This window comes from Lysobacter koreensis (assembly GCF_042677045.1).
Classification (GTDB): Bacteria; Pseudomonadota; Gammaproteobacteria; order Xanthomonadales; family Xanthomonadaceae; genus Lysobacter_K; species Lysobacter_K koreensis.
Map to the genome: position 1 here is coordinate 168,578 of NZ_JBHTIH010000003.1, position 110,776 is coordinate 279,353.

Sequence of the window (110,776 nt, forward strand, 5' to 3'; positions counted from 1 at the left end):
TGCCGTCGCGGGTCGACTCGAACGCGGTCACCTGCGCCTTGGAGATGTCGTACTCCGGGTACAGGTCGAAGAAGCCCGGGCCGACCGCGAAGTTCGGGAAGAACTCCTTGGGATCGCGGTAGTAGCCGCCGAACCACGCCGCGTACACCGACTGCTTCACCCCCGGGACCTTCGCGACCTGCGGGGTCAGGCTGTACGGCAGCATCTGCGTGATCGACAGCCGCGACGACACGATCAGGCGGTCGTAGCCGGCGACGTTGGTGCCGGCGTTGAACGCCATGCGCACCGAGTCGAGCAGGCCGAACAACAGGAACGCGGTGACCACCGACAGCAGCGTCAGCGACGTGCGGGTCTTGCTGCGGAACAGCGCGGCCCAGATCAGGTGCAGGTATTTCATGTCGAATGCCTCTTGCCGTTTTGCTCCCTCCCTTGCGAAGCAGGGGAGGGTTGGGGAGGGGTGCTCTTGCTGTTGCTGTTGCTGTTGCCGCAGTCGAAGGTCAAAGGCAACCCCCTCCCAATCTCCCCCTGCTTCGCAAGGGGAGGGGCCGAATCAGGCCGCGTTGCGCACCTGCTCGACCAGCGTGCCCTTGTCCAGGTGCAGGGTATGGGTCGCGTACTCGGCCGCCTTGGGGTCGTGGGTCACCATCACGATGGTCTTGTCGTGGTCGCGGTTGAGCATCTGCAGCAGGCTCAGGATCTCCTCGGCCGACTGCCGGTCGAGGTCGCCGGTGGGCTCGTCGCAGATCAGCAGGGTCGGGTCGGAGACGATCGCGCGCGCGATCGCCACGCGCTGCTGCTGGCCGCCGGACAGCTCGGACGGACGGTGCTTGCCGCGGTCCTTGAGGCCGACCAGTTCCAGCGCGATCTCGGCATTGCGGCGGCGCTGCGCCGACGACAGGTTGGTCAGCAGCAGCGGCAGCTCGACGTTCTTCTGCGCGGTCAGGGTCGGCATCAGGTTGTAGAACTGGAACACGAAGCCGACGTTGTGGCTGCGCCAGTGCGAGAGCTGGCCGGAGCGCAGCTGGTCGATGCGCTGGCCGGAGACCTCGATCTGGCCGCCGGTGGGCGAGTCGAGCCCGCCGATCAGGTTGAGCAGGGTGGTCTTGCCCGAGCCGGACGGCCCCATCAGCGCGACGAAGTCGCCCTTGGCGATGTCGAGGTCGAGGCCGTGCAGCACGTCGACCGTTTCCGGGCCGCGCTGGTAGGTCTTGTGCAGGTTCTTGATGCTGACGAGGGTGGACATGCCTTGCTCCTGTCGTTGCGTTTGTTCTCTTGCTCGTCATTCCTGCCTTCGCAGGAATGACGGCCGGGTTATTCGCTGGCGTCAGCGCTTGCTGAATCACCTTCATCCGTCGCAACGCGCACCGCGGTGCCATCAACCAGGCCTTGCGGCGGATCCAGCACCACCGTGTCGCCGCCGGCGAGGCCGTCGAGCACTTCGCGATCCTCGCCGAGCGTGCGGCCGAGCTTGAGCGTACGCCGTTCCGCTTTTCCGTCGGCGACCACGAAAGCGACCTGGCCCTCGCCACGCGACACGATCGCCGCCGCCGGCACCAGCACCCCGGGCTTCGCGGCCACCGCGTTGGCCGGCTGCGCCTTCTCCAGGAAGCTCACCCGCACGCCCATGTCCGGGACGATCCGCGCGTCGCGCTGCTTGAGCGCGATGCGCACCTTGACCGTGGCCTTGCCGCGGTCGGCTGTGGGGATGATCGCGATCACCTCGGCCGGGATCTTCCAGTCGGGGTAGGCGTTGAGCGTGGCCTCGACCGGCATCTTCGGCTGCACCCGGCCGATGAACGCCTCACCGACGTCGACCTCGACCTCGAGCGAGTCCATGTCGACGATCGTGCCGATGCCGGTGCGGGTGAAGCCGCCGCCGGCCGACAGCGGCGAGACGATCTCGCCCGGCTGCGCGGCCTTGGCGATCACCACGCCGGCGAACGGCGCGCGCACCACGGTGTTGTCGACGCCCTGCGCGGCGATGCGCAGGCCGCCGCTGGCCACCTGCGCATTGCGCTGTGCGGTGTTGAGCTGCGCGCGCAGCGCGTCGCGCTGGGCGATGGCCTGGTCGTACTGCGCCTTCGACACCAGCTGCTGCCTGACCAGCCCGCCCAGGCGCGCGGCATTGGCCTCGGCCTCGCGCAGCTGCGCCTGCACGCCGGCGATCTGGCTGCGCGCGGCGCCGACCTGCGCCGCGGCGAGGTCGCGCTGGGCGTCGGCGTCGATCGGGTCGAGCGTGGCCATGACCTGGCCGGCGGTGACCGACTGGCCTTCCTCGATCAGCACCTCGCGCACCTTGCCGGTGATCTTCGACGACACCGTGGCCATGCGCCGCGCGACCACGTAGCCGGTCGCGTCGAGCACCGAGGCGCTGCCGCCGCCGTTGCCGATCGCGACCACCTGCGCGGTTTTCACCTCGACCGCGTTGTCGCGGCCGAACAGCGCCCAGCCGGCCAGCGCCAGCACCAGCACTGCGGCGGCGGCCGCGAGTGCGATCCACAGGCCGCGCCGCGACGCGGGCGGCGGCGCGCTGCGGTCGATGCGGAGTTCCTTGAGCAGGTCGGCGGAGTTGTTCATCGGGGGACTGTAAGGCGGGAAGGGGGCAGTGTGGGCATGGTGGCGTGGCGATATAGGGGCCAGAAGTCACTTTGCGCCGGCGCTGAAGCCAACCGTGAGTCACCGGCGAGGCCCTGTGCCCGAGACGCAGCGCAGCCTAGTCGATCGCATCGCCCGCAGTCACCTGACGCTTGTCATGTGCGATGCCTGACGGCTGCGACTGCCGCGGCGACGGTGCGCGGCCGACCATGGCCCCACTTTCCACTGTTCCCGAAGGAGCCATCCGATGACCGGCAACGATGCGGTGCTCGCGCAACTGTCCGATGTCCGCAAGCGCTACGGCCAGGTGCCGGCGCTCGACGGCGTCGACCTCGAGCTGCGTCCGGGCGAAGTGCTCGCGCTGCTGGGTGCCAACGGCGCCGGCAAGTCCACCGCGATCGGCCTGCTGCTCGGGTTGCTGGCGGCCGACAGCGGCAGCGCGACCCTGTTCGGGCAGCCGCCGCAGTCGCTCGCGGCGCGGCGCCGGATCGGGGTGATGCTGCAGACCTCGGGCCTGCCCGACACCAACACCGTCGGCGAACTGCTCGAACTCACCCGCAGCTACTACCCCGATCCGCGCAGCGTCGCCGACTGCGTGGCGCTGGCCGGCCTCGACGGCCTGCTCGATCGCCGCTACGGGCGGCTGTCCGGTGGCCAGCAGCGGCGCGTGCAGTTCGCGCTCGCGGTGTGCGGGCGGCCGCAGCTGCTGTTCCTCGACGAGCCCACCACCGGCCTGGACATCGAGGCGCGGCAAGGCCTGTGGCGCGCGATCCGCGAGCTGGTCGCGCAGGGGTCGTCGGTGCTGTTGACCACGCATTACCTGGAAGAGGCCGAGGCGCTCGCCGAGCGCGTGGTCGTGCTCAACCGCGGCCGCGTGGTCGCCGCTGGGCCGATGGCGCAGATGCGCGCGCACGTCGCGCAGCGGCGCATCCGCTGTGTGTCGACGCTCGACGAACAGGTCGTGGCGGGCTGGCCGCAGGTGCGCAGCGCGTGCCGCGACGGCGAGCGGCTGGAGCTGGTGGTCGATGCCGCCGAGCCGGTGGTGCGGCGCCTGCTCGAACTCGATGCCGGCTTGCATGAGCTCGAAGTCCAGCGCGCGGGCCTGGCCGAGGCTTTCATCGAACTGACCCAGGACGCGGCCAACGCCGAGTCCGCAACCCAGCAACAGGAGGCCGCGTAATGAACACGATCGCCCATTCCACACCAGTCGCGATCGCCAGCGCCCGCACGCCGTCGTTCTCGCCGTGGCGCTGCTACTGGCTCGAGGCCAAGCACGAGCTGCTGCGCCTGCTGCGCACGCCGTCGTTCGTGCTGCCGACACTGCTGTTCCCGCCGCTGTTCTACGTGCTGTTCGGCGTGGTGCTGGCCGGCGGACGCAGCGGTGGCGACATGGGCCGCTACCTGCTGGCCACCTACGGCGTGTTCGGGATCATGGGCGCGGCGCTGTTCGGCTTCGGGGTAAGCGTCGCGGTCGAGCGCGAGCGCGGCTTCCTGACCCTCAAGCGCGCGCTGCCGATGCCGCCGGGCGCCTACCTGCTGGCGAAGATGGCGATGGCGATGGTGTTCGCGGCGATCATCTCGCTGATCCTGGCCGTGATCGCCGTGAGCTTGGCCAAGGTCTCGCTGCAACCGGCGCAGTGGGCGCTGCTGTTCGCGATCAACGTGCTCGGCGTGCTGCCGTTCTGCGCGCTGGGCCTGTGCATCGGCGCCTGGGTCAGCGGTTCGGCCGCGCCGGCGGTGGTCAACATCCTGTACCTGCCGATGGCGTTCCTGTCGGGCCTGTGGCTGCCGCTGCAGATCCTGCCCGCCATCTTCGCCAAGATTGCGCCGGTGTGGCCGGCCTACCACCTGGGCCAGGTCGCGCTGAAGGTGGTCGATCGCGACGGCGGCGGCAGCCTGGCGCTGCACCTGGCGGTGCTGGGCGTGGTCACGGTCGCGTTTTTCGTGCTGGCCCGGGCGCGCTTGTCGCGCTCGCAATAGGCAAACGCGCGTTTGTTGCGGCCCGGTTGGGTTGTGACATGTAACACCGGATGCGCGAAAGCGTCATAGGTAGCCGAGTGTTCTTCTCCTCCCCGTTGCGCACAGCGCAGGGGAGTTGGGAGGGACTTGCTTCTGGCTTTCGCACGACGGTTCAGAAGCACCCCTCCCCAGCCCTCCCCTGCTTCGCAAGGGAGGGAGCCGGAATCAGTCTTCGCTTGCTACGCAAAGGGATAAACCATGAAACGCTGGCCAGAAATCACTGCCATCGCCGCCCTCGTCGCCACGCTCGCCACTGCGGTAGTGGCGCAGGACCCGACAGCGCCCGCGTCGCCCGTGTCGCCGCCGTCGGCGAAGCCCGCCGCGGGCAACAGCTTCGCGATCCGCAACGTGCGCGTGTTCGACGGCGAGCGCGTCATCGACCGGGCCAATGTCGTCGTGCGCGACGGCCGCATCGTCGCCGCCGGCGCCGGGGCGATCCCCGCCGGCCTCGCCACCATCGACGGCAGCGGCAAGACCCTGCTACCCGGCTTCATTGACGCCCACACCCACAGCTGGGGCAGCGCGCAGGGCGATGCGTTGCGCTTCGGCGTGACCAGCGAACTGGACATGCTCGGCGACTGGAACCGCCTGCCCGCGCTCAAGCAGCAGCGCGAATCGCTGGCGCGCACCGCGCAGGCCGACCTGTGGTCGGCCGGCGCCGCGGTCACCGCGCCGGGCGGCCACGGCACCCAGTACGGCATGAAGGTGCCGACGCTGGCCGCCGACGGCGACGCGCAGGCGTTCGTCGCCGCGCGGGCCGCGGAAGGTTCGGACTACATCAAGATCATCGTCGAGGACTTCAGCACCCACGCCGCCGACCGGCGCCTGCCCACGCTGACGCCGCCGCAGGTCGCCGCCGCGATCGACGCCGCCCACCGCAACGACCGGCTCGCGGTGGTGCACGTGTCGCGCCAGCAAGACGCCCAGCACGCGATCGACGCCGGTGCCAACGGCCTGGTGCACCTGTTCGTCGATGCGCCGGCCACGCCCGGGTTCGTGCGCGCCGCCGATGCGCGCGACGCGTTCGTGGTGCCGACCCTGTCGGTGCTGGCCAGCGTGGCCGGGGTCGGCGAGGGCGCGAAACTGGCCGCCGACCCGCGCCTGCAGCCGCAGTTGTCGGGCGAGCAGGCCGGCCAGCTCAAGGCGCGCTTCCCCGGCGCGAGCCGCAACCAGCTGTTTGGCAACGCGCTGCGCAGCGTGGCGGCGCTGCACGACGCCGGCGTCACGATCCTGGCCGGCACCGATGCCGGCAACCCCGGCACCGCGCACGGCGCGAGCCTGCATGGCGAACTCGAATTGCTGGTGCGCGCGGGCCTGAGCCCGGCCGAGGCCCTCACCGCCGCGACCGCGGCACCGGCGCGGCGCTTCGGCATCAGCGATCGTGGCCGGATTGCGATCGGCCAGCGCGCCGACCTGCTGCTGGTCGCCGGCGACCCGACCCGCGACATCACCGCCACCCGTGCGATCGACACGGTCTGGAAGAACGGCTACGCGATCGAACGCAACGTCGCGGCCAACGCCAAGCCAGCCACCGCCGCGAGCGTCGCGCCGGCCGGCACCCTGGTCAGCGACTTCGACGGCGACACGATCGACGCGCGCATCGGCACCGGCTGGCAGCCCACCACCGACCAGATGATGGGCGGGGCGTCGACGGTCCGCCACGCGCTGGTCGCCGGTGGCGCCGCAGGCTCGCGCGGCGCGCTCGAGGTCAGGGGCGAGATCAAGCCGGGCTCGCCGTTCCCGTGGTCCGGGATGATGTTCTTCCCGGCCGCGCAGCCGATGCAGCCGGTCGACTTCTCCAAGCGCCGCGAACTGGTGTTCTGGGTGCGCGGCGACGGCCGCCAATACCAGGCAATGCTGTTCTCCGGCCCGTCCGCCCAGGGCATGCCGAGCATGCAGGCGTTCACCGCCGGCGCGCAGTGGCAGGAAGTGCGGCTGCCGCTGGCGGGTTTTGCCGGCGCCGATCCGGCGCTGCTGCGCGGCGTCGCGTTCACTGCCGGGCAACCGCGGGGCGCGTTCGTCTTCCGCATCGACCGCGTCGAGCTACGCTGAGCACCCCGATGGCCACCAACCGCGCGAGGTCCTGCTGATGCGATCGCTCCAGTCCCGCTTGTTGCGCGCGCGCAATGCGCTGGTGCCCGAAGACCTGCAGCTGGGCTGGATGCCGATCTTCAATCTCGGCTACCTGGTGTTCCTGGTGCTGCCGCTGATCTTCGCCGGCCGCGGCGACAGCGTCGCGCACGCCTGGTACCCGGCGCGGTTCGGCATGCCGGCACCGACCTTGCTGTCGGTGCTGGTGTTCCTGCCGCTGTACTTCGCCGGTTACCGCAGCAGCGGCGCGCGCATGCTCGCGTGCATGCTCGGCATCGCCGCGCTCGGCTACGCGCTGCTGCCCTTCAACCCGTTCGCCAACACCTACATCGTCTATGCCGCCGGTTTCGCCGCGTTCCTCGGCCGCGCGCTGTGGCAGCGCAGCGCGTGGCTGGCGGGGGTGCTGGTGCTGTTCCTGGTCGAGATCCTGCTGCTGCGCTACCCGCTGTTCGTGTTCGCGCTGACGGCGGTCATCTCGGTGGCGGTGTTCTTCGGCAACCACTTCTTCATCGAGAACAACCGCAAGCGCGCCGAGCTCAAGCTGTCTCACGACGAGGTACGGCGGCTGGCCGCGCTGGCCGAACGCGAACGCATCGGCCGCGACCTGCACGACCTGCTCGGGCACACCCTGTCGATGGTCGCGCTGAAGTCGGAGCTGGCCGGCAAGCTGCTCGAGCGCGACCCGCTGGCCGCGCGCCGCGAGATCGACGAGGTTGGCCGGGTCGCCCGCGACGCGCTGTCGCAGGTGCGGCGCGCGGTCAGTGGCATCCGTGCCGCCGGCCTGGCCGCGGAGCTGGCCTCGGCCAAGCTGCTGCTCGAATCCGACGGGGTCGCGTTGCGCTACCAGCGCGCCGACGTGCCGCTGACCCCGGAACTGGAGACCGTGTTCGCGCTGACCCTGCGCGAGGCGGTGACGAATATCCAGCGCCACGCCCGCGCCCAGCACGCGCAGGTCACGCTGGAAACCGACGGCGAAGAGGCGGTGCTGCGGATCGTCGACGACGGCCGTGGCGGCGCGCTGGTGCCGGGCAACGGCCTGGCCGGGATGCGCGAACGCATCGAAGCGCTGGGCGGCCGACTGCGCGTGGACGCGGGCAGCGGCCGCGGCACCTGCATCGAGGCGCGGCTGCCGCTGCCGCCGACGGCCCATGTCGCCACGGCGGTGGCGCCCTCGCACTGATGCCCAGGCGAGCCGCTCCTACAATGCGGGTTCGTTTTCCCATGGGCCGCCGTCGATGATCCGAGTGCTGCTGGCCGAAGACCAGGCGATGGTGCGCGGCGCGTTGTCGGCGTTGCTCGGCATGGAAGCCGACATCGAGGTGCTGGCCGCGGTCGCCGACGGCGAGAGCGCGTGGCGCGAGCTGCAGCGCCTGCAGCCCGACGTGCTGGTCACCGACATCGAGATGCCCGGGCTAACCGGGCTGGAATTGGCGCAGCGGATCGCGCGCCAGGGGTTGCCGGTCAAGGTGGTGATCGTGACCACGTTCGCGCGCGCCGGCTTCCTGCGCCGCGCGCTCGATGCCGGCGTGTCGGGCTACCTGCTCAAGGACGCGCCGGCCGAGCACCTGGCGCAGGCCTTGCGCCAGGTGCAGCGCGGCGGCCGCGCGATCGACCCGCAACTGGCACTGGAAGCCTGGTCGGAGGCCGACCCGCTCAACGACCGCGAGCGCCAGGTGCTGCGGCTGGCGGGCGAGGGACTGTCGGCGGGCGAGATCGCCGCGCAGCTGCACCTGTCGCAAGGCACGGTGCGCAACTATTTGTCCGAGGCGATCGGCAAGCTCGGGGTCGGCAACCGGATCGAGGCCTATCGTCTGGCGCGGCAAAAGGGTTGGTTGTAGGGCGGGCCCAGGCCCGCCGTCCGAATCACGACGATGTTTGCTGGCGGGCCCAGGCCCGCCATCCGAACCACGACGATGTTTGGTGGCGGGCCTGGGCCCGCCCTACAGCCCGCCCAACATCACCCGCAGCGCGCCTTCAACATCGCGTACGCCGCGCGCAGGCCCTGCGCCTCGCCGCCGGCGGGGCGGCCGGGACGGTCGGCGTCGTTCCAGCTGTAGACGTCGATGTGTGCCCACTTCTGCGCTGCCGGCACGAAGCGCTCGAGGTACAACGCGGCGGTCACGCTGCCGGCCATCTTCGACGGCCCGGAGTTGGCGATGTCGGCGATCGTGCTGGTCAGGTAGCGCCAGTACGGCCGCCACAGCGGCATCCGCCACAGCGGGTCGCGTTGCTGGGTGCCGGCGGCGAGCCAGTCGTGGGCAAGCGCATCGTCGTTGCTGTACAGCGCCGGCAGGTCCGGGCCGAGCGCGATCCGCGCCGCGCCGGTGAGGGTGGCGAAATCCAGGATCAGCTCCGGGCGCTGCTCGCCGGCGTAGGTCAGCGCGTCGCACAGCACCACGCGGCCTTCGGCGTCGGTGTTGTCGATCTCGACGCTAAGCCCGGCGCGGGTGGCGATCACCTCGCCGGGGCGGAACGCGTTCGGGCCGACCGCATTCTCGACCGCCGGCACCAGCAGGGTGATGCGCAGCGGCAGCGCGCGCGCCATCACCAGTTCGGCCAGCGCGATCGCGTGCGCGGCGCCGCCCATGTCCTTCTTCATGTTGCGCATGCCGTCGGCCGGCTTGAGGTCGAGGCCGCCGGTGTCGAAGCACACGCCCTTGCCGACGATCGCGACGTGCGGGTGGGCCGGGTTGCCCCACTGCAGCTCGATCAGCCGCGGCGCGCGGTGCGAGGCGCGGCCGACGGCGTGGATCGCCGGGAAGTTGCGGGTGATCAGGTCCTCGCCGCTGACCACGGCGATGGTCGCGCCGAAACGTTCGGCCAGTTCGCAGGCGACCTGCTCGAGCTGGTCCGGGCCCATGTGCTCGGTCGGGGTGTTGACCAGGTCGCGCACGCGCACGCAGGCGGCGAGCTGGTCGAAGACTTCCGCGTGGTCGCCGGCGATCGCCAGTTGCGCCGGCACGCGCGGCCACGGCTTGTAGCGGCTGAAGCGGTAGCAGCCCAGGCCCCAGCCCAGCTGCAGCGCGGCCAGCGCCGCCGGTTCGGGCGCGACGGCGAGCTTCCAGGTGGAGCCGGGCGGCAGCGCGAACGGTGCATGCGCGTAGCAGTAGGGATCAAGCGGATCGCCGATAGCGACCACCGCGCCGGCGAGGCCGCCATCGGCGGCCGGCAGCGTCAGCACCGTGCCCGCGGTGGCGTCGAACCCCTGCGCGTCCAGCCACGCGACGATCGTGGGCGTCTGCGTCGCGCGCCAGGCGGCGAGCGACGCGCGGCTGACGACGTGCAGCGGCAGCGCGTCGGTGGCGGAGTCGGTGAAGCCCTGCGGCAGGTTCATGCGGCGGCGGTGTCCGTGGCGTGGGCCGCGTCGAGCCAGTCGGCGAGCGCGGCGAGGGTGGTGAATTCGAGGTCGGGGCGCAGGTCGTCGCGCGGCCACGGGCGGGTGTCGCCGGCTTCGTCCGGGCGATTGATCCAGCAGCTGCGCAGGCCGGCGCGGTGCGCGCCGACCACGTCCATCTCGACGTCGTCGCCGACGTGCAGCACCTGCACCGGCTCGCAGCCCAGCTGCCGGCACGCGGCCAGGAAGATGCTCGGCGCCGGCTTGGCCGCGCCGTGCTCGCGCGCGCCAAGTTGGAACGCGAACAGGTGCATCAGGCCGATGCGCGCCAGGTCGGCGTTGCCGTTGCTGAGCGCGGCCAGCGGCACGCGCGCGGCGAGCCGGTCGAGCGCATCGAGGCTGTCGTCGTAGTGCTGCACGTCGCAGCGCGCGGCGAAGAACGCATCGAACGCGGGCGCGACCAGGGCGAGGTCGTCGCCGGCCTCGCCGATCATGCGCTCCAGCGTGATCATCCGTTGCCGGGTGAAGTCGTGCGCGAGCTGCGGGTGCTCGGCGGCGACCCGGTCGCGCAGCGCGCGCATCGCCGCGACCGGCCAACGCGCCGCGGTGCGCGGCGCGTGCTCGCGCAGCCAGTCGCCCAGCGCGGTCTCGGCACGCACGATCACCGGCGCGATCGGCCAGATCGTGTCGTCGAGGTCGAGGGTGATGGCGCGGACGGGAAAGGCGTGCACCGCCGCAGTTTAGCCGCTCGGCCCGCCGCGGCGCTCGGCCGGGCCGGTGCCAGCGATCGTGGCCCGGGCTTGAGTGCGGTCCGCCGGCAGGGCGCTGTACACCGCGTATCCAGGGGCTTGCCGCCGACGTACGTCAAACCTCCGATGGACATTCGCCCCCGTCGGCGTAGTTGAGGCCACGGCAGCCGCTGAAAAGCGCGCGGATCGCGTCAGCACCGATGGGCGCCGGCTGCCTTTGTCCTCCCCGTGGAAACGCAGACAGGAGCAGCGAAGATGAAATGGCCTAACAGACAGAAATCGCATAACAGAAAGTTCACGGCTCTTTCGATCGCCCTGGCGGCGGTTGTCGCCGCATCGGCCGCGCCAGTGGCCTGGGCCGGGCCCGAAATCCCCTTCAGCGAAGCGCAGATCTTCTTCGAACTTAACGACACCGATGGCGACTTGGGCATCCATTCCTCGATCGACGGCGAGCCGTGGCAGATGCTCGAGATCGAGGACCCCTCCGAGCGCGTGATCCTCGACGTGATGCCGAGCGGACGCCTGGCCAAGCAAGGCATGACCCAGCTGTTCTTCGAAAGCGCCGAGCCGAGCTTCGACGAGTTGCCGCCGGCGGAATTCTTCAAGCGCTTTCCCGCCGGCAGGTACGAGATCTCCGGCATCACCCTGGAAGGCGACGAGATGGAAAGCACCGCCGTGCTCAGCCACGTCCTGCCCGCACCGCCGGGCAATGTCCGGGTGTCCGGCATCGCCGCGGCGATCAACTGCGATGCGGCGTTGCCGGCCGTGCGCAAGCCCGTGGTCATCAGCTGGAGCGCGGTGACCGCCTCGCATCCGACCATCGGCAAGGCAGGGCCCTTGCAAGTGTCGAGGTATCAGGTCTTTGCCGAGCTGCGCACGGCGCCGTTCCACAAGTTCAGCCTTGACCTGCCCCCGAACGTGACCCGGTTCACCGTGCCGGCGGAGCTCGCCGATCGCGCCCGGGACTTGAAGTTCGAGATCCAGGTGCGCGGCGTGAACGGCAACCAGACCGCGATCGAGAGTTGCTTCACGATCCGCTGAGGCGTGGTCGGCGCAGCGCCAGGGACCGCACGGCCAGACCGGCGCGGGCATTGCCAGGCCGCAACCCGGTGCGTAGCGTGATGCCTGCCGAGGATCCAACCCGTGCGCGCGCGGCGCGTGCGGGCTGGCGCCGCCGCCCACCCGGCGACCCGGGGCCGGGTGGCCAGCGGTCCCATTACCAGCCAGGAGCCGGGGCCATGAACGAACTGATCGACACCCGCACCCGGGCCTGGGCCGTGGTCGCGGTGATCCTTGGCGTCGTCCTGTTCGTCGGGCTCGAATGGTTCGACGAGCCGGAGATGAGGCCGGTGCAGATGCTGCTGGAGCTGGTGTCGATCGCGCCGGTGGTGATGACCAGTGTCGGGGTCGCGCTGCTGTTCCGGGTGGCGCAACGCCAGCGCGACGAACAGCTGCACGTGCTGCGCGATCTCGAGCTCGCGCGCGTGCAGGGGCAGCGCTGGCGCTCGGAAGCGCGCACCTACCTCGACGGTCTCGGCGCCGCGATCGAAACCCAGTTTTCGCGCTGGAACCTGACCGAGGCCGAACGCGAGGTGGCGTTGCTGCTGCTCAAGGGCCTGAGCAGCAAGGAGATCGCCCAGGTCCGCAGCGTCAGCGAGCGCACCGTGCGCGAACAGGCGCGCGCGGTGTACGCCAAGGCCGGGCTGACCGGCCGCACCGCGCTTTCGGCGTTCTTCCTGGAAGACCTGCTGGCGCCGATCGAGGGCGTGCAGTAGCGCGGATTGCCGAGAAAGCGGCGATCGCGGGGCAATCAAGGGACGGGCATGGCGCGACGCGGCAAGCGATGGCGCGACAAGCGAACCGCTGCCTCGCGATGGGCCGCCAGCGGCCTGCTCGTGCTGGCGTTCGCGCTGGCGCCCGCCGGCGCGCAACCGCCGCCGCAGGCGGCGACCGCGCTCGACGAGGGCGAGGACGAGGCGTTGCAACAGCGGCTCACCGAGCGCGAGGACAAGCGCCGTCCGCGCGATCCGATCAGTGTCGACGTGGCCGGGCGGCCCCTGGTCCTCGGCGGCGAGGTCGAACTCGAGGCGGGCCTGCTGCGGCCGTACCGCGCCGTCGACGCACCCGGCCGGGACGATCGCGCGCTGCTGGAACTCGGGCTCGAGGCCGAGGCGTTCTACAGCGTCGGCAAGCCGCTGTCGGTGTTCGCGCAGCTACGGTTGGCGGCGGAGGAGGACCTGCGCGTCGGCGACTACATGCAGATTTCCGAGCGCTACCTCGAACGCGGCGAGATGTGGCTGTACAGCGAGGACATCGGCGGCTCCGGCATCGATCTCGACCTGGGCCGGCTCGACTTCGAGGACGATCGGCGCTGGTGGTGGGACGAGGAACTCGACGCTGTCCGCATCGCGTTCGAAGGCGAGCGCGTCGAGTTCGCGCTGGCGTTCGCGCGCGAACTCGGGCCGAACCGGTCCGATCGCGACTTCGTCGATCCCGAGCACGACCGCGTGCAACGCCTGATCGCGGAAGCGTCGTGGGACTGGGCGCCCAACCACGCGCTGCAGCTGTTCGCGCTGCGGCAGCGCGACCGATCGCGGAGCGAGTCGCCCGGGCGGACGGTGGCGGCCGAACGCGAGGACGAGTCCGATGCCCGCCTGACCTGGCTGGGCGCGCGGGCGATCGGCGCGGTCGAGTTCCGGCGCGCCGGCATCGTCGGTTACTGGCTCGATGCGGCACGGGTGCGCGGCACGGAACGCCTGGCCGAGTACCAGGCGCTGACGCCGCGGCAAAGCGAGGTCGTCGTGGTGACGCAACATCGGGTGCGTGGCCACGCACTGGATGCCGGGCTCACCTGGCTGTTGCCGCTCGCCGGCGAGCCGCGCTTGTTCGCCGGTGTCGCGTTCGGCTCCGGTGATGCCGCTGTCGACGATGCCGGCGACGACCGCGATCGCGGCTTCCGGCAGACCACCCTGCACGCCAACGAAGCCGGCTTCGGCGGCGTGCAGCGCTACCCGCACTACGGTGTGCTGCTGGCACCGCAACTGGCGAACCTGCGGGTGGACACCGTCGGTGCGGGGCTGTCGTTGCTGCGCGCCAGCTCGCTGGACGTGGTCTATCACCGCTACCGGCTCCACCACCCGGCCGAGTCGCTGCGCGACGCCCGGCTGGAGCTCGAACTGGACGCGGTTCACCGCGACCTGGGCAGTGCGCTCGACCTGGTGCTGGCGGTAGAGGAATGGGAGCGCGTCGAGTTCTTCGGCGTCCTCTCCGGGTTTCGCGCCGGCCGCGCTGTCGCCGCCGGCGACGGCGCATGGAGCTACGGCGCGGTCTTCGCCATGCGCATCGCGTTCTGAGCCACGCCCATCACTCCAGCAACTTCGCCCACCCATCCATCCCCTCGATGCGCGCCAGCACCAGCTTCACGCACACCAGCAGCGGCACCGCCAGCAGCAGGCCGATGATGCCCCACAGCCAGCCGAACACCATCAGCGCCAGGATCAGCACCAGCGGCGACAGGCGCATCTGCCGGCCGAGCACGATCGGGGTGAGGATCTGGCCTTCCAGCGTGTGCAGCGCCAGGTAGATGCCGGCCGGTACCAGCGCGTGCCAGTCGTCGAACGCGACGAAGCCCATCAGCAGCATCACGATGATGCCGATCAGAGGCCCGACGTAGGGCGCGAAGTTGAGGATCGCCGCCATCGTGCCCCACAGCAGCGCCTCGGGCAGCGGCACCTTCAACGCGTACAGCGCGCCGGCGAACACCAGCCCGACCACCGCGTTGATCACGCTGATGGTCAGCACGTAGCGCGAGATCTCGCGCTCGATCGACTGCAGGATGTCGACCGTGAGTTTCTTCTGCTGGCGGTTGGGCAGCAGCGCCAGCGCGTTGCGCTGCAGGTTGGCGCCGTAGACCATGAAGAAGAATGTCAGCAGCACCACCGCCAGCACCGAGGCGATCAGGCGCGGGGTGGTGGTCAGGGTCTTGTAGGGGTCGTTGACCTCGGTGCGGACCACCTCGACCTGCTGCGAGCCCTCGCCGCCGGCGGCGCGTGCGATGTTCTGCGCGGCCTTGTTGGCGTCCTGCATCGGCTTGGCCATCGCGCGCAGCTTTGGCGCCAGCGAGCGCATCTCGCGCGGCACCTGCCGCACCCACTCGCCGGCCGGCTCGACCAGCTGGTTGCCGAGCGCGCCGGCCAGCGCCAGGCCGCCGAGCAGCACGATCAGCGCGCCGACGAAGCGCGGCACGTACAGCCGCTGCAGGCCGCGGATGATCGGGTTGCCGACCAGCGCGAAGAACATCGCCAGCAGCACCGGCAGGATCAGGCCCTGGGTCGCCCACAGGACCGCGCCGACCGCCAGCGTGGCCAGCACCAGCGCCGCGGTGGACGAGCGCGGCCGCGGTGCGACGGGCGCGGCGGTGACCGCCTCGGGGGCTTCGGCGCGCGCGGCGTCGGCCAGGGTGGCCGGCGTTTGGGTGGAGGACATGGCAGGCGCCTGGCGGGTCAAGAGTCGGTGGAAGCGAACGCGGAGCGCGCAGCGTGCACGTCGGCGGCTTCGCGAGCGAGGGCGTCGGCTTCGCGGGCCTGGGCGTCGAGCGGGCCGCCCGGTAGCGAACCCGGCGCGACGGCGTCGGCGACCTGCTCGGCGTTGCGCGCGGCGTGCTGGGCTTCGCCCGCCGCGACCTGGGCGCTGCCGCCGGCGAACAGGCCCGAGAGCATCGTCACCACCTGCACCAGGCCGCCGCCGCGGGCGGCGCTGCGCAGCGGTTCGGCGCGGCCGACCAGGAAGCCGGTGACCAGCCCCGCGATCACGATCCGACCCGGGGTCCAGCCCGCGCGCCACGCGACCTTGAACCGGTCCATGCTGTCGCTGACGCGGCGCTCGCGCGCCTCGAGCGCGTTCTCGGCCTGGGTCACCTTGTTGATCAGTTTGTCGAAGCTCATGGACGGCCTGCGCGCGTGGTCCAGCTCGGGGTCGGGCGTTGCAACGTCATGGCGGGGTCACGTCGATGCCCTGTTCGCCCTTGACCGGTTCGCCGTCGCGCGTGACCGGCGGCGCGTTCTCGGTGACCTCGCGGGTCGAGGCGGGCGAACCGGGTTCCGGGGTGAAGTCGGCCAGCTCGCCGATGCCCAGCCGTGCCAGCTGCCGGCGCGTGGCCTGCAGGCGGGTGTGCTCGAAGTAGCGCATCGACTGCCAGCCCGCGAACACGGTGATCGCCAGGCTCAGCAACGCGGTCACCAGCAGCGACACCGTCCACGGCCACGCCAGCGTGCGGCTGAGGAACACGATCAACGCCGCCATCAGCAACAACCAGGCCGAGGCGCCGAACGCGATCGCGACGCCGGTGAGCGCCAGGGTGCGCCCGAACGCGCTGCGCGCGAGCGAGATGTCGGCCGAGAGCAGCGTGCGGAACGCCTTGGCGGCATCGCCGGCGGCGCCCAGCCCGGCGCGCCCGGCTGCGGCGACGTCGCGCAGCGATTCGCCGAGGTCCGGCGGTGGCGCCGGCGCCGGATCCGGCACCGGTCCCGGGATGGGGCCGGGGCCGGTGGGTGGTTCGCGCTCGCCCCCCGCGTCGCTCATCGCCGTGGCTTACTTGTTGCCGCTGCGCGCGAGCTTGGCGATCAGGTAGCCGGCCGCGAACGCGACCCCGAACGACGCCAGCGGGCGCTCGCGCACCAGCTCGGCGGCGCTGTCGATCAGGTCGCGGCTCTTATCCATCAGCGCGTCCATCTGCTCGCGCGCGGCGCCGCCGGCCTGCTCGGCCGCGGCGATCCCGGCCAGCGCGCTGTCGGCCAGGTCGGACTTGACGTGGGCCTTGCCCAGTTTCAGTTCCTCGCCGGCGGCAACGGCCGCGCCCTTGAGCGCCCCGCCGGTGTCCAGGGCCGCCTGCTTGAGGTGGGAGCCGGCTTCGCCGAGGTTGCTCTTCATGGCGTCGGTCGTAGTGGGGGTCATTGCAGCATTCCTCTGGTGGGGGCGATCGTCGGGTTCGACGCTCGCTCCGGGGTCATTGCATCGGCAGGTCGCCCTGCCGGTTGCCGCGCACGATGCGCAGGATCAACTGTGCCGGAGCGCGTGTGAAGCTCGCGCGGAAGCCGGACAGGTCGCTGAAGCGGCCGGCGTTGGCCGCGACCACCACGTCGCCAGCCTGCAGGCCGTTGCCCGCCGCGCGGCTGCCGCGCGCGACCGCCTCGACCAGCACGCCGGCCGCGCCGGACTGGCGCAAGCGCTCGGGCAGTTCGGCGAACGTCGCGCCGCCCAGGCGCGGGTCGAGTTCGGCGCCGGCGAACGACTTGGGTTGCTCGCGCAGGCCGGCGACCAGCTGCAGCGGCTTGCCGTCGCGCCGCACGTCCAGCGTCACGCGGCTGCCGACCGCCTGCAGGCCTTCGAAATTGCGCAGCGCGTTATGGTCGTCGATGCGCTGGCCGTTGGCGGCGATGATCACGTCGCCGGGTTTCACCCCGGCCGCGGCCGCGGCGCTGCCGGCGAACACCCGCGTCACCACCGCGCCGCGCGCATCGCCCAGTTTCAGGCCCTGCGCCAGGCGCGCGTCGAGGTCCTGCGCCTCCAGCCCGAGCGTGCCGCGCCGCACCTCGCCGGTCGCGACCAGCTGTTCCATCACCGTGCGCGCCAGGCTGGTCGGGATCGCGAAACTCAGGCCGATGTTGCCGGCCATGCTGCCGCGCGGGTTGAAGCTGGCAGTGTTGATGCCGATCAGCTCGCCGTGGAGGTTGACCAGCGCGCCGCCGGAATTGCCCGGGTTGATCGAGGCGTCGGTCTGGATGAAGTTCTGGTAGCCCAGCCCGCGCAGCCCCATGCGGCCGACCGCGGAAACGATCCCCGAGGTCACCGTCTGCCCGATCCCGAACGGGTTGCCGACCGCAACCACGAAATCGCCGACCTGCAGCTTGCTCGAGTCGGCCAACGGCAGCGCGCTCAGGCCCTGCGCGGCGATCTTCATCACCGCGATGTCGGTGTCCGGGTCGGAGCCAACGAAGTCGGCTTTCAAGGTACGGCCGTCGGCCAACGTCACCGAGACCTCGTCCGCGCCCTCGATCACGTGGTGGTTGGTCAGGACCAGGCCCTTGCCCGCATCGACGATCACGCCCGAGCCCAGCGACTCGTTGATGCGCTCCTGCGACAACTCGGGATACATGCGCCGGAACATCGGGTCGTTGCCGAACGGGCTGACCCGCACGCGCTGCTTGGTGTGCACGCTGACCACCGCCGGGGTCACGCGCGCCAGCATCGGCGCCAGCGAGGGCAGCGGCGTGCTCCCGACCGCGGCCGGCAGCGCGGCCACGGTCGGCGGCAGCGCGGCCGCGGCGGGCGCGGCCTGCGCGGGGCTGTCCAGGCCGTCGCGGATCGCGGTCGCGGCAAAGCCGCCGAACGCGGCGGCCAGAGACAGGGCCAGCAGGGTCTTGGTGGGGGTGGTCATCGGCATGGGGGCGTGTGTCTCGGGTTGATCGGGCGTGCTGGTCGACAACGCACTCTTGCGACGCCGCGTCCGGCAATCAAGTGCGCGACTGGCAAGTGCGCGACTGGGTGTCCGGCCCAGTGTCGAAGGCGGCCGCTAAATACACGATGAAGTCGGGCCCCAGGCAGGCGGCGCCGGGCGCCACACCGTACAACCCAATGCCGCCGGGGGCGTTGGCTGGATGCCGCCGCAGTCAAGCGTGACGACCATCAGAAAGCCGTTGACTTCACCAAATGCCGGGGGTAGCTTGAGTCCCTCGCTCCGCCACTACATCTTGTGGTTGGCGCCGCGACGGGAGCCCAAGCGTAGGGGTTGCTTGGGTGGGTTGGGCGCCTCTGGGGAGTGGCGTGTGACGCAACGAGCAGCAGCTGAGCGCGACCTGGAACCGGCCACCTGACACCAGCGGACCACGCGGCGCGGATGACGCGATCGCGGGCCGTGCCGTCGACGCTCCCGTTGGGGCGCCGCGGACACTACACAACTTATTAGAACCATCGGCGGCGGGCGCGACCCGTCGCCACGACGAGGAGACAGGACAGGCATGAGCACGGTGCGCCTCGAGGCGGTCAAGATGAACAACACGGACGATTCAAACCGGGCCGGCCCGACCCGCGAAATTCCGATGCAGCCCGCGTCCCAGGATATCTGGGACAAAAAGTACCGGCTCAAGAGCAAGTCGGGCGAGGCGATCGACGCCGACATCGACGGCACATACCTGCGCGTCGCCCGCGCGCTGTCCGAGGCCGAGCCTACGCCCGAGCTGCAGCAGTACTGGATGGAGCGCTTCGCCTGGGCGCTGCGCCGCGGCGCGATCCCGGCCGGCCGCATCACCTCCAATGCCGGCGCGCTCGAGCACAAGCCCGCGACCAGCACGATCAACTGCACCGTGTCCGGCACCATCGAAGACTCGATGGACGGCATCCTCGAGAAGGTCCACGAGGCAGGCCTCACGCTTAAGGCCGGTTGCGGCATCGGCTACGAGTTCTCGACGCTGCGCCCGCGCGGCGCGTTCGTCGCCGGCGCCGGCGCGTACACGTCCGGGCCGATGTCGTTCATGGATATCTACGACAAGATGTGCTTCACCGTGTCCTCGGCCGGTGGCCGCCGCGGCGCGCAGATGGGCACGTTCGACGTGTCGCACCCGGACGTCAAGGACTTCATCCGCGCCAAGCGCGAAGACGGCCGCCTGCGCCAGTTCAACCTGTCGCTGCTGATCACCGACGGCTTCATGGACGCGGTCAAGACCGACGCCGACTGGCCGATGGTGTTCCCGGTCAACATCAAGGAACGCGGCGAGCTCGACCTCGACGACGCGTCCAAGGTGGTCTGGCGCGAGTGGCCGACCCACAAGAACTACATCGCCCGCGAAGACGGGCTGGTCGCCTGCAAGATCTACGGTCACATCCGCGCCCGGCACCTGTGGGACATGATCATGGTCTCGACGTACGACTACGCCGAGCCGGGCTTCATCCTGATCGACCGCGTCAACGAGATGAACAATAACTGGTGGTGCGAGAACATCCGCGCCACCAACCCCTGCGGCGAGCAGCCGTTGCCGGCGTACGGCGCCTGCCTGCTGGGCTCGGTCAACCTGACCAAGTTCGTGCGCAACCCGTTCACCGAGCAGGCGACGTTCGACTGGGAGGAATACAAGGAAGTCGTGCGCGTGTTCACCCGCATGCTCGACAACGTGGTCGAGGTCAATGGCCTGCCGCTGGAGCAGCAGCGCAACGAGATCATGCGCAAGCGCCGCCACGGCATGGGCTTCCTGGGTCTGGGCAGCACCGTGACCATGCTGCAGATGAAGTACGGCTCCCAGGCCTCGTGCGAGTTCACCGAAGCCGTCGCCCGCGAGATGGCGGTCGCCGGCTGGGAGATGGGTCTGGCGCTGGCGAAGGAAAAGGGCGCCGCGCCGATCATGGAGGAGCGCTTCGAGGTCACCGCCGCGATGCTGCGCCAGCGCCCGGAGATGGTCGCCGACGGCTGGAAGCTCGGCCAGCAGATCGAAGGCAAGGTGCTGCACGCCAAGTACAGCCGCTACATGCAGCGCGTGGCCGAAGTCGCGCCGGAGCTGGTCGAGGAGCTGGCCGAGGTCGGCGCCCGCTTCACCCACCACAGCTCGATCGCGCCGACCGGCACGATCTCGCTGAGCCTGGCCAACAACGCCTCCAACGGCATCGAGCCGAGCTTCGCCCACCACTACAGCCGCAACGTGATCCGCGAAGGCAAGAAGTCGAAGGAAAAAGTCGACGTCTGGTCGTTCGAGCTGCTCGCCTACCGCGAGCTGGTCAACGCCAAGGCAATGCCGTTCGCGCAGGACGCCGAAGGCCAGCTGCCCGACTACTTCATCTCCGCCGACGACATCAGCCCGAAGGAGCACGTCGACGTGCAGGCCGCGGCGCAGAAGTGGGTCGACAGCTCGATCTCCAAGACCGCGAACGTCCCGACCGACTACCCGTACGAGGACTTCAAGGACATCTACCGCTACGCCCACGAGCAGGGCCTGAAGGGCTGCACCACGTTCCGCTTCAACCCGGCCGCCTTCCAGGGCGTGCTGGTCAAGGAAGCCGACCTGGAAAACACCCTGTACCGCTTCGAGCTCGAGGACGGCAGCGTGGTCGAGGTCAAGGGCAACGAGCAGATCGAGTACGACGGCGAGATGCACTCGGCCGCGAACCTGTTCGATGCGCTGAAAGAGGGTTACTACGGCAAGTTCTAGGCGTAGATGCCGTCATCCAGAGCCAAGCGAGGAACCTGCTGTTCGCCCCACTGCAAGACAAGCAGGTTCCTCACCTTCGGTTCGGAATGACAGCGAGAAAACGGCAGGGCGGCACCGACATCGCCGCCACGCGCAGACCGGGCCGGTTGCGCGCACCAGTTCCAGGCCCCGTGCATGCACGCGTTCACTGTGATTTGCGCGCAAAGCAGGTATAGCATCGCCCCGTGGAACAGCAATGTTCCCGCCCCGGTTACGCAACGCCATAAAGACGCCCGTCAGGAGGGCACAAAATGAGCAACGGTAATGGAGTGACGGCGACGCTGTCGCAGGCCGCCGAAAACGTGAAAGAAACGGCTTCGAACATCGGCAGCGCGATCGCCAGCACCGCCGAAGGTGCGGTGAAGTCGGTCAAGAAGACCGCCACCAAGGCCCGCAAGGCCGCGACCAAGGCGGTCGGCAACGCGAAGAAGAAGCTCGCCAACGCCAGCGCATCGGCCAAGAAGGAAGCCACCGCGCTGAAGCGCAAGGCCTCCGGCGCCAAGAAGACCGCGAAGACGGCCACCAAGAAAGCCGCCAAGAAGACCGCCACCGCCAAGAAGGCAGTGAAGAAGACCGCCAAGAAGGCCGCCAAGGCGGTCAAGAAGACCACCGCCAAGGCCGCCAAGAAGTCGGCCGCGGTGAAGAAGTCGGCGGCCAAGAAGACCGCGCGCAAGGCCCCGGCGAAGAAGGCCGCGAGCAAGAAGACCGCGACCCGCAAGGTTGCCAAGAAGGCCACCGCCAAGAAGGCGGTAGCCAAGAAGGCGCCTGCGAAGAAGGCACCGGCCAAGAAGGCCATGAAGAAGACGGCGATGAAGAAGACGGCCAAGAAGGTCGCCAAGAAAGCCGCCAAGAAGAAGTAAAGAACAGCAAGCCCCGATTGGTCGCCGCGCCCCAGCGGCGCGGCGGCCGCATTACGCAACGCGAACTCGCAACAACCGCATCAGGATCCTTCCATGGCCGTCAAGATCGACCAGAAAATCAAGGGCTACGCCGTCGTCACCCCGGAAGACAAGGCCAAGGACGCCGCCGTCAAGGCCGAAGCCGTCGCCCGCACCGTGGTCGAGGCGCAGCTGCCGACCGCCGACGTGATCCAGATGCACGAGCGCATCGAGCGCCCCGAGATCCTGATCGGCAGCACCTACAAGATCAAATCGCCGCTGTTCGAGCACGCGCTGTACGTGACGATCAACGACATCGTGCTCAACGCCGGCAGCGAGCACGAACAGCGCCGTCCCTTCGAGATCTTCATCAACTCGAAGAACATGGACCACTTCCAGTGGATCGTCGCGCTGACCCGGATCATGTCCGCGGTGTTCCGCAAGGGCGGCGACGTCACCTTCCTGGTCGACGAGATGAAGGCCGTGTTCGACCCCAAGGGCGGCTACTTCAAGGCCGGCGGCGTGTACATGCCGTCGCTGGTCGCCGAGCTGGGCAGCATCGTCGAGGACCACCTCAAGTCGATCGGCCTGATGCACGACCCTGAAAAGAGCGACGCGCAGCGCGCGATGATCGCCGAGAAGCGCGCGGCCTACGCGGCGCTGACCTCAAAAAAAAACTCTGACGTAAGCGCGTCGGCCGACCTGTTCCCGTCGCCGAAGGTGCGCGACGACGAGCGCGTCGAGGATCTCGAGGTCACCGGCGACGGCGGCGTGTCGTTCCCGCCGTCGGCCACCATGTGCCACAAGTGCAGCGCCAAGGCGCTGGTGATCATGGATGGGTGTGCGACTTGCTTGAATTGCGGTTATAGCAAGTGCGGCTGAGCGCATTCGCCAATGCTGCTTGAATGGGTTGCCAAGCACAGACTCAATGAATACTCCGACGTTCTAGGTCTGTTGATCACTATCGTGGGTTTTGCAGCCACTTTGTGGGCTGTTTGGCGATCTCGTAGAGTTGCGGCGCAAGCGCTCGCAGTTGCTAATAAGGTTAGAGATGACCTGAGGAAAGTCGAAACGGTCGCCGAGTTCTCATCGGCAATGACAGCAATGGAGGAGGTTAAGCGCCTTCATCGCAAGGGTGATCTAGACCCGCTTCCGGAGCGGTATTCTGCGCTTCGCCGTTCCTTGATAAGTCTTAGGGCGTCCAGTCAATTGCTCACAGATGGTGAGCAATCGGTGCTGCAGTCGGCCATCACTCAGTTTGCTGGGTTTGAGCGCCGGATAGAAAAGGCACTCACGAGTGAGAGCGCAAAAGTAGACTTTGCGAAAATGAATCGCATTGTTTCAAGCAGCATGGATCAGATTCATGCCGTCTTGATCAGAATCAAGACAGCAATTGGAGATGGTAAGTGAGCCACGAGAAGATCGCTAAAATGTTGGTTGTTCTCAGGAAAAAGACTGAGGACGGTGCGCTGACTTGGGCGGAGACGGAAGACAAAGGAATCTTTCAGGCCTCATTTCCAAAGTACGCGGTTCGATTGTTCGAGGCAGCGAATCCGTTTGAGAACGAAACAGATTTCGTGCTTCAGATTTGCAATGACAATGGCGACGTTGTGGAAGAAGTAAGGGATACGGATCTAACTTCTTTCTTTGAGAAGCCGTATGTATTCATGCGGGATCTTTACGAACTCGCGCGACGGAACGCTATGGGAGTCGACGCAGCGATCGACGAGATAATGATCTCCCTGCTTAAGTAGTGGTCGGCCAGTCGGCGTAGGGCGCAATCAAAGGGCATTGCTCTCATGTGAGTCGCGGCGAGGGCGACGCAAGCCAACATCAAGAGCTTTCGCACGCTGCGCGCGCGAGTCACTTTTGTCCTTGTCAAAAGTAACCAAAACCGCCTGCGCCGGACGCTCGCCGGAGACGATGAAGCCGTCTCCGGTTCCCTGTGCTCCTCGAGCAAAGGGTACGGCGCCCAAACTCGCTTCGCTCAGACAAGGGCGCCTTTCCCCTCCTTTGCCCTCCGGTGCTCGGCGAGCTCTACGGCGCGGGAAAAGCGAAGAGCTCGAAATCAACGGCAGCGGCAGCGGCAGCGGGAACGGCAACGGCAGCCAAAGTAGCCCGGGTAAGCGCAGCGCACCCGGGGCGCTTTCCCCGGTATCGATGGCCCCGGGTGCGCTGCGCTTACCCGGGCTACGTTGATACGCTGACGGCATGGTCAGATATCGCCGCAATCGGATTGCAGGCGCAGCGTATTTCTTCACCGTGACGTTGCGTGACCGCAGGAGCGACCTGCTGGTTCGGGAAGTAGACGCCTTGCGTGACGCATGGCGTGGAGCGGCCAATCTCGTGCCCCACGCCGTGGTGGCCGCCGTCGTCCTGCCCGAACATTTGCATGCAGTCATCCGCATGCACGATGGAAACGCGGACTACCCGCGGCTTGGCAGGAGATCAAGATGGGGTTTACCCGGCGCACTTCCGAGCCGGGCTCCAGGTCGGCGTGGCAGTCGCGCTATTGGGAGCACACCGTGCGCGATGAAGCGGGCTTGCAGGCTTGTGTGGACTACGTCCATATCAACCCGGTCAAGCATGGCTTGGTCACGTCGGTAGCTGCGTGGCCGCATTCCAGCTTCCACCGCTATGTCCGGAATGGCTGGTTGCCGCCGGACTGGGCGGGGATGCCGGGCGACGGTGATGGATTCGGGGCACGGTGATGCGATCCCGGGTGCGCTTCGCTTACCCGGGCTACATGGCGTCTACTCGCTCTCGTCTATTGGCGGCGCGCTGCGCAGGCCGGCTGCGCCGCCCATCGCGCGGAACTCCTGGGTGACGCGCGGGCCGGGGGCGACGCCCCAGCGGATGCCGATGCGGCTCAGGCGGCGTTCCATGTCGGCGCGCATCGGCGGCGGTGTCAGCGCCAGGATCGCGTCGTGGCGGACCGCCCAAGCGTTGGCGATCGCGTACGGGCCGGGGTTGCGCTGTTGCAGTTGCGGCATCTGCCGTTCCAGTTCGGCGATCAGTTCCTCGGCCCTTGCCAGATCACCCGCTCCGGTCGGAGCGCTTGCGTCGTTCATTGGTGTTTCCCCCTGATGCTGCCGCGAGCGTGTGAGACCGGCGGTAGAGGCGGCGTGAGAGCGGCGGCGATCGCAGAATGCTTGGAATTGGGTTGTCGAAAGCGCATGCAAGCAACGGCAGTTGCAACCGCGGGTGAACGGTTCATCTGGCGTGCGATGCGCGGGCGCTGACTTCACGCGACCGCGAGTCCGGCTTGGACACGATGCGGGCCTACTCCCCTGCACGGCGCACTCCATGAACGTTCCGAAGCTGAGCATTCTTTCCAAGGCGCTGGCCTGCGCCGTCCTGCCGGTGGCGATCGCCGCGTGCACGCCGTCGGCGCCGTCGGCCGCGTCGGCTGCCGACACTGCGCCTGGCGTCGCTGCGGCCACGCCTGCCGCGCCGGGTCCGCTGGACACGACTTCGGCCACCGGCGTGCCGACCTCGCAGGTGCCCAACGAATCGACCGCGACCCTGCCGGTGGCACCGGCCGACGGCTCGGTCGATGGCGCGATGGTGCCGGGCACGCCCGAGCGCACCGTGCCCGAGCCGGCGCCGGTCCCCGTCACCGCGGCGCCGGCCGACGCCGAGCTGGCCAAGGACAGCCCGCTGCGCGCGCAGGTGCTGCTCGAGCGCGCGTTCTTCTCGCCGGGCGAGATCGACGGCGCCGGCGGCAGCAATACCCGGCGCGCGGCGGCGGCGTTCCAGCAGGCCAACGGCTTGCCCGAGAGCGGCACGCTCGACGCGGCGACCTGGGAAGCGCTCAACCGCGACGCCGCGCCGATCCTGATCGATTACACGCTGACCGCGCAGGACGTCGCCGGGCCGTTCGCGCCGACGCCGAGCGCGCCGATGGAGATGGCAAAGCTGAAGGCGCTGCCGTTCGTGACGGTCGAGGAGAAACTCGGCGAGCAGTTCCACGCCAGCCCGGCGCTGATCAAGAAGCTCAACCCGGACGCCGACTTCAGCGTCGCCGGCACCAAGCTGACCGTGCCCAACGTCGCCGCGGCAATGGCGTTGCCGAAGCCGGCGAAAGTCGTGGTCGACAAGTCGGACGCGTCGCTGATGCTTGAGGACGCGGCCGGCAAGCTGCTCGCGCGCTTCCCGGTCACCACCGGAAGCGCGCAGTTCCCGCTGCCGATCGGCGAGTGGAAGGTCACCGACATCGCGCGCAACCCGGTCTGGCACTACGACCCGGCGCTGATCGCCAACAGCAAGAAGAGCGACGAGAAGGCCGAGATCCCGGCGGGCCCGAATAACCCGGTCGGCAGCACGTGGATCGGCGTGAGCAAGGAGCACTACGGCATCCACGGCACCGCCGCGCCGGCCAAGATCGGCAAGAGCGAATCCAACGGATGCATCCGCATGACCAACTGGAGCGCCGCGGCGCTGGCCAAGGTGGTATCGCGCGATTTGGTGGTGACGATGCGCGAGTAAGTTGCGCGCCGCGCACGGCGGGGTGAACCCCGTCCTGCGCGGGCCGGTTCGGCGGCGGTGGGCCGTTCAATCGGGCAGGCGGGGCGACCGCCGTCACGGGGCAGACCGATGTGGGCGATGGCAGGTTGGCGGTGCGGTGCGGTGGCGCTGCTGCTCGGGTGGGGCTTCGCGGCGTCGGCGCAGGACGTGCGGCCCCAGTCGCTGCAGATGTACGGCGGCACCTATTCCACCGATTGCCGCAACGCCGCCGCGCCCAGGCTGCGGATCAGCGCCGAGGCGCTGGTCATCGAGCAGGGCGCGCGCCGCCAGCTTGGACGCGGGGTGATGGACTCGTACACGAGCTTCGGCGGTGCGCCGACGTCGCCGGTGCCGCCGGGCTACGTGATGGAGTTCATCAGCGACGCGTTTTCGTTCTACGTGTTCCAGGACCAGGCCGGACTCTACATCGAGCCAGCCGCGGGCGCGCCGTCGGCCGCGGCGGTGATCGGCAAGGCGAACATGCAGGCCCGCTTCCGCCGCTGCGCCGCGGACGCGCGCTGATCGCATCGGACCCGCGTGCAACGTCTGCGAGGGTGAACCCGCGCAGGTCGCGCACACGCCACCGTCACCAGCGCGTTACGGGTCAGCTGGAACGCTCGCGGTCGAGGCCATGCGCGCGCCGTATCGCTTGATCGCCGCCGCCTCCTACGCGGGCATGCCGCCCGCTGCGAACGGAGACCCCTGATGAACCGCAAATCCCACACGCTGCTCGCCCTGCTGCTGCCGGGCCTGGCACTGCTCGCCGCCTGCGACCGGGCCCCCTCCGCCGACGACGCCGCGACGCCGCCACCGGTGGCGACATCGGCACCGGCGCCCGCGCCCGCCGACCCCATGCCGCCGGCGCCGATGCCGATGCCGGCCGCCAGCCCACCCGCGGCCGAACTGATGTTCGCCGAGATGGACAAGAACAAGGATGGCGGGATCGCCAAGGACGAGTTGGCCGCGACCGACATGCTGTTCGAGCACTTCTCGGTCGCCGACGGCGATGGCGACGGCAAGCTGACCGAGGCCGAAGTCAGCAAGCACCGCGCCGACATGGCCGCCGCCCCCGCGCAGTGACGGCGTAGTCGGGCGAGGCTGCGCCAGCGCAACCCGCGTCGGCGTCGCGCGATGGATGACGCGCCGGCCGCGGCTTGCGCGCCGTGGCCTACCGGCCGGTGGGCGCGGCGAAGCGGCGGGCGAGGTACGCGTCCAGCCCTGCTTGCAACCGCGCGGGGTCGTCGAGGAAGTCGCACACCAGCGCGAACAGCGCGAAGCGCTCCCAGGCGAACAGCGCGTGCGCGCGGACCATGGCCACGGTGTGCACGCCCTCGCTGCGGATGTTCGCGCCCGACGCGGCCAGCTGCGTGGCATCGCCGGTGGCCAGGTCGGCGCCCAGGCGGCGGTGGTGCGAGGACGCGCTGGTGGCGGTGGTCACCAGGTCGCCGAGGCCGGCCAGGGTGTAGGCGGTGTCCGCGCGTCCGCCCATCGCCTCGACGATGCCCGCCAGCTCGCGGGTGGCCTCGGCCACCAGGAAGCCGCGCAGGTTGTCGCCCAGCGCCAGCCCGTCGGCGGCACCGATCAGCGGCACGTAGACGTTCTTGAGGATCGCCGCCCAGGCCGCGCCGTGGACGTCGTCGAGGCAGTCCAGGTGCAGCGCGGTGCCGGCGAACAAGGCCTGCAGCCGCGCGCCGGCGGACGGGCGCAGGCTCGCGGCCATCGCGAAGCCGGGCCGTCCGGCCTGCAGCTCGCGCGCGAGCATCGGCCCGTACAGGAACGCCCAGTCGCGGCGCGGGCCGAAGTGCTGCGCGAACACCTGCGCCGGGGTCCGGCCGCGCGCGTCCAGGCCCTTCGCGATCGACACGCACAGCGCATTGGTGGCCAGGCACGGCGCCAGGCGCGCGGCCAGTTCGTCGTGGGGGTTGCTGGGCAGAGCGAACATCACCACCTCGCGGCCGCGCGCGGCGGCCTCCAGCGGTTGCGTCTCGACCCCGGTCACCAGGTCGCGGTCCCAGACTGCGACGTCGTGCCGCGCCGACAGCAGCGTCTCGAACGCCCGTCCCATCGCGCCATGGCCGAGGATCAGCACCCGTGTGGCGTTGTCCGGCATCGCCCAAGCCCCCTTGGTTTCCTGCGTCCGAGCATAGCCCCGATCCGGTGGCTGGCAGGCGAGCGGGCCGCGGCGACCGGGCGGCGCACAGCGGCGGTAGCGGAGCGGTCCAGAAAACGGTTGCCGAAGTCGAGGAAGTGGTCGGCGAGGTCGAGGAAATGGTTGGCGAGGTCGAGGAAACGGTCGGCGAGGTCGAGGAAACGGTTGGCGAGGTCGAGGAAACGGTCGGCGACGTCGCGAAATCGGTTGTCGAGGTCGAGGAAATGGTTGGCGAGTTCGAAGAAACGGTTGGCGAGGTCGAGAAAATGGTTGCCGAGTTCGAAGAATCGGTTGGCGAGGTCGCGAAATCGGTTGCCGGCGTCGCCAGGGCGCGGGACGGCGGGTTGAAACCCGCCCTACGGTTCTCCGAGCACGCGCGCCTGCTGCCGTTTGCTCAGCGAGCCCAGCGCGCGCCGGTACGACCACCGCACCAGTTCGCGCAGGTAGGCGGCCGGCACCCTGCGCACGTCGACCACCGTCACCCAGTGGTAGCGGCCGAGCCAGCGCGCGGGCTGGATGCCGGGAACGTCGGTCAGTTCGAGGAAGCGCTCGGGCGTGACCCGGAAACTGAAACGCCAGCGTTCCGGCGCGCTGGTCTTGAAGTAGGCGAAGCGCTTGCCGCCGACCGCGTACACCAGCACGTTGCGCGCGTCGTCGTACAGGCGCGTCGCGACGCCGGGCAGGCCGGCGCAGAACGCTTGCAGTTGGTCGACGTCCATCGCCGCGATGGTCCCGCGCGCGGGTCGGCGCCGTCGACACCTGCCGGAGCATGCTGCTGACAGCGCGTGTCAGCAGCGTGCGTCATCGCCGGGTGCGGCCCGGCGCCACGCTCACGGCGGGCAGGTGCGCAGCATCGCCAGCGCTGCCTCGGTGTTGCTCTTGGCGACCGCGTCGCGCTTGGCCACGTCCTGCGGGTAGAAGACGTAGGGCGTGGAGCCGACCGGGCAACCGCCGCGTTCGGCCACCGAGTACGATTCGATCAGCACCGAGTACGTGTCGCCGTCCTTGTAGAACCAGTCGTTGGAATCGCCGTACACCGCGTAGCCGGGGTAGCTGCAGCTGTCGACCGTGGTCAGCGCGGGGTAGCCGTCCTTGACGTTGAGGTAGCCGGCGGCGCTGGCCATCGCGCCGGTCAAGGCGTTGTACGGGGCCACGTCCGGGGGGTCGAGGTTGGTGTTCGGCGGCACCGCCACGTGCCCCATCGGGTGCCCGACCACGCCGCCGTAGCTGTGCCACGACAGCATGCACACCAGGCCGTCGACCTCGCGGCGCTGGCGGGTCAGGAACTGGCTGTGGGCGAGCCCGCGCACCGCCTGGGTCTCGACCTCGGAGAACGCCGCCGGCCCGGGGTACATGTCCGACTCGCGCACCAGGTTGCCGGTGGCCGGGTCGACGCCGGAGCGATCGGCGTCGGGCAGGGCCGCGCGCTGCGCCGGCGGGAAGCTGGTCACGTGCTCGAAGCCGTAGTTGCGGTTAAGGTCGATGCCGCAGCGCTTCGGATCCTGCTTGTCCTCCAGGCGGGTGTTCTTGCGCCAGTCGAGCTGGTTGGCGACCGCGCGGTCGTAGCCGTTCGGGTTGACCACCGGGATCACCCACACCTCGCGGGTGTCGACCAGCTTGCGGATCGCGGCGTCGCCGGCGTAGCGGTCGGTCAAGGTGCGCAGCAGGTGCATCGTGTGGATGCCGGTCATCAGCTCGCGCGCGTGGTGCACGCCCAGGAACGCGACCTCCGGCTCGGGATCGTTGCTGTCGGGGTTGGCCGACACCTTGACCGCGTAGATCCGGCGACCGCCGCGCGGGTCGCGGCCGGCGCACGAGTCCTGGGTCTGCCCGGTCCAGTGGAACAGGCGCACCAGCGCGGGGCCGGGGCTGCCGTCGTAGGTCGCGGCCAGCTTGAACAGCTGGTCCTCGATCTCGGCATAGCTGGGATACAGCCCCGGCGAGTTGTGCGGGTTGTACAGCGAACGCTGCATCAGCGCCGCCGTCGGCCGCAGGCCGCGGGCCACCTGCGCCGCGGTCACGTCGGGGTAGGGCAGTTCCCGGGCGAGCTCGGCGGGGAACGCGGCGGGCCCACGTTTCGCGGCGCGGGCGGACGCGCTGGGCAGCTGCGCCTGCTGCAACGCCTTCGCCATCGCCGGGCTGTAGGTGATGCCGATCAACTCGCCGAGGCCGCCGGCGAGCTTCGGCCCCACCGGCGACTGGTCGGCCGAATACGCGAGGAAGTCGCCGATGCCGTCGCCGTTGCTGTCGACCCGGGCCGGGGACGATCCCAGGCGCTGCTCCAGCCCGTCGCCGAGGCCGTCGAAGTCGGCGTCGGCGGTTTTCACCCGCGGATCGAAACCGAAGTAGCCGTTGAGCTCCTCGTCGAAATCGCCCCAGCCGTCGCCGTCGCTGTCGGGCGCGGCCGGGTCGGTGCCCAGCGCGGTCTCGCGCGCATCCGGCAGGCCGTCGCGATCGCGATCGCTGTCGGCCTGCAGCAGGCGGTAGCCGAAGTCGCCGAGGCGATCCTCGAAGCCATCGCCGAAGCCGTCCTGGTCGCTGTCCGCGGCTTCGGAGTTACTGCCCATCGCCCGCTCGCGGTCGTCGGTGACGCCGTCGCGATCGCGGTCCGCGCCCGGGGTGTCGGGCGCGCCGGCAGCGGACCCGGTGGTCGGAATCACGCCCCAGGCCGAGCCGGGCGGCTTGCTCGCTAGCTTGCCCGGCAGCTGGGCGCAGCCGGCGCCCAGCAGGCTGACGCCCAGCGCGAGTGCGACGAAACCGGAGCGGTGGCTGGCGGGGGTGGGGCGCGCCAGGGCAGTGGGGCGCACGCGGCGTGCGCGGAAAACATGCGGGTCCATGATCGCGTCCTTGAGTCGGGCGAAGCCCGGTTGATCGTGCCGACGCCGCGTCGCGCGGCGGTCCGAACGGACCCGCCACGCCGCCGCGTCGGGCGCCTGTGCAGCTCCCTGTTCCGCACTGGGTGCAACGCCGGCGAACCGGACCAGCGGCCAATCGCCGGCAAGCCGCGGGCCGACGTGCGACCGGGACCACCGCCGGCGCGCACCGCGGCGACCCGGTCGGGCGTCGCTTGGGCTTACGATCCACCGACCATGGCGATCATCCCGTTCCAGCCGACCGACCCCGCGCAACGGCTGGAGCTGCTGGACGCGCTGCGCGGCTTCGCGCTGGCCGGGGTGCTGCTGTCGAACCTGCTGGTGTTCACCCAGTTTGCGTACCTGGACGACGCGGGCCGCGCCGCGTTGCCGAGCGCCGGCCTCGACCGCGTGCTCGAGCCGGCGCTGAACCTGCTGGTCACCGGCAAGTTCCTGACCCTGTTCTCGCTGCTGTTCGGGGTCGGCTTCGCGCTGCAGATGCAGCGCGCCGACGACGACGCGGATCCGACAAGCCGGCGCCGGCGCCGCTACCTGCGGCGGCTGGCGGTGCTGCTGGTGATCGGCCTGGCGCATGCGTGGCTGTGGTGGGGCGACATCCTGCGCTACTACGCGTTGCTGGGGCTGTTGTTGCTGCCGCTGCAGCGGCTGTCGACGCGCGCGCTGGCGGTGCTCGGCGCGGTGCTGGCGGTGGTGCCGCATCCGTTGTTCGCGCAGCTGTTCGCCGCTGCGGGGCCGGCGCTGGCGTCGCAGGAGCAGGCGCACGCGGCGGCGCTGGCCGCGTTCGGTGACACGCGCTGGCCGCCGATGCTGCACGGCAACCGGGTGTTCGGGCAGTGGTGGATGGCGAAGCACTGGGGGCTGGCGTGCACGGTCGCCGGCTGCCTGCTGGTCGGCGCCGCGCTGGGCCGCAGCGGCGTGCTGCGCGACCCGGCCGCGCACCCGCGGTTCTGGCGGCGGCTGCGGTTGGCGTTGCCGCTCGGGCTGCTGCTGGCGGTCGGGCTGACCTTGTCCGCGTACGGCCGGCTGCCATCGCCGGCCGCAGGCGCCGACGGCGGCATTGCGCGGATGGGGCTACGCATGCTGCACGACGCGGCGACGATGCTGCTCGGGCTGGGCTACCTCGCCGGGTTCGCGTGGCTGTTCGGCCGCGCGCGCTGGCGCCGCGGCCTGCAGTGGCTGGCACCGGTGGGGCGGATGGCGTTGAGCAACTACCTGCTGCAGACGCTGGCGGGGATCGCGCTGTTCTACGGCGTTGGGCTGGGCTGGGGGCCGCGCTGGGGGTTGCCGGGGCTGCTGGCGGCGTGGGCGGCGGTGTTCGCCGCGCAGGTCGCGCTGAGCCACGCCTGGCTGGCGCGCTTCCGCTTCGGCCCGGCCGAGTGGGCGTGGCGCAGCGTGACCTACGGCCGCCGGCAGCCGCTGCGGCGCTGAGCGACGGCGGCCGCTCGTGCGCCGCTGCGCGACCGACCGCGGCCACCCGGCCGCGCCGGCGACTCAGTGGTCGAGCGCCTCGGCGCCGAGCAGCGGCGCCGGGCGGCGCTGCTCGGCGAGCAGGCCACCCAGCGCGGCCGCCGACATCGGCCGGTGGTAGAAGTAGCCTTGGATGCAGTAGCACCCCATCTGCCGCAGCAGGTCGGCCTGCGCCTGGTGCTCGACGCCTTCGGCGACCACGGTCTTTCCGGTCGCCTGCGCCATCGCGATGATCGCGCGCACCAGCGCCAGCGCGCCGCTGGAGGTGGCGATGTCGACGATGAACGCGCGATCGATCTTGAGCGCGTCGACCGGCAGGGTTTTCAGGTACGCCAGCGACGAATAGCCGGTGCCGAAATCGTCGATGGCGATGCTCACGCCGAGCCGGCGCAGCTCTTCCAGCCGGGCCGTGGCGAGCGCCATGTCGTCGACCAGCACGCTTTCGGTGATCTCCACTTCCAACTGGCTGGCGCGCAGGCCGTGCTTGGCCAGCGTGGTGCGCACCGTGGCGACGAAGCGGTCCGACCGCAGTTGCCGGCTGGACACGTTCACCGCGACGCGGGCCAGCGGGTAGCCCGCACGCTGCCACGCCGCGAAGTTCCGGCAGGCCGCATCCAGCACCCAGCTGCCCAGTTCCTCGATCAGCCCGCTGCGCTCGGCGATCGGGATGAACGTGGCGGGCGACACCGCGCCGCGGGTCGGGTGGTGCCAGCGCACCAGCGCCTCGGCGGCCAGCAGCGCGCCGCTGCGGCAGTCGACCAGCGGCTGGAAATGCACCTCCAGTTCGCCGTCCTGGACCGCGTGGCGCAGGTCGCTTTCCAGTTGCGCGCGCTCGGACGCGAGCCTGTTCATGTCGTCTTCGAAGAACACCGCGAGCCCGCCGCCGGCTTTCTTGGCGTGGTACATGGCGATGTCGGCGTTGCGGATCAGCGTGGCGACGTCCTGGCCGTCGTCCGGATACACCGCGATCCCGACGCTGGCGACGATCTGCAGGTCCATCGCGTCCAGCGACATCGGCGCGGCGATCGCGGCCATCGCCGCGGCGGCGACGCGCAGGACCTCGTCCTGCCGGGTCGCGTCCTCGACGATCACCAGGAATTCGTCCCCGCCCAGGCGCGCGACGAAGCCGCTGCCGGCCAGGTCGCGCGCCAGCGCGTTGGCGGCCTCGACCAGCACGCGGTCGCCGGTGACATGGCCCCAGCCGTCGTTGATCGCCTTGAAGCCGTCCAGGTCGAAGAACAGCACCGCGCACGCCTGCCGCCGCGGCGCCGCGCGCCCGATCGTGGCGGCCAGCGCTTCGTGCGCGGCGAAACGGTTGGGCAGGCCGGTCAGGCCGTCGTGCCGCGCCTGGTAGACCAGCAGGTCGTCGCGTTCCTTGGCGGCGATGGCCACCGCCACGCGGCTGCCCAGTTCGTGCACGGACTGCAGGCAATCCTCGCTGGGGGTGGTGTCGGCGAGCAGGCCCAGGCTGACCGAGCCGCACACGCGCTCGCCGATGTGCAGCGGACGGGTCAGGCCGCGGCGGGCGCCCAGTCGCTGCAACGTCGCCCAGGGCTCTGCCGGGTTGTCGTCGTGGCTCATCGCGGTCCACGTCGCTGCCGCGACCGGTGCCACCGCGACGACGTCCGCGGGCAGCGCGATCCGGGCGTAACCGGTGGCCTCGGCGGCGACCGCGCGCACGTAACAGTCCGCCCCTTCGCCGGTCGCCGCATAGGTGTCGGTCACGCACACGACCGCGTCGGGCACCAGTTGCTGGATGGCCTGCAGCACCAGGTCGACCACGTCGCCCAGGGCATCGCGCTTGAGGATCCGGCGATCCAGTTCGGAGAGCGCGTTGAGCGTGCCCATCTGGCGCGCCACGAGCACCCCCATCTCGTTGAATGCGGTCGACAGTTGCCCGAACTCGTCGTGGCCAAGTGCGCCGGGCGCGAACACGCCCTGGGGGATGCGCCGGGTCTGGGCGATCAGCTGTTCCAGCGGCACCATCGTCCAGCGGATCACGACCAGGCTCAGCAGCGCGACCAGCAGCAGCGTCCCGGCCCAGACCCAGGCGAGGGTTTGCAGCAGGTCGGGCAATTGCGCGTGCACGCTGCCCGCCGGCACGGCAGTGGTGAACGTCCACGGGGTGGTGCCGAAACGCCCCTTGAGGAACAGCGCCCAGCTGCCCGCGACCGTTGGCGGCTGCGCGGGCCCGGCGCCGACCGGACGCTCGCTGCAGAACAGCGGCTGCCGGTGCTCGGCGTACACGCAGATGCGATGCCCTTCCTGGAATTCGTCGGGTGCGCCCCACAGGTATTCGGGGCGCAGCTGCGCGGCGATCCAGGTCGCGCCCTGGCCGGCCTGGCCGCGGGTTTGCTGCAGCAGGAATACCTCCGGCGCCACGGCATCGCCGCGTGCGACGACGACCAGCCGGCCGTCGGCGACGCGGCGCGCGCCCCCGTCCGCGGCGATTGCCGCGCGCAGGCTCGCGGCCAGCGCCGGGCCGGCCTGCGCGAGCGGAAGCACGCTCGCGAAGAACACCGGGTGGGCGGTCGCGTCGGTAGGCCCGTTCGCGTGCACCGCGGCATCGCCGACGCCTTGCAGGACCCGTGCGGCAGTGTCTAGCCGCTGGAAGACGCCCAGCGCGAACGCCTTGCTGGTCTCGACCACGGCCCGCTGGGCCGCGACCTGGAAACTGTCCTGCACCGCCTGGTACGCCAATGCCGACAACAAGATGGTGGGTGCCAGCGCTGCCACGCAGAAGTAGCCGAAGGTCCGCCGCGCGATCCGGCTCTTCAGAAACGTGCCTTCGACGCGCATGGGGGGTCAGTACTTCGAGGCCAGGTCGATGAAGGCGCCGTCGTTGGCACGGATCACATCGTCCAGGCTTTCCTTGTTGGAGATCTGGGTCTTGAACTGGCCGTCCTTGCCGGTGCTGAACAGATCGAAGTCCGAGTTCAGCGGATTGAGCTTGCGGTCCTTGCGGGCCTGGCCGTTACCCGGGCCGATCAGGTTGGTGTAGCGATAGGGATTGCCCCACGGGTCGAGGGAATCCAGATTGACGTCATTCAACGAGTCGGGGTAGCTGTAGTTGTAGGCGTGATAGTTCTTGATCTGCATCGCGATCCCGCTGATCTCCGTCCTTGCCTGGCTGACACGGACTCGCTCGCGGTAGTCCGGGTACGCCGAGAACGCCAGCGAGGCCAGCACTCCCAGCACAGCCACGGCCAGCAGCAGTTCGATCAGGGTGAGGCCCCGGCTGCGCTGGCGGTAGGCGCGCGGGGCGCGGCGTGGATGACCTGGCATGCGAGGGATCCTGGGTAGGGCGATAAACCGGTGTGGCGATGTGCGGACAGAACTTCGCCCACGAACGGTAGCGGCACCGCGCACGAAGGAAGTGTGACGGAGATCGCTGTTGACCGGGCCGGGTGGGGACACCTCCGGCCCAGCCGCGGGACACTGCTGATAACGGCGAGGAGCGGCCGATCTTGACCCGCCGCGCGCCGCGCGCGGTCCGGGCGGGAGGCTGCGATACTCACGCGCCCTACTGATCGGAGCGACGGATGCGCTGGATTCTGCTGCTGTTGGGCCTCCTCGCCGGTTCCGTCAGCCAGGCCGCGCCCCTGCCGCGGCATTGGGTGCACGGCGCGCCGAACGAGCCGGCGCTGCAGGTGCACGAGGCCGCGCCCGGGCTGTGGATCCTGCGCCAGTCGAAGGCGAGCAACTTCGAGGCGCCGTTCCTGTACCTGCTCGCGGGCAGCGAGCGCGCGCTGCTGCTCGACTCCGGCGCGCAGCCCGCGAAGGGCAGCACGCTGCCGTTGCGCGAGACCGTCGACGGCCTGCTGGCGACCTGGGCGCACACGCACGGCAAAAAGCACATGCCGCTGGTGGTCGCGCACACCCACGCGCACCGCGACCACCGCCACGGCGATGCGCAGTTCCAGGGCCGCGCCGACACCCGCATCGTCGGCATCACGCCGGCCGAAGTCGCCGCCTTCTTCGGCCTGTCGCGCTGGCCCGAGGGCGAGGCGACGTTCGAGCTGGGCGGACGCGCGCTGACGGTGCTGCCGCTGCCGGGCCACGAGCCGGCGCACATCGCGGTGTACGACGCGCGCAGCGGCAGCCTGTTCTCCGGCGACACGCTGTACCCGGGGCTGCTGACAATCCGCGACTGGCCCGCGTACCGCGCCAGCGCGCAACGGCTGGCGGCGTTCGCGGCCACCCACCGCATCGCGCAGGTGCTCGGCGCGCATATCGAGATGACCACCACCCCCGGCCGGATGTACCCGCTGGAGACCGCGTACCAGCCGCACGAGCACGCGCTCGCGCTGCGGCCCCGGCACATCGACGAGCTGGCGAGCGCGACCGCGGCGCTCGGCGATTTCCTGCACACGCACGCGCACGCCGACTTCCTGCTACAGCGCATCGTCGCCACGCCCTCTGGCGACCCGCCCAACAGCCACGGCATGCTCGTGGTCGGCACCGAGGTGGTCTACCTGTCGCACCTGCCGATGTTCCATGTCCCGCACAACTACCAGCTGATCTTCGAGGCCGGCCTGGCCGACGACGCGCTGGCCGCGTACCGCGCCGACGCGCAGCGCCATCCCGGCCAGCTCTACACGCTGGTGCCGAGCCAGCGCTGGGTGTTGCCGGAGACGATCCGCGAGCACGCGAGCTTCAGCGCCGACCTGTATCGCGGGCATTTCGAACGCGGCGGCACGCCGATCCGGCAGGACATCGATGTTGCAGTGAAACGCATCGTCCAGTTCCGTCGCTTCGAGCCCGGGCGCGCGCCGCAACCGGAGGAGTGGATCGGCTTCGGCCGCGGCCGCGAGCACTTCCTCGCCCACCGCCTGGAAGGCCCGCCGGACATGGACCAGGTGGTGCAGGTCTCCGCGGCGCAGGGCGAGGAGGGCGCCGCGCTGCACCTGCCCGGCGCGAAGGAGCTGCAGGTCGGCCAGGCCGTGGGCCGCGGCCGCGTGCAGCGCGTCCTCTACACCGAGTACGGCGACGTGGAAAAGTAAGCGTGCAGCATCGACCAGCAACCCGAGGTGCGATCGCCACGCGCATGCGCGGCGCGATCGCCGTGCTGCTCGCCGCGTGCCTGGGCGCGTGCGCGAGCACGCCGCCGCGCAACCCGCTCGCGCAATGGCACGGCTCACCGAACCACAATGCGCGCAGCGCGCAGTTGATCGTGCTGCACCAGACCGAGATGGACAGCGCGCAGGCGGCGCTGCTGACGCTGCGCACGCGCAACGCGCAAGGGCGGGTGAGTGCGCACTATTTGATCGGCAACGATGGCCGCCTGTACCAGCTGGTGTCCGAAGACGCGCGCGCGTGGCATGCGGGCGCGGCGCGCTGGGCGGGGCTGCACGACCTCAACTCGGCGTCGATCGGGATCGAGCTCGACAACGACGGCCACTCCGCCTTCAGCGAGCCGCAGCTGCAGGCATTGCTGCGCGTGCTCGCCGACCTCACCGCGCGCCTGGACATCCCGCGCCACCTGATCGTCGCCCACGGCGACATCGCGCCGACCCGCAAGCACGACCCGGGCGTGCTGTTTCCGTGGCCGCGGCTGGCGCAGGCAGGCTTCGGCCTGTGGCCACGCGCGGTGCCGGCCGCGCCGCCACCGAGGTTCGACCCGTGGCTGGCGTTGCGCGTGATCGGCTACGACCTGCGCGATCCCGCCGCCGCGGTGCGTGCGTTCCATCGCCATTACCGCGCCAGCGAAGGCGACGCGTGGGAGCCAGAGGACGCGGCGATTCTTTACGACCTCCAGCAGCAGCTGCTGCAACTGCCGCCGACCGCGGAACCGATGGCAACCCCGTCGCTTTGACGCCGTGCTCAGGCGGCGGCGGTTACGGTCGCCGCCTTGCTGTCACACCCCAAGGAGACGCGATGAAGAAGTCCCTGCTGCTCGGCGCCAGCGTGTTGCTGCTCGCCGCCTGCAATGCCCCGGCCCCGACCGCGCCGTCCGCTGCAGCGCCACCGGCGGCGGCCACGCCCGCCGACCCCGCGCCTGCGGCGACCGCGCCGCCTGCTGCCACGCCATCGCCGGCCGAGCCTGCGCCGCCGGCCAACCCCGCGCTCGCGTTCGCCGACAAGGTGTGGAAGGTCAGTGCCTCGTCGGGGGCCGAAGTCGGATCGACCTACGCGTTCCTGTCCGGCGGCACGCTGGTGGTCGACTCGCCCAACGGCACCCCGCTGTACGGCAGCTGGACCTATACCGACGGCAAGCTGGTGATGACCGAGGAAGGCCAGGCGTACCCGACGGACATCGTCGAGCAGACCGCGACCAGCCTGAAACTGCGCAGCCACAACCCCGGTGGTGTGCTCGACATCGCCCTGGTGCCGGCCCCGGAAGTGCCGCTGCCGGCGGCGAAACCGTAAGCCGCGGCAGAAAAAAAACGACGAAGGCGCCGCGAGGGCGCCTTCGTCTTTTTGGTCGGCGTGACAAATGTTGTCGCGCGTCAGTGCTTGCCGCGGCCGAAGTTGGGATCCTGGCTGCGCACGCGGGCTTGGCCGGTTTCATCCTTGCCGCGGTCGGCATGATCGCGATGGGCGGCCGCTTGCGGCTGGCGCAGGTTCTCCAGGTCCTTCTGTGAGCGCTTCAGGCTCTCCTTCTGGGTGGCGTTTTGCTTGGCCGGATCAGTGCGCATGGTTCGGGTCCTCAGTGCTTGCCGCTTTCGCTGCCGCTGCGGCGGTCGTCGCTGCCGGCATCGCGGGTCGACGGTTCCTTGCCGGCCACCGACTTGCGCTGGCTGGGTCCGTCCTTGCCTGCACGCAGCGCGTGGTCGCCGTCGCTCATGTCGTTGCGGCCGCTCGGCGGGGTGGTGTGGTCGCTCTTGACGCGTTCGGACGCATGTTTGTTGCTGCCCATTGCGGACTCCTCTTTTGTGGCAAGCGGTGCGGAATGCACACGCTACCGACGCCCGTGTTAGTCCGCGCGCAGCGATGCGTGAGCGGTCTGATAACACGATTCATGCCGCTGAGCCGATCGGAAACCCGCGGCCGCCGCCATCGGTGGGGTAAACCATCCGCACACGCGGTGGTTCAGGTCGCAGGCCTACAATCCGCGCATGTTGCGTCGCCTCGTCCCCGCGCTTGTGCTGTTGCTGCTGTCCGCCGCGTACACCGACGCGCAGGCGCGCACCGTGTACCGCTGCGTGCGCGACGGCAGCGTCAGCCTGTCGACCGCGCCGGAGCCCGGTTCGCGCTGCGTTGCCAAGCAGATCGATGACCACGTCGCCAAGGTGCCCAACCTGTGGGGCGCGCTGGGCGTGATCAACGGCACCCTGTACGAGCGCCAGCAGGACGGCAAGACCGTGTACGGCACGCGCAAGATGCCCGGCTCGGTCAAGGTGCTCGCGTTCACCGTGAACACGCCGCCCGGCGAACCGGCGCACGAAGGCCTGGGCCGGGTCGGCAAGCCGCGCATCGACCAGTACGCGAAGCAGTTCCAGGCCGCCGCCAAGTCCACCGGCGTCGATGACGCGTGGCTGCGCGCGATCGCGCATGCCGAAAGCGGCTTCGACGCGAACGCGGTCTCGCCCAAGGGCGCGCAGGGCGTGATGCAGCTGATGCCGGCCACCGCGCGCGACTACGGCGTGCGCGATCCGTTCGCGTCGGCGCAGTCGATCGATGCCGGGGCGCGGCATATCCAGCAGCTGATGAAGCGCTACCGCGGCGACCTGGTGCTGGTCGCGGCCGCGTACAACGCCGGCATCGGCACCGTCACCCGCTTCGGCGGCGTGCCGCCGTACCGCGAGACGCGCAGCTACATCGCCAAGGTTCAGGCGCTGCACGCGCGCTACCGCGCCGCGCTGGGACTGAAGCCGCTGGCCGCGGCCGCGCCGGGGCTGACCGCGGCCCAATAGCTGCGGCAGCGCGCGCGCCGCCTACCCGCGCGCGCCGAACCCACGAAGGGTTAACGCAGCGCACGCGACAGTGGCCGCCACGCGCCCGATGCGCGCGGGTGCCGCGATGAGCCATGAACTGCTGAACGCCGACGTGCTGTTCCTGCAGCGCCTGCTGCGGGCGGAAGGCCTGTACGCCGGCGCGCTCGACGGCCTGTGGGGGCCGCGCACCGAACGCGCCGCGCGCCAGTTCGAGGCGCGCGCATTGCAGCTGCGCGCAACGCTGGGCGAGTTCGACACGCGCAGCGAGCACGCGATCCTCGGCCTGGCGTTGCGCGCGCAGGAACACGCGCGGCGGTTCCTGCGCCGCGTGCTCGACGGCGGCATCCAGGCGCGGATCATCTCCGGCACGCGCAGCTATGCGCAGCAGAACGCGTTGTTCCGCCAGGGCCGTTACGGCAACCCCGGCCCGGTGGTCACGCGCGCCCGCGGCGGCCACAGCGCGCACAACTTCGGCATCGCCTGGGACATCGGCATCTTCACGTTGCGCGGCGGCTACTCGCGGCGCGCGCGCGACTACGTCGCCGCCGCGCGTCTGGGCAGGGCGCCGGGGATCGAGTGGGGCGGCGATTGGACGACGTTTCCCGACCCGCCGCACTACCAGCTCACCACCGGTCTCGACCTGGCGGCCGTGCGCGCGCGCTTCGAGCTCGGCCAGCGCTATGCGTGAGCCGCGAGCCGCACGCTGCCCAAATTTGGCGCGACCTGCGCGGGCGCGTTGACGCGCAGCAACAAAGCACGTGCCGGCCAGGGCGGATGAACAGGGCGATTCGCTAGCGCTCGCACACGGCCGCGTGAAACCGCGGTTAGGTGCGCGCTTCGTCACGGCCCGTGCATGCGACCGCGTCGAGCGTGGCGGTGCTTGGCTAGCCTCGTGGAAGGAGCGGGCATGAACATCGCGGATCTCAAGCACGGTGCCGCCCTCGGTCTGGGCGCGTTGTCGATCGCGCTCGCGAGCGCGCTGCCTGCCGCGGCGGCCGCCGCGCCACCCGGCGTCGCACAGCACGGCAACGGGTCGCTGCGGCCGATGCAGCGTTTCACCGACCTGCTCGCCAGCGCGGCCACGCAATCGAGCGAACGCAGCGGGCAGACGCGGCGCGATGACGACGACGCGCGCGATCCGCCGCCGACCCTCAACGAGAACGCACCGCCGCCGGCCGAGCAGGTCGAGGAGCGCGCGATGCAACCGGTCAAGCCACCGCCGGTGACGATCAAGGCGCGGACGGCGAGCCCGGCGCGCGGCACCTTTGCGCAACTGGACGACGACGACGACGGCCGCGTCAGCGCCGCCGAGGCGCAGGCAGCGGCGGCGCTCCAGGCCGAGTTCAAGGCGCTCGATGCCGACGGCGACGGCTACCTCAGCGAGGGCGAATTCCGCGACGGCGGCAGCGACGAACGCGAAGAACGCGAAGGGCGCGACGACGCGCGCCGCTGACCGCGCAACCCGCGGCGGGCACCGTCGCGAGCGGTGGACTCAGCGCGCCGCCGGCGTCAGCCGCAACAAGCGCCCGCCCTTGCCATCCTCGAGCAGCCAGACGTCGCCGGCCGGGCCCTGCTCGACCTCGCGGATGCGCTCGTCCATGTCGTAGCGCGCCGCTTCGCGCGCGCCGTTGCCGTCGAACTCGACCCGTACCAGCGCCTGCCCGGACAGTGCGCCGATCAGGCCGTCGCCCTGCCAGTCGGGGAATGCACTGCCGGAATAGATCACGAACCCGGCCGGCGAGATCACCGGGGTCCACGACACTGCCGGCGCGCGGAATTCCGGGCGCGTGGCGTGGTCGGGAATGGTGCGGCCGTCGTAGTGGTCGCCGTTGGACACGATCGGGTAGCCGTAGTTGGCGCCGCGCTCGACGCGGTTGAGTTCGTCGCCGCCCTTGGGTCCCATCTCGGTGTTCCACAACTGGCCGCGCGCATCGAACGCGATCCCCAGCGGGTTGCGGTGGCCGAGCGACCAGACCTGCGCGGCGACGCCGCCGTCGCCCGCGAACGGGTTGTCGGCCGGCAGCGAGCCGTCGTCGTTGAGGCGCAGGATCTTGCCGGCGTTGGCCCGCATGTCCTGGGCTGGGGTGAACTCCTGGCGCTCGCCGGAACTGATCCACAACTTGCCGTCCGGACCGAACGCGAGGCGGTGGCCGTAGTGGCCTTCGCCGTCGAACTTCGGCACCTGCCGCCAGATCACCTGCAGCTCCGACAGCGCGCCGCCGCCTTTCGCGTCCAAGGTCAGCTTGGCGCGTGCCACTGCCGCGCCGCGGGTGTCGTCGTCGCCGGCTTCGGCATAGCTCAAATACACCAGGCCGTTGCGCGCGAACTGCGGGTGCAGCAGCACGTCGCCGAGGCCGCCCTGACCGCCGTAGCTGACCTTGGGCACGCCGCTGATATCGCCGATCACACCGCCCTTTCCGCCACCGGGCTGGAACAACTTCAGCGCGCCACGCTTCTCGGTCACCAGCGCGCGGCCGTCGGGCAGGAAGGTCATCGCCCAGGGCTCGTTGAATTTGGCCATCTCGGTCGCGGTGAACGGCTTGGCCGCGGCGTCGGGCGATTCCACGAACGTGGTGCTGGCAGCGCCGGCGGCGGCCGCCGCGTTCGCGGCAGGCGGTGCGTCGGTGCGGGGCTGGGTTTCCGCGGGCGCATCGTGCGCGGTACCGCAGGCGGCGAGCAGCAGGCCGCTGCAGGCGGCGTAGGCGAGGAACTTCATCGGCGCATCTCTCCTGGCGATCGGCGGCCAGCTTGCCGCCCGTGGGTGCGCGCGGCAACGCGCGCAACGGTGTGGGGAACTGTCGGATCCGGCCGCGGGCATCCGCCGCGGCCGCAGGATTTCAGCCGATCGCATTCAACGGATCAGCGCGGTGGTCGCCTCGTACGGCAGTGGCGTGGCGCCCGTGCGGGCGATCGCGGCCTCGGCGTCGTCGAGGACCTCCTTGGTCGCGTCGATCACCAGCAGGATGCGGCCGGCCTCGATCTCGTCGTGGAACTTGCGCCGCACCGGGTCGGGCAGCGACGAGCCGACCAGCGCCGATGCCCAGCAGCCGACCAGCGCGCCGGCCGCCGCGACCGCGCCGACCCCGGCCACGGTCAGCCCGATCGGGGTCAGCACCACCGCCACCAGCCCCACCAGCAGGCCGGTCGCGCCGCCATAGCCCGCGCCGCGCAGCGCGGCCGGAATGAAATCGCTGTCGGCTTCCTTGCGGCCGTCGGGGATCGAGTCCAGCTCGATGTCCGAGCGCGCGACCAGCAGCAGGCATTCGTCGTCGATGCCGGCCTGGCGCGCGGCCGCCATCGCCGCCTGCGCGGTCTCGAGGTCGGGGGTGCTGAACACGTGTCGGGTCTTCATGAATCCGCTCCGGACGGTGGGTCGGCGCCGCGCCGCTCGCGCGCCGGCAAAGGACGGCCATGCACCCGGGGATCGCGCCGATGCCGGCAGGCCCTCCCGCTGCAAGCGCCCCAGCTTTGTCCGCATTCGGTTATTCGCGCGTGATGAGCGCGATCGACACGCGCGTCGCGCCAGGACCCGCGCATTCACCTGTCGCGGACGGCCGCTGGGCGATGGTGCCCGCCTGCCACCAGGCTTCCCGGAGCACGCCATGGCCCGCCCCATCTGGACCGGTTCGCTGTCGTTCGGGCTGTTGAACATCCCGATCCAGCTGATGCCCGGCGAACGCCGCACCGACATCTCGTTCCGCATGCTCGACTCGCGCACCAAGGACCCGGTGCGCTACGAGCGGGTCAACGCCGAGACCGGCGAGGAGGTGCCGTGGAAGGAGATCGTGAAGGCCTACCAGTACGACAAGGACAGCTACGTGGTGCTGGAGGCGGCGGACATCGCCGCGGCCGCGTCGGAAAACACGGAGACGATCGCGCTGGACGCGTTCGTCGAGCAGGCCGCGATCTCGCCGGCCTACCTCGAGAAGCCCTATCTGTTGGTCCCGGGCAAGCGCGCCGAGAAGGGCTACGTGCTGCTGCGCGAGGTGCTGAAGAAATCCAAGCGCGTCGGCATCGGCCGGGTGGTGATCCGGACCCGCGAGTACCTGTCGATGGTGATCCCGCAGGGCGACGCGCTGATGCTGATCCTGATGCGCTTCCCGCAGGAGCTGGTCGACCCGGCCGAGTACAAGATCCCCGAGGGCGGCGCGGCCAAGTGGAAGATCACGCCCAAGGAAATGCAGATGGCACAGACCCTGCTCGAGTCGATGGCCGAGGACTGGAAGCCGGGCGACTACAAGGACGAGTTCCGCGAGCGGCTGACGGCGGTGATCAACAAGCGGATCAAGGCCAAGGGGGCGACCACCCGGATCGAGGAGCCCGCCGACGACGAACCGGCCGAGGCGAGCACCAACGTCGTCGATTTCATGGCCCTGCTGCAGCGCAGCCTCAAGCAGAAGGGCGAGACCGGACAGGCCGCCACCAAGCCGGCAGCGAGCAAGCCGGCAACGAAGGCGGCCAAAGCGGCGAAGAAGGCACCGGCGAAGAAGGCCAGCAAGCGCAAGGCCGGCTGATGCGTGCAGGCGCCGCCGACGCCGGTGTCGGTGCGGACACCGCGGGCGGCGCCGCGTTCGCGATCGATATCGTGGGATCGGAATGACATGGGCTGGATCATCTGCAAGTACCTGTTGACCGCCGCGGTGGTGGTGATCGTGTCGGAGGCCGCCAAGCGCAGCGACCGGCTTGGCGGCTTCATCGCCGCGCTGCCGCTGGTCACGGTGCTCACCCTGGTGTGGCTGTACCTCGAGCACCAGCCGCCGGCGAAGATCGCCAACCACGCGTGGTACACGTTCTGGTACGTGCTGCCGACGCTGCCGATGTTCCTCGCGTTCCCGCTGTTGCTGCCACGCTTGGGCTTCTGGCTGACGCTGCTGGCGTGCGTGGCCATCACCGCCGCGTGTTTCGGCTTGTTCGCGCTGGCCGTGCGCCAGTTCGGCATCGTGCTGCTGCCGTGACCGCGGCGGGCGAGCGCCGGGGCTGACCGATGGCGTTGCAGGACTACCACCGCAAGCGTCGCTTCAGCGCCACCCCCGAGCCGCGCGGCGCGGCGGGCAAGGCGCGTGGCAAGAGCGACGCGCCGGGCTTCGTCGTGCAGTTGCACCATGCGCGTGCGCGCCACTACGACTTCCGGCTCGAGGTCGACGGCGTGCTGCGCAGCTGGGCGGTGCCGAAGGGGCCGTCGTTGCGCGCCGGCGAGAAGCGCCTGGCGGTGCAGGTCGAGGATCATCCGCTGGACTACGCGGGCTTCGCCGGCACCATCCCGGAAGGCAACTACGGCGCCGGCCACGTCGCGATCTTCGACCAGGGCACGTGGCAGCCCGACGGCGACGCGGCGGCCGCGATCGCGCGCGGCAAGCTCGAGTTCGCCCTGCACGGCCAGCGCCTCAAGGGCCGCTGGACCTTGGTGCGCACCGGCAAGCCGGCGAGCAAGCCGCAATGGCTGCTGCTCAAGCGCAGCGACGAATACGCCGCCGACCTGGAGGCCGACGACCTGCTCGAGGCGATCCCGCCGCCGCCGGCCGATGCGCCGGGCGCGTCGACCGCGCGCGGGCGGCGCATCCTCGCCGACAGGGACGCGGTCGCGCCGGCTGCGAAGAAGGCCGCCACGCTTGCGCACGCGCAGCCAAAACCCAAGCCGCGACCCAAACCCGAGGCCGGCGTCGCGCGCGCCGCACTGCGCGCCGTCGCGCGCCGCTTGGCCGGCAGCCGGCGTCTGCCGCCCGACCAATTCGTCGCGCCGATGCTGACCACCGCGGCCGAGGCCCCACCGGCCGGCGAGCAGTGGCTGCACGAATGGAAGTGGGACGGCTACCGGATCATCGCCCAGGCCAGTGGCGCGCCGCGGCTGTGGTCGCGCAACGGCCTGGACTGGAGCGCGCGCCTGCCCGAGTTGCTGCAGGCGTTGGCGGACCTGGGCATCGACGCGTTGCTCGACGGCGAACTGATCGCGGTCGACGCGCGCGGCTACAGCGACTTCAACGCGCTGCAGCACGCGCTCAAGCATGGCGACACCGCGCAGCTGCGCTACGCGGTGTTCGACCTGCTGGCGCTGGCTGGCCACGACCTGCGCGCCGCGCCGCTGCTGGCGCGCAAGGAGCTGCTCGAGCAGCTGCTGCACGGCGCGGACCCCCGGCTGTTCTACAGCGGTCATGTCGAAGGCCACGGCGCGGACGTGTTCGAGGCCGCGCGCAGCCAGGGCATGGAGGGGATCATCAGCAAGCGCGCCGACTCGGCTTACGCCAGCGGCCGGTCCGCGCATTGGCGCAAGATCAAGGCGGTGGAGACGCGCGAATTCGTGGTTGTCGGCTACACCCAGCCCAAGGGCAGCCGCCAGGGTATCGGCGCGCTGCTGCTGGCGCAGATGCGCGATGGCGCGCTGGTCTACGCCGGACGCGTGGGCTCGGGTCTCAGCGACATGCAGCTGCGCGAGATGGCACGCGACCTGAAGGCACGCGAGGTCGAATCGCCGACGCTGGCCTTGCCGCCGCACACGCCGCTGCCCGCGGGCAACGTGCGTTGGGTGCGGCCGGAACTGGTGGTCGAGGTGGTGTTCCGCGGCTGGGGCAAGGAAGGGCTGCTGCGGCAGGCGTCGTTCCACCGTGTGCGTCCCGACACGCCGGTGTCGGCCGAACTCGAGCAAGCCGAACCGAAGTCCGCGGTGAAACCCGAAGCTCCGAAATCCAAGCGCGCGACCAGGACCAAGGCTGCGGCGAAGCGGCCCGCACCATCTCGCGCTGCCGCGAAGCCGCGATCGCCACCGCGAACCTCCGTTGCGCTGCCCACGCTCAGTTCACCCGAGCGCGTGGTCTACCCCGATGCCGGGATCACCAAGCGCGACGTGTTCGACTACTACCTCGCCGCGGCCGACCAGATACTCGACGAGATCGGTGGCCGCCTGCTGTCGATCGTGCGCTGCCCGGACGGCATCGCTGGCCAGCACTTCTTCCAGAAGCACGCCGGCCCCGGCTTCGGCGAGTCGGTGCGGCGCCACGTGATCACCGAGAACGACGGCGACCAGGCCACCTACTTCTCCGTCGACGACGTCGCCGGGCTGATGAACCTGGTGCAGATGAACGCGATCGAGCTGCATCCATGGGGTTCAAAGGTGGACACGCTGGAGCAGCCCGACCGGCTGGTGTTCGACCTCGATCCGGACGTCGCGATCGGCTGGAGCGAGGTCAAGGCCGCGGCCCGCGACGTGCGCGACCGCTTGGCTGAAACCGGCCTGGCCTCCTACCCGCGCCTGTCGGGCGGCAAGGGCGTGCACGTGGTCGCGCCGATCGCACCGCACGCCGACTGGGCGCAGGTGCGGCGCTTCTGCGAAGCGTTCGCCGACGCGATGGCGCAGGGCCAGCCGCAGCGCTACGTCGCCACGATGAGCAAGGCCAAGCGCGAAGGCCGGATCTTCATCGACTGGCTGCGCAACGGCCGCGGCGCGACCGCGATCGCAAGCTGGTCGCTGCGCGCGCGCCCCGGCGCCCCGGTGGCGATGCCGTTGACCTGGGAGGAGCTGGCGCGGGTGCGCCAGCCCGGCCGTTACACGATCAAGAATGCGGCCGCGCGCGAATTGCCGGCGTTCGTCGCGGCGATGACCGCGCGCGCGCCGGCGCTGCCGCTGTAGTCCGCGCCGCGTCGCTCACGCGGCAGGCGGGGAGGGCTCGCCGTCGGTGTCCCGCGGCGGCATCGCCGGCGGCTTGGCCCGGACGCGGTTGCGCTCCAGGCAATCGGTCTGCGCCTGGCCGCTGAGGTCGTCGCACGACTCGGTCACGATCGGCGCCGGCACGGCCGCGGGTGCGTCGGTCGGGGTGGCGGTGGCCGGCGCGGGGGTCGCCGTCGCGGTGTCGGTGGTCGTGGATTGCTCGGGCGGCTGGGTGGCGCGGCGATCGCAGGCGCACAGGGCCAGCACGGCGAACAGGGTCGGCAGCAAGATCTTCATCGGGTACTCCCAAGTGGGGTTGCGGTGCGTGGCGGCGTTGCGGCGCACGCGTCGGCGCGAGTAGGCACCCGCAGGCGTGCAGGCCTCGTCATCGCCACGCCGGCCCGTGCCGGCGGCATGTACGCCGGCGTCACCGCGCGCGCCGCATCGTCGCTGCCCACCTGCCTTCGAGTGCGCCGCCATGCTGCCGTCCGTCGAGATCCAGTGCCCCTACTGCGGTGAATCGATCGTGCTGCTGATCGACGACTCCGTCGGCGACCAGCGCTACATCGAGGACTGCCAGGTCTGCTGCCGGCCGATCACGGTCGCGGTGCAACTGGACGACGAGCGGCAGCCGTCGGTGAGCGTGTCGGGTGAGGACGACGCCTGACCGCAGCGACCACGAACCCCCGCCAAGCGCGACGCGTTTGTAAACGTTGTGTTCGATTCAGCTTGTGCGCCGCAGTGCCAGCGCGCGCAGAGCGCGCCGTGCGTCACGTTTCCACGTCGTCGCGGCCGCCGCCTAGCGGCAATCGTCCACGAGGTGGTTAACACGATGTTGGCTGCGCGGCTGCGCCGCCGCGAGCGTTCATCCGCCGATGGGCAAGGTGGCTTCCGTGCGGTCAACCGATGCATCCAACAAAGACCGTGCCGCTCATTACTTTTCTTCACCGGAGACAACAGATGACCCACTTTTCCCGCAAGTCGCTGATCGGCACCTTCGCCCTGGTCGCTTCCCTGTCCGCGCCGCTCGCGTTCGCGCAGTCGACCGATGCCGCGGCCCAGGCTGCCGCGCCGACCGAAGCCGCCGCGCAGGCCGACACCGCGACCCAGGGCGATGCTGCCGCCCCCGCGTCGACCGCGGCGTCGGCCACCGCCACCGCGTCGCCTGAGAAGAAGAGCTGGGCCGACGTGGACGCCGACAAGGACGGCAAGCTGACCAAGACCGAAGCGGCCGTGGTGCCGGCGCTGGGCCAGGTGTTCGACAAGGCCGACGGCAACACCGACGGCGCCCTGACCGCCGACGAGTACAAGGCCTACGTCGCCAAGGTGCAGGGCAAGGCCCCGGCCGGCGGCGGCAGCAAGTAACCCGCAAGCCGCACGCTCCCCCGCGCGTGTGCAAAGGGCGGCCTTCGGGCCGCCTTTTTTTTGGTATTCGCGGAGTAACCGGGATCGCATCTCTTTGGAAGAGAGGGTTGGGGCGATTCGCTGTTGCCGTTGCTGTCCCGCTGCACCCTCAGGAGCCAACGCCAATCCCCCAGCCGCCTTCTCCAAAGGGGGGGATCGAACGACACCGATGCCGGCATCGACTATCGCGGAGGTCCTTCCTCGGTATCCGTGACGAACCTTTGCTGGAGGATGTACGCGCCGATCGCCGCGGAAGCACGGGCCCGTCGCGCGCTTCGGGGCGGGCATCGGTACACGCCATAATCGACGCCATGGATCTTCCCCCGCACGGCATCCGCCTGGTCGGCTTCGACGCCGACGACACCCTGTGGCGCAGCCAGGACTACTTCGACGCCGCCCAGCGCGAGTTCGAGCGCATCGTCGGCCACTACGTCGACCTGCACGACGCGCGCGCGCAGGAGCACTTGTACGCGGTCGAGAAGCGCAACATCGCGGTGTTCGGCTACGGCGTCAAAGGCATGGTGCTGTCGATGATCGAGGCCGCGGTCGAGATCACCGCGCAGCGCATCAGCGCCGCCGACCTGCATCGCATCGTCGGCCTGGGCAAGGAACTGCTGCGGCACCCGGTCGAGCTGCTGCCGGGCATCGCCGAGGCGGTCGCCGCGATCGCCGGCGAGCACGAGGTCGTGCTGATTACCAAGGGCGACCTGTTCCACCAGGAGGCCAAGGTCGCGCAGTGCGGGTTCGCGCCGCTGTTCCGGCGCATCGAGATCGTCAGCGAGAAAGACGTGGCGACCTACGCGCGGTTGCTGCAGGAGTTCGGCTTGCCGGCCGGGCAGTTCGTGATGATCGGCAACTCGCTGCGGTCCGATATCGCCCCGGTGCTGGCGCTCGGCGGCTGGGGCATCCACGTGCCGTATCACTCGACCTGGGCGCACGAGAACGAGGCCGAGGTCGCCGCCGACGCGCCGCGCCTGCGCCAGGTCGCGCAGGCGGCCGACCTGCCCGAGGCGGTCCGCGAGCTGGTGGCGCTGTCGCGCCGTTGATCGCCGCGGCAGGCTGCTGGTCGCAGCAGGTGCCGTATTTAATTCTTTACACATAACGTACTTGAGTTATGGTCGGGGCGGCGCACGCTGCCCGTGCCGCGAGTCCGCGGTGCATCCGGAGCCGACCCATGAAATCCCTGCTGATCCCCATCGCCGTCGCGTTCGCCTTGGCTGGCGCGCCTGCCGAAGCCAGCCCGCCGCCCGCGCACGGCCATGCCGTCGCCGCGGCGCCCGCCGCCACGCCGAAGGCGCCGAAACTGCAGGCCGACCTGCGCGCGCTCTGGCACGGCCACGTCGTGCAGACGCGCGCCTACGCGCTCGCGGTGCACGCCAACAAGCCGACCGCCGCGAGCCAGGCCGCCGCCGGCGTGGTCGCCAATGCCAAGGCCCTGTCCGCCGCGGTCGCCAGCTTCTACGGGCCGGCCGCCGGCACCCGGATGCTGGAGCTGCTCGCTGGCCACTGGGGCGGGGTCAAGGCGCTCACCGACGCGCAACGCAAGGCCGACACCGCCGGCGTGCAGCAGGCGACGGCCGGCCTGGTCGCCAACGCCGGGCAGATCGCGACGTTCCTCGCCGGTGCCAACCCACACCTGCCCGAAGACGCGGTGCGCGGCCTGCTGGTGGCGCACGGCGCGCACCACGCCGCGCAGGTCCAGCAGCTCATGGCCGGCGACACCGCCGGCGAAGCGAAGACCTGGAAGGCGATGCAGGCGCACATGGACGTGATCGCCGATGCGCTGGCCGGCGCAATCGCCAGGCAATTCCCCGCCAAGGTGGGCTGACCGGCCATGAGCGGGCTGCGCCAGTTCGGATCGACCCAGAAGAAGCTCATGCGCGAGCTGCTGCAGGCGCCGCAAGGGGCCACGGTCGAAACCCTGTGCGCGGCCCTGCGCATCACCCACAACGCGGTGCGGCAGCACCTCACCGCGTTGATCGGCGCCGGCGCGGTCACCCACGGCACCGCGCGCGCCAGCGGCGGCCGCCCGCAGGCGCGCTACCTGCTGACGCCGAGCGGGCGCGACCTGTTCCCGCGCAACTACGACCTGATCGCAGCCAAGGTGCTCGAGCGCCTGTACGCCAACCTTGGCCCCGCGCAGGTGCGCACGATGCTGCTCGAAATGGGGCGCGAGCTGGGCGCGGCCGCCGCCGGCGTGAGCAGCGCGCAGGACGACGACGTGGCCAGCGCACTGGCGGCGCAACTGGACGCACTGGGCTACGAGGCGCAGACCGCGCGCCACGATGGCGAGCTGCAGGTCGAGGCGTTCAACTGCGTGTTCCACTCGCTCGCGCAGGCACATCCGGAGGTCTGCCAGTTCGACCTGGCCTTCATGGAAGCGGCCAGCGGCCGCCCGATCGAGCACCTGGAATGCCTGGTGCGCGGCGGTCGCGCCTGCCGCTTCCGGATCGGCAGCCCGCCGGGCAAGGACGGCGATCCGCCCGCCGGGGCCTGATCGATTCGTGCCGGGAACGGGCGGCGCTTTCGTCCACCGGACGCCGCCGGAACGGGTGTCTCCGGCGCTGGCCAAACGCCCGCTGAGCGCCGGTTCCCGTGTGCGCCGGATTCGAAATCGATTCACCCGCGCAGTCGCATCGTCACGGCATGCCCCGCGTGGTGCGGGGCCATGTTCGGAGAGATTCTCCGGGAGAGAAACCATGGACACTGTGACCCGTTGGCTCGCGCCTGCCGTGATGGCCACCGGCCTGGGCTTGGCGACGTTGGTGCCGCTACCGGCGCGCGCCGAGAGCGGCGACGACCTGGTACGCGTGCTGGTCGACGTCGCCGACGTGGTGTTGCGCGGCGGCACGCCGTACTACCGCTACGGCGACTACGGCTACGACGATCGCCTGATCGTGTCGCGCGACCGCTACGGCCGCCCGCTGTATTACCGCCAGGTGCCGCGCGGCTACCAATACGACCACCGTTACGACCATCGCTACACGTCGCGCCAGCGCCAGGTGACGTGCAACTCGCACGGCCGCTGCAAGGTCACTTACTACGACCCGCGCTACGACCGCCACCGCTATCGCTACGACCGGCGTTACGACGACCGCTACTACGGCTACTACGACGACCGACGCTGGCGCGACGACGATTGATCGCCGCGGGCGGTCCGGCATCGGCTGGCGCCGATGCGACTGTCGTCTCCGTGCCGCGGGCGGAGACGGCAGCGCGGTGCTGGCGTGGGGCGGCGGCTCGCGAATGCCGATCCCCAACGCCAGTTAAGCGCATTCAGGCAAACCCCGATTCGTTAGAAAAAGGTTCACGCTCGCGCCGGCATCGTCAATCCCGTGCCCACCGCTGCGTGGGTTTATCGAAGGAGAGCTTCATGACCATGCTGTCCCGCTGGCTTGCCCCCGCTGTCCTTGCTGCCGGCCTTGGCGTGGCCGGCCTGGCCCCGGCTCCCGCGCAGGCGCAGAGCAACGATCTGGCCCGGGTGATCGTCGACGTCGCCGACGTGATGATCCGTGGTGGCGTGCCGTACTACCGCCACGGCAACTACGACCACGACGACCGCCTGATCGTCGTGCGCGACCGGTATGGCCGCCCGACCTACTACCGCAACGCGCCGCGCGGCCGTGCCTACGGTTACCACGGCAACGCGCCGGGCCACCGCGACATGAAGTGCAACAAGCATGGCAAGTGCAAGGTCCAGTACTACGACCCGCGCTATGACCGCAGCCGCTACGACCACCGTTACGACAACCGCTACTACAGCTACGACCGTCGCCACGATCGCGATGACCGCGACGATGACCGCCGCTGGGACCGTCGCCGCGACCGCGACGACGATTGATGGTTGCGGGCCGGCGCTGCTGGATCGGGCCGGCCCTGGACACACGCGACGGCACCGCATTGCGGTGCCGTCGTCGTTTTCGGCAACCGGCGGCGGCGCCGGGACCATCACGTCGCCGTGACCGGCCGCAACGCGAGATAACGCTTCCTCGCGACATCCGCGACGCATTGCGTCCGGGTTCACCTGCGAGCAACGACCCTGCGTGCCAGACCGGGCAGCCCATCCGCAGCCCGCACCGGCCACCATCAATCCCCGGCTGCCATCAAAACAAAGGAACGCGCCATGTCCTCGAGAATCCAGTCCACGCTGCTCGCCATCGCCACGTTGTTCGCCGGCTTCACCGGAACCGCAATGGCGCAGGACTATCGCTACGGCTGGGATCCGCGCAGCGGCGACGTCTGGGTCGACGACCGCCTGTCCGACGTCAACCGCTATGGCAGCCGCTACCGCGAGCCGTTCATCGACGAGATCGTGCGCTACCACGGCGCGCCGCGTGATCTGGTCAGCGAGTTGCTGGTGCAGCGCCGCTGGGCGCCGGGCGACGTTTACTACGCCTGCGCGATCGCCTCGATCATCGGCCGCCCGTGCCGCACCGTGGTCGACGAGTGGGACCGCGACCACGGCCAGGGCTGGGGCAACGTCGCCCAGCGGCTGGGGATCAAGCCCGGGTCGGCCGAGTTCCACCGCCTCAAGCGCGGTTTCGTGCCGACCTACGACCGCTGGGCGCGGCCGATCACCCTGGATGACGACCTGCGTCGCCACTACCCCAACCGCGACAAGGGCGCGTCGTCGATGAAGGCATCCGGCAAGGCCAAGGCGGGCAGTGGCCACGGTGCGGCCGGCAAGCGCCACGATGCCGCTCCCGCGGCCAAGGCCGACGCCGCCGGCAAGGGCAAGGCCGACGCAAAGGGCAACGGCAACAAGGGCAACGGCAAGGGCAAGGGCGGCGGCAAGGATTAAGCTGCGCGGATGAGTTCAGCCGCGATCCGCCCCTCAGTAACCGTTCCGCTGGTCACGCACCGCGGCGGCTGCCATTGCCGCCGCGTGCGTTTCGAGGTCGACGCCCCCGCCGACCTCGAGGTGCTCGACTGCAACTGCTCGATCTGCCGCATGACGGGCTTCCTGCACCTGATCGTGCCGGCGTCGCGCTTCCGGCTGATGTCCGGGGGCGGCGAGCTGGCCGACTACACGTTCAACACCGGCGCCGCGCACCACCTGTTCTGTCGCCACTGCGGCATCAAGAGCTTCTACGTGCCGCGCAGCCACCCCGACGGCTTTGACGTCAACGCGCGCTGCCTCGACGACGGCAGCGTGGCCTCGCTGCAGGTCAGCGCGTTCGACGACAACGACCGCGAGGCCGCGACCGCGGCGCTTGCGCACCTGTCGCGCGAGTGATCTGCCGGGTCGGAACTGGCCGATCGAACCCTTAGCGGTCGCGGCCTAGAATGGCGGCATGACCAGGCCCGACACGCCCGCTACCGCCGCGATCCGCATCGTCGATTTCGCGCCGCGCTGGCGCGAGGACTTCGCGCGCCTCAACGTCGCCTGGCTCGAGCGCTGGTTCGTGGTCGAACCGATCGACCGCGAGGTGCTGTCCGACCCGGAGACCCACCTGCTCGCCGACGGCGGCCGGGTGCTGTTCGCCATCGACGGCGACGAGCGCGCGGTCGGCACCGTGGCGCTCAAGCACGAGGGCGGCGGCGTGTACGAACTCACCAAGATGGCGGTCGCCGAAGAGTGTCGCGGCGCCGGCATCGGCCGCTTGCTGATGGCCGGCGCGCTCGACGCGTACCGCGCCGCCGGCGGCCGCGAGTTGTTCCTTGAATCCAGCACCAAGCTCGCGCCGGCGCTGGCGCTGTACGAGAGCGTCGGCTTCCGCCACCACCGCGCGCCGCGTCCGGGCTCGCACTACGCGCGCGCCGACGTCTACATGGTCTGGGAGCCGCCGGACGCTCCGCGCTGAGGCGAGCACCCCGGGTTCGGCGTGCGCTGTCGCTCAGCGGCGGCCCCGTACAATGCGCGCCGTGAACGCCGCGTCCGCCATTCCGCCCGAGCAACTGCGCCTGTCCGTCGCCCCGATGATGGACTGGACCGACACCCAGTGCCGCGTGTTCCACCGGCTGCTGGCGCCGCACGCACGGCTGTACACCGAGATGGTCCACGCCAACGCGGTGATCCATGGCGACCGCTCGCACTTGCTGGCGCTGGACCCGGTCGAGCATCCGGTCGCGTTGCAACTGGGTGGCAGCGAGCCGGCACTGCTCGCGCAGGCCGCAAGGATCGGTGCCGAACACGGCTTCGACGAGATCAACCTCAACTGCGGCTGCCCGTCCGACCGCGTGCAGGCCGGCCGCTTCGGCGCCTGCCTGATGCGCGAGCCGGCGCTGGTCGCCGACTCGGTCGCGGCGATGATCGATGCGTGCAACGTGCCGGTCACGGTGAAATGCCGGCTCGGCGTCGACGACGACGAGCACTACGAAGTGTTCCGCGCCTTCATCGACCGCATCGCCGACGCCGGTTGCCGGATGTTCGTGGTCCATGCGCGCAACGCCTGGCTCAAGGGCCTGTCGCCGAAGGAGAACCGCGAGATCCCGCCGCTGCGCTACGAATGGGCCTACCAGCTCAAGCGCGAGCGCCCGGACCTGGCAATCATCGTCAATGGCGGCATCGCCACCCTCGACGACGCGACCGAACACCTGCAGCACGCCGATGGCGCGATGCTCGGCCGCGCCGCGTACCACGACCCCTACCTGCTGCACCGGCTGGATGTCGCCTGGTTCGGTGGCGAGCTGCAAACGCGCTCGCAATTGCTGCGTGCGTTGCGCCCGCACGTCGAGGTGCAGCTCGCGCGCGGGGTCTACCTCAAGCACATCAGCCGTCACCTGCTCGGTCTGTTCGGCGGCCAGCGTGGCGGCCGCGCGTTCCGCCAGGTCCTCAGCGAGGGCGCGCACAAGCCCGGTGCCGACTGGTCGCTGGTCGAGCAGGCGCTCGCGGTGACCGAAGCGTTTTCGGAAGTTCCCTCCAGCGCACGGGCCGACGCCGCCCTTCGACTTTGCTCAGGACAGGCATGATCACCCGCGACACCCACGCCTTCCTCGACTTCGCCCACGCGACCGCGCCGGATTTCGGCCCGGCCACCGCGCGCGCCGCGTTCCTGGTCGCGCCCGACGGTTTCGCGCTGGCCGAGCAGTCCGCAGCCGACAACCGCTACATGGCCGACGCCGCCGCGTTCGATGCCAGTCGCGCCTCGGCGCAGCACCGCGAGCTGCAGCGCGCGTTGTCGCAGGTGCTGCCGACCGTGTGTTTCGCCGGCGATCCGCTCACGCCCGACGCGCTGTTCCCCAACAACGTGTTCGCAACCGCCGCCGGACGCTACGTGGTTGGCCGCATGCGCCACCCGGTGCGCCAGCGCGAGGCGACCCGCGCCGACATCCGCAACTTCTTCGGCGGCGTGCTCGACTACGCCGAGATCGACCTGTCGACCCAGCCGCACCCGTGCGAACTGACCGGCGCGCTGGTGATCGACCGCGCCCGCGGGCTCGGCTTCGCCGGCCTGTCCGAGCGCTGCGACGAGGCCGGCGCGCGGCTGATGCACGAGGCGCTGGGGCTGCGCGCGACGCTGCTGTTCGACCTCGCGCCGGGCGAGTACCACACCAACGTGGTGCTCGCGGTGCTCGCTGGTCGCGCCGCGCTGATCTGCCCGAACGGCTTTGCCGATCCGGCCGCGGTCGCCGCGATCGAAGCGCTGTACGCGCCGCACGCGCTGCTGCTGTCGCCTGACGAACACGCGGCGTTCGCCGGCAACGCGATCTCGCTGTCGGGCGACGCGGTGTGGATGAGCGCGCATGCCGGGCGCGCGCTTCGCGCCAGCAGCCGCGCCGCGCTGGCCGCGGCCGGATTCGAGCTCAGGACCGTGGAGCTGGACGCGATCGAGGCCGGTGGCGGCTCGCTGCGCTGCTGTGTCGGCGAGATCTATTGAGCGCGGCCGGCCTGGTTCGCGCGGCGGGTTCGGTCCGAACTCCACACGCCGCCCGGGCTGAATGGCGGCCACCGTGTGAAGAAAAAGTTCAGACCGGATTCACTGCCTCGTTCCAAGAATGGCGTCACACCGCATCCACCTCACTCCGCCTGAGCGCCGCCACGCCATGTCCAGCTTCCGCCGTCTTGCCCCGCTGCTGCTGCTGACCGCCTTGACCGGCACGGCCGGCGGCGCGATGGCCCAGCACCTTGGCGGGCTGGCCGATCGCGCCGTCCAGGACCGCGGCGACCGCTCGGGTCGCGACCGCGGCCACGACCGCCGCGAGGACCACCGTGCCCTGTCCGACGCCGTGCGCCGGGTTGAGCGCGCCACCGGCGGCGAAGTGCTCAGCGCCGAGCGCGTGCCGTTCGACGGCCGCGACGTCAACCGCGTCAAGGTGGTCGACGCCAGCGGCCGGGTCCGCGTCTACATGGACGACCCGCAGACCCGCGCCCGTCGCGACGACGACCGCGGCCGTACACGCGGCGACGACGGCGACAGCGACTAAGCTAGCTGAACGGCGGTCGCTGCGACCGCGCTGCCAATGGAGTGCACATGCGAATTCTGCTGGTCGAAGACGAGGCGCCGCTGCGCGAGACCCTCGCCGCGCGCCTGAAGCGCGAAGGTTTCGCCGTCGATGCCGCCCAGGACGGCGAGGAAGGCCTGTACATGGGCCGCGAGGTGCCGTTCGACCTGGGCATCATCGACTTGGGCCTGCCGAAGATGTCCGGCATGGAACTGATCCAGGCGCTGCGCGCGGAAGGCAAGAAATTCCCGGTGCTGATCCTGACCGCGCGCTCGAGCTGGCAGGACAAGGTCGAGGGCCTCAAGCAGGGCGCCGACGATTATCTGGTCAAACCCTTCCACGTCGAGGAGCTGCTCGCGCGGCTCAACGCGCTGGTACGCCGCGCCGCGGGCTGGAGCAAGCCGACCCTGGAGTGCGGCCCGGTCACGCTCGACCTGGCCGCGCAGACGGTCAGCATCGCCGGCACCAACGTCGACCTGACCAGCTACGAGTACAAGGTGCTCGAGTACCTGATGATGCATGCCGGCGAGCTGGTCTCGAAGGCCGACCTGACCGAGCACATCTACCAGCAGGACTTCGATCGCGACTCGAACGTGCTCGAGGTGTTCATCGGCCGGCTGCGCAAGAAGCTCGACCCCGATGGCGCGCTCAAGCCGATCGAGACCGTGCGCGGCCGCGGCTACCGGTTTGCGATCCCGCGCTCCGGGGAGTAACGGTCGTCACTGCCCGGCTTTGTCGGAGGTCGATAACGACTCCGCATCCGGGACCAATAGCCCTCCCCGGATGACCGTTTTGCCTGCGACACTGCCTCGCATGTCGATGCCCGCACCTGTCGTCGCAGATTCCGTAGGGCGGGTTTCAACCCGCCGCGCTTGCGCGCGTAACCCCCGACTTCCGTTCGAAGGTCACCGGACGGCGACGGCGGCCTCGATGCATTCCGACGGCGGCTTGAAACCCGCCCGACTAGGTTGTGCTGCATGACCTGGCGCCAGCCGCGCTCGCTGCAGACGCGCCAGCTGCTTGCGGCCAGCCTGGGCCTGATCGCGTTCCTCGCGCTGGCCGGCTACGCGCTGGACCGCGCGTTCCTGGAAACGGCCGAGAGCAACCTGCGCGAGCGCATGGAGGGCTACGCGCTGGCGTACGCGGCCAAGGGCGACTTCGACCGCGGCGGCGAATTCGTCGAGCCCTACGAACCGCTGGACCCGCGCTTCGAGCGTCCCGGCAGCGGCCTGTACGCCGAACTGGTGTTGCCCAGCGGCCACTGGCATTCGTCGTCGGCGCAGGGCCCGATCCTGCCCGAGGCGCCGATGCTCGCGCCCAAGCAGGAGAAGTTCGAAGGCCCGCTGCCGATCACCGAGATCAACGGCGACGTCGGCGAGGCCTACCGCTACGGCATCGGTCTGATCTGGAGCACCGACGGCGACCAGCGCGCCGAGTTCGGCTACACGATCTACATCCTCGAAAACACCACCGCGCTCAGCCGCCAGGTCGGCGTGTTCCGCGAGGCGCTGTGGCGCTTCCTCGGCGGCGCCGGCCTGATCCTGCTGCTGCTGCAGGCGGTGATCCTGCGCTGGAGCCTGCGCCCGCTGCGGCGCGTGATCGACGAACTCAAGCGCGTGCAGCGCGGGGTGATGTCGCGTATGGGCGAGCGCCACCCGAGAGAACTCGAACCGCTGACCGAAAGCATCAACGCCTTCATCGAGAGCGAGCGCGAGAACCTCGACCGCCAGCGCAACACCCTGGCCGACCTCGCGCACAGCCTGAAGACGCCGCTGGCGGTGCTGCGCGCGCGCCTGGAGGATCCGACCCACGACAGCGAACTGCGCGCGGACGTCGACGTGCAGCTGCGGCGCATGAACGACATGGTTTCGTACCAGCTCGCGCGCGCGGCGTCGGCCGGCCACGCGCTGTTCGCGCTGCCGATCGCGGTCGAGCCGCACGCCGAGCAGATCGTGCGCGGCTTGGAAAAGGTCTACGCCAGCAAGGGCGTGCTGTGCGAGTTCGACGTGGTAGAGGGCGTGCAGTTCCACGGCGAGCCGGGCGACCTGCAGGAGCTGCTCGGCAACCTGCTGGAGAACGCGTTCAAGTGGGCCAACAGCCGCGTGCTGCTGACCGTGCGCCCCGGCGAGACCGCGCCGAACCGGCGCCCGGGGCTGCTGCTCGCGGTCGACGACGACGGCCCCGGGATCCCACCGGAGAAAGTCGCGCTGGTGCTGCAGCGCGGCGTGCGCGGCGACGAGCGGGTGCACGGCCACGGCATCGGCCTGGCGATCGTGCAGGACCTGGTGCGCGGCTACCGCGGCACGCTCGATGTGACGCCATCGGAAGAACTGGGTGGCGCGCGCTTCGAGGTGAGGCTGCCGCCGGGGCTGTAGGTATCGGCGTTGGCGCGATCCGCGATCCGCGACCAGCGGATTCGCCTGCTTTCAGGCGAACGGCGACGCGCCGTAGAACCTTTCCAGATGCGCGGCGACCTTCGGCATCGCCGCGCGCAGCGTGGCCGGGTCGCTGAAGTGGTACTCGCTGGCGACCGCGAAGAATTCCTCCGGCGCCTCGGCCGCGTAGCCGTCGATCGCGGTCTCGCGGCCGGCGTCAACATCGGCGGCCAGCGCATCGAACGCCTGCTGGAAGTCGCGGGCCCAACCGCGCTGCCAGGCACTGGGCAGGGGCGGGGTACCGTCGAGCACGCCGTCGAGCACGTCGAGCTTGTGCGCGATCTCGTGCACCGCCACGCAGAAGCCCGCACGCGGATCGTCGCAGTCCGCGGCCACGTCGGCCCACGACAGGATTACCGGGCCGGCGTCCCAGGCCTCGCCGATCAGTTCGTCTTCCCACTCGTGCAGCACGCCGGCGGCATCGACGTGGCTGCGGTTCACCCGGAACGCATCGGGGTAGACGATCAGTTGCGACCAGCCGCGCAGGCCGCGCGCACCGAACTCCAGTAGCGGCAGGCAGCACAGTGCGGCGAGCGTGCAGCGTTGTTGTGGATCGAGCCTGAGTTCGCCGACCGGGGTGATGGCTTTCTCGTGCAGGAAGCGCGCGGCCAGCGATTCCAGGCGGGTGGCGCGCGCGTCGTCGAGCGCCGACAGCCACGGCACCGCGGCGCGGGTGGCGCGCCACAGGTCGGGATCAATGGTGCGGGGCGTGGGCCGAAGCCGCTGCAACCAGTCGAACAAGCGCGCCGCTTACGAGAGCCGGATCAACACGCGGACCAGGCCAGATGCCTAGCGGAACATGCCCGGCAGGAAGCTGTGCCAGCGCGGCGACTGCCGGATCGCACTGTCGCTGTGCATGCTCGGCTTGGCCTTGTTGGCGCGCGCCGGTGCGATGGCGCGGCTGCTGCGCGCCGGTTCCTTGCTCGCGGCGATGGTGTCCGGGCAGCTGCCGCTGTTGGCGGCGCTCAACTTAACTTCGCGGGCGGCGACGCTCGCGCTGGCGATGGCGATCAGCAGGCACAGGCAGATGCGGGTCAGCATGGCGGGTTCCCTTTGCCGAACATTGGAGCTCGGACAGGTGCGGACTATAGCGCGGAAATGTGACCCCGGTTGTACCGTCCGGCGCATTCGATACTGCATCGCAACATCAGGTGCGGGAGCCGGCCAGCCGGGGAATTTATCGTCGGATGCCTGGGTATGGATGCGCCCGCGGGCGCGAGGGTTGCAGCTTTTGGCTATTTGTTCGGCGGACAGCGCCGATCCTGTCGACAACCAACGCAACAGGCGCGCTGCGGCGGTCGCCAAGCACGCCCGGGCCGGCCGTCGCCGCGACAGCGCTCACGCATAATCTGCGCATGTCGCCCGCATTCATCTGCTTGATCCCGAACCTGCCCGCAGGGTCCGCTGGCTTGGCGGGCATGCCTTGGCTGCGGTGCGGCGCGGTGGCGGTGCCGTGCCGGCGCCCTTGCGGACACTGGGATTGATGGACGACCGCGCCCTGCTGCAACGGCTCATTGCCGGCCCGGCATCGGGGGACGCGCTCGCGCGCGACGCCGGCCAGACCCGCGCCGCGATCTGGAAGCGGATCGAGGCGCTGCGCGAGGCCGGCGTGCCGATCGAGGCCAAGGCCGGGCGCGGTTACACGCTGGCGCAACCGCTGCAGCTGCTCGACGGCGAGGCGATCGTGCGCGCGTTGCCGGCGGCATCGCGCGCGTTGCTGGCCGCGCTGGACGTCGTCTGGTCGATCGATTCGACCAACAGCGAACTGCTGCGCCAAAGCCCTCCCGTCCATGGCGCGCAGGTGCTGCTGGCCGAGCGCCAGACCGGCGGCCGCGGCCGCCGTGGGCGCGAATGGCGTTCGCCGCTGGCCGCGCACCTGTACCTGTCGCTGTCGCGCACGTTCGGCGGCGGCCTGGCGCGGCTGGGCGGCCTGAGCCTGGTCGCCGGCATTGGCGTGGCGCAGGCCCTGCATGGCCTGGGCTATACGCAGGTGCGGCTGAAGTGGCCGAACGACCTGGTGGTCGCCGCGCCCGACGGCCTGCGCAAGCTCGGCGGGCTGCTGGTCGAAGGCGGCGGCGAGCATGCCGGGCCGGTGCGCGCGGTGCTCGGCCTGGGCCTCAACGTGCGCATGCCGGCGGCGGCCGCGGCGCAGATCGGACAGCCGTGGAGCGACCTGGCGATGCTGGCGCCGACCGGTGTGGCGCCCGATCGCAACGCGCTGGCCGCGGCGGTGCTGGCGCAATTGCTGCCGGCATTGCAGGAATTCGACGCCGCGGGCCTGGCGCCGTTCCTGCCGCGTTACGCGGCGCTCGACGCACTCGCGCGCGAGCGCGTGACCGTGCACGGCGCGGTGGCATCGCACCACGGGGTCGCACTGGGCCTGGACGGCGACGGCGCGCTGCGGGTGCAACTCGATGATGGCAGCCAGCACAGTTTCCATTCCGGAGAAGTCAGCGTGCGACGCGAAGCGGGATCGGCATGACGGCGTGGTTGTTCGACCTGGGCAACACCCGGCTCAAGTGCGCGCCACTGGGCCCCGACGGCCGTCCCGGCGAGGTGCTCGCGCTCGCGCATCGCGATGCGGACGTCGCCGCGGCGCTGGCACGCGCGCTGCCCGCGCGCATCGAGGTCGCCTACCTGGCCAGCGTCGCCAACGAGCCGTTGCGCGTCGCGGTGCTGCAGGCCCTGGCCGCGCGCTGCACGCGGATCTCGATCGCGCGCACCCAGGCCGCGTTCGGCGGCGTGCGCATCGCCTACGCGCAGCCGAACAGACTCGGCGTCGACCGGTTCCTGGCCCTGCTGGCGGTGCACGCGCGCGGCGCGGACGCGGCGCTGGTGTGCGGGGTCGGCACCGCGCTGACGCTGGACCTGCTCGACGCCGACGGCCGCCACCACGGCGGCCGCGTCGCGCCGTCGCCGATGCTGATGCGCGAGGCCCTGCACGCGCGCGCGCCGCAGTTGCCCGAGACCGGCGGTCAGTACCACGCGTTCGCGGCCGACACCGTCGATGCGCTCGCGTCGGGCTGCGACGGCGCCGCGCTGGCGCTGATCGCGGACAGTCGCGAGGCCGCGCGCGTTCAACTCGGCCACGCGCCGCGGTTGCTGTTGCACGGGGGCGGTGCGCCGGTGTTGCTCGACCGCGTCCCGAACGCGACGCTCGTCCCATCGTTGGTGCTTGAGGGGCTGGCGATCTGGGCCGCGGTGGAAACGGCGACATAGAATCGCGGCATGTTCGCGCGCGCGCTGATCGTCCTATTGCTGGTGCTCAACCTCGGCGTCGCCGCGTGGTGGCTGGCGCGTGCGCCCATGCCGCCGCCCGAGGTTCCCGAGCCGGCGCTGGGCGTGGCCCGCCTGCAGTTGCCCGGCGAAGCGCCGGGCGGGGTGGCAACCACCGCAATGCCGCTGCCGCCCACGGGTGGCAGCGCGCCCCAGACGGCTGCGGCGCTACCGGCGGCGCGCCCGCAATGCCACAGCTTCGGGCCCTACGACAACGACCAGGCCGCGGTCGCCGCGCAGGCGCGGCTGCAGCCGCTGACCCTGCGCATCGACGTGCGCACGCGACGCGCCACCCCGGCGCGCGGCTGGCGGGTGCTGCTGCCGCCGGCGCCCGATCGCGCCCAGGCCGACGCCAGCGCGCAGCGCATCGCCGCGGCCGGCTTCAGCGACTACTTCGTGGTCCGCGACGGCCCCGAGGCGCACTCGATCGCGCTGGGCCGCTACCGCGGCGAGTCCGCCGCGCGCGCGCGCGCCGCGACCCTGGTCGCGGGCGGGTTCGCGGCGCGTGCCGAACCGATCGGCGGCGGCGCGGCGATCACCTGGCTCGACGTCACCGCCGCCGAAGGCTTCGATGCCCAGCGCGCGCAGGCCATCGCCAGCGCCCCGCAGCGGCTCGACCGGGACTGCGCCGGCGTGCCCTGACGCGCGGCCGGGCGTGCGTTCGCCGCCGGTGCCGTGGTCGCAAGCTAGAATGGCCTTCCCACGCCGGCTTAGCTCAGTTGGTAGAGCAACTGATTTGTAATCAGTAGGTCGTCAGTTCGATTCTGACAGCCGGCACCACGTGAACCCCGCGGCCGTCGAACCGCGACGCGAACGATCCAACCGCCACGCACCGGCCGGTGCTGTCAACGGGCCATGCCGTGACTGACCTTGGGCATTTCAGGAGAGCCAAATGAGCCGACGCTATCCGCCGGTTTCGATCATCGGCGCGCCGACCGACATCGGCGCCGGCGACCGCGGCGCGCGCCTAGGTCCCGAGGCCTTGCGCATCGCCGGACTTGGCGAGGCGCTGGTCGCGCGCGGGATCGACGTGGTCGACCGCGGCAACCTCGACGGCCCGCGCAACCCGTGGCTGGCGCCGGTCGATGGCTACCGCCACCTGGCCGAGGTGGTGGAGTGGAACCGCCTGGCGATGGAAGCGGTGGGCGCGGAACTGCGCGCCGGGCGCATGCCGATCCTGCTCGGCGGCGACCACTGCCTGGGGCTGGGCTCGATCACCGCCGTCGCCCGCCACTGCCGCGATGCCGGCAAGCAGCTGCGCGTGCTCTGGCTGGACGCGCACGCCGACTTCAACACCCACGAGGTCACGCCCTCGGGCAACGTCCACGGCATGCCGGTGGCCTGCCTGTGCGGCATGGGCCCGCGCGAGCTGACCCACCTGGGCGGCGACGCGCCGGCGATCGACCCGGCCGTGATCCGCCAGATCGGCATCCGTTCGGTCGACGAGGGCGAGAAGCGGCTGGTCAAGGAGTACGGGCTGGACGTCTACGACATGCGCTACATCGACGAGGTCGGCATGCGCGCGGCGATGGAAGAGGCGCTCGACGGCATCGACGACAACACCCACTTGCACGTGAGCTTCGACGTCGACTTCCTCGACCCCAGCGTCGCCCCGGGCGTGGGCACCACCGTACCGGGCGGCCCGAACTACCGCGAGGCGAGCCTGGTGATGGAGATGATCGCCGACACCGGGCGCATGGGCTCGCTCGACATCATGGAGCTCAATCCGATCCTGGACGCGAACAACGCCACCGCGCTGGTCGCGGTCGACCTGGTCGAAAGCCTGTTCGGCAAGTCCACCCTGATGCGGGACTAGCCGCACGGCCAGCCCGCGAACACTTCCCCCACCGCCTTAGGAAAACTCCGATGAAGCGAACGATCTCCCTCGCGCTGCTGGCCCTGTTCTCGCTGGGAGTGCTGTGCGCGTGCAACACCATGGAAGGGCTGGGCAAGGACGTGCAGAAGCTCGGCGACAAGGTCGAGCAGAAAGCCCGCAACTGACCACCCGGCCCTGGCGGCTGCGGCGCAAAGGCCGGGGCGCCCCGGCCTTTTTGCTGGTGGCAACGGTGCCGTGGCCCCGCGACAGCCACTTGGCGGCCAAGGCCAACGCGAGCTGACCGGGAACCGGCGCGCGGCGGCCGATTGCACACCGGCTTCACGCCGGCTCACGTCTCATGCGAACGCGGTCGCAGCCACTTGCGGCCCCGTGAGTTGGTTTCGCCACCGCCCTTTTTTTGTGAGGAGAAATGCATGAAGCGTTTGATTGCCCTGATGCTGCTGACCCTGTTCTCGACCGCCACCCTGACGGCGTGCAACACCATGGCCGGTGCCGGCGAAGACGTGCAGAAGGTCGGCGAGAAGGTCGAAGACAAGGCCGAGGATTGCAAGGACGGCAAGTGCTGATCTCAGCTTGACCCAGTAACAAACAGGAAAGGCCGGAGCGATCCGGCCTTTTTTGTGCCTGCGCGATCAGCCTTTGAATGGTGGCGCCGCGATGCGGCTCACCAGCGCGGTGGCGGGTCGGCGACGAAGCCGTTCGGGAACGCGTGCGGGCGGTCGTCGTCGCGGTAGTAGGGGTGGCGCGGCAGCACGCCGCGCGCGACCAGGCTGGCATGGTCGTCGTAGTGCAGTTCGCTGACCTGCGCCGGCCGGCGCGAGGCGCGCACGAAGCCAGTCCGCGACACCGGCGACCACTCGCGTTCGCCGTGGCCGGTGCCGAGCCCCTGCGCGGCCTCGTCGTGGGCCGTGGCTTCGCCGTAGGCGCGCGATTCGGCGGCCGCGCTCGGAGGCGAAGCGGCCTTGTTCGCCGAGCGCTCGTGGCCCGAACTCGCGATGGGCGCCTGGGTGGGGTAGGACGGGTGATGGATCGTCCGCGCCTCCTGGAACACCGCGATCCCGATCACGCCGACATGGTCGGGGCGTCCGGTGCGCGCGGCGTAGCTGTCGGGCAGGTCGGTGAACACGAACTGGGCGACGTCCTGGTACGACTTGCGCCAGCCGCTGATCTGGGTGCTCTGCCACGGTTCGAGCACGTAGCCGGCCTGCGCGGGATGCGCGGTTTCGCCGCTGACCGCGTTGACGCCGTCGACCGACAGCACCACCAGCACGCGCTGGCCGCTGGTGTTGGTCAGGCGCACGCCGTAGCGGTGGCCGGGAGTGCCGGCGATCCAGTACTGGCCGCGGTGCGCGGTTTCTTCCAGCCAGTGGCCGTGTTCGCGGTCGATCACGGCGATATCGACCAGCGGGCGCGCGCTCGCCGGCTGGCAGGCGGCCGCGCCGCAAAACGCGGCGGCAAGCAGGGCGGCTTGGGAGAACAAGGAGGTACGGGACATGGCGGGATCTCGTGGGGAGGGCACACCTAGCAACGCACCAGCACCCGGAACGGGGTTGCGGAGCGGGCCGCTGCCGGCGGGCTAGTAAACTGCCGCTTCAGCTGGCCGCCGCGCCTGCCATGAGCACCCGCCCAATGAGCCCGCTTCGATGAGCCCGACCCGATGAGCGTGATCCGATGAGCCCCACCCGCGTCCTCACCGGCATCACCACCTCCGGCACCCCGCATCTGGGCAACTACGCCGGCGCGATCCGGCCGGCGGTCGCCGCCAGCCACGTGCCGGGCGTCGAGAGCTTCTACTTCCTCGCCGACTACCACGCGCTGATCAAGGTGCAGGATCCCGCGCGCGTGCAACGCTCGACGCTGGAGATCGCCGCGACCTGGCTGGCCTGCGGGCTGGAGCCGGACAAGGTCTGGTTCTACCGCCAGTCCGACATCCCCGAGATCCCGGAACTGACCTGGCTGCTGACCTGCGTCGCCGGCAAGGGCATTCTCAACCGCGCCCACGCCTACAAGGCCGCGGTCGACAAGAACCGCGCCGAGGGCGAGGACGACGACGCCGCGATCAATGCCGGCTTGTTCATGTACCCGGTGCTGATGGCCGCCGACATCCTGCTGTTCAACGCGCACAAGGTGCCGGTCGGCCGCGACCAGGTGCAGCACATCGAGATGGCGCGCGACTTCGGCCAGCGTTTCAACCACCTCTACGGCGAACATTTCACCTTGCCCGAGGCGGTGATCGAGGCGCAGGTGGCGACGCTGCCCGGGCTGGACGGCCGCAAGATGAGCAAGAGCTACGACAACACGATCCCGCTGTTCGCGCCGCGGCCGACGCTGAAGAAGCTGATCGCCTCGATCGTCACCGACTCGCGCGCGCCGGGCGAGGCCAAGGACGCCGATTCCTCGAACGTGTTCGCGCTGTACCAGGCGTTCGCCACGCCCGCGGAAACCGCGGCGATGCGCGCCGCGTTCGAGCGGGGCATCGGCTGGGGCGACGCCAAGCAGGCGCTGTTCGAACGCATCGATGCCGAGCTGGCGCCGCAGCGCGAGCGTTACGAAGCGTTGATGGCGAAGCCGGCGGAGATCGAGGCGATCCTGCGCGACGGCGCGCAGCGCCTGCGTGTCGCGCACGCGACGCCGCTGCTGGCGCGGCTGCGCGAGGCGGTCGGGCTGCGCGACCTGTCGCGGGTGGCCGTCGCCGACGGCAAGGCCGCGACCAAGACCGCGATGCCGGCGTTCAAGCAGTACCGCGAGGCCGACGGGCAGTTCTACTTCAAGCTCGTCGCCGGCGATCGCGTGCTGTTGCAGAGCATCGGCCACGACTCGGCGCGCACCGCCGGGCAACTGATCGGCCGTCTCAAGCTCGAAGGCGGCGCGGCACTGCGCCACGCCGAGGCCGGCGCGGTGCACCTGGGCGAGCAGGCGATCGGCCACCTGCACGCGGGCGTCGAACTGGCCGAGGTGGTGGAAGCGCTGGCGCAGTTCGCCGAAGACCTGGCGTGAGCATCCGTTCGTCAAGCGCCGCCTCGCGCTGATCCTGTTACCGCCGCAGTTCGCGATCCGGGTTGTGTGCAACCCGGTGTGGCGTGGATATCCCCCGTCCGGACGTGCGGATCCGCCAGCATCGGCACAGTCGCGCAGTGCGCTACATCACGCTGTCGGCGCGCGCGGCTCACCAAGCTGAAGGCCTGATTTACGCCGCGCCTGCGGTCGCGGGGCGTTGTGGCGCCCGTCACAGGGCGGCGCGCGCGTCGCAGGTAGCCTGCAGCCCGCCATGTCCGCCGTCCGCGTCCCGCACCCGTCCACCGAGATCGAATCCCGCCGCCAGGCGGCGCTCGACAGCTATGCCGTGGTCGACACGCCGCCGGAACAGGCCTTCGACGACATCGTGCGGCTGGCCGCGACCCTGTGCGACGTGCCGGCCGCGGCGATCTCGCTGATCGACCACGAGCGGCTGTGGTTCAAGGCCCAGATCGGCCTCGACCAGCCGCAGCTGCCGCGCTTCAACTCGCTGTGCGACCACGCCATCCTCGACCCGGGCAGCACCGTGGTGGTCGACGATCTCGCCGCCAACCCAGGTTTCGCCGCCCACCGCCAGCGCATCGGTGGCCAGCCGCCGCGCTTCTATGCCGGCGTGCCGCTGCTCAGTCCCGACGGTTACGCGCTCGGCACGGTGTGCGTGATGGACGTGGTGCCGCGCCGGCTCGGCGCGCCGCAGCTGCACGCGCTGGAACTGCTCGCGCGCCAGGCCTCGCACCTGCTCGAACTGCGTCGCTACGCGCGCAAGCAGCGCGAGCTGTTGTCCGAGCGCGAGGCATTCGCGCGGCGCATCGAGCGTTCGCGCGCGGAGCTGCAGCATCGGCACGAACAACTGCAGCAGACCGCCAACCGCGACGAGCTCACCGGCCTGCTCAACCGCTCCGCGCTGGTGCAGCTGCGCAACAACCCCGAGGCGATGCAGAAACTGCAGCAGGCATACAGCCTGGTCGTGCTCGACGTCGACCTGTTCAAGCAGGTCAACGACCGCCATGGCCACCTGCTCGGCGACCGCGCGTTGCGCGAGGTCGCCGCCGCGGTCACCGCGTCGGTGCGCGAGGGCGACCTGGCGGTGCGCTATGGCGGCGAGGAATTCCTGATCGTGCTGCCCGGCACGAACTTGGCCAGCGCGGTCGAAATCGCGCACCGCATCCGCCTGCGCGTGGCCGAGGCATCGCTGCCGTTCCCGTTGACGGTTTCGGCCGGGGTCGCTGCCGGCGACGCCTCGCGCGACAGCCCGGAGCAGGTGTTCGAACGCGCCGACCAGGCGCTGTACCGGGCCAAGGCGGCCGGTCGCAACCGCGTCGTCGTCGACGACACGCCGTATTTCAATCGGTGAAGTCGCTGGCCCGGCCGGCATGCCGGACCCCGCGAATACGCCGGCGCCGGCTCGCGGCCGGCAGGGTCGATGGTTGCCGACCGCGGCTTGGAGATGGCGATGGCGGGTTGACACCCGCCCGACGTCGCGGGCGCGGTTACGGCCACTGGTTGGGCGGTTCGCGGCGGTTGTCGTGCCTCATCGCCACCACGCAGAAGCGTTGCCCGGTGGGCGCCTCCATCACCCACCAGCGCTTGACGAAGCCGATCTTCTTCGCGCCCAGCGCCTCCAGCCGCGCGGCTTCGGCGTCGACGTCGTCGGCCTCGATGTCCAGGTGCACGCGCGAGGCATGGTCGACCTTCTGCACCTCGACATGCAACCCGCCGGGCGCGTCGCCGAACTGCGCGTACTGGCCGGTGCCGCCGGAGTCCGGGTCGGCGACCGCCAGCCCCAGTGCGGCGCTCCAGAACGCGGCGGCGCTGTCGAGATCGCCGGTCTGGCAATCGATGATGAAACCGGCCAGGCGGCTACGGTGGGCCATCGTGGTGTCTCCGTCCCCCCAAGGGGACTTCCTTCGGGGCGTAGGGCGGGCCCAGGCCCGCCATCGATGCATCGCGGATTCGCAAGCGGCGGGCCGGGGCCCGCCCCACGTCAGCTCGCGCGCGCCAGGTCGTCGATCATCGTCTTCAGGAAGCGCGCCGCTTCGCCGCCGGTGCAGGCGCGGTGGTCGAAGGTCAGCGACAGCGGGATCACCTTGTGCGATTCGAAGCCGCCCATCACCGGGGTCATCTGGTGGCGGCCCTTGCCGGCGGCGACGATCGCCACCGTCGGCGGCACCACCACCGGGGTCGCGTAGCGGCCGGCGAACATGCCGAAGTTCGACAGCGAGATCGTGTAGCCGGCCAGTTCCGACGCGGGGATGCTGCGGTCCTCGACCTGCATGCGCAGGCGGTTGACCGCCTCGCGCACGCCGCGCGCGTCGAGCACGTCGGCGTTGCGCAGCGCCGGCACGAACAGGCCGTCGTCGGTGTCGACCGCAATGCCGATGTCGACGTGCGGGTGCAGGGTGCGCATCAGCTGCTCGCCATCGAACCAGGCGTTGAGCGCGGGCACCGCCTTGCAGGCGGCCACGATCGCGCGCACCAGGCGGCCGGTGATGTCGTTGCCCGGCGCCCAGGCATGGATGTCGGCGTCGTCGCTGAGCGTGGTCGGCACCACCTTGGCGTGGGCGTCGGCCATCACCCGCGCCATGTTGCGGCGCACGCCCTTGAGCTGTTCCGGCTGGCCGCTGGCGGCCACGCCCGGCGGCTGGGTGCGCATCGGCTTGCCGGCTTGCGACAGCGTGCTGCGCTGTTCTTCCCTTCTCCCCTCGGGAGAAGGTGCCCGCAGGGCGGATGAGGGTTCGGGGTGTGGCGTGGAGTGACGCGCCTGCGCCGAACCCTCACCCCCGACCCCTCTCCCGGGGGTAGAGGGGAGCAAGGCGGCGCTGCCATCGGCAGCGGCGCGCTTGACGTCGTCCATCGTCACCACGCCATCGCCGCCGGTGGCGCGCACAAGCGACAGATCGATGCCGTGCTTGCGCGCGAGCGCGCGCACCGCCGGCATCGCCCTGACGCCGCCGACCGCGACCGCCTGCTCGCTGCGCACCGCGTCGGAGCTCTGCATCGCGCCGACCACGGTGCCGCTGTCCTCGCGCAGCACCTCGGTGCGGGTCTGCGGCGCGGCTTCGCCGCTGGCGATCGCGCCGCCCTCGTCGGATGCGACGACTTTCGCGTCGGGCGCCGGATCCTGGCTGCCCACACTCTTGGAAGGCGGGCTCGTGGCCGGTGCATGCCCACCGCCGTGGTGGTGGCCGGTGTCCTGGCCTTCGGCGCGCTGCGGCAAAGACGGGTCGAGCTCGAACTCGGCCAGCATCGCGCCGGTGATGACGATGTCGCCGGCGGCGCCGCCGAGCTTGGTGACCTTGCCCGATACCGGCGATGGCACCTCGACCACGGCCTTGGCGGTCTCCATCGACACCAGCGCCTCGTCGAGGCGGATGGTGTCGCCGACTTTCACCGACCATTCGACGATGGTGGCGTCGGGCAGGCCTTCGCCCAGGTCGGGAAGCAGGAAGGTCTTGGTGTTGCTCATGGCAGCGGGGGTCCTTGTCTAGCTCAAGAAGTCGGGTCGGACGGGTCGTCGTCCGTGGTGTCGTCCAGCAGCTCCAGCGACCGCGCCGGGATCCAGCCCTGCACGCCGAGCACGTTCTGCGCCCACCACCACTGCGCGAGCTCGTGGTGCAGGGTCAGGATTTCGTCGGTGGCCGCGTCGAGCTCGCGCGTGTCGTAGTCGGAAAGTGCGATGGCCAGGCCGGACGGGTTGTCGAACAAGGCCGCCGGCACCCAGCCGCCGTGGCCCTCCGCGGCATTCACATCGAGTGCCGTCGTCCAGACGAACTGCGGCCAGTCGCCGTCGCGCTCGCCGAGCATCACCGTCTCGCCGCGCGCGACCTGGATCGGCGGGCGATCCGGGGCGCGGTGGGCGACGACGACGCGGGCGCGACGCATGCGCTTCAGCCCGCGGCGACCGCGCGCCGGGCGGCGGCGACGATCCGCTCGACGCTGGGCAGGTACTTCATCTCCAGCCGGAACAGCGGGATGTGGGTGTCGTAGCCGGTGACGCGCTCGACCGGCGCGCGCAGGTCGTAGATCGACTCCTCGGCCAGGCGCGCGGCGATCTCGGCACCGAAGCCGGCGGTCTTGGGCGCCTCGTGCACGATCACGCAACGGCCGGTCTTCGACACCGACTCGGCGATCGTGGCGAAGTCGAGCGGGCGCAGCGTGGCGACGTCGATGACTTCGGCGCTGATGCCCTCGGACGCGAGTTTCTCGGCCGCCTCCAGCGTTTCCTTGACCTGCGCACCCCAGGTCACCAAGGTCAGGTCGCTGCCGTCGCGCAGCACGTAGCACACGTCCAGCGGCAGCGCCTCGCCGTCGTCGGCGACCACTTCCTTGTATTGGCGGTAGATGCGCTTGGGCTCGAAGAAGATCACCGGGTCGGGGTCGCGGATCGCGGCCAGCAGCAGGCCGTAGGCGCGCTGCGGCGAGGACGGCATCACCACGCGCAGGCCGGGGACGTTGGTGAAGATCGACTCGTTGGCTTCGCTGTGGTGCTCCGGCGCGCGGATGCCGCCGCCCCACGGCACGCGCAGCACCATCGGGCAGCTCAGCCGGCCGCGCGTGCGGTAACGCATGCGCGCGGCGTGGCAGACGATGAAGTCGACCATCGGGTACATGAAGCCGTCGAACTGCGCCTCGGCGACCGGCTTCATGCCCTGCGAGGCCATGCCGACGGTCAGGCCGGCGATCGTGGTCTCGTCCAGCGGCGTGTCGAGCACGCGTTGCGTGCCGAACGTGGCCGAGAGGCCGGCGGTGGCGCGGAACACGCCGCCGTTGACGCCGACGTCCTCGCCGAGCACGACCACCGAGTCGTCGTCTTGCATCTCCCAGGCCAGCGCCTGGGTGATCGCCTCGATGAGCGTGATAGCAACCGGGGTGCTGGCGACGGGTGCGGCGGTGGCGGGGGGGGATTCGTTGTTGGGCATGGTTTGCGCCTTGTTCACGAGCGGCCCTCCGCGGCGAGCACCGCGGCGCGGTGTGCCGCCACGTCCGGCGGCATATCCGCGTAGAGGTAGTCGAACATCGCCTCGACCGGCTGCACCGGGGTTTCCAGGTAGGCGTTGATCTCGACGTCGACCTTGTTGCCGCATTCCTCGGCCCAGGCCTGCTCTTCCGCCTCGCTCCACACGCCCTGTGCGGTGAGGTAGGTGCGCAGGCGCGGGATCGGGTCGCGCGTCCACGCGTCCTTGACCTGCGCGTCGTCGCGGTAGCGGCGTGCGTCGTCGGCGGTGGTGTGGTCGTGCAGGCGGTAGGTCATGAACTCGATCACGCTGCCGCCGTCGCCGTTGCGCGCGCGCTCGGTGGCGCGGCGCATGCCTTCCATCACCGCGATCAGGTCGTTGCCATCGACCTGCAGGCAGTGCAGGCCGCCGGCGAGGCCCTTCTGCGCGAGCGTCTGCGCGCCGGTCTGCGCCGAGCGCGGCACCGAGATCGCCCAGCCGTTGTTGATCACGCACAGCACCAGCGGCGAGGTATAGGCACCGGCCGAGTTGAGCGCGGCGTAGAAGTCGGTCTTCGACGAACCGCCGTCGCCGCAGCAGGCCACCGCGATCCGCGGCTGCTGGCGCAGCTTGAACGACAGCGCCGCGCCGGCGGCCATCAGGCACTGCGTCGAGATCGGCACGCACCACGGGTAATCGTGCTTCGGTCCGGAGAAATCGTTGCCGCGCTCGTCGCCGCCCCAGTACAGCAGCACCTCGCGCGGCAGCACGCCGCGCATGAACTGCGCGCCGTACTCGCGGTAGCTGGGTGCGAACACGTCCTCGGGCCGCATCGAGGCGCCGATGCCGACGTGGGTCGCCTCGTGCCCGAGGCACGCGGCGTAGGTGCCAAGCTTGCCGGTGCGCTGCAGCGCGATTGCCTTGGTGTCGAACACGCGCACGAACAGCATCTGCTTGAACAGCGGCAGCAGCGCCTTGGCGTCGCGGAAGGCGACGGGCAATTCGGCGACCGGCTTGCCGTCGACGCCGAGGTATTGCAGGTATTCGATTTCGAACGTCGCAGCCACCGTCATCGCGGGCAAATCCTCAGGCTCGAGCGGAGAGCCGATGATAACCACAGCGGGGTAAAGGCACGTTGCGCGCTGCGGCAACCCGTGCGTGCACAAAAAAAAACAGCGCGGCCGAAGCCGCGCTGTTCCGATCCCACGCCATCGGCGGTTTCAGCTCATCTGATCAGGCGCAGCACGTTGACCGAGGTGTTGTTGCCCGGCGTCGGGTCCTGCGCGAGCGAGCTCACCGTGGCGACCACCGTCAGGCGCTGGTCGCTCTCCGGCGGCGGTGCCACGACGTTGAGGTCGAACCACGGCTTGGCGCCGGCGGCGAGCGGGTCGCGGCTGCAGGTCGCCTCGAAGCCGGCGCCGACCGCCGCCACCGCGCAGCTCCACCCGGCCGCTGCGGCGATCGCGACGTTGCCCGCCGGCGCATCGCCGGACAGGACCAGGCGCGCCTGCGGCGCGGCATCGCCACCGGCGTGCTCGACCGCGACCCGGTAGCGGGCGAGCATGCCGCTGCGCAGCGTCGTGGTACGGCCGTACAACACCACGCCCAGGTCGGCGAGCGCGTACACGCCGACGCTGGCACCGGCCTGGTTGTTGCCCGCGACCGGGTCGTACGACTGCGCGTCGCCGGCGACCGCCAGGTTGACGGTGGTGCCGATCAGTGCCGCCGTGGCCGCCGCGCTGACGGTGAAGCCTGCGGTGACGCCGTTGCCCAGGGTCGACGCATTGCACGCGACCGAGGTCTTGCCCGCGGCGATCTGCGGGGCATCGCAGGTCCAACCGGCCGGCGCGGTGACCGCCATGGTCGGCTGCGCGCCATCGAGCGCGAAGCCGATGCCGGGGAACTCGGCGGCGTCCGGGCCGTGGTTGGTCACGCTGGCGTTGAAGCCGATGGTGCCGCCGACGCGGACCGTGGCGGCGGTCGCGGTCGCGGTCACGCCGAGATCGGCGCGGTTGCGCGGGGCGAAGTACGCGACCACCGGGTCGTGGTCGGCCAGGCGCGACGGCGAGTTGGCGTCGTTGCGGTTGGTCTCCGGGAAGTCGGCGTTGATGCGCGCGTGGTCGCTTTCGAGCGAACGCGTCATTACCACCAGTTCCTCGTTGACCAGCACGTGGTCGAGGGTCTGCGCGTTGCCGCCGAACACGAACGAGTAGCGCTCGCTCGCCGGTGCCAGTTCGCCGAGGTTGATCAGGTCGGGATCGAGCAGGTCGATGCCGTCGCCGGGGACCACGGTCTGCGCGTCCGCGGTCGGCGTGCCGGCGATCACGTTCATCGCGTCGACGTAGCCGTCGTTGAACGCGAACGCGTTGAAGTCACCGAGCATCACGATACGCGTGCCCGGCGCGCTCGCTTCGCGCTCGGCGACCAGCGTGGCCAGGAACTCGGCCTGGCGCTGGCGCTTGCGGCGCACGCGGTCGCCGCCGGCGCTGTCGTCCTCGGCGCCGTTGAGCGAGCGGTTGTGGACCACGATCACGGTCACCGGGAACGCGCGGCCGTCGGCGTAGTGGACGACGGCATCGAGCAGCAGCGGCGGGCGGTCGTTGAGCAGCGCGCTGCTGCCGTCCGGTTCGATCCAGGTGGTGTCCTTGCCGACCTGGGTCACCGCAACGACTTGGACGCGGGCGATGCCGGCCGCGACGCTGGCGGTCTTGACCAGGAAACCGACGTCGATGCCGCCGATGTCGTTGCCTTCTTCGAGGTAGGCGACGTACCCCGGGTCCGGCTGGCCGGCGGCGACCGCATCGGCGTTGAGGCGGTCGGCGAGGGTCTGCAGCACCGGCAGCTTCTCCATTTCGACCACGCCGAGGATGTCGGGGGTGCGGAGGAAGTCGCGGATACCGAGCGAGGCCTTGCCCAGGCGCTTCTCGAAAGCGGCCGGGGTGAGCACCGCGTCGTCCTTGCCGGGGTCGTTGGTGGTGTCGAAGAATCGCTCGAGGTTGTAGGCGGCGACGCTGAACTCGTCGGCGGCCGGCGCCCGCGCCGCTCGCGGCGTCGCGCCCGGCGTCACCGTGATCGCGACGAGCGGGTCGCGGTGCACGGTGTAGCGGCGGAAGCCGTAGTCGAGCGGCCCGGTCAGGCCCTGGATCACGCTGCCGGTGGTCAGGTCGAGCAGGAACGCCGCGCCGCCGAGGCTGTCGCTGTCGACGACCAGCAGCTCCGGGTTGAAGTCCCAGCGCGGGATCGGCGGGATGCTGCTGCCGGCCGGGGCCGGGTCCGGCGCCTGGATGCCCGGCTCGCGGAACGGCCGCGCCACACCGGTGACCACCGCGTGCAGCAGGCCGTTGCTGCTGCCGCTGGCGTTGGCCTCGTTGGTGTTGCCGGCGGTCGGGGCGACCACGGTGAAGCTTGGCGCGGTGACGCGCATGCCTTCGAGAGGTTCGAGCTGGTCGAGCGCGCCGGCCGGGTCCGGGTAGGTGGCGGTGAGCGCGATCGGCGCGGGCAGGGCGTTGCCCGTCGACAGCGAAACGACCGAGGTCACGAAGCCAATCTCGGTCAGCGGCGCCTGCAGCGGGTCCTGGCTCGGCACGAACTCGAGCACGCGGCCGTCGACCGTGACCAGGCTGCCGACCGCGGCTGCCGCCGGTGGCGCGCTGCTGGTGAACACGAACACGCCTTCGGAGGTCGCCGGGTCGGCGTCGATTTCGGCATCCGGCGTCTGCAGGAAGAAGCCGTTGCCCTTGCGGCCGGTGACGACGCCACGGGTGCGCACGGTCTGGTTGACGAGCGGCGACGCGGCGCCGGCGCCCTGCAGGGTGTGGATCGCGGTGATCGGCACGTCGACCGTGGTGGTCGCGGTCGCCGAGTTGTTGGCCGGCACCGGGTCGCCCGCGGACGAGCTGATCGCCGGGGTGCTGGTGATCGGACCCATGCTGGTGGGCAGCACCTGGACCTGCAGGGTGAAGGTGTCGCTGGCGCCGCTGGCAAAGCTCGGCAGCGTGCAGGTGAAGGCACCCGGACCGTTGACCGGCGGATTGCCGGCGCTGGTGCAGTCCCACGCGCCGGTCGCGGCGATCGACTGCCAGGCGGTGCCGGTCGGAACGGGGATGGTCAGGGTGGCACCGGTCGCGGCATCGGGGCCGGCGTTGCTGGCCACGATCGCGTAGGTGATGGCGCCGCCTTGCGCGACCGGATCCGGGCTGTCGCTGATCGTGATCGCCAGGTCGGCGTTGCTGGTCGGCGCGCCGGGCACCGTGATCGACACGTCGTCGATCGCCAGGCCGTGGTCGGCACCAGTTTGGTCCGGGTCGGACCAGCGCAGCAGGATCTCGCCACCGACCGGGATGTTGAGGCCGGTGATCGTGGTGCTGCGCGCCGCGCGGTTGGCGGGCAGGTTGCCGTCGAGCGCGCTGGCGGTGCCGCCGGTGATGAGGCTGGTGAAGTCGAGCGCGGGGACCGCAGTGCCCGCGGCCTGGAACTCGGCCAGCGTTCCGGTCACTGCCGGCGCGCCGACGAGGTAGGAGAACGCGATGGTCTGCGCCGCGGCGGCGCTGTTGCGCCACTGCTCGCCGGTGTAGCTGACATCCAGCGTGGTGATCGGGGCGCCGGTGTTGTTCTGCAGGCGCACGCCCCAGAACAGGTGGCCGACGGCGGCGTTGCTGGAGCCCAGCGAGCCGAGCGCGCGTTCGGTGGCGGCGCCGCTGCCGTAGCTGTACAGGTTGCCGGCGTTGCTGCTGCCATTGTTGGCGACGACTGTGGTGCCGGTACCGGTACGCGCGTGGTACCAGCCGGCCAACGTGGTGTTGTTGGTCCAGGCCGCCGAACCGCTGGCGGGCAGCGCATCGAAGTCCTGGAGGACCGGCGAACCGGGCGAGGTCAGGCTAACCTGCGCGTGCGCGGCGCCCAGGCCGATGGACGCGGTGGCGGCGGGCAACAAGAGCATGAGCGCCAAGCGGCGCAACATCGTTTGCATGGATTTCCCCTGGGTGTTCGCGTAGGTGTCACGTGGGTGTATCGCGGCCGTCCCCCGACGACCAACGGCGGAGTGTGACCGAATTCTCCTTTGCCCGCATGTCGTTTCCATGACTGCGGCGCGAGCCGGTGCGGTACCCTGAATGCCGCACTGCAACAGCCACGCCGATGAGCATCGAAGACAACCAACGCCCGCTGGAAACCGGCATCCACACCGACCTGTCGGGGCGCCTGAGCTACGCCGGCTACCTGCGCCTGGACCGGCTGCTGTCGGCCCAGCAGCGGCTGTCGAATCCGCCGCAACACGACGAGCTGCTGTTCATCATCCAGCACCAGACCTCGGAGCTGTGGATGAAGCTGATGATCCACGAGCTCAAGGCCGCGATCGCGCTGCTGCGCGCCGATGAGCTGGGCGCGTGCCAGAAGATCTTCGCGCGCTGCAAGGCGATCCTGCGCCAGCTCACCGAGCAGTGGTCGGTGCTGGAGACGCTGACGCCGTCGGAGTACATGGAATTCCGCGACATCCTCGGCCCGTCCTCGGGCTTCCAGTCGTTGCAGTACCGCACCATCGAGTTCCTGCTCGGCAACAAGAACGCGGCGATGCTGCAGGTGTTCGCGCACGACCCGCAGGCGCACGCCGAGCTGCGCGCGCTGCTGGAAGCGCCGAGCCTGTACGACGAGGTGCTGCGCCATCTCGCCCGCCATGGCCACGCGGTCCCGCCAGCGCACGTCGAGCGCGACTGGTCGCAGCCGCACGTGTCCGACCCGGCGCTGCTGCCGGTGTTCGAGCGCATCTACGAGGACACCGACGCGCACTGGGCCGCGTACCACCTGTGCGAGGACCTGGTCGACCTGGAATCGCAGTTCCAGCTGTGGCGGTTCCGGCACATGCGCACGGTGATGCGGATCATCGGCTTCAAGCGCGGCACCGGCGGTTCCAGTGGGGTGGGCTTCCTCAAGCAGGCGCTGGAGCTCACCTTCTTCCCGGAGCTGTTCGAGGTGCGTACCAGCATTGGCGTGGGTGGCGCCTACGGCGCGCCCGCGGAGTGAAGCCCCAGGCGCGCGAGGCGTGTCGCGGGCCGGGTCGAAGGGCACCGTGATCCGCGCTGTCGAGCGCGCCACTCTTGTCTGCGCAAGCCGGCCAGATCGCTTTGCTGCACTGCAGCAGGCCCCGGGCGGTTTGACGCCAACCCCGCGTCGCGGTTACACCTTCACCCTTTGTTGCCGATAGCACAGGGGTTTTGAATGAGCGCCAACGTTTCCAACGCTGCGGAACCCGCAGGTCCACCGATGGAGCTGCCGTCCGGCAACGGCACCCCGCCGCCGCCGTTCGATCAGATCATGGGCCATCCCAAACCGCTGTGGATGCTGTTCATGTCGGAGTTCTGGGAACGCTTCGCGTTCTACGGCATCCGCTGGGCACTGGTGCTGTACATCGTCGCGCAGTTCCACGGCGGCAACGCGTCCGGCCAGGCCGACGCCAACCTGACCTACGGTTCCTACCTGGCGCTGGTCTACGCCGGCGCGATCTTCGGCGGGTACATCGCCGACAAGGTGATCGGCTACCAGCGATCGATCCTGCTCGGCGCGGTGTTCATGGCCGCGGGCCTGTTCGCGATCATGTTGCCGGACCCGAACGTGTTCAAGCTCGGCCTGGCGACGATCATCGTCGGCAACGGCCTGTTCAAGCCGAACATCTCGACCATGGTCGGCAAGCTCTACAGCGTCGCCGATCCGCGTCGTGACAGCGGCTTCACCATCTTCTATATGGGCATCAATGCCGGCGCGCTGATCGCGCCGGTCCTGACCGGGTGGCTGGCCAGCCAGGTGTTCGGCACCGAGGGCACCCCGGCCTACAAGGTCGTGTTCGGCGCGGCCGGCATCGGCATGCTGGTCAGCCTGGTGTGGTTCTGGTTCGGTCGCCGCCAGCTCAAGGGCATCGGCCGTCCGCCGGAAGAGGCGCCCGGCAAGCACCGCGTCGCCTACGTCGCGCTCGGTGCGCTGCTGACCATCCCGCTGGTGTACTTCCTGCTCGCCGTCGGCGCCCAGGCGCTGCAGTGGGTGCTGACCGCGCTGTTCATCGGCCTAGCCGGCATGCTGCTGGTCGAGGGCTTCCGCAACGGCGCGGTCGCGCGCGACAAGGTGATCGCGATGCTGATCATCTTCGCGTTCAACATCCTGTTCTGGATGTTCTTCGAGCAGGCCGGCAGCTCGTTCACGTTCCTCGCCGACGAGATCGTCAACCGCGACTTCGGCGGCTGGACGTTCCCGACCGCGTGGTTCCAGTCGGTGAACTCGATCGCGATCATCGCGCTGGCACCGATCCTGGCCTGGGTGTGGGTGGCGATGGCACGCAAGAACGTCAATCCGTCGATCCCGCGCAAGTTCGGCCTGGGCCTGATCTTCAATGGCCTGGCGTTCCTGCTGCTCATGGTCGCGCTGTCGAGCATGGTCAGCGTCGACAACAAGATCCCGTTCTGGACCTTGTTCATGGTCTATGTGATCCAGTCGGTCGGCGAGCTGTGCCTGTCGCCGATCGGCCTGTCGATGGTCACCAAGCTGGCGCCGCTGCGCCTGGTCGGGCTGGGCATGGGCGGCTGGTTCCTGTCGACCGGCATCGGCAACAACCTGTCGGGCATCTTCGCCAGCCACGTCAGCGGCGACACCGGCATGACCACGACCTCGGCGCTGAGCGGCTACACGTTCGGCTTCTGGTCGTTGCTGGGCGCCGGCGTGCTGCTGTTCCTGATCGCGCCGTTGATCCAGAAGTTGATGCATGGGGTGAAGTAGGGCGGGCACTGCCCGCCCTGGCATCGGCCCGCTCGCGTGAAAGCGCGAGCGGCTTTGCCGATGCGTCATCCCGAACGCAGTGCGGGATCTGCTTGGCGCTCCACCAAGAAGGCATCGGCGTCTGGGTAGCGTCGGCCGCCGGCGCGGCATCGGTTACGGCGTTGGTTGTGGATCATCGCGGGCCGGTTCGGCACTGGGTTCGGAAGGGCAACAAAGACGGCGACCCTCGGGTCGCCGTTTTTTTTGTGGTCAGGCGCGGCATGTGCGCTAAGCACGGTCCTTATCGAGGCGGGATGTCCGCCTCGGCGCGGATCTCTAGTTCGTCCAGCCGGTCGAGCAACCGGAACAGCAGTTCGCGCTCGGCCGTGTCCATGCCCTCGAACAACCGACGCTCGAACGCCAGCGCCAGCGGCGCGACCTCGTCGTAGATGCGGTAGCCCGCCTCGGACAGGCGCAGCACCGAGCGTCGGCGGTCGTCGTCATGCAGCTCGCGCTGCAGGCGGCCGGCCTCGGTGAGCCTCGCGACCGCGCGGCTGACCGCGACCTTGTCCATCGCGGTGCGCTGCGCGACCTCGTTGGCGGACAAGTCCGGGTAGCGGCCCAGCACCGCCATCACCCGCCACTCGGTCACGCCCAGGGCGAACCGCTCCGAGTACACGCGCGCAATCGCGCTGCTGACGCGGTTGGACAGCACGGACAGCCGGTAGGGCAGGAAGTGCTCGAGGTCGAGCTCGGCATGGCGGCCACGCGCGGGCCGGCAGGCAGGAGAAATGTCATCGCCGCTGTTCATGCTGCACCGTGCCTTGCTTATGGTTTCATGTGAAACTATAACGACCATTGCGTCAAATCCCCCGCACCCGGCCGTCCGTCCGCGGACGCCGCCGCCACTGGAAACAATGCCATGAACGCGCAGCCCAACCTCGGCATGCAGGTCACCACCTTCGAGAACCCGCTCGGCATCGACGGTTTCGAGTTCGTCGAGTTCGCTGCGCCCGACGGCCAGGGCGAGCTGCTGCACGACTACTTCCGGCGCATGGGCTTCACCGCCACCGCGCGCCACAAGACCCGGCCGATCACCATCTACCGCCAGGGCGGTGTCAACTTCCTGGTCAACGAGGACCCCGACAGTTTCGCCGCCGACTTCGCCCGCGCCCACGGCCCGAGCGCGTGCGGCTTCGCGATCCGCTTCCGCAAGCCGGCCAGCGAGGTGTGCCAGGTGGTGCTGGGCAACGGCGGCGAGGCGATCGACCACAAGCCCGAGACCAAGGCGGTCGATGCGCCGGTGGTCAAGGGCATCGGCGACTGCATGCTGTACCTGGTCGACCGCTATGGCGAGCACGGCACGATGTACGAGGAGTTCCTGCCGGTGCAGGGCGCCGATCCGGACCCGAAGGGCTTCGGCCTGACCTTCATCGACCACCTGACCCACAACCTCTACTTCGGCAACATGCAGAAGTGGTCGGACTACTACGAGCGCCTGTTCAACTTCCGCGAGATCCGCTACTTCGATATCAAGGGCGCCAAGACCGGACTGGTGTCCAAGGCGATGACCGCGCCGGACGGCGTGGTGCGGATTCCGCTCAACGAATCGTCGGACCCGAAGTCGCAGATCAACGAGTACCTCGACGCCTACAAGGGCGAGGGCATACAGCACATCGCCTGCTTCACCGACGACATCTATTCGACGGTCGAGGCGATGCGCGAGTCCGGGATCAGCTTCCTCGACACCCCCGACACTTACTTCGACGTGATCGACGCGCGCGTGCCCAACCACGGCGAGGACGTCGCGCGCCTGGCCAGGAACAAGATCCTGATCGACGCCGATGCCGAGACCAAGCAGCGCAAGCTGCTGCAGATCTTCACCACCAATGCCATTGGCCCGATCTTCTTCGAGATCATCCAGCGCAAGGGCAACGAGGGTTTCGGCGAAGGCAACTTCCAGGCGCTGTTCGAGAGCATCGAGCGCGACCAGATGAAGCGCGGCGTGCTGTAAGCCGACGCTTGGGCTTTGGAGCCCCTCTCCCAACGGGAGAGGGGTTGGGGTGAGGGGCCGAAGCATGGACGAACATTCACGACCACCGTTGCCTACCCTCACGCGCGACAAGGCGCGTGAGCTTCGGCGTGAGTCGACCGACGCCGAACACAAATTGTGGCGCCACCTGCGCGGTGGCCAACTCGGTGGACTGAAATTCAGGCGCCAGCATCCGATCCCGCCGTATATCGTCGATTTCTACTGCGATGCAGCGAAGTTGGTGGTCGAACTCGATGGCTCTCAGCACACGGAAGAGAATGATCGCGTGCGCACCCGGTTTCTCGAAGCACGAGGTCTGAAGGTGCTGCGCTTCTGGGACAACGACGTGCTGATGCAAACACAGGCGGTTTTCGAAGCGATCTTCAACGCCGTCGCACACCGAACCCTCACTCCAACCCCTCTCCCGGTGGGAGAGGGGCTTTAACGAACGCTCTCGAGAGCACGCGCATGAACAACGCCAATAATCCTGCCGGCAACGACAGCGACTCACGCGATAGCGGAGTCGCCCTCGCTGCGCGCGATGCCCACCGCATCGCCGCCGCCGGCTACCTGTCCGGCTTCGGCAACGAGTTTGCGAGCGAGGCGGTGCCCGGCACCTTGCCGCTGGGCCAGAACTCGCCGCAGCGCGTCGCCCACGGCCTGTACGCGGAGCAGTTGTCGGGCACTGCGTTCACCGCGCCGCGCGGCGAGAACCGCCGCAGCTGGCTGTACCGGATCCGCCCGGCGGCGATGCACGGGATGTTCGCGCCGTACCCGCAGCCGCGCCTTCACAACGACTTCGAGGTCGGCCCGCTGTCGCCGGACCAGCTGCGCTGGAACCCGCTGGCAGTGTCCGAGGCGCCAGTCGATTTCGTCGACGGCCTGTACACGATGGCCGGCAACGGCTCGCCGGCCGCGCAGCACGGCGTGGGCGTGCATGTGTACGCCGCCAACCGCTCGATGGCCGGGCGCTATTTCTACGACGCCGACGGCGAGCTGCTGATCGTGCCGCAGCACGGTCGCCTGCACATCGCCACCGAACTGGGCGTGCTCGAGGTCGAGCCGCAGGAGATCGCGGTGGTCCCGCGCGGCGTGCGCTTCCGCGTCGAGTTGCCGGACGGCGCGGCGTCGGGTTACGTCTGCGAAAACTTCGGCGCGCTGCTGCGCCTGCCCGACCTCGGTCCGATCGGCAGCAACGGCCTGGCCAACCCGCGCGACTTCCTCACGCCGAACGCGGCCTACGAGGACGTCGAAGGACAGTTCGAGCTGATTGCCAAGTTCCAGGGTCACCTGTGGCGAGCCGACATTGGCCACTCGCCGCTCGACGTGGTCGGCTGGCACGGCAACTACGCGCCCTACAAGTACGACCTGCGCCGCTTCAACACCATCGGCTCGATCAGCTTCGACCATCCTGACCCGTCGATCTTCACCGTGCTGACCTCGCCCAGCGACACGCCGGGCACGGCCAACCTGGACTTCGTGATCTTCCCGCCGCGCTGGCTGGTGGCGCAGCACACGTTCCGTCCGCCTTGGTTCCACCGCAACGTCGCCAGCGAGTTCATGGGCCTGGTGCACGGTGCGTACGACGCCAAGGCCGAAGGCTTCGTGCCCGGCGGCGCGTCGCTGCACAACTGCATGAGCGGCCACGGGCCCGACGCGGCCACGTTCGAGAAGGCCAGCGCCGCGAACCTGTCCCAACCCGACGTGGTCGGCGACACCATGGCCTTCATGTTCGAGACCCGCGCGGTATTGCGACCGACCCGGCAGGCGCTCGATGCCGCGCATCGGCAACGCGATTACCAGGCCTGCTGGACCGGCTTGCAGAAGCACTTCGTCGCGCCATCGCGCTAGGCGGGCGTCGCTTCGCGTCGCGTTCACGGTGCGTGGCTAGGCTGCAGGCTGCCTCGTGCCTGGATGTACCGATGAAGCATGTGTTGTCACTGGGCTTGCTTGTCCTGTCCCTGGCTGCGTGTCGCGGCGAAGCGCCCGCCGACAGCGAACCTTCGGCCGCCGTGCCCACGCCGGCGCATCAGCCGGCCGAAGACGTGCCCCCGGCCACCGCGCCGCCTGCGATCAATCCGCCAGCGGGCCCCACACCCGGACCGGCGCCTGCCGCCGGTGCGATCAGTTTCTCCGGTTTTGGGCCGGCGAAGTTCGGAGACAGCGCCGAAGCCGTGCGCATGGCCTGGGGCAAGGACCTCAAAGTCGATACCCCCTCCGAGCCGGGCGGTTGCCACTACCTGTATCCGCTGCCGCGCCCCCAGGGCGGCTATGGCGTCGGCTTCATGGTCGAGGGCGACAAGTTCGTGCGCATCGACGTCGACAGCGCCGACATCGTCGCGCCCGGCGGCGGCAAGCGCGGCATGAGCACCGACGACATCCGCCGGTTGTACCTGGGCCGCGTCGAAGCGAGCCCGCACGAGTACACCGATGGCCAGTACCTGAGGATCCAAGATGCCGCGGGCGGCAACGGCGTGCTGGTGTTCGAGACCGACGAGGCCGGCAAGGTCGGCGACTGGCACATCGGCGTGCCGCCACAGGTCGACTATGTCGAAGGCTGTTCGTGATCCGCTGCAGCGCAACGGCGGCGCGCGCTGCACGGCGCGCTGGACGCGGCCGCGCGGCATCGGCATAGAATCGCCGAACTGACGGGAAGGGGTGACGCAATGTTCGAAGCCATCGGCTGGTTCGTACTGGGGCTGGTGCTGCTCGCACTGGGCGGCGACTCGATCGTCAAGGGCGCGTCCGGGCTGGCGCAGCGGATCGGCGCGTCGCCATTCATGGCCGGCCTGGTGCTGGTCGCGTTCGGCACTTCGTTGCCGGAGATTGCGGTCAACCTGCACGCGATCGCGCGCGGGCAACAGGCACTCGCGTTGGGCAATGCAGTAGGCAGCAACGTCGTCAACTTCGGCTTAACCCTGGGCCTGGCCGCACTGGCGGCGCCGCTGCTGGTGCGCTGGCGTGCGCTGAGCACGATGCTGCTGGTGCTGATCGTCGGCACCGGCGCCCTGATCGTGATGGGCCTGGACGGCGTGCTGTCGCGGCTCGAAGGCATCGTCCTGCTGCTCGCGTTCGTCGCCGCGATAGCGTACGCGGTGGTGCGCAGCCAGCGCGAGACGCCCGAGCTGCAGGCCGAGATCGCCGCGTTCGCGCGCACCGGCACCGACTTGCGCCTCAACCTGCTGCGCTTCGCGATCGCCGCGGTGCTGCTGTATTTCGGTTCGCGGCTGGTGGTGGTGAACGCCCCGGTCCTTGGCGCAGGCTTGGGCCTGTCGATGCTGCTAACCGGGCTGATCCCGGTCGCGATCGGCACCGCGCTTCCGGAAGTCGCCGCGGCCGTGTTCGCCGCGCGCCGCGGCCAGGGCGACATGGTGGTCGGCCACGTGATCGGCTCGAGCGTGTTCAACGCGCTGGTGATCGTCGGCGGCATGGCCGCCTGGAACATGCTGCCGCTGCCGGGCCTGCTGGTGCGCTACGCGTTGCCGGCCGCGCTCGCGTTCGCGCTGGTGATGTACCCGATGCTGCGAGGCGACATGCAGGTCAGCAAGCGCGAAGGCGTGATCCTGTCGGTCGGTTTCATCGCCTGGCTGGCGTTCGAGTGGTGGCTGGTGCAGGGCGCCGGTGCGGTGGCCGCGGTCGGCTGAGCGGGATGCTGCGTCCGGCCGCATGATCGCTCGCGCTCGCGCGCGGGCGGGTGTGGCAAACCCCGTCGATATACTGCGGCGATGACCGAACCCCTCCCCGCCGCCGCGCGCGGCCGGCCGCTGTCGCGGCGCGCGGCGCACGCCCTGGCCGAATTCTTCCGGCTCGAGGCCGCCGGCGGCATCGTCCTGATCGCCGCCGCGGCGCTGGCGTTGATCGCCGCGAACTCGCCGTTGCAATCCGCCTACGAAGCGTTCCGCGGCCTGCCGGTGCGGATCGGCGTCGGCGAGTTCGAGATCGCCAAGCCGCTGCTGCTGTGGATCAACGACGGCCTGATGGCGGTGTTCTTCCTGCTGGTCGCGCTCGAGATCAAGCGCGAGGCGCTGACCGGCCAGCTCGCCGGGCGTGAGCAACTGGTCCTGCCGCTGGTGTGCGCGAGCGCGGGCGTCGCACTGCCGGCCTTGTTCTTCGTCGCGCTCAACCAGGGCGATGCCGCGGCGATGCGCGGCTGGGCGGTGCCGACCGCGACCGACATCGCGTTCGCGCTGGGCGTGCTCGCGCTGCTGGGTTCACGCGTGCCGGTGGCGATGAAGCTGCTGCTGTCGACGATCGCGGTGGTCGACGACCTGATCGCGATCCTCATCATCGCCGTCTTCTACTCACACGGGATGTCGGTGGTCGCGCTGGGCTGGGCCGGCGCGGCGCTGCTGGCGATGTGGCTGCTCAATCGCCGCGGCGTGACCGCACTCACGCCCTACCTGCTGCTCGGCGCGGTGCTGTGGGTGTGCGTGCTGAAGTCGGGCGTGCACGCGACGCTGGCCGGTGTCGCCACCGGGCTGATGATCCCGCACGTCAACCGCCACAACGCGATCGACGACGAGGTCGAGCACTCGCCGCTCGAATACCTCGAACACGCGCTGCACCCGTGGGTCGCCTACGCGATCCTGCCCCTGTTCGCATTCGTCAACGCCGGGCTGGTACTGGGAGGGCTGGACGCGGGCGACGCGCTGGCGGCATTGCCGCTGGGCATCGTGCTGGGCCTGGTGCTCGGCAAGCCGATCGGGATAGTGGCAGCCGCGCTGCTGATGCGCGCGCTGGGCTGGGCGCGGTTCCCGGCCGGGATGGACCTGCGCGCGATGATCGGGCTGGGCCTGCTGTGCGGCATCGGATTCACCATGAGCCTGTTTATCGCTTCGCTCGCGTATCGCGATCCGGCGCGTTACGAGGAGGCGGTGCTCGGGATCCTGGCGGCGTCGGTCATCGCCGCGGTGGTCGGCTTCGCCTGGTTGCGCGCGGTGTTGCCCGCGCGCGCGGGGCGCTGACCGGTGCGGCACGCGTTGGTGTTCGGCGGCAGCGGCCAGATCGGCCAGCCGTTGTTGCCGCTGCTGCGCCGCGACGGTTGGCGGGTGACCGCGCTGTCGCGCAATGCGCATTCCGATGAACCCGGCCTGCACTGGTTGTGCGGCGGTTTCGAGGCGCTGCCGCCGTTGCCGGCGCGCGTGGATGCGGTGTTCAGTTGCGGGCCGCTGGACGTGTTCGCGCGCTGGTACGCACAGACGGGCATCGAGGCCGCGCGCGTGGTCGCGTTCGGCTCGACCAGCGTCGACAGCAAGCGCGGCTCGGCCGATGCGCGCGAGCGCGATGTTTCCCAGCGCCTGCGCGATGGCGAGGCCGGCGTGTTCGCGACTGCACAGGCGCGCGGCGCGACCGCGACCGTGCTGCGCCCGACTCTGGTCTACGGCGCCGGCCGCGACGCAACCCTTACCCGGATCGCGCAACTGGCGCAGCGTTGGCGGCGTTTCCCGTTGCCGCGCAACGCACGCGGGCTGCGCCAGCCGGTGCATGTCGACGACCTCGCCGCGGCCGCGTTCGCGTGCCTGGAAAGCGCCGCGGCGCCCGGCCGCGCGTATGCGTTGCCCGGCGGCGAAACGCTGACCTATCGCGACATGGTCGCGCGCGTGCTCGCGGTGCTGGAGCCGCCGCCGGCGCTGGTCGAGTTGCCGTCGCCGCTGTTCAACCTCGCGCTGCTGGCCGCGCAAGCCAGCGGCCGCGCGAGCGGCCTAGGCGAGGCTGCGGTGCGGCGCATGCGCAGCGACCTGGTGTTCGACATCGCCCCGGCGCAGCGCGACCTGCGCTACGTGCCGCGCGCGTTCCGGCCGACCGCGGAGATGTTCGTCGCGCGCAACGATCCGTAAGGCGGGTTTTCAACCCGCCGTCATGCACCCGCGAATGCCGCTGGGTGCGCATGGCGTGGCTGGCGCGGCACGCGGGTATGGCGATGGCGGGTTGAAAGCCGCCCTACGCCGCCACCGGGCGCGCCTTGGTCATCGCCCGCAGCGCGATCACCAGCACGCCGCCGAGCACCATCGCGCCGCCGAGCAGCAACCGCGGCCCCGGGCGGTCGCCCCAGAACGCGATGCCCAGGCCGACCGCGAGCACCGGCACCAGCAGCAGCCACGGCGTCACCTGCGCGACCGGGTGGCGCTGCACGAGCACGTAGTACAGGCCGTGGCCAAGCAGCGACGAGACGAAGGCCGCGTACAGCGCGCCGAGCCACGCGACCCAGCTGGCCTGGGGCAGCAGCGCCAGCGCGCCGGGCTCGACCAGCGCGCTGACAGCCAGCAGCGGCAGCACGCTGGCCAGCGCCATCCAGCCTTGCTGGCTCCAGACGTCGAGGTCGCGCAGCGGCTTCATCAGCACCGTGCCGATCGCCAGGAACAGCGCCGACACCAGCATCAGCACCAGCGCCAGCGGCTGGTCGAGCACCAGCGGGTCGAAGCCGAGCACCAGCACGCCGCCGAAGCTGATCGCGATCGCCAGCCCGGTGCGCCAGCCGAAGCGCTCGCCGAGCACCACCCAGGCCAGCAGCGCGGTCATCGGCACGTAGCTCTGCAGCACGATCGCCGGCGACGACAAATCCCCGGCCAGCTTCAACGCCGAGAAGCTCAGGCCGAAATGCAGCACGCCGATGCACAGGCACGAGGCCAGCAGCCGCGGCCATTGCCCGCGCGCGGGCCGCTTGAGCACGAACAGCAGCGGCAGCGCCAGCAGCGCGAAGCGCAACGCGGTGAACAGGAACGGCGGGATTTCGCGCAGCGCCAGCGCCGAGGTCAGGAAGTTGCCGGCCCACGCCAGCGCGATGAGCAGGACCAGCGCGAGGTCGCGTCCGTGCAAACCGCGCGTTGTCGCCATCGCTCAGTACGCCCAGCCCAGCTTGCGGTAGAGCTTGGCCAGCACCCAGGCCGGGCCGATCAGCAGGTAGGTGAGGTCGGTCAGGAAGCTCGGCTTGCGGCCCTCGATCTTGTGGCCGAGGAACTGGCCGATCCACGCCACCACGAACACGCCCAGCGCCAGCCACAGCAGGGTGCCGGCGCCGAGGACGTCGTACAGCGCGCCGGTCAGCAGCGCCATCAGCACCAACATCGCGATCATGCCGAGCCCGAGCCGGCGCGAGGCGCGGTAGTAGAACAGCGCCGCGGCGAACATCGCCACGCCGGCCCAGGTGCCCGGCCGGAACAGCGTGCCCGGCGACGGGATGCACCACAGCAGCGCGATCACGCTCCACGCGATCGCCGGCACGCAGAACACGTGGATCAGCTGGTTGGTCGGGTTGCGGTGGTCGTCGGAGTAGCTGGCGAACCAGCGGTCGATCGGGCGGGTCGACGTCTGGCTACGGTCGGTCGCGACGTTCATGGCGGCGGTCTCCGGGGTCGCGCGCGGTGCGCGGCAGGCGTCGAGAATAGCTTGATCGCGAACCCGCCGGCGCCGGGCCGACCGCGGCGGTCGGCGGCAGCGGACACCCATGCGCAGGCGTGTCTCGCGGCTGAAGCCGCTCCCCCAGAAGCCTGCGCTCAGTCGACGCTGATGCCGGCCAGCTTCTGCAGCGCCTCGGCGTACTTCGCGCGGGTGCGTTCGATCACCTCGGCCGGCAGGGCCGGGCCGGGCGGGGTCTTGTCCCAACCCAGCGCTTCCAGGTAATCGCGCACGAACTGCTTGTCGTAGCTCGGCGGGCTGGTGCCGACCTGGTACTCGTCGGCCGGCCAGTAGCGCGACGAGTCCGGGGTCAGCATCTCGTCCATCACGTACAGACGGCCGTCGACGTCGGTGCCGAACTCGAACTTGGTGTCGGCCAGCAGGATCCCGCGCTGCGCGGCGTAGTCGCGCGCGTACACGTACAGGCGCAGCGTCGCGTCGCGCACCTGCTCGGCCAGCTCGGCGCCGACCGTGCGCACCGCGGTGTCGAAGTCGATGTTCTCGTCGTGGTCGCCGACCGTGGCCTTGGTCGACGGGGTGAAGATCGGCTCGGCCAGCTGCTGCGCCTGGCGCAGGCCGTCGGGCAGGGCGATGCCGCTGATGCGGCCGGTGCGCTGGTAGTCCTTCCAGCCGCTGCCGATCACGTAGCCGCGCGCGATGCATTCAATCGGCACCGGCTTGAGGCGCTTGGTCACCACCGCGCGCTGCGCGTACAGCGCGGCGTCGACGCCGGCCGGCAGCACCGACGCCACGTCGATCCCGGTCAGGTGGTTGGGGACGATGTGGCCGGTCTTGCCGAACCAGAAGTTGCTGATCTGGCACAGCATCTCGCCCTTGCCCGGGATCGGGTCGGGCAGCACCACGTCGAACGCGCTGAGCCGATCGGTCGCGACCATCAACAGGTAGTCACCGGCGGGCGTGCCCGGCGGTAGCCGGTCGGCGGGCAGGTCGAACACGTCGCGGACCTTGCCGCGGTGGCGCAGCGGGAGGCCGGGCAGGTCGGAGCGGGACAGGGCAGGTCGCAGCTGGGTCGTCGACAACGCGGGAATCCTTGGTGGCACGCGCTTGCTGGCACGCGGACCCTGCCGTCACCGCGCGCGCAGGCGCGACAGGGCCGGGCAGTGTACGCCTGTCGGGCGCGGCCTTGCAGGTAGACTGGCGCCCGGATTTCCGCGAGTTTCGCGCTGCCCATGAAACGCTGGTACGGCAAATTGCTGGGCTTCTTCGCCGGTGCCGCGCTGCTGCGCGGCAACCCGCTGCTCGGCGCTGCGCTGGGCCTGCTGATCGGCCACGCGTTCGACAGCGACTGGTTCAAGCTGCGCCGCGACAACCCGTACGCGGCGCTGGGGCTGACCTCCGACGCGAGCGACGCCGAGATCGACCAGGCCTACCGCCGCCTGATCTCGCAGTACCACCCCGACAAGCTCGCCGGCGCCGCCGCCGAGCTGCGCCAGCACGCCGAGGCCAAGGCGCGCGAGATCAACGCCGCCTACGACCGCATCAGGACCCTGCGCAAGCGCTGACCGATCGGGAGAAGGGCTGCGCCCACGCTAGCCTGCGAACCGGCGCGTCGGCCGTCCCCCCGAGAATCCTAGAAGCGGTAGACCGCGGTCAGCCGCACGCTGTCGAGGTCGAAGTCCTCATCACTGCGCCGGAAATCGGTGCCGTTGGGGTTGCTGCGGATGAACGGGTTGGTCGGCGGCGCCGAACCCGGGCCGACCCGCACGCGCGCCTCGTCGTCGTCGAGCCGGGTCGCCAGGTACTCGATGCCGACCGCCAGAAACTCGCCGATCCGGCGCTCGTAACCCAGGCCGAACTGCGCGCCCGAGGCGTCGCTGTCGCCGTTGGCGGTAAAGCTGTTGGCGGTGTTGCTGGTGCTGAAGAAGTTCTCGATCTGCGCCTGCGCATAGCCGCCGGTGGCGTAGAGCAGGTTATTGCCGCCGTCGCCGAACGCCCAGCCGACGCGGCCGCGCATAGCGGCGATGCCGTCGACCTTGCGCAGCATCGTGTAGCGCGCGGGGGTGGTGCTGAACGACGTCACCGCGTCGCGCGCGTCGTTGACGCCGTACTCGCCGACCACGCCGAACACCCAGTTGTCGACCTGCCAGTCGTAGCCGACGCGCAGGCCGAACTCGGCACCGCCGCTGTTCTCCGCGCAGCCACCGGCCGGGGTCGGGGCCCGCGCCACGCCATTGCACGAGCCCGGCGAGAATGCATCGGCGCCGGTTCCGGTGCGCACGGTGTCGTCGAAATTGCCGTCGAGGTTGGTGTCGAACGCGATGCGGTCGTTGCCGTCGTCGGGCTCCATCACGCCACCGGCATAGCCGCCGACGTAACCGCCGCTCCAGTCGCCCGCCGATTGGGCGAGGGCCGGGGTGGCGATGATCGCCAACAGCGCGGCGCACAGCGATGCTGGCGGCAACGCGCGCGGGCGCGGCAAATCGATCCGGGGTGACTTCATGGTTGGCTTCATCGGGTCTCTCCTGAGGGTCGCGTCCAAGCCGCAGCCGGGGTGCTGCGTGACGAACAAGTGAGCAGCAGCCCGTGATTCGGCCACTGCCACCTCGATCGGGTACGGCGCCTCGACCACGGCGGATGCATCCGAGGTTTCACCGGCGGCGGGTGGGGGCGACAATGGCCGCCTGTCCGCCCGAGCGCCGCCATGCAACCGACCGTGATCGCCCCGTCCATCCTCTCGGCCAACTTCGCCCGGCTCGGCGACGAGGTCGATCGCGTGCTCGCCGACGGCGCCGACTGGGTCCATTTTGACGTGATGGACAACCACTACGTGCCCAACCTGACCATCGGCCCGCTGGTCTGCGAGGCGCTGCGCAAGCACGGCGTGACCGCACCGATCGACGTGCACCTGATGGTCGAGCCGGTCGACCGCATCGTCCCGGACTTCGCCAAGGCGGGGGCGTCGATCATCAGCTTCCACCCCGAGGCCAGCGCGCACGTGCACCGCACGATCCAACTGATCAAGTCGCACGGCTGCCAGGCCGGGCTGGTGCTGAATCCCGGCACGCCGGTGGAGGTGCTCGACTGGGTGCTCGACGACCTCGACATGGTGCTGCTGATGTCGGTCAACCCGGGCTTTGGCGGGCAGTCGTTCATCCCCTCGACGCTCGACAAGCTGCGCCGCGTGCGGCAGATGATCGACCGCAGCGGCAAGCCGATCCGGCTCGAGATCGACGGCGGGGTCAAGGCCGAGAACATCGCCGAGATCGCCGCCGCCGGCGCCGACAGCTTCGTCGCCGGCTCGGCGATCTTCAACGCGCCCGGTGCCGACCAGCACGGCTATGCCGAGGTGATCTCGCGGATGAAGGCGGCGGTGGCCGCCGTGCGGGGCTGAAGTCCGGCAACGGCAGAAGCAACTCTCCCCCAGCCCCTCCCTGTCAGGGAGGGGAGCAACAGCCCGCGGATGCTCGAGCAAGCGCCGTGCTCCCCTCTTTGGAAAAGAGGGGTCGGGGGAGATTTGCTCTGGCGCGAAGCAAGAAAAAGGCCGGCCTCGTCCTGAGGCCGGCCTTGCGAATATTGGAGGCAATCCCGCCTCCGCCCGTCGTCCCTGATATGGACTCTGATCCTCCGCGCGCGCGATGACCGCGGCATGACAAGCACGCGCTTGCGAAGGGCTGATTTCACGATGTTTTATGAACACGCTGCTAGCCTGCGGCCATCCTTTCGATGGACGACCCGACGCATGAAAGCACCGCGCTGGCGCCTGATCCTCAACGGCAAGTCCGCTGGCGACGAGCCGCTGCGTGGCGCGGTGCAGGCGCTGCGCGCGCGCGGCGTCGCGCTGAGCGTGCGCGTGACCTGGGAAGCCGGCGACGCCGAGCGCTATGTCGCGCAGGCGATTGCGGAGGGTGTCGACACCGTGGTCGCGGCCGGCGGTGACGGCACCTTGAGCGAGGTGGCGACCACGCTCGCGCACCGCGACGAGTGCGCTGACGACCTGCCCAGCCTCGGCCTGGTGCCGCTGGGCACCGCCAACGATTTCGCCGCTGCAGCACTCATCCCCGATGCCCCCGATGCCGCGTTCGAGTTGATCCACGCCAGCGCCGCGCAAGCGGTGGACCTGTTGCGCATCGATGCCCACGGCCAGACCCACTGGTGCGCGAACCTCGCCAGCGGCGGCTTCGGCACCCAGGTCACGGTCGAGACCGACGACGGCCTGAAGAAGATGCTCGGGGGCCTGGCCTACCTGATCACCGGCATCGCCAAGCTCGGCAGGATCGAGCCGATCACCGCGCGCATCCGCGGCAACGGTTTCGACTGGAGCGGCGACTTCATCGCGCTGGGCCTGGGCAACGGCCGCCAGGCCGGCGGCGGCCAGGCGTTGTGCCCGGACGCGGTGATCGACGACGGCCTGCTCGACCTGACCATCGTGCCGGAGCTGTCGGGCGAGGTCGGTGCTACCGTCGGCACCTTGCTGACCGAGGGCCGGAACGCCGCCCTCGACCGGGTTGCGGTGCGCGCGCAGCTGCCGTGGGTCGAGATCGAATCGACGCAACCACTGACGCTCAACCTCGATGGCGAGCCGCTGGAGGCGACGGCGTTCCGCGTCGAGTGCGTGCCGCGCCGCGTGCGCATGCACCTGCCGCCGGGCTGCCCGCTGCTGGCGGTGCCGGGCAACCCGCTGCCGCTGGCGGTGGACGACGACGCCCCGGAGCCGGGGCCGGTGATGGTGCCGGCGTGAGCAAGGTGCACGCGAAGCCACATGTGTGAATTACAGCAGGGCGATCGGTTTTTTTCTCGTCATTCCTGCGAACGCAGCCCCACACCCCCGCTGGCATACTGCCCGGCCCCGTTCCGCGCGCCGCCCGCATGCACCTGACCGCTGACCAGTTCCGCCAGCTCGCCGAGGCCGGCCACACCCGCATACCGGTGGTGCGCGAGGTGCTGAGCGACCTCGACACGCCGCTGTCGGTGTATCTCAAGCTTGCCGATGGCCCGCACACCTACCTGTTCGAATCGGTCGAGGGCGGCGAGCGTTTCGGCCGCTACTCGATCATCGGCCTGCCGGCGCAGCGCGTGTACGCGTTCGCCGGGCACACGCTGTTCGTGACCCAGTGCGGCGAGCTGGTCGAGTCGCGCGTGGTCGCCGACCCGTTCGCCGAGGTCGAGCGCCTGCGCAGCGAGCATTCGGTGCCGAAGATCGCCGGCCTGCCGGGCTTCACCGGCGGCCTGGTCGGCTGGTTCGGGTTCGAGTGCATCGGCTACATCGAGCCGCGCCTGGCGACCGCGGAAAAACCCGATGAACTCGGCACGCCCGACATCCTGCTGATGCTCAGCGAGGAGGTCGCGGTGTTCGACAACCTCAAGGGCCGCCTGTACCTGATCGTGCATGCCGACCCCAGCCAGCCGCAGGCGTACGCGCGCGCCAACCGCCGCCTCGACGAGCTCAGCCACCGCCTGCGCCATGCCGGCGCCGGCTACCCGGAAACGCTGGACCCGAACGGCCTGGACGAAGCCGACTTCGTCTCCGGTTTCACCCGCGAAGGCTTCATCAAGGCGGTCGAGAAATCCAAGGACTACATCCGCGCCGGCGACATCTTCCAGGTGGTGCTGTCGCAGCGCCTGAGCGTGCCGTTCAAGGCGCGCCCGGTCGATGTCTACCGTGCGTTGCGCGCATTGAACCCGTCGCCGTACATGTACTTCCTCGATGTCGGCGAGATGCAGGTGGTCGGCTCGTCGCCGGAAATTCTCGTCCGCCTGCAACACGACGCCGCCGGCAACGGCCAGGTCACCGTGCGCCCGATCGCCGGCACCCGCCCGCGCGGCGCCACGGCCGAGGAAGACAACGCGCTGGAGGCCGAGCTGCTGGCCGATCCGAAGGAACGCGCCGAGCACCTGATGCTGATCGACCTGGGCCGCAACGATGTCGGCAAGGTCAGCCAGCCGGGCACGGTCGAGGTCGGCGAGCAGTTCGTGATCGAGCGCTACAGCCACGTGATGCACATCGTCAGCGAGGTCACCGGCAAGCTGAAGGCCGGCCTCAGCTACGCCGACGTGCTGCGCGCGACGTTTCCGGCCGGCACCGTCAGCGGCGCACCGAAGATCCGCGCGCTGGAAGTGATCCGCGAGCTCGAGCCGATCAAGCGCAACGTGTATGCCGGCTCGATCGGCTACCTGGGCTGGCACGGCGACGCCGACACCGCGATCGCGATCCGCACCGCGGTGATCCAGGACGGCCGCCTGCACGTGCAGGCCGGTGCCGGCATCGTTTACGACTCCGACCCGCAGAAGGAGTGGGAGGAGACGATGAGCAAGGGCCGGGCGCTGTTCCGCGCGGTCGCCGAGGCGGCGCGCGGACTCTGAGGATGCGGGCGGGGCGCGCGCCTGCCGCCCGTCGCTCCAACTGTGCCGCCGCCCTGTCCCGCGTCGCCGCCGGTGACCGTCGCGCGCGGTCGCCAACGTTTCTTTCACACAACGGGGAATTCAATTCAGGCGTCCAGCGTCAGGCCGGAGCCAGGGCGCGAGCCGGGGAGAATCGCGATGCAATTCGTCCAAGACAGCCAGGTGCAGTCCCGCTTCTCGAACGGGTTCCCGAAGGCGATCGAGCTGCTGTGCCCGCATTGCGTGGCGCAGGCGTTGTTCGAGGCCCGGCACTGGCAGGAACACGGGCGCCAGGTCGCCGCCGCCGATGCCGCCTGCCCGCGCTGCGAGGGCGTGGTGGTGCTGGTGCAGTTGCTCGACGGCCACGACCACGCCCGCCCCGCGGCCTTGTACAGCGACCCGCCGTCGCCGCTGCGCGAGGCGATGCCGGGCATCGAGCGCCTGCGCGAGCTGTCCGCGCCGCTGGGCCGCACCTACGAGTCCGCGCTCAAGCTCTACAACCACACCGAGTGGGGCCCGGCGGCGCTGATGGTGCGGCACCTGCTCGAGGGCCTGGCCACGCGCCTGCTCGGCGACGACAGGCGCGAGCTGCCGCTCGCCCGGCAGCTGGAGGCGCTGCACCAGGACATCGACACCGCGCGGCCGCTGCAGGACATCGGCCCGCTGCTCGCGCCCGGCGGCGCGTTCGGGCGCGAGTTCGAGGACGAGGCTGCGATCGACCAGGCCACCGCCGGGCAACTGCTGGCGCTGGCCGAACAGCTGATCAGCTACCTGGTGGTGCTGCCCGAGGCGATGGCCGAGCTCAAGGGCCGGATCGCCACCGCGCCGGTGCCGTTGCGGCGCGGCGCCGTGGTGGCGGACGCGACCAGCGCGCGCCGTCCGGGCCGGGGCGGCTAGGCAGCATTCGCGGCCGCCCGATGGGCGCTGGTTGTGCCCAGGCTTGCGGCATTGCTGCCCTGCAGCGTGCATGGGCCAGCGATCGGCGTAGCGTCGCGCTGCGGCCGGGTCCACTCCGGCCGTGTCCAATGGTTCGGCAGGCGCCGTATCAGGGGGGACGTGGCGTTCTGCCGGGCTGATCCGGCCGCCTATTCGGGCGGCTTTTTGTTTCAGTCGGGAGGGAGTCCAACAATGTCCGATCTATCGCAACGCCGCATGCGCGTGCATGCGCTGGCGGCCGCCACTGCGGTCGCGTTGTCCTGTCTGGTCGCGATGCCGGCCTTGGCCGGTCGCGTCGATCTCAGCGGCATCGAGTCGGCCGCGCAGCACGACCAGTTCATCGTCAAGTACCGCGACGGAAGCGCCGAGCGCGCCACCGCAGCATCGATGCAGCGCTCGCTCGACGCCGCCGCCAGCCGCGGCCGTGCCGGCAAGGCGCTGAGCGTCCAGCACCTGCGCCGCCTCGCGGTCGGGGCCGAAGTGGTCCGCACCGATCGCAAGCTCGACCGCGCCGAGACCGAAACGCTGATGCGGCAACTGGCCGCCGAGCCGAACGTCGAGTACGTCGAGATCGACCGCATCCTGCAGATCGCGCTGACCCCCAACGACCCGCGCTATCCCGAGCAGTGGGGTTACCAGGACGCCGACGCCGGCATCCGCGCGAACGAGGCCTGGGACACCGCCACCGGCACCGGCGTGGTCGTGGCCGTGCTCGACACCGGCATCACCAGCCACAGCGACCTCAATGCCAACGTGATCGCCGGCTACGACTTCATCAGCAGCGCCACCACCGCACGCGACGGCAACGGCCGCGACGCCGATGCCAGCGATCCGGGCGACTCCACCAGCGGCCAGTCGAGCTGGCACGGCACCCACGTCGCCGGCACGGTCGCGGCGCGCACCAACAACGGCGTCGGCGTCGCCGGCACCGCGTTTAACGCCCGGATCATGCCGGTGCGCGTGCTCGGCGTGGGCGGCGGCTCCACTTCCGACATCGCCGACGCGGTGGTCTGGGCCTCCGGCGGCACGGTCGCCGGCGTCCCGGCCAACCCCAACCCGGCCGAGGTGATCAACCTCAGCCTCGGCGGCAGCGGCGCGTGCGGCACCACGATGCAGAACGCGATCAACGGCGCGGTCAGCCGCGGCACCACCCTGGCGATCGCCGCCGGCAACAGCAACGCCAACACCTCCGGCTTCACCCCCGCGAACTGCAACAACGTGATCGCGGTGGCCTCGATCACCAGCACCGGCCAGCGTTCGAGCTTCTCGAACTACGGCCCGCTGATCGACATCGCCGCGCCGGGTTCGGCGATCCTGTCGACGCTCAACGCCGGCACCAGCTCGCCGGGCGCGGAAAGCTACGCCAGCTACAACGGCACCTCGATGGCGGCCCCGCACGTGGCCGGCGTGATCGCCCTGCTGCAGTCGGCATCGGCGACGCCGAAGACCCCGGCCGAGGTCGAGACGATCATCAAGGCCAACTTCCGGCCGTTCCCGGTCACGCCCAGCCAGACCATCGGCCCGGGCATCCTCGACGCCAAGGCCGTGGTCGACGCCGCCGGCGGCACGCCGGGCAACGTCGCACCGACGGCCAACTTCAGCTTCACCACCAGCGGCCTGAGCGCCAACTTCACCGACAGCTCCACCGACTCCGACGGCACCATCGCCAGCCGCAGCTGGAACTTCGGCGACGGGACCACATCCACCGCGACCAACCCGAGCAAGACCTACGCCGCGGCCGGCAACTACACCGTCGCCCTGACCGTCACCGACGACGACGGCGCCAGCAATACCCGCACCCAGACCGTCAGCGTCGGCACCGTCAGCAACGCGCTGCAGAACGGCGTGCCGGTCAGCGGCATCGCCGGGGCAGCGGGCAGCCAGCAGTTCTGGACGATGGCGGTGCCGGCCGGGGCCAGCAACCTGCGGTTCGTCACCAGCGGCGGCAGCGGCGATGCCGACCTGTACGTCAGGTTCGGTTCGGCTCCGACCACCAGCAGCTACGACTGCCGCTCGCAGGGCAGCACCAATGCCGAGACCTGCAACATCGCCACCGCGCAGGCCGGGACCTACCACGTGATGGTGCTGGGCTACAGCGCGTTCTCCGGCATGAGCCTGACCGGCAGTTACGGCACCGGCGGCGGCACGCAGACCTACAGCAACGGCACCGACGTCGCGATCGCCGACAACGCCACGGTCGAAAGCCCGATCACGGTCTCCGGCCGCAGCGGCAATGCGCCCAGCAACACCGCGGTGGCGGTCAATATCGTCCACACCTACAAGGGCGACCTCAAGGTCGACCTGGTGGCGCCGGACGGCAGCGTCTACGTGTTGCACAACCGGTCCGGCGGCAGCGCCGACAACATCAACCAGACCTACACGGTCAATTTGGCGACCGAAGCGTTGAACGGCACCTGGAAGCTGCGCGTCAACGACAACGCCAGCGCCGACACCGGCTACATCAACAGCTGGAGCATCACCTTCTGATCGTTGCAGGCGTTCGCAAAAAAAAAGAACCCCGGCTGCGGCCGGGGTTCTCGTTTGGGCGGCGCCGCCTTGCGTGGCGGACGGGTCGTGCGCAGGCGCACCGGCGCGTGGCCGGCGCGTTGGCTCAAGCCGCCTCGGCGTGTGCTGCTTCCGCCAGCGCCCGCCAGCGCGGCAGCCGATCCAGCTGGCCGACCGTGCGCAGATAGTCCTCGTCCACGGCGCTGCCGTTGACCAGTGCCGCGGCCACGTGCACCGCGCCAGTCACCCAGAACCCGCCGCGGATCCGCCCCGGGCACTGGTGGAACGCGACCGCCTCGACGATCGGCGTCGGCAGTCCCCACAGGCCGAGCAGGTAGGCACCGGCGACCCCGTGCGGGGTGGCGGCTCCGTCGCCGTCGCCGGCCACGAGCGGCGGCAGCAACAGGCCGACCTCGGCCAGCAGTCCCGCGGTGGCGGCCAGTTCCGCACTGGGGCCGGCCAGCAGCTGGCCGGCCAACTGCGAAATGCGCAGGGCGCGGTCGCGCATCGCGTCCGCGTCCGCCGAGTTCGCGCCGGCGGAGAACACTTCGTTGGCCAGCACCAGCTGGCGCAGCGCGTTCTGGCCCAGCCGGGTGACCGCCGTGCGCAGGTCGCTGATCTCGCGCCCGCCCGAGTAGTACGCGGAGTTGGTCAGGCGCAGCACCTTGGCGGCGAGCGCCGGATCCTGCGCCACCACTTCGACGACGCGTGCGGCGCTGGTATCCGGGTCGCGCAGCAGGCGCGTCAGCGCCAGATACTGGCGCGGGGCCGCGGGCAGCGAACCGACCCGGCCGATGGCCTTCTTCAGTCCGGGGTCGTCGAGGATCGCGCGCAGTTCCATCACGCTTTCCACCGCCTCGATCAGCTGCAGCGTCTCCAGCGGTTCCAGCAACACCCGGTGGGTGACTTCCAGCGCCTGCATCGCATCCTGGTCGTGGCCGCTATCCATCAACACGATGCACACCGCTTCCGGGTGGCGCCTGCGCAGTTGGCCGAGCAAGGTCACGCCATCGCTGGAGCCAACACGGGCGGCGCACACCAGCACGTCCGGGGCAACGTCGTCCGACAGCGACAGCGCGCCTTCGGCGTTCGCCGTCCAGGAAATCCGCCAGTCCAGCCCTTGTTCCCCCAGCTCCTGTTCGATCTGTGCGGCGTGGCCGCCGTTTTCGCTCACCAGCAGAATAAACACCGTGCCCTCCGTGCGTGTTGCGCAATTCATCCGTGACAGTAACGGTAGCCAAACGGCTTCCTTAAGCACGCTGCTTGCAAAGTGGCAACGTCCGCACACTTTGCGTCGAGTCCCGCGCCGCAGCCGCCGGCAGGCGCGGCCGGCACGGGGTCTGGATCCAGTCGCACCTCGCCGCGATCGTGGCTGGGAGCGGTGCGATCTGCCGACGAGGATCGGCACGCCGGTCTCGCTGGCAGGCGCGGGTACTAGCCCGTGGAGCGCATCGGCAAGGTCGCGCGGATGCAGGTGCCGCGGCCCTCGCCGGTATCGATCTCGAGCGTGCCGCCCAGCTGCTGCGCGCGTTCGCGCATCGTCACCAGGCCGAGCCCGTGGCCGCGGGCAGGGTCGAAACCGCGGCCGTCGTCGCCGATCGTGAGCACCAGCGCGTCACCCGGCGCCACCGGCGCCAGCGTCAGGGTGACCCGCTTGGCCCCCGCGTGGCGCAGGATGTTCGTCAGCGCCTCCTGCGCGATGCGGAAGCAGGCCAGCTCGACCTCCGGGTCCGGTCGCCCTGGCAGCTCGGTGAGCGCCAGCTCGAGCCGCGGCTGGCCCGCCCGGAACAGGGTGTCGGCCTGCCAGCGCAGCGCGGTTTCGAGCCCGAGCGTGTCCAGTTGCGGCGGGCGCAACAGCAACGACAGGTTGCGCAGCTTGGCCACGGTGTGGTCGGTGATCGTGACGATCTCCGCCAGGATCTCGGCGCGCCGCGCCGGGTCGTCGTCGTCCTGGAGCGCCATTGCGCCGAGCTTGATCGCGGTGATCGCCTGGCCGATGTCGTCGTGCAGTTCGCGCGAGAGGGTGCGGCGTTCGTCCTCCTGCACGGTCATCAGCCGCCGCGCCACCGCCTGCAGTTCCTCGCGGAGCCGGCTTTGTTCCTGCAGGCTCAGGCTGACCTCACCGTAGGCCTCGTGGGCGCGCGCGGCGAGCTGGTTCATCGCCTCGGCCAGCGGCACCAGCTCGCGCGGCATGCTTTCCAGCGCGACCGGCGCGGAGGCGCGGTCCAGGGCGAAGCGCTGCATGCGCTCCAGCAGGCCGTGCACGCTGCCGCCCAAGCGTTGCATCTGCAGGCCGACGATCGCCAGGACGCCGAGCAGGACCAGCGCCAGCAGGCCGAGCATGACCAAGGTGTGGCGGCGCAGCTCGGCCGCCACCACGCGTTCGGGCACCAGCAGCAGCAGGCGCCAACCGACCTTGAGCGGCATGGCCAGCGCGTAGGCATCGCCGCCGTCGCGCAGCACCCCCGGCAGCGGTTGCATCCGCGCGTGGCGGCTGTCCAGCTCGCGCAGCAGGCGGTCGCCGCCGGCCTGTCCCAGCACGTCCAGGGAGCGGTAGCGCAGGCCGTCGCTGGCGTGGACGACGGCGTTCGCGCGGTCCAGCAGCAACACCTCGAAGCCCCGCGGTTGCAGCGCCTGGCCGCGCAGGATTGCCAGGCTGCCGATGCCCATCGAGCCCGAGACCACCCCAGCGAAACGGCCGTTGGCGAACAGCGGCACCGACATGGCCACCTGCGGATTGCTGAGCACGCGGCCGCGGAACACATCGGAGACAAACGCGCGCCGGCTGCGGCGCGGCTCGCGGAAATAGTCGCGGTCGGCGACCGAGGTGCCCAGGGCGCCGGGCAGCGCCGGTTGAATCAGGCGCGTCTTGCCCTCGGCATCGGTCACCAGCAACCGGGCGAAGGCCGGGTAGTGCCGCTGGATGCGGATCAGATCGGCGGCCCAGGCGGCCTGGTCGTCGAGATCGCCGGCGGCAGTGCGGCGTTCGGCGAGCAGCTGCATCGCCGCCAGGTGGGTCTGCAGGAAGTTGTCGACATCGCGGCCGTTGGATTCGGCCGCGGTGGCTATGCGCGCGCCGAACTGCTCGCGGACGTCGTTTGCGTCCTGCCACTGGATCAGCCCGGCCAACGCGAGCACCGGCAGCACCACCGCCAGCAGCAGCAGGCGCGCGAACTCGCGCAGCAGTGCCCAGCCCGGCGTGGTCGTTGGTGGGGTTGCTGCGGCCGGCATGCGCCACAAGCTACCTGCCGATGGCCGGCCGCCGCAACCGCGGCGTGGCCGCGCTGCCGTGCCGGATCGGCCGTGTGGTCAGGACAGCTCGACGCCGCCCGCGTGGAAGTACTCAGAACGGCTCGACGCTGCCCGCGTGGAAGTACTCAGACCAGCTCGACGCTGCCCGCGTGGAAGTACTCAGAACAGCTCGACGCTGCCCGCGTCCATGGACTGCTGCATCACCGGCTTGTGCGGCGGGCGTTCCCATTCGCCGCGCATCTGCGCGACGCGCTGGCCGAGCTGGCTCAGTGCCTGGCGCACCTCCGTGCCGCCCTGGCCGCCGTTGCGGTGCAGCAGGTCCTGCAGCGCGGTGGCCTCGCGGTTGATCGCGCCCAGCCGCTCCAGGTGCACGTTGGCGGCGGTCAGCGCCTGGGTGGCGATGTCCTCGAACTGCAGCGAACGCACCGCCTCGGCGACCGAGCCGTCGATCGAGCGGCTGCACTCGGCGATCTCGCGCATGCCGTTGCCCAGGCCGCGGTTGATGCCGTCGACGCGTTCGAGCATCGCCGCCGCTTCGGCGCGCGCACCGCGGCTGCGGTCGAGGTCGCGCGAGGCCATGTGGCTGACGGTGTCGCGGACGCGGGAGATCGAGTCCTTGGAGCTGTGCGCGAGCTTGCGGATCTGCTCGTTGAACGCGGTCGAGCGCTCGGACAGGTTGCGCACCTCGTCGGCGACCACCGCGAAACCGCGGCCCGCCTCGCCGGCACGCGCGGCCTCGATGGCGGCGTTGAGCGCGAGCAGGTTGGTCTGGTCGGCGATCGACTTGACGTCCTCGAGCAGGGCGAAGATCCCGTCCAGGTGCCCGGCCATCGCATCGATATGGGTGACGGTGGTGCTGCTCTGGCCGCTGACGGCCTCCAGCGCTTCCACCAGTTGCTCCATCTGCTGGCTGGCCTGCAGCGCGAAATGGTGGACGTCGGCGCCGCCGCTGTTGTCGCCCTCGCGACGGTCGATGATCCGCGCGACCACCTCGCCCTGCTGGCGCGACTTGCGGTTGACCGCCTCGAAGCTGCCACCGAGTTTGGAAACAGACTCCCGGATCAGCTCGCGGGTGCGCTCGATCTCGGTGCGCGACCCCTGGACCTCGGCGCCGATGAAGTTGCGCAGTTCGTCGAGCAGGCGGGTCTGCTCGCCCAACAGGCTGCGGTTGCCGGGCCGGAGCATGCTCCAGGCAAAGCCGAGCCAGGCCAGGGTCATCGCCACCAGCGCGCCCCAGCGCACCGGCGCGGACAGGCCGAAGGCTTCGGTGCACACCAGGGTGAAGGTGAGCGCCAGTGGCGCTGCGATGCGGATCAGTACGCGCGAATCCATCTTCGGTCTCGTCGGGGGCGGTCTACCTTCGATAACGGCCAGTCGGCCGTGCGCTTTAGCCGTTTGCGGCGACGGCGAGCAGGCGATGGGCGATCTGCGCCAGCGGCAGCACCTCGCCGGCGGCATCGAGCGCGACCGCCGCGCCGGGCATGCCCCAGACCACGCTGCTGGCCTCGTCCTGCGCGAACGTGCTGGCGCCGGCCCGGCGCAACGCGAGCAGGCCGCGCGCGCCGTCGTCGCCCATGCCGGTCAGCAGCGCGGCGCTGGCATTGGCACCGGCGTATTTGGCGACCGACTCGAACAGCACGTCGACGCTCGGGCGGTGCCGGCGCACCGGTTCGTCGTCGCCGAGCCGGCAATGCCAGCGCGCGCCGCTGCGCACCACGCGCAGGTGGCGGCCGCCGGGGGCGACGTAGGCGTGTCCGGCGAGCAGCGGCTGGCCGTCGCCGGCCTCGACCACGGTCATGCGGCTGTGGCGGTTGAGCCGTTCGGCGAACGGGCCGCTGAACGCCGCCGGGATGTGCTGGGCGATGACCGTGGCCGGCGCGTCGGCGGGCATCCGCGACAGCACCTCGCGGATCGCCTCGGTGCCGCCGGCGGAGGCGCCGATCGCGAGCAGGCGGTCGGTGGTGCGGTAGCCGAGCGGGCCGTCGTAGGGCGCGGCGCCGCCGTGCGCGGCGCCCGTCGGTGCGGCCGCGATCCGGCTCACGCGCGCGTGCGCAGCATGCTTGACCTTCTCGATCAGCGCCGTCGCGTACTCGGTCAGGCCGCGCGCGACATCGAGCTTGGGCTTGGCGACGAAATCGACCGCGCCCAGCGCCAGCGCGTCGAGCGTGACCTGGGCGCCGGCCTGCGTCAGGGTCGACACCATCACCACCGGCATCGGCCGCAGCCGCATCAGGTTGCGCAGGAACGTGAGCCCGTCCATGCGCGGCATCTCGACGTCGAGGGTGAGCACATCCGGGGCCAGCTGCTTGATCTTGTCGCGGGCGATGTAGGGGTCGGCGGCGGTACCGACGACCTCGATCCCGGGGTCGGCGCCGAGCAGTTCCACCATCAGCTTGCGGATCAGCGCCGAGTCGTCGACCACCAGCACCCGCACCGGTCCTGACCGCATCTCAGAACAGCTCCACGCTGCCGCTGGCCGGCGCGCGCGTGAGGCGGCCGTACAGCGCGCGCTCGGCGTCGACGATGCCCTCGTCGCGGGTGGACGGCAGGCGCTTGACCAGGGTGCGCCCGGACTGGACGAAGAACGCGACCTTGCGCGGTTGGGTATCGCCCAGGTCCTGCGCCATCACCGGGATGCCCTCGGCCGCCAGGTACTCGCGCACGAAGCGCGCGTTGCGGTTGCCGATCGGGTCGGTGTGGAAGCCGCTGAGCACGTTGCCACCGCCGAACACCTTGGCCAGCAGGCGCGAGCGCCGCGCGCCGCGCTTGAGCAGGTCGTTGATCAGCAGCTCCATCGCGTGCGCGCCGTAGCGCGCGCTGGTGGCATCGTTGCCGGCGCCGCCGGGCAGCATGAAGTGGTTCATGCCGCCGAGCGCGAGCAGCGGGTCGTACAGGCACGCGGCCACGCACGAGCCGAGCAGCGTCACCAGCGCGACCGGGCGGTCGGTGGCGACGTAGTCGGCCGGCAGCAGGCGGATCGCCTCGGTTTGCAGGGCGCTGTCGTAGTAGCTGCCGGGTACCGTTTCGGCGATCGCGGCGCTCATCGACGCCCGCCCGGCGTCGCCGCGCGGTACACGGTGCGCCCGCAGGGCGCGACCAGGTCGAGGGCGTGGTTGAAGCTCTCGGAATGGCCGGCGTACAGCCGCCCTTCCGGCGCCAGCAACGGCGCCAGGCGCTGCAGCACGTGGTACTGGGTCGGCTTGTCGAAGTAGATCATCACGTTGCGGCAGAACACCGCGGCGTAGCTGCCGCGCAGGCCGTAGTCGTCATCGAGCAGGTTGAGCGGGCGAAAGCTGACCAGCGCCTGCAGCTCCGGGCGCACGCGGCACTGGCCGGCATTCGGGCCGCCGCCGCGCTGGAAGAACCGGCGCTTGCGCTGCACGTCGAGGGCATCGATGCGTTCGATCGGATACACGCCGCGCGCCGCCGTCTGCAGCACGCTGGTGTCGATGTCGGTGGCCAGGATGCGCACCGGCGGTGTCAGCGTGCCGAACGCCTCGCAGGCGGTGATCGCCAGCGAATAGGGTTCCTCGCCGGTCGACGCCGCGCAGCACCAGATCAGCAGGTCCTTGCCGGCGCGCTGCGTGGCCAGCAGCTGCGACGCCAGCGCCTCGAAGTGGTGCCCTTCGCGGAAGAACGAGGTGAGGTTGGTGGTGAGCGCGTTGACGAAGGCCTGGGCCTCGGCGTCGGGATCGGTCTCGACCAGGTCGAGGTAGTCGCTGAAGCGCTCCAGACCCTGGGCGCGCAGGCGCCGCACCAGCCGGCTGTAGACCATGTCGCGCTTGTGCGGGTTGAGGTGGATGCCGGCGCGGTCGTGGATCAGCCGGCAGACGCGACGGAAGTCGCGGTCATCGAACGCGAACACGCGTTCATCGGTGGGGCGCGCACTGCGCGCGCTGCGTCCGGCGTCAGCCATGCCGCACCGCCTGCGCCGGGGCGTTCGCGCCCGCGGCCGGAACGGGGTTGGCGTGCCCGGCGAGCCAGCCATCGAAGTCGGCCGGTGCCAGCGCCATCGAGTACAGGAAGCCCTGCACCTCCTGGCAGCCGATCTGGCGCAGCAGCTCGGCCTGCACCGGCGTTTCCACGCCTTCGGCGATGACCTGCAGGTCGAAGTTGCGCGCGATCAGCGCGATCGAGCGCACGATCGCCTCGTCGCCGCGGTTGGCGATCACGTCGCAGACGAACGAGCGGTCGATCTTGACCCGGTCGACCGGCAGCCGGTGCAGCATCGACAGCGACGCGTAGCCGGTGCCGAAGTCGTCGAACGCGATGCGGATGCCGCGCGCGCGCAGCTGCATCAGCGTCTGTTCGGCGACGCCGTCGTCGCGCAGCGCGATGGTCTCGGTCAGCTCGAGTTCCAGCTGTGCCGGCGCCAGTCCGCTCATCGCCAACGCCTGGTCGACCTCGTCGAGGAACTGCTCGCCTTCGAACTGCGCCGGAAACAGGTTGACCCCGACCGCGAGCCGGCGGCCGTCGACTGGCGGCCAGGCGGCCGCATCGCGGCACGCGCGCTGCAGGATCCAGCGACCGACCGCGGGCGCGACCGCACTGTGCGCGAGGGCATCGATGAACGCGGCCGGCAGCAGCAGGCCACGCTCGGGATGGCGCCAGCGCAGCAGCGCCTCGGCGCCGGTCGGGCGGGCGCTGGCCAGGTCCATCTGCGGCTGGTAGTGCAGCTCGAACTCGCCTTCGCGGCACGCCCGGTGCAGTTCGAGTTCGAGCTTGCGGCGGTCGATCGCCTCGGCCCGCATGCCGGGCTCGAAGCGGCGCAGGCGCCGGCCGCTGCTGCGCTTGGCATGCTGCATCGCGAGCCCCGCGCGCGCAATCAGCTCGCTGGCGCCGGCGATCTCCTCCGCCAGTCCGGGCGTGCCGCCGGTCGCCGCCAGGCCGACATGGGCCGCGATGTGGACGCGGTGGTGGTCGACTTCGCACGGCCGCGCGATCTCGCGCAGCATCGCGTGCAACTGCGCCTCGATCGCGCCCGGCGCAGTGGACGGAAACACCAGCGCGAACTCGTCGCCGCCGAAACGCGCCAGGTGCGCGCCCGCGGGCAAGCGCGCCAGCAGCCGGCATGCCACCACCTGCAGCACCGCATCGCCGATCGCGTGGCCGAGGGTGTCGTTGACCGATCGGAAGTTGTCCAGCCCGAGCAAGGCCACGCTCAGCGGCGTGGCTTGCTGGTGGAGCGCGTCGATCGCGGACAGCAACGCGGCACGGTTGGGCAGGCCGGTAAGCGCGTCCTGCTGCTCGCCGAGGCGGACGCGTTGCAGGCGCTGGTTGTCGGTGATGTCGCGCAGGATCAGCGCCATGCCGTTGCCGTCGCCGGCCGGCCACGCGCAGCGCACCGCCTCGAGCAGCCGCGGTTCGCCATCGCCGCATTGCACCTGCAGCTCGCACGCGGCGGTACTGTCGTCGGGCGCATCGCCGGCGCCGGGGCGCAGCCAGTTCGCGACGGCGTCGGGGTCGGCCTGCAGTGCCGCCGGGAACAATGCGTGCACCGGCCGGCCGCTGGTCACCGCCGGGCCAAACAGCGCCTGCGCGGCGACGTTGGCAAACGTTACCGTGCCGGCGCCGTCGACCACCACTACCGCGCTGAAGCCGGTCTGCGCGATCTGCTCGGCGATGCGGTTGCTGCGCTCGAACTGGCGTCGCTCGATCAAGCGCGTGGCGAGGCGTGCGACCCGTCGCAGCATCAAGAGGGCATCGTCGGGCACCGCCGACCGCGGGCGGCGGTCGGCCACGCTGAGCACGCCGAGCAGCATGCCGTTCGAACCGAACAGGGCGATGCCGAGGTAGAAGCGCACGCCACCGGCACACGCCACCGCCGGGTCGTCGCGGAAGCGCACGTCGGCGGCCGCGTCCGGCAGCAGCAGTAGCGGCCGAGTCTGGCCGACGGCGCGCCAGAGGGTATGCCCACGCAGTTCCGGCGTGCTCGCAAGGCCGCGCTTGGCGGCCACGCGGAACTGCCCGCCCTCGGCGATCGCGAGCATGGCGATCGGGCCGTCGAGCACCCGCGACGCCATGCAGACGAGGTCGTCGAACTCGTCGCCTTCGACCTCGTTCGCCGCGGCGGCCCCGTGGTCGCGCACCATCCGCTGGACGGTGCGCGACGCGCTGCCGTCGTCGCTGTCGAACGTGCCGGCGTCGGGCCATGGCGAGGGCTGCAATGCCACGGCGTCAGCCCGGCCGTGCGCGACGACAGGCGAGGTCGTCGTGGCGCGAGCTGCGCGTGGGGGCGCGCGCGGCGGGCAGTGCCATCAGAACTCCTGCCAGTGGCCGTCGCTGCCGTTGGCGGCGACGGGGGCTTTGGTCCGCAGCTTGCGCACCGGCTTGGCGCGCGTGGCCGCCACCGGCTTGCGTGCCGCGTTCGGGATCTCGATCACGCTGGCGCCGTGGGGCGCACGCGCGGCCGCGGCCTGGTGCGCGCCGTCGCGGCTGGTCTCCAGGCGGAAGATCGCCACCGTCTGCGCCAGCTGCTCGGACTGCTGCTCCATGCTGCGTGCGGCGGCCGAGGCTTCCTCGACCAGCGCCGCGTTCTGCTGGGTGCTTTCGTCCATCTGGGTGATGGCCTGGTTGACCTGCTCAATGCCGGAGGTCTGCTCCTGCGACGCCGCCGAGATGTCGGCAATGATGTCGGTGACCCGCTTCACGCTGGTCACGATCTCGCCCATGGTCTTGCCGGCCTGATCGACCAGCGCGTTGCCGTGTTCGACCTTGTTCACCGAGTCGGTGATCAGCTGCTTGATTTCCTTGGCCGCGCCGGCCGAGCGCTGCGCGAGCGAGCGCACCTCGGCGGCCACGACCGCGAAGCCGCGGCCCTGCTCGCCGGCGCGCGCGGCCTCGACCGCGGCGTTGAGCGCGAGGATGTTGGTCTGGAACGCGATC

General features: G+C 70.4%; 107 protein-coding genes, 1 tRNA gene and 1 pseudogene (2 of these 109 cut by a window edge). 66 read left to right on the forward strand and 43 right to left on the reverse strand.

Going from position 1 to position 110,776, the window contains the following annotated elements; translation table 11 throughout:
* From ACFQZQ_RS06110 to ACFQZQ_RS06120, 3 genes are all read right to left on the reverse strand, one after another.
* Positions 1-397: the beginning of an ABC transporter permease gene (locus ACFQZQ_RS06110; RefSeq protein WP_386811856.1), read on the reverse strand. The gene continues 761 nt to the left of window position 1, outside the view; the window shows 397 of its 1,158 coding nt (coding positions 1-397); its start codon is at positions 395-397; its stop codon lies beyond the left edge, outside the window.
* A 153-nt stretch (positions 398-550) separates the two neighbouring features.
* Positions 551-1,243 (reverse strand): ABC transporter ATP-binding protein, encoded by a 693-nt coding sequence (locus tag ACFQZQ_RS06115; RefSeq protein WP_386811858.1) that lies wholly within the window; start codon positions 1,241-1,243, stop codon positions 551-553.
* A 68-nt stretch (positions 1,244-1,311) separates the two neighbouring features.
* On the reverse strand, positions 1,312-2,577 hold the full coding sequence (locus ACFQZQ_RS06120; RefSeq protein WP_386811860.1) for an efflux RND transporter periplasmic adaptor subunit: 1,266 nt from the start codon (positions 2,575-2,577) through the stop codon (positions 1,312-1,314).
* 265 nt (positions 2,578-2,842) lie between these two features.
* On the opposite strand from ACFQZQ_RS06120, the gene ACFQZQ_RS06125 reads away from it, so the two are divergent.
* From ACFQZQ_RS06125 to ACFQZQ_RS06145, 5 genes are all read left to right on the forward strand, one after another.
* Positions 2,843-3,775 carry an ABC transporter ATP-binding protein gene (locus ACFQZQ_RS06125; RefSeq protein WP_386811861.1) on the forward strand — a complete coding sequence of 311 codons (933 nt, stop codon included), beginning with the start codon at positions 2,843-2,845 and terminating at the stop codon, positions 3,773-3,775.
* Entirely contained in the window at positions 3,775-4,575 is an 801-nt protein-coding gene (locus tag ACFQZQ_RS06130; protein WP_386811863.1) for an ABC transporter permease, read from the forward strand. Before ACFQZQ_RS06125 ends, ACFQZQ_RS06130 begins: the two co-directional genes overlap by 1 nt.
* Positions 4,576-4,812: 237 nt before the next feature.
* Positions 4,813-6,666: a CIA30 family protein gene (locus ACFQZQ_RS06135; protein WP_386811865.1), complete on the forward strand. Its 1,854-nt coding sequence runs from the start codon at positions 4,813-4,815 to the stop codon at positions 6,664-6,666.
* 37 nt (positions 6,667-6,703) lie between these two features.
* Positions 6,704-7,885, forward strand: coding sequence for a sensor histidine kinase (locus tag ACFQZQ_RS06140; RefSeq protein ID WP_386811867.1), 1,182 nt, complete (start codon positions 6,704-6,706; stop codon positions 7,883-7,885).
* Positions 7,886-7,940: 55 nt separating this feature from the next.
* A complete protein-coding gene (locus ACFQZQ_RS06145; RefSeq protein ID WP_386811869.1) occupies positions 7,941-8,543 on the forward strand; it encodes a response regulator transcription factor in 603 nt (200 codons plus the stop codon).
* A gap of 119 nt (positions 8,544-8,662) precedes the next feature.
* Here the strand turns inward: ACFQZQ_RS06145 and ACFQZQ_RS06150 are convergent, their stop codons facing one another.
* The gene (locus ACFQZQ_RS06150) at positions 8,663-10,039 is read right to left on the reverse strand and encodes a leucyl aminopeptidase family protein (RefSeq protein ID WP_386811871.1); all 1,377 of its coding nucleotides are present in this window, start codon (positions 10,037-10,039) and stop codon (positions 8,663-8,665) included.
* Positions 10,036-10,770 (reverse strand): HAD family hydrolase, encoded by a 735-nt coding sequence (locus ACFQZQ_RS06155; protein WP_386811873.1) that lies wholly within the window; start codon positions 10,768-10,770, stop codon positions 10,036-10,038. The genes ACFQZQ_RS06150 and ACFQZQ_RS06155 overlap by 4 nt, the downstream gene beginning before the upstream one ends.
* Positions 10,771-11,043: 273 nt before the next feature.
* Here ACFQZQ_RS06155 and ACFQZQ_RS06160 point away from each other — a divergent pair, with 273 nt between their 5' ends.
* The 3 genes from ACFQZQ_RS06160 (at position 11,044) to ACFQZQ_RS06170 (ending at position 14,141) form a co-directional block, all read left to right on the forward strand.
* A complete protein-coding gene (locus tag ACFQZQ_RS06160) occupies positions 11,044-11,829 on the forward strand; it encodes a hypothetical protein (RefSeq protein ID WP_386811875.1) in 786 nt (261 codons plus the stop codon).
* A gap of 197 nt (positions 11,830-12,026) precedes the next feature.
* Positions 12,027-12,563: a helix-turn-helix transcriptional regulator gene (locus ACFQZQ_RS06165; protein WP_386811877.1), complete on the forward strand. Its 537-nt coding sequence runs from the start codon at positions 12,027-12,029 to the stop codon at positions 12,561-12,563.
* Between the two features lie 48 nt (positions 12,564-12,611).
* The gene (locus tag ACFQZQ_RS06170; protein ID WP_386811879.1) at positions 12,612-14,141 is read left to right on the forward strand and encodes an alginate export family protein; all 1,530 of its coding nucleotides are present in this window, start codon (positions 12,612-12,614) and stop codon (positions 14,139-14,141) included.
* A 10-nt stretch (positions 14,142-14,151) separates the two neighbouring features.
* Here ACFQZQ_RS06170 and ACFQZQ_RS06175 read toward each other — a convergent pair whose 3' ends face one another.
* The 5 genes from ACFQZQ_RS06175 to ACFQZQ_RS06195 are packed head-to-tail and all read right to left on the reverse strand — an operon-like array spanning position 14,152 to position 18,223.
* Positions 14,152-15,273 carry an AI-2E family transporter gene (locus ACFQZQ_RS06175; RefSeq protein WP_386811881.1) on the reverse strand — a complete coding sequence of 374 codons (1,122 nt, stop codon included), beginning with the start codon at positions 15,271-15,273 and terminating at the stop codon, positions 14,152-14,154.
* A gap of 17 nt (positions 15,274-15,290) precedes the next feature.
* Positions 15,291-15,731, reverse strand: coding sequence for a hypothetical protein (locus tag ACFQZQ_RS06180; protein ID WP_386811883.1), 441 nt, complete (start codon positions 15,729-15,731; stop codon positions 15,291-15,293).
* A gap of 46 nt (positions 15,732-15,777) precedes the next feature.
* Positions 15,778-16,368 (reverse strand): phage holin family protein, encoded by a 591-nt coding sequence (locus ACFQZQ_RS06185; protein ID WP_386811885.1) that lies wholly within the window; start codon positions 16,366-16,368, stop codon positions 15,778-15,780.
* A 9-nt stretch (positions 16,369-16,377) separates the two neighbouring features.
* Positions 16,378-16,740, reverse strand: a complete 363-nt coding sequence (locus ACFQZQ_RS06190; RefSeq protein ID WP_386811887.1) for a hypothetical protein — start codon at positions 16,738-16,740, stop codon at positions 16,378-16,380.
* Between the two features lie 52 nt (positions 16,741-16,792).
* Entirely contained in the window at positions 16,793-18,223 is a 1,431-nt protein-coding gene (locus ACFQZQ_RS06195; protein ID WP_386811889.1) for a Do family serine endopeptidase, read from the reverse strand.
* A gap of 580 nt (positions 18,224-18,803) precedes the next feature.
* Between ACFQZQ_RS06195 and ACFQZQ_RS06200 the strand changes: the two genes are divergently transcribed.
* The 5 genes from ACFQZQ_RS06200 (at position 18,804) to ACFQZQ_RS06220 (ending at position 23,652) form a co-directional block, all read left to right on the forward strand.
* On the forward strand, positions 18,804-20,981 hold the full coding sequence (locus ACFQZQ_RS06200) for an adenosylcobalamin-dependent ribonucleoside-diphosphate reductase (RefSeq protein ID WP_386811891.1): 2,178 nt from the start codon (positions 18,804-18,806) through the stop codon (positions 20,979-20,981).
* A gap of 290 nt (positions 20,982-21,271) precedes the next feature.
* Entirely contained in the window at positions 21,272-21,880 is a 609-nt protein-coding gene (locus tag ACFQZQ_RS06205) for a hypothetical protein (RefSeq protein WP_386811893.1), read from the forward strand.
* A 93-nt stretch (positions 21,881-21,973) separates the two neighbouring features.
* Positions 21,974-22,780: a TSCPD domain-containing protein gene (locus tag ACFQZQ_RS06210; RefSeq protein WP_386811895.1), complete on the forward strand. Its 807-nt coding sequence runs from the start codon at positions 21,974-21,976 to the stop codon at positions 22,778-22,780.
* A 12-nt stretch (positions 22,781-22,792) separates the two neighbouring features.
* Entirely contained in the window at positions 22,793-23,308 is a 516-nt protein-coding gene (locus tag ACFQZQ_RS06215) for a hypothetical protein (RefSeq protein WP_386811897.1), read from the forward strand.
* Complete coding sequence (locus ACFQZQ_RS06220; protein ID WP_386811899.1) at positions 23,305-23,652, forward strand: hypothetical protein; 348 nt, start codon at positions 23,305-23,307, stop codon at positions 23,650-23,652. Before ACFQZQ_RS06215 ends, ACFQZQ_RS06220 begins: the two co-directional genes overlap by 4 nt.
* Positions 23,653-24,651: 999 nt before the next feature.
* On the opposite strand, the gene ACFQZQ_RS06225 is transcribed toward ACFQZQ_RS06220, so the two are convergent.
* Complete coding sequence (locus ACFQZQ_RS06225; protein WP_386811901.1) at positions 24,652-24,969, reverse strand: hypothetical protein; 318 nt, start codon at positions 24,967-24,969, stop codon at positions 24,652-24,654.
* Positions 24,970-25,462: 493 nt separating this feature from the next.
* On the opposite strand from ACFQZQ_RS06225, the gene ACFQZQ_RS06230 reads away from it, so the two are divergent.
* The 3 genes from ACFQZQ_RS06230 (at position 25,463) to ACFQZQ_RS06240 (ending at position 27,484) form a co-directional block, all read left to right on the forward strand.
* Positions 25,463-26,386: a L,D-transpeptidase family protein gene (locus ACFQZQ_RS06230; RefSeq protein WP_386812552.1), complete on the forward strand. Its 924-nt coding sequence runs from the start codon at positions 25,463-25,465 to the stop codon at positions 26,384-26,386.
* 117 nt (positions 26,387-26,503) lie between these two features.
* Positions 26,504-26,926: a hypothetical protein gene (locus tag ACFQZQ_RS06235; protein WP_386811902.1), complete on the forward strand. Its 423-nt coding sequence runs from the start codon at positions 26,504-26,506 to the stop codon at positions 26,924-26,926.
* A gap of 183 nt (positions 26,927-27,109) precedes the next feature.
* Positions 27,110-27,484: a hypothetical protein gene (locus tag ACFQZQ_RS06240; protein ID WP_386811903.1), complete on the forward strand. Its 375-nt coding sequence runs from the start codon at positions 27,110-27,112 to the stop codon at positions 27,482-27,484.
* A gap of 88 nt (positions 27,485-27,572) precedes the next feature.
* Here ACFQZQ_RS06240 and ACFQZQ_RS06245 read toward each other — a convergent pair whose 3' ends face one another.
* From ACFQZQ_RS06245 to ACFQZQ_RS06255, 3 genes are all read right to left on the reverse strand, one after another.
* Positions 27,573-28,514, reverse strand: coding sequence for an NAD(P)H-dependent glycerol-3-phosphate dehydrogenase (locus tag ACFQZQ_RS06245; RefSeq protein WP_386811904.1), 942 nt, complete (start codon positions 28,512-28,514; stop codon positions 27,573-27,575).
* 395 nt (positions 28,515-28,909) lie between these two features.
* Positions 28,910-29,272 (reverse strand): MmcQ/YjbR family DNA-binding protein, encoded by a 363-nt coding sequence (locus tag ACFQZQ_RS06250; RefSeq protein WP_386811905.1) that lies wholly within the window; start codon positions 29,270-29,272, stop codon positions 28,910-28,912.
* Between the two features lie 111 nt (positions 29,273-29,383).
* Positions 29,384-31,390, reverse strand: a complete 2,007-nt coding sequence (locus ACFQZQ_RS06255; protein WP_386811906.1) for a M14 family metallopeptidase — start codon at positions 31,388-31,390, stop codon at positions 29,384-29,386.
* A 252-nt stretch (positions 31,391-31,642) separates the two neighbouring features.
* Here ACFQZQ_RS06255 and ACFQZQ_RS06260 point away from each other — a divergent pair, with 252 nt between their 5' ends.
* Positions 31,643-32,854 (forward strand): DUF418 domain-containing protein, encoded by a 1,212-nt coding sequence (locus ACFQZQ_RS06260; RefSeq protein WP_386811907.1) that lies wholly within the window; start codon positions 31,643-31,645, stop codon positions 32,852-32,854.
* A 63-nt stretch (positions 32,855-32,917) separates the two neighbouring features.
* On the opposite strand, the gene ACFQZQ_RS06265 is transcribed toward ACFQZQ_RS06260, so the two are convergent.
* Positions 32,918-35,692: a putative bifunctional diguanylate cyclase/phosphodiesterase gene (locus ACFQZQ_RS06265; RefSeq protein ID WP_386811908.1), complete on the reverse strand. Its 2,775-nt coding sequence runs from the start codon at positions 35,690-35,692 to the stop codon at positions 32,918-32,920.
* 6 nt (positions 35,693-35,698) lie between these two features.
* Positions 35,699-36,178: a type IV pilin protein gene (locus ACFQZQ_RS06270; RefSeq protein WP_386811909.1), complete on the reverse strand. Its 480-nt coding sequence runs from the start codon at positions 36,176-36,178 to the stop codon at positions 35,699-35,701.
* 257 nt (positions 36,179-36,435) lie between these two features.
* Here ACFQZQ_RS06270 and ACFQZQ_RS06275 point away from each other — a divergent pair, with 257 nt between their 5' ends.
* The 3 genes from ACFQZQ_RS06275 (at position 36,436) to ACFQZQ_RS06285 (ending at position 39,262) form a co-directional block, all read left to right on the forward strand.
* Positions 36,436-37,896 (forward strand): MBL fold metallo-hydrolase, encoded by a 1,461-nt coding sequence (locus tag ACFQZQ_RS06275; protein WP_386811910.1) that lies wholly within the window; start codon positions 36,436-36,438, stop codon positions 37,894-37,896.
* A 2-nt stretch (positions 37,897-37,898) separates the two neighbouring features.
* Positions 37,899-38,708 (forward strand): N-acetylmuramoyl-L-alanine amidase, encoded by an 810-nt coding sequence (locus tag ACFQZQ_RS06280; protein ID WP_386811911.1) that lies wholly within the window; start codon positions 37,899-37,901, stop codon positions 38,706-38,708.
* Positions 38,709-38,770: 62 nt separating this feature from the next.
* Complete coding sequence (locus tag ACFQZQ_RS06285; protein WP_386811912.1) at positions 38,771-39,262, forward strand: hypothetical protein; 492 nt, start codon at positions 38,771-38,773, stop codon at positions 39,260-39,262.
* An 80-nt stretch (positions 39,263-39,342) separates the two neighbouring features.
* Here the strand turns inward: ACFQZQ_RS06285 and ACFQZQ_RS06290 are convergent, their stop codons facing one another.
* A complete protein-coding gene (locus ACFQZQ_RS06290) occupies positions 39,343-39,531 on the reverse strand; it encodes a hypothetical protein (protein WP_386811913.1) in 189 nt (62 codons plus the stop codon).
* Between the two features lie 11 nt (positions 39,532-39,542).
* Positions 39,543-39,752 carry a hypothetical protein gene (locus ACFQZQ_RS06295; protein ID WP_386811914.1) on the reverse strand — a complete coding sequence of 70 codons (210 nt, stop codon included), beginning with the start codon at positions 39,750-39,752 and terminating at the stop codon, positions 39,543-39,545.
* A gap of 199 nt (positions 39,753-39,951) precedes the next feature.
* Here ACFQZQ_RS06295 and ACFQZQ_RS06300 point away from each other — a divergent pair, with 199 nt between their 5' ends.
* The 3 genes from ACFQZQ_RS06300 to ACFQZQ_RS06310 all read left to right on the forward strand — a co-directional run bounded on the left by ACFQZQ_RS06300 (position 39,952) and on the right by ACFQZQ_RS06310 (position 42,223).
* Positions 39,952-40,749, forward strand: coding sequence for a lytic transglycosylase domain-containing protein (locus ACFQZQ_RS06300; protein ID WP_386811915.1), 798 nt, complete (start codon positions 39,952-39,954; stop codon positions 40,747-40,749).
* 106 nt (positions 40,750-40,855) lie between these two features.
* A complete protein-coding gene (locus tag ACFQZQ_RS06305; protein WP_386811916.1) occupies positions 40,856-41,458 on the forward strand; it encodes a M15 family metallopeptidase in 603 nt (200 codons plus the stop codon).
* A 219-nt stretch (positions 41,459-41,677) separates the two neighbouring features.
* Entirely contained in the window at positions 41,678-42,223 is a 546-nt protein-coding gene (locus ACFQZQ_RS06310) for a hypothetical protein (RefSeq protein WP_386811917.1), read from the forward strand.
* A 39-nt stretch (positions 42,224-42,262) separates the two neighbouring features.
* Here the strand turns inward: ACFQZQ_RS06310 and ACFQZQ_RS06315 are convergent, their stop codons facing one another.
* Positions 42,263-43,486, reverse strand: coding sequence for a PQQ-dependent sugar dehydrogenase (locus tag ACFQZQ_RS06315; RefSeq protein WP_386811918.1), 1,224 nt, complete (start codon positions 43,484-43,486; stop codon positions 42,263-42,265).
* A 135-nt stretch (positions 43,487-43,621) separates the two neighbouring features.
* Positions 43,622-44,122, reverse strand: coding sequence for a hypothetical protein (locus ACFQZQ_RS06320; RefSeq protein WP_386811919.1), 501 nt, complete (start codon positions 44,120-44,122; stop codon positions 43,622-43,624).
* Between the two features lie 250 nt (positions 44,123-44,372).
* Between ACFQZQ_RS06320 and ku the strand changes: the two genes are divergently transcribed.
* The 3 genes from ku (at position 44,373) to ligD (ending at position 48,391) form a co-directional block, all read left to right on the forward strand.
* Positions 44,373-45,284, forward strand: a complete 912-nt coding sequence (gene ku / locus ACFQZQ_RS06325) for a non-homologous end joining protein Ku (protein WP_386811920.1) — start codon at positions 44,373-44,375, stop codon at positions 45,282-45,284.
* A gap of 87 nt (positions 45,285-45,371) precedes the next feature.
* Positions 45,372-45,725: a DUF3147 family protein gene (locus tag ACFQZQ_RS06330; protein WP_386811921.1), complete on the forward strand. Its 354-nt coding sequence runs from the start codon at positions 45,372-45,374 to the stop codon at positions 45,723-45,725.
* Between the two features lie 29 nt (positions 45,726-45,754).
* Entirely contained in the window at positions 45,755-48,391 is a 2,637-nt protein-coding gene (gene ligD, locus ACFQZQ_RS06335; RefSeq protein ID WP_386811922.1) for a DNA ligase D, read from the forward strand.
* A gap of 15 nt (positions 48,392-48,406) precedes the next feature.
* Here ligD and ACFQZQ_RS06340 read toward each other — a convergent pair whose 3' ends face one another.
* On the reverse strand, positions 48,407-48,706 hold the full coding sequence (locus tag ACFQZQ_RS06340; protein ID WP_386811923.1) for a hypothetical protein: 300 nt from the start codon (positions 48,704-48,706) through the stop codon (positions 48,407-48,409).
* 181 nt (positions 48,707-48,887) lie between these two features.
* Between ACFQZQ_RS06340 and ACFQZQ_RS06345 the strand changes: the two genes are divergently transcribed.
* The 15 genes from ACFQZQ_RS06345 (at position 48,888) to ACFQZQ_RS06415 (ending at position 60,573) form a co-directional block, all read left to right on the forward strand.
* Complete coding sequence (locus ACFQZQ_RS06345) at positions 48,888-49,076, forward strand: CPXCG motif-containing cysteine-rich protein (protein WP_386811924.1); 189 nt, start codon at positions 48,888-48,890, stop codon at positions 49,074-49,076.
* 293 nt (positions 49,077-49,369) lie between these two features.
* Entirely contained in the window at positions 49,370-49,774 is a 405-nt protein-coding gene (locus ACFQZQ_RS06350) for an EF-hand domain-containing protein (protein ID WP_386811925.1), read from the forward strand.
* A gap of 350 nt (positions 49,775-50,124) precedes the next feature.
* Positions 50,125-50,859 (forward strand): HAD family hydrolase, encoded by a 735-nt coding sequence (locus ACFQZQ_RS06355; RefSeq protein ID WP_386811926.1) that lies wholly within the window; start codon positions 50,125-50,127, stop codon positions 50,857-50,859.
* A 128-nt stretch (positions 50,860-50,987) separates the two neighbouring features.
* Positions 50,988-51,641, forward strand: coding sequence for a hypothetical protein (locus ACFQZQ_RS06360; protein WP_386811927.1), 654 nt, complete (start codon positions 50,988-50,990; stop codon positions 51,639-51,641).
* 6 nt (positions 51,642-51,647) lie between these two features.
* Positions 51,648-52,310, forward strand: a complete 663-nt coding sequence (locus tag ACFQZQ_RS06365) for a helix-turn-helix transcriptional regulator (protein WP_386811928.1) — start codon at positions 51,648-51,650, stop codon at positions 52,308-52,310.
* A gap of 202 nt (positions 52,311-52,512) precedes the next feature.
* On the forward strand, positions 52,513-52,956 hold the full coding sequence (locus tag ACFQZQ_RS06370; protein ID WP_386811929.1) for a hypothetical protein: 444 nt from the start codon (positions 52,513-52,515) through the stop codon (positions 52,954-52,956).
* Positions 52,957-53,186: 230 nt separating this feature from the next.
* Positions 53,187-53,654 carry a hypothetical protein gene (locus ACFQZQ_RS06375; RefSeq protein ID WP_386811930.1) on the forward strand — a complete coding sequence of 156 codons (468 nt, stop codon included), beginning with the start codon at positions 53,187-53,189 and terminating at the stop codon, positions 53,652-53,654.
* Between the two features lie 282 nt (positions 53,655-53,936).
* Complete coding sequence (locus ACFQZQ_RS06380; protein WP_386811931.1) at positions 53,937-54,614, forward strand: hypothetical protein; 678 nt, start codon at positions 53,937-53,939, stop codon at positions 54,612-54,614.
* A 9-nt stretch (positions 54,615-54,623) separates the two neighbouring features.
* Positions 54,624-55,049, forward strand: a complete 426-nt coding sequence (locus ACFQZQ_RS06385) for a GFA family protein (RefSeq protein ID WP_386811932.1) — start codon at positions 54,624-54,626, stop codon at positions 55,047-55,049.
* Between the two features lie 58 nt (positions 55,050-55,107).
* Positions 55,108-55,617, forward strand: coding sequence for a GNAT family N-acetyltransferase (locus ACFQZQ_RS06390; RefSeq protein ID WP_386811933.1), 510 nt, complete (start codon positions 55,108-55,110; stop codon positions 55,615-55,617).
* A gap of 52 nt (positions 55,618-55,669) precedes the next feature.
* The gene (gene dusA, locus ACFQZQ_RS06395; RefSeq protein ID WP_386811934.1) at positions 55,670-56,725 is read left to right on the forward strand and encodes a tRNA dihydrouridine(20/20a) synthase DusA; all 1,056 of its coding nucleotides are present in this window, start codon (positions 55,670-55,672) and stop codon (positions 56,723-56,725) included.
* Complete coding sequence (locus ACFQZQ_RS06400; protein ID WP_386811935.1) at positions 56,722-57,633, forward strand: arginine deiminase-related protein; 912 nt, start codon at positions 56,722-56,724, stop codon at positions 57,631-57,633. Before dusA ends, ACFQZQ_RS06400 begins: the two co-directional genes overlap by 4 nt.
* 166 nt (positions 57,634-57,799) lie before the next feature.
* The gene (locus ACFQZQ_RS06405; protein WP_386811936.1) at positions 57,800-58,180 is read left to right on the forward strand and encodes a hypothetical protein; all 381 of its coding nucleotides are present in this window, start codon (positions 57,800-57,802) and stop codon (positions 58,178-58,180) included.
* 47 nt (positions 58,181-58,227) lie between these two features.
* The gene (locus ACFQZQ_RS06410) at positions 58,228-58,911 is read left to right on the forward strand and encodes a response regulator transcription factor (RefSeq protein WP_386811937.1); all 684 of its coding nucleotides are present in this window, start codon (positions 58,228-58,230) and stop codon (positions 58,909-58,911) included.
* Between the two features lie 264 nt (positions 58,912-59,175).
* Positions 59,176-60,573: an ATP-binding protein gene (locus ACFQZQ_RS06415; protein ID WP_386811938.1), complete on the forward strand. Its 1,398-nt coding sequence runs from the start codon at positions 59,176-59,178 to the stop codon at positions 60,571-60,573.
* Between the two features lie 51 nt (positions 60,574-60,624).
* On the opposite strand, the gene ACFQZQ_RS06420 is transcribed toward ACFQZQ_RS06415, so the two are convergent.
* Both ACFQZQ_RS06420 and ACFQZQ_RS06425 read right to left on the reverse strand, forming a co-directional pair.
* Complete coding sequence (locus ACFQZQ_RS06420; protein ID WP_386811939.1) at positions 60,625-61,374, reverse strand: M90 family metallopeptidase; 750 nt, start codon at positions 61,372-61,374, stop codon at positions 60,625-60,627.
* A 48-nt stretch (positions 61,375-61,422) separates the two neighbouring features.
* Positions 61,423-61,674, reverse strand: a complete 252-nt coding sequence (locus ACFQZQ_RS06425; protein WP_386811940.1) for a hypothetical protein — start codon at positions 61,672-61,674, stop codon at positions 61,423-61,425.
* 442 nt (positions 61,675-62,116) lie between these two features.
* On the opposite strand from ACFQZQ_RS06425, the gene birA reads away from it, so the two are divergent.
* The 7 genes from birA to ACFQZQ_RS06460 all read left to right on the forward strand — a co-directional run bounded on the left by birA (position 62,117) and on the right by ACFQZQ_RS06460 (position 66,312).
* Positions 62,117-63,115 (forward strand): bifunctional biotin--[acetyl-CoA-carboxylase] ligase/biotin operon repressor BirA, encoded by a 999-nt coding sequence (gene birA / locus ACFQZQ_RS06430; protein ID WP_386811941.1) that lies wholly within the window; start codon positions 62,117-62,119, stop codon positions 63,113-63,115.
* The gene (locus ACFQZQ_RS06435) at positions 63,112-63,852 is read left to right on the forward strand and encodes a type III pantothenate kinase (RefSeq protein ID WP_386811942.1); all 741 of its coding nucleotides are present in this window, start codon (positions 63,112-63,114) and stop codon (positions 63,850-63,852) included. Before birA ends, ACFQZQ_RS06435 begins: the two co-directional genes overlap by 4 nt.
* Positions 63,853-63,861: 9 nt before the next feature.
* Positions 63,862-64,551 carry an SPOR domain-containing protein gene (locus ACFQZQ_RS06440; RefSeq protein ID WP_386811943.1) on the forward strand — a complete coding sequence of 230 codons (690 nt, stop codon included), beginning with the start codon at positions 63,862-63,864 and terminating at the stop codon, positions 64,549-64,551.
* Between the two features lie 62 nt (positions 64,552-64,613).
* Positions 64,614-64,689, forward strand: a tRNA-Thr gene (locus ACFQZQ_RS06445).
* A gap of 112 nt (positions 64,690-64,801) precedes the next feature.
* Complete coding sequence (rocF, locus tag ACFQZQ_RS06450; protein ID WP_386811944.1) at positions 64,802-65,725, forward strand: arginase; 924 nt, start codon at positions 64,802-64,804, stop codon at positions 65,723-65,725.
* Between the two features lie 50 nt (positions 65,726-65,775).
* Positions 65,776-65,910, forward strand: a complete 135-nt coding sequence (locus tag ACFQZQ_RS06455; RefSeq protein WP_386811945.1) for an entericidin A/B family lipoprotein — start codon at positions 65,776-65,778, stop codon at positions 65,908-65,910.
* 249 nt (positions 65,911-66,159) lie between these two features.
* Positions 66,160-66,312, forward strand: a complete 153-nt coding sequence (locus tag ACFQZQ_RS06460) for an entericidin A/B family lipoprotein (RefSeq protein WP_386811946.1) — start codon at positions 66,160-66,162, stop codon at positions 66,310-66,312.
* Between the two features lie 98 nt (positions 66,313-66,410).
* Here ACFQZQ_RS06460 and ACFQZQ_RS06465 read toward each other — a convergent pair whose 3' ends face one another.
* Entirely contained in the window at positions 66,411-67,241 is an 831-nt protein-coding gene (locus ACFQZQ_RS06465) for a hypothetical protein (protein WP_386811947.1), read from the reverse strand.
* A 176-nt stretch (positions 67,242-67,417) separates the two neighbouring features.
* Here ACFQZQ_RS06465 and ACFQZQ_RS06470 point away from each other — a divergent pair, with 176 nt between their 5' ends.
* Together ACFQZQ_RS06470 and ACFQZQ_RS06475 are read left to right on the forward strand one after the other, a co-directional pair.
* Positions 67,418-68,743 (forward strand): tryptophan--tRNA ligase, encoded by a 1,326-nt coding sequence (locus tag ACFQZQ_RS06470; RefSeq protein WP_386811948.1) that lies wholly within the window; start codon positions 67,418-67,420, stop codon positions 68,741-68,743.
* 271 nt (positions 68,744-69,014) lie between these two features.
* Positions 69,015-70,115 (forward strand): GGDEF domain-containing protein, encoded by a 1,101-nt coding sequence (locus ACFQZQ_RS06475; RefSeq protein WP_386811949.1) that lies wholly within the window; start codon positions 69,015-69,017, stop codon positions 70,113-70,115.
* A 136-nt stretch (positions 70,116-70,251) separates the two neighbouring features.
* Here the strand turns inward: ACFQZQ_RS06475 and ACFQZQ_RS06480 are convergent, their stop codons facing one another.
* The 6 genes from ACFQZQ_RS06480 to ACFQZQ_RS06505 all read right to left on the reverse strand — a co-directional run bounded on the left by ACFQZQ_RS06480 (position 70,252) and on the right by ACFQZQ_RS06505 (position 78,664).
* Positions 70,252-70,635 (reverse strand): VOC family protein, encoded by a 384-nt coding sequence (locus ACFQZQ_RS06480; RefSeq protein ID WP_386811950.1) that lies wholly within the window; start codon positions 70,633-70,635, stop codon positions 70,252-70,254.
* 110 nt (positions 70,636-70,745) lie between these two features.
* Entirely contained in the window at positions 70,746-72,227 is a 1,482-nt protein-coding gene (locus tag ACFQZQ_RS06485; protein WP_386811951.1) for a dihydrolipoamide acetyltransferase family protein, read from the reverse strand.
* Positions 72,228-72,250: 23 nt separating this feature from the next.
* The gene (locus ACFQZQ_RS06490) at positions 72,251-72,643 is read right to left on the reverse strand and encodes a peptide-binding protein (RefSeq protein WP_386811952.1); all 393 of its coding nucleotides are present in this window, start codon (positions 72,641-72,643) and stop codon (positions 72,251-72,253) included.
* Positions 72,644-72,648: 5 nt separating this feature from the next.
* Positions 72,649-73,680, reverse strand: coding sequence for an alpha-ketoacid dehydrogenase subunit beta (locus ACFQZQ_RS06495; RefSeq protein WP_386812553.1), 1,032 nt, complete (start codon positions 73,678-73,680; stop codon positions 72,649-72,651).
* Between the two features lie 14 nt (positions 73,681-73,694).
* A complete protein-coding gene (pdhA, locus tag ACFQZQ_RS06500; RefSeq protein ID WP_386811953.1) occupies positions 73,695-74,768 on the reverse strand; it encodes a pyruvate dehydrogenase (acetyl-transferring) E1 component subunit alpha in 1,074 nt (357 codons plus the stop codon).
* Between the two features lie 152 nt (positions 74,769-74,920).
* On the reverse strand, positions 74,921-78,664 hold the full coding sequence (locus tag ACFQZQ_RS06505; RefSeq protein ID WP_386811954.1) for a nuclease: 3,744 nt from the start codon (positions 78,662-78,664) through the stop codon (positions 74,921-74,923).
* Positions 78,665-78,831: 167 nt separating this feature from the next.
* On the opposite strand from ACFQZQ_RS06505, the gene ACFQZQ_RS06510 reads away from it, so the two are divergent.
* Both ACFQZQ_RS06510 and ACFQZQ_RS06515 read left to right on the forward strand, forming a co-directional pair.
* On the forward strand, positions 78,832-79,713 hold the full coding sequence (locus ACFQZQ_RS06510; protein ID WP_386811955.1) for a tryptophan 2,3-dioxygenase: 882 nt from the start codon (positions 78,832-78,834) through the stop codon (positions 79,711-79,713).
* A 240-nt stretch (positions 79,714-79,953) separates the two neighbouring features.
* Positions 79,954-81,453: a peptide MFS transporter gene (locus ACFQZQ_RS06515; RefSeq protein WP_386811956.1), complete on the forward strand. Its 1,500-nt coding sequence runs from the start codon at positions 79,954-79,956 to the stop codon at positions 81,451-81,453.
* Between the two features lie 280 nt (positions 81,454-81,733).
* On the opposite strand, the gene ACFQZQ_RS06520 is transcribed toward ACFQZQ_RS06515, so the two are convergent.
* On the reverse strand, positions 81,734-82,243 hold the full coding sequence (locus tag ACFQZQ_RS06520; RefSeq protein WP_386811957.1) for a MarR family winged helix-turn-helix transcriptional regulator: 510 nt from the start codon (positions 82,241-82,243) through the stop codon (positions 81,734-81,736).
* A 135-nt stretch (positions 82,244-82,378) separates the two neighbouring features.
* Between ACFQZQ_RS06520 and hppD the strand changes: the two genes are divergently transcribed.
* The 7 genes from hppD to ACFQZQ_RS06555 all read left to right on the forward strand — a co-directional run bounded on the left by hppD (position 82,379) and on the right by ACFQZQ_RS06555 (position 89,301).
* Entirely contained in the window at positions 82,379-83,446 is a 1,068-nt protein-coding gene (gene hppD, locus ACFQZQ_RS06525; RefSeq protein WP_386812554.1) for a 4-hydroxyphenylpyruvate dioxygenase, read from the forward strand.
* Positions 83,447-83,510: 64 nt separating this feature from the next.
* Positions 83,511-83,909: an endonuclease domain-containing protein gene (locus ACFQZQ_RS06530; RefSeq protein WP_386811958.1), complete on the forward strand. Its 399-nt coding sequence runs from the start codon at positions 83,511-83,513 to the stop codon at positions 83,907-83,909.
* A gap of 125 nt (positions 83,910-84,034) precedes the next feature.
* On the forward strand, positions 84,035-85,315 hold the full coding sequence (hmgA, locus tag ACFQZQ_RS06535; protein WP_386812555.1) for a homogentisate 1,2-dioxygenase: 1,281 nt from the start codon (positions 84,035-84,037) through the stop codon (positions 85,313-85,315).
* A gap of 329 nt (positions 85,316-85,644) precedes the next feature.
* Positions 85,645-86,031: a hypothetical protein gene (locus ACFQZQ_RS06540; RefSeq protein WP_386811959.1), complete on the forward strand. Its 387-nt coding sequence runs from the start codon at positions 85,645-85,647 to the stop codon at positions 86,029-86,031.
* A gap of 99 nt (positions 86,032-86,130) precedes the next feature.
* Positions 86,131-87,108 carry a calcium/sodium antiporter gene (locus ACFQZQ_RS06545; RefSeq protein ID WP_386811960.1) on the forward strand — a complete coding sequence of 326 codons (978 nt, stop codon included), beginning with the start codon at positions 86,131-86,133 and terminating at the stop codon, positions 87,106-87,108.
* 81 nt (positions 87,109-87,189) lie between these two features.
* Complete coding sequence (nhaA, locus tag ACFQZQ_RS06550) at positions 87,190-88,428, forward strand: Na+/H+ antiporter NhaA (RefSeq protein ID WP_386811961.1); 1,239 nt, start codon at positions 87,190-87,192, stop codon at positions 88,426-88,428.
* Between the two features lie 3 nt (positions 88,429-88,431).
* Positions 88,432-89,301, forward strand: coding sequence for an NAD-dependent epimerase/dehydratase family protein (locus ACFQZQ_RS06555; protein WP_386811962.1), 870 nt, complete (start codon positions 88,432-88,434; stop codon positions 89,299-89,301).
* 103 nt (positions 89,302-89,404) lie between these two features.
* Here the strand turns inward: ACFQZQ_RS06555 and ACFQZQ_RS06560 are convergent, their stop codons facing one another.
* The 3 genes from ACFQZQ_RS06560 to ACFQZQ_RS06570 all read right to left on the reverse strand — a co-directional run bounded on the left by ACFQZQ_RS06560 (position 89,405) and on the right by ACFQZQ_RS06570 (position 91,884).
* Positions 89,405-90,298, reverse strand: a complete 894-nt coding sequence (locus ACFQZQ_RS06560) for a DMT family transporter (protein ID WP_386811963.1) — start codon at positions 90,296-90,298, stop codon at positions 89,405-89,407.
* 3 nt (positions 90,299-90,301) lie between these two features.
* Positions 90,302-90,799, reverse strand: a complete 498-nt coding sequence (locus tag ACFQZQ_RS06565) for an Mpo1 family 2-hydroxy fatty acid dioxygenase (RefSeq protein WP_386811964.1) — start codon at positions 90,797-90,799, stop codon at positions 90,302-90,304.
* Between the two features lie 158 nt (positions 90,800-90,957).
* The gene (locus tag ACFQZQ_RS06570; RefSeq protein WP_386812556.1) at positions 90,958-91,884 is read right to left on the reverse strand and encodes a phosphoribosylaminoimidazolesuccinocarboxamide synthase; all 927 of its coding nucleotides are present in this window, start codon (positions 91,882-91,884) and stop codon (positions 90,958-90,960) included.
* A gap of 165 nt (positions 91,885-92,049) precedes the next feature.
* On the opposite strand from ACFQZQ_RS06570, the gene ACFQZQ_RS06575 reads away from it, so the two are divergent.
* Complete coding sequence (locus ACFQZQ_RS06575) at positions 92,050-92,382, forward strand: J domain-containing protein (protein WP_386811965.1); 333 nt, start codon at positions 92,050-92,052, stop codon at positions 92,380-92,382.
* Between the two features lie 68 nt (positions 92,383-92,450).
* On the opposite strand, the gene ACFQZQ_RS06580 is transcribed toward ACFQZQ_RS06575, so the two are convergent.
* A complete protein-coding gene (locus tag ACFQZQ_RS06580) occupies positions 92,451-93,332 on the reverse strand; it encodes an outer membrane protein (RefSeq protein ID WP_386811966.1) in 882 nt (293 codons plus the stop codon).
* 189 nt (positions 93,333-93,521) lie between these two features.
* On the opposite strand from ACFQZQ_RS06580, the gene rpe reads away from it, so the two are divergent.
* The 6 genes and pseudogenes from rpe (at position 93,522) to ACFQZQ_RS06610 (ending at position 100,621) form a co-directional block, all read left to right on the forward strand.
* The gene (rpe, locus tag ACFQZQ_RS06585) at positions 93,522-94,211 is read left to right on the forward strand and encodes a ribulose-phosphate 3-epimerase (protein WP_386811967.1); all 690 of its coding nucleotides are present in this window, start codon (positions 93,522-93,524) and stop codon (positions 94,209-94,211) included.
* 348 nt (positions 94,212-94,559) lie between these two features.
* Entirely contained in the window at positions 94,560-95,558 is a 999-nt protein-coding gene (gene yegS, locus ACFQZQ_RS06590; RefSeq protein WP_386811968.1) for a lipid kinase YegS, read from the forward strand.
* A gap of 128 nt (positions 95,559-95,686) precedes the next feature.
* Positions 95,687-97,180 (forward strand): anthranilate synthase component I, encoded by a 1,494-nt coding sequence (gene trpE, locus ACFQZQ_RS06595; protein WP_386811969.1) that lies wholly within the window; start codon positions 95,687-95,689, stop codon positions 97,178-97,180.
* A 177-nt stretch (positions 97,181-97,357) separates the two neighbouring features.
* Positions 97,358-98,095 carry a hypothetical protein gene (locus ACFQZQ_RS06600; RefSeq protein WP_386811970.1) on the forward strand — a complete coding sequence of 246 codons (738 nt, stop codon included), beginning with the start codon at positions 97,358-97,360 and terminating at the stop codon, positions 98,093-98,095.
* A gap of 231 nt (positions 98,096-98,326) precedes the next feature.
* Positions 98,327-100,015 (forward strand): annotated as a pseudogene (locus ACFQZQ_RS06605) (S8 family serine peptidase); the annotation flags it as partial.
* Positions 99,995-100,621, forward strand: coding sequence for a proprotein convertase P-domain-containing protein (locus ACFQZQ_RS06610; RefSeq protein WP_386812557.1), 627 nt, complete (start codon positions 99,995-99,997; stop codon positions 100,619-100,621). The pseudogene ACFQZQ_RS06605 and the gene ACFQZQ_RS06610, both read left to right, overlap by 21 nt.
* A gap of 124 nt (positions 100,622-100,745) precedes the next feature.
* On the opposite strand, the gene ACFQZQ_RS06615 is transcribed toward ACFQZQ_RS06610, so the two are convergent.
* The 8 genes from ACFQZQ_RS06615 to ACFQZQ_RS06650 all read right to left on the reverse strand — a co-directional run.
* A complete protein-coding gene (locus ACFQZQ_RS06615) occupies positions 100,746-101,828 on the reverse strand; it encodes an HDOD domain-containing protein (protein WP_386811971.1) in 1,083 nt (360 codons plus the stop codon).
* 245 nt (positions 101,829-102,073) lie between these two features.
* The gene (locus ACFQZQ_RS06620) at positions 102,074-103,870 is read right to left on the reverse strand and encodes an ATP-binding protein (RefSeq protein WP_386811972.1); all 1,797 of its coding nucleotides are present in this window, start codon (positions 103,868-103,870) and stop codon (positions 102,074-102,076) included.
* A gap of 180 nt (positions 103,871-104,050) precedes the next feature.
* Positions 104,051-105,223 (reverse strand): methyl-accepting chemotaxis protein, encoded by a 1,173-nt coding sequence (locus ACFQZQ_RS06625; RefSeq protein WP_386811973.1) that lies wholly within the window; start codon positions 105,221-105,223, stop codon positions 104,051-104,053.
* Positions 105,224-105,278: 55 nt separating this feature from the next.
* A complete protein-coding gene (locus tag ACFQZQ_RS06630; RefSeq protein ID WP_386811974.1) occupies positions 105,279-106,340 on the reverse strand; it encodes a protein-glutamate methylesterase/protein-glutamine glutaminase in 1,062 nt (353 codons plus the stop codon).
* 1 nt (position 106,341) lies between these two features.
* Complete coding sequence (gene cheD / locus ACFQZQ_RS06635; RefSeq protein WP_386811975.1) at positions 106,342-106,935, reverse strand: chemoreceptor glutamine deamidase CheD; 594 nt, start codon at positions 106,933-106,935, stop codon at positions 106,342-106,344.
* The gene (locus ACFQZQ_RS06640) at positions 106,932-107,807 is read right to left on the reverse strand and encodes a CheR family methyltransferase (RefSeq protein WP_386811976.1); all 876 of its coding nucleotides are present in this window, start codon (positions 107,805-107,807) and stop codon (positions 106,932-106,934) included. Before ACFQZQ_RS06640 ends, cheD begins: the two co-directional genes overlap by 4 nt.
* On the reverse strand, positions 107,800-110,064 hold the full coding sequence (locus ACFQZQ_RS06645) for a putative bifunctional diguanylate cyclase/phosphodiesterase (RefSeq protein WP_386811977.1): 2,265 nt from the start codon (positions 110,062-110,064) through the stop codon (positions 107,800-107,802). The genes ACFQZQ_RS06640 and ACFQZQ_RS06645 overlap by 8 nt, the downstream gene beginning before the upstream one ends.
* Positions 110,065-110,148: 84 nt before the next feature.
* On the reverse strand, positions 110,149-110,776 hold the 3' portion of the coding sequence (locus tag ACFQZQ_RS06650) for a methyl-accepting chemotaxis protein (RefSeq protein ID WP_386811978.1). 2,060 nt of this gene lie beyond the right edge of the window; 628 of the gene's 2,688 nt are visible here — the last part of the coding sequence; its start codon lies beyond the right edge, outside the window — the gene reads right to left on this strand; it ends in the stop codon at positions 110,149-110,151.

Bases quoted from the DNA above. Each gene is read 5' to 3' on its own strand.
- ku (WP_386811920.1), top strand. From the start codon at position 44,373: ATGGCCCGCCCCATCTGGACCGGTTCGCTGTCGTTCGGGCTGTTGAAC.
- ACFQZQ_RS06625 (WP_386811973.1), bottom strand. From the start codon at position 105,223: ATGGATTCGCGCGTACTGATCCGCATCGCAGCGCCACTGGCGCTCACC.
- ACFQZQ_RS06425 (WP_386811940.1), bottom strand. From the start codon at position 61,674: ATGCTGACCCGCATCTGCCTGTGCCTGCTGATCGCCATCGCCAGCGCG.
- ACFQZQ_RS06190 (WP_386811887.1), bottom strand. From the start codon at position 16,740: ATGACCCCCACTACGACCGACGCCATGAAGAGCAACCTCGGCGAAGCC.
- ACFQZQ_RS06310 (WP_386811917.1), top strand. From the start codon at position 41,678: ATGAACATCGCGGATCTCAAGCACGGTGCCGCCCTCGGTCTGGGCGCG.
- nhaA (WP_386811961.1), top strand. From the start codon at position 87,190: ATGACCGAACCCCTCCCCGCCGCCGCGCGCGGCCGGCCGCTGTCGCGG.
- ACFQZQ_RS06260 (WP_386811907.1), top strand. From the start codon at position 31,643: ATGGCGATCATCCCGTTCCAGCCGACCGACCCCGCGCAACGGCTGGAG.
- cheD (WP_386811975.1), bottom strand. From the start codon at position 106,935: ATGAGCGCCGCGATCGCCGAAACGGTACCCGGCAGCTACTACGACAGC.
- ACFQZQ_RS06255 (WP_386811906.1), bottom strand. From the start codon at position 31,390: ATGGACCCGCATGTTTTCCGCGCACGCCGCGTGCGCCCCACTGCCCTG.
- ACFQZQ_RS06200 (WP_386811891.1), top strand. From the start codon at position 18,804: ATGAGCACGGTGCGCCTCGAGGCGGTCAAGATGAACAACACGGACGAT.
- ACFQZQ_RS06410 (WP_386811937.1), top strand. From the start codon at position 58,228: ATGCGAATTCTGCTGGTCGAAGACGAGGCGCCGCTGCGCGAGACCCTC.
- ACFQZQ_RS06215 (WP_386811897.1), top strand. From the start codon at position 22,793: ATGCTGCTTGAATGGGTTGCCAAGCACAGACTCAATGAATACTCCGAC.
- ACFQZQ_RS06150 (WP_386811871.1), bottom strand. From the start codon at position 10,039: ATGAACCTGCCGCAGGGCTTCACCGACTCCGCCACCGACGCGCTGCCG.
- hppD (WP_386812554.1), top strand. From the start codon at position 82,379: ATGCAGGTCACCACCTTCGAGAACCCGCTCGGCATCGACGGTTTCGAG.
- ACFQZQ_RS06455 (WP_386811945.1), top strand. From the start codon at position 65,776: ATGAAGCGAACGATCTCCCTCGCGCTGCTGGCCCTGTTCTCGCTGGGA.
- ACFQZQ_RS06345 (WP_386811924.1), top strand. From the start codon at position 48,888: ATGCTGCCGTCCGTCGAGATCCAGTGCCCCTACTGCGGTGAATCGATC.
- ACFQZQ_RS06305 (WP_386811916.1), top strand. From the start codon at position 40,856: ATGAGCCATGAACTGCTGAACGCCGACGTGCTGTTCCTGCAGCGCCTG.
- ACFQZQ_RS06565 (WP_386811964.1), bottom strand. From the start codon at position 90,799: ATGAACGTCGCGACCGACCGTAGCCAGACGTCGACCCGCCCGATCGAC.
- ACFQZQ_RS06230 (WP_386812552.1), top strand. From the start codon at position 25,463: ATGGTGCCGGGCACGCCCGAGCGCACCGTGCCCGAGCCGGCGCCGGTC.
- ACFQZQ_RS06135 (WP_386811865.1), top strand. From the start codon at position 4,813: ATGAAACGCTGGCCAGAAATCACTGCCATCGCCGCCCTCGTCGCCACG.
- ACFQZQ_RS06130 (WP_386811863.1), top strand. From the start codon at position 3,775: ATGAACACGATCGCCCATTCCACACCAGTCGCGATCGCCAGCGCCCGC.
- ACFQZQ_RS06300 (WP_386811915.1), top strand. From the start codon at position 39,952: ATGTTGCGTCGCCTCGTCCCCGCGCTTGTGCTGTTGCTGCTGTCCGCC.
- ACFQZQ_RS06380 (WP_386811931.1), top strand. From the start codon at position 53,937: ATGTCCTCGAGAATCCAGTCCACGCTGCTCGCCATCGCCACGTTGTTC.
- dusA (WP_386811934.1), top strand. From the start codon at position 55,670: ATGCGCGCCGTGAACGCCGCGTCCGCCATTCCGCCCGAGCAACTGCGC.
- yegS (WP_386811968.1), top strand. From the start codon at position 94,560: ATGAAAGCACCGCGCTGGCGCCTGATCCTCAACGGCAAGTCCGCTGGC.
- ACFQZQ_RS06505 (WP_386811954.1), bottom strand. From the start codon at position 78,664: ATGCAAACGATGTTGCGCCGCTTGGCGCTCATGCTCTTGTTGCCCGCC.
- ACFQZQ_RS06180 (WP_386811883.1), bottom strand. From the start codon at position 15,731: ATGAGCTTCGACAAACTGATCAACAAGGTGACCCAGGCCGAGAACGCG.
- ACFQZQ_RS06465 (WP_386811947.1), bottom strand. From the start codon at position 67,241: ATGTCCCGTACCTCCTTGTTCTCCCAAGCCGCCCTGCTTGCCGCCGCG.
- ACFQZQ_RS06250 (WP_386811905.1), bottom strand. From the start codon at position 29,272: ATGGACGTCGACCAACTGCAAGCGTTCTGCGCCGGCCTGCCCGGCGTC.
- ACFQZQ_RS06370 (WP_386811929.1), top strand. From the start codon at position 52,513: ATGGACACTGTGACCCGTTGGCTCGCGCCTGCCGTGATGGCCACCGGC.
- ACFQZQ_RS06390 (WP_386811933.1), top strand. From the start codon at position 55,108: ATGACCAGGCCCGACACGCCCGCTACCGCCGCGATCCGCATCGTCGAT.
- ACFQZQ_RS06245 (WP_386811904.1), bottom strand. From the start codon at position 28,514: ATGCCGGACAACGCCACACGGGTGCTGATCCTCGGCCATGGCGCGATG.
- ACFQZQ_RS06210 (WP_386811895.1), top strand. From the start codon at position 21,974: ATGGCCGTCAAGATCGACCAGAAAATCAAGGGCTACGCCGTCGTCACC.
- ACFQZQ_RS06320 (WP_386811919.1), bottom strand. From the start codon at position 44,122: ATGAAGACCCGACACGTGTTCAGCACCCCCGACCTCGAGACCGCGCAG.
- ACFQZQ_RS06270 (WP_386811909.1), bottom strand. From the start codon at position 36,178: ATGCCAGGTCATCCACGCCGCGCCCCGCGCGCCTACCGCCAGCGCAGC.
- ACFQZQ_RS06560 (WP_386811963.1), bottom strand. From the start codon at position 90,298: ATGGCGACAACGCGCGGTTTGCACGGACGCGACCTCGCGCTGGTCCTG.
- ACFQZQ_RS06530 (WP_386811958.1), top strand. From the start codon at position 83,511: ATGGACGAACATTCACGACCACCGTTGCCTACCCTCACGCGCGACAAG.
- ligD (WP_386811922.1), top strand. From the start codon at position 45,755: ATGGCGTTGCAGGACTACCACCGCAAGCGTCGCTTCAGCGCCACCCCC.
- ACFQZQ_RS06415 (WP_386811938.1), top strand. From the start codon at position 59,176: ATGACCTGGCGCCAGCCGCGCTCGCTGCAGACGCGCCAGCTGCTTGCG.
- ACFQZQ_RS06600 (WP_386811970.1), top strand. From the start codon at position 97,358: ATGCAATTCGTCCAAGACAGCCAGGTGCAGTCCCGCTTCTCGAACGGG.
- ACFQZQ_RS06365 (WP_386811928.1), top strand. From the start codon at position 51,648: ATGAGCGGGCTGCGCCAGTTCGGATCGACCCAGAAGAAGCTCATGCGC.
- ACFQZQ_RS06175 (WP_386811881.1), bottom strand. From the start codon at position 15,273: ATGTCCTCCACCCAAACGCCGGCCACCCTGGCCGACGCCGCGCGCGCC.
- ACFQZQ_RS06185 (WP_386811885.1), bottom strand. From the start codon at position 16,368: ATGAGCGACGCGGGGGGCGAGCGCGAACCACCCACCGGCCCCGGCCCC.
- ACFQZQ_RS06315 (WP_386811918.1), bottom strand. From the start codon at position 43,486: ATGAAGTTCCTCGCCTACGCCGCCTGCAGCGGCCTGCTGCTCGCCGCC.
- ACFQZQ_RS06145 (WP_386811869.1), top strand. From the start codon at position 7,941: ATGATCCGAGTGCTGCTGGCCGAAGACCAGGCGATGGTGCGCGGCGCG.
- rocF (WP_386811944.1), top strand. From the start codon at position 64,802: ATGAGCCGACGCTATCCGCCGGTTTCGATCATCGGCGCGCCGACCGAC.
- ACFQZQ_RS06290 (WP_386811913.1), bottom strand. From the start codon at position 39,531: ATGCGCACTGATCCGGCCAAGCAAAACGCCACCCAGAAGGAGAGCCTG.
- ACFQZQ_RS06580 (WP_386811966.1), bottom strand. From the start codon at position 93,332: ATGAAGCCAACCATGAAGTCACCCCGGATCGATTTGCCGCGCCCGCGC.
- ACFQZQ_RS06115 (WP_386811858.1), bottom strand. From the start codon at position 1,243: ATGTCCACCCTCGTCAGCATCAAGAACCTGCACAAGACCTACCAGCGC.
- ACFQZQ_RS06265 (WP_386811908.1), bottom strand. From the start codon at position 35,692: ATGCGCGTCGAAGGCACGTTTCTGAAGAGCCGGATCGCGCGGCGGACC.
- ACFQZQ_RS06545 (WP_386811960.1), top strand. From the start codon at position 86,131: ATGTTCGAAGCCATCGGCTGGTTCGTACTGGGGCTGGTGCTGCTCGCA.
- ACFQZQ_RS06140 (WP_386811867.1), top strand. From the start codon at position 6,704: ATGCGATCGCTCCAGTCCCGCTTGTTGCGCGCGCGCAATGCGCTGGTG.
- ACFQZQ_RS06510 (WP_386811955.1), top strand. From the start codon at position 78,832: ATGAGCATCGAAGACAACCAACGCCCGCTGGAAACCGGCATCCACACC.
- ACFQZQ_RS06490 (WP_386811952.1), bottom strand. From the start codon at position 72,643: ATGCGTCGCGCCCGCGTCGTCGTCGCCCACCGCGCCCCGGATCGCCCG.
- ACFQZQ_RS06195 (WP_386811889.1), bottom strand. From the start codon at position 18,223: ATGACCACCCCCACCAAGACCCTGCTGGCCCTGTCTCTGGCCGCCGCG.
- ACFQZQ_RS06540 (WP_386811959.1), top strand. From the start codon at position 85,645: ATGGCCTGGGGCAAGGACCTCAAAGTCGATACCCCCTCCGAGCCGGGC.
- trpE (WP_386811969.1), top strand. From the start codon at position 95,687: ATGCACCTGACCGCTGACCAGTTCCGCCAGCTCGCCGAGGCCGGCCAC.
- pdhA (WP_386811953.1), bottom strand. From the start codon at position 74,768: ATGACGGTGGCTGCGACGTTCGAAATCGAATACCTGCAATACCTCGGC.
- ACFQZQ_RS06520 (WP_386811957.1), bottom strand. From the start codon at position 82,243: ATGAACAGCGGCGATGACATTTCTCCTGCCTGCCGGCCCGCGCGTGGC.
- ACFQZQ_RS06240 (WP_386811903.1), top strand. From the start codon at position 27,110: ATGAACCGCAAATCCCACACGCTGCTCGCCCTGCTGCTGCCGGGCCTG.
- ACFQZQ_RS06630 (WP_386811974.1), bottom strand. From the start codon at position 106,340: ATGCGGTCAGGACCGGTGCGGGTGCTGGTGGTCGACGACTCGGCGCTG.
- ACFQZQ_RS06435 (WP_386811942.1), top strand. From the start codon at position 63,112: ATGACGGCGTGGTTGTTCGACCTGGGCAACACCCGGCTCAAGTGCGCG.
- ACFQZQ_RS06160 (WP_386811875.1), top strand. From the start codon at position 11,044: ATGAAATGGCCTAACAGACAGAAATCGCATAACAGAAAGTTCACGGCT.
- ACFQZQ_RS06470 (WP_386811948.1), top strand. From the start codon at position 67,418: ATGAGCCCCACCCGCGTCCTCACCGGCATCACCACCTCCGGCACCCCG.
- ACFQZQ_RS06350 (WP_386811925.1), top strand. From the start codon at position 49,370: ATGACCCACTTTTCCCGCAAGTCGCTGATCGGCACCTTCGCCCTGGTC.
- ACFQZQ_RS06480 (WP_386811950.1), bottom strand. From the start codon at position 70,635: ATGGCCCACCGTAGCCGCCTGGCCGGTTTCATCATCGATTGCCAGACC.
- ACFQZQ_RS06295 (WP_386811914.1), bottom strand. From the start codon at position 39,752: ATGGGCAGCAACAAACATGCGTCCGAACGCGTCAAGAGCGACCACACC.
- ACFQZQ_RS06275 (WP_386811910.1), top strand. From the start codon at position 36,436: ATGCGCTGGATTCTGCTGCTGTTGGGCCTCCTCGCCGGTTCCGTCAGC.
- ACFQZQ_RS06340 (WP_386811923.1), bottom strand. From the start codon at position 48,706: ATGAAGATCTTGCTGCCGACCCTGTTCGCCGTGCTGGCCCTGTGCGCC.
- ACFQZQ_RS06400 (WP_386811935.1), top strand. From the start codon at position 56,722: ATGATCACCCGCGACACCCACGCCTTCCTCGACTTCGCCCACGCGACC.
- ACFQZQ_RS06495 (WP_386812553.1), bottom strand. From the start codon at position 73,680: ATGCCCAACAACGAATCCCCCCCCGCCACCGCCGCACCCGTCGCCAGC.
- ACFQZQ_RS06355 (WP_386811926.1), top strand. From the start codon at position 50,125: ATGGATCTTCCCCCGCACGGCATCCGCCTGGTCGGCTTCGACGCCGAC.
- ACFQZQ_RS06170 (WP_386811879.1), top strand. From the start codon at position 12,612: ATGGCGCGACGCGGCAAGCGATGGCGCGACAAGCGAACCGCTGCCTCG.
- ACFQZQ_RS06285 (WP_386811912.1), top strand. From the start codon at position 38,771: ATGAAGAAGTCCCTGCTGCTCGGCGCCAGCGTGTTGCTGCTCGCCGCC.
- ACFQZQ_RS06120 (WP_386811860.1), bottom strand. From the start codon at position 2,577: ATGAACAACTCCGCCGACCTGCTCAAGGAACTCCGCATCGACCGCAGC.
- ACFQZQ_RS06330 (WP_386811921.1), top strand. From the start codon at position 45,372: ATGGGCTGGATCATCTGCAAGTACCTGTTGACCGCCGCGGTGGTGGTG.
- ACFQZQ_RS06165 (WP_386811877.1), top strand. From the start codon at position 12,027: ATGAACGAACTGATCGACACCCGCACCCGGGCCTGGGCCGTGGTCGCG.
- ACFQZQ_RS06125 (WP_386811861.1), top strand. From the start codon at position 2,843: ATGACCGGCAACGATGCGGTGCTCGCGCAACTGTCCGATGTCCGCAAG.
- ACFQZQ_RS06620 (WP_386811972.1), bottom strand. From the start codon at position 103,870: ATGCCGGCCGCAGCAACCCCACCAACGACCACGCCGGGCTGGGCACTG.
- ACFQZQ_RS06475 (WP_386811949.1), top strand. From the start codon at position 69,015: ATGTCCGCCGTCCGCGTCCCGCACCCGTCCACCGAGATCGAATCCCGC.
- ACFQZQ_RS06225 (WP_386811901.1), bottom strand. From the start codon at position 24,969: ATGAACGACGCAAGCGCTCCGACCGGAGCGGGTGATCTGGCAAGGGCC.
- ACFQZQ_RS06360 (WP_386811927.1), top strand. From the start codon at position 50,988: ATGAAATCCCTGCTGATCCCCATCGCCGTCGCGTTCGCCTTGGCTGGC.
- ACFQZQ_RS06515 (WP_386811956.1), top strand. From the start codon at position 79,954: ATGGAGCTGCCGTCCGGCAACGGCACCCCGCCGCCGCCGTTCGATCAG.
- ACFQZQ_RS06460 (WP_386811946.1), top strand. From the start codon at position 66,160: ATGAAGCGTTTGATTGCCCTGATGCTGCTGACCCTGTTCTCGACCGCC.
- ACFQZQ_RS06375 (WP_386811930.1), top strand. From the start codon at position 53,187: ATGACCATGCTGTCCCGCTGGCTTGCCCCCGCTGTCCTTGCTGCCGGC.
- birA (WP_386811941.1), top strand. From the start codon at position 62,117: ATGGACGACCGCGCCCTGCTGCAACGGCTCATTGCCGGCCCGGCATCG.
- rpe (WP_386811967.1), top strand. From the start codon at position 93,522: ATGCAACCGACCGTGATCGCCCCGTCCATCCTCTCGGCCAACTTCGCC.
- ACFQZQ_RS06640 (WP_386811976.1), bottom strand. From the start codon at position 107,807: ATGGCTGACGCCGGACGCAGCGCGCGCAGTGCGCGCCCCACCGATGAA.
- ACFQZQ_RS06205 (WP_386811893.1), top strand. From the start codon at position 21,272: ATGAGCAACGGTAATGGAGTGACGGCGACGCTGTCGCAGGCCGCCGAA.
- ACFQZQ_RS06440 (WP_386811943.1), top strand. From the start codon at position 63,862: ATGTTCGCGCGCGCGCTGATCGTCCTATTGCTGGTGCTCAACCTCGGC.
- ACFQZQ_RS06575 (WP_386811965.1), top strand. From the start codon at position 92,050: ATGAAACGCTGGTACGGCAAATTGCTGGGCTTCTTCGCCGGTGCCGCG.
- ACFQZQ_RS06235 (WP_386811902.1), top strand. From the start codon at position 26,504: ATGGCAGGTTGGCGGTGCGGTGCGGTGGCGCTGCTGCTCGGGTGGGGC.
- ACFQZQ_RS06405 (WP_386811936.1), top strand. From the start codon at position 57,800: ATGTCCAGCTTCCGCCGTCTTGCCCCGCTGCTGCTGCTGACCGCCTTG.
- ACFQZQ_RS06485 (WP_386811951.1), bottom strand. From the start codon at position 72,227: ATGAGCAACACCAAGACCTTCCTGCTTCCCGACCTGGGCGAAGGCCTG.
- ACFQZQ_RS06385 (WP_386811932.1), top strand. From the start codon at position 54,624: ATGAGTTCAGCCGCGATCCGCCCCTCAGTAACCGTTCCGCTGGTCACG.